Annotated in this window: 103 protein-coding genes, 1 pseudogene and 1 riboswitch (1 of these 105 running past the window's edge); of the genes and pseudogenes, 26 read left to right on the forward strand and 78 right to left on the reverse strand. The window is 72.5% G+C overall.

The features are described from left to right. Positions 1-132: 132 nt before the first annotated feature. The 4 genes and pseudogenes from fxsA to AC07DW_RS15850 form a co-directional block, all read right to left on the reverse strand. Positions 133-723, reverse strand: a complete 591-nt coding sequence (gene fxsA, locus AC07DW_RS15835; protein WP_478858233.1) for an FxsA family membrane protein — start codon at positions 721-723, stop codon at positions 133-135. A 445-nt stretch (positions 724-1,168) separates the two neighbouring features. After that, positions 1,169-1,930 (reverse strand): annotated as a pseudogene (locus AC07DW_RS15840) (polyprenol monophosphomannose synthase); the annotation flags it as partial. A 630-nt stretch (positions 1,931-2,560) separates the two neighbouring features. Further along, entirely contained in the window at positions 2,561-4,186 is a 1,626-nt protein-coding gene (locus AC07DW_RS15845) for an amidohydrolase (protein WP_478858234.1), read from the reverse strand. 22 nt (positions 4,187-4,208) lie between these two features. Then, on the reverse strand, positions 4,209-4,649 hold the full coding sequence (locus AC07DW_RS15850; RefSeq protein ID WP_031078151.1) for an Lrp/AsnC family transcriptional regulator: 441 nt from the start codon (positions 4,647-4,649) through the stop codon (positions 4,209-4,211). A gap of 204 nt (positions 4,650-4,853) precedes the next feature. Here AC07DW_RS15850 and AC07DW_RS15855 point away from each other — a divergent pair, with 204 nt between their 5' ends. Next, positions 4,854-5,255, forward strand: a complete 402-nt coding sequence (locus tag AC07DW_RS15855) for a hypothetical protein (protein WP_478858235.1) — start codon at positions 4,854-4,856, stop codon at positions 5,253-5,255. Positions 5,256-5,808: 553 nt separating this feature from the next. Here the strand turns inward: AC07DW_RS15855 and AC07DW_RS15860 are convergent. Next, positions 5,809-6,981, reverse strand: coding sequence for an acyl-CoA dehydrogenase family protein (locus AC07DW_RS15860; RefSeq protein WP_478858236.1), 1,173 nt, complete (start codon positions 6,979-6,981; stop codon positions 5,809-5,811). Positions 6,982-7,305: 324 nt separating this feature from the next. Here AC07DW_RS15860 and AC07DW_RS15865 point away from each other — a divergent pair, with 324 nt between their 5' ends. Next, on the forward strand, positions 7,306-8,583 hold the full coding sequence (locus AC07DW_RS15865) for a glycoside hydrolase family 18 protein (protein WP_478858330.1): 1,278 nt from the start codon (positions 7,306-7,308) through the stop codon (positions 8,581-8,583). Between the two features lie 36 nt (positions 8,584-8,619). Here the strand turns inward: AC07DW_RS15865 and AC07DW_RS15870 are convergent, their stop codons facing one another. Both AC07DW_RS15870 and AC07DW_RS15875 read right to left on the reverse strand, forming a co-directional pair. Continuing rightward, a complete protein-coding gene (locus tag AC07DW_RS15870; protein WP_478858237.1) occupies positions 8,620-8,766 on the reverse strand; it encodes an SCO1431 family membrane protein in 147 nt (48 codons plus the stop codon). 114 nt (positions 8,767-8,880) lie between these two features. Then, the gene (locus tag AC07DW_RS15875; RefSeq protein ID WP_478858238.1) at positions 8,881-10,305 is read right to left on the reverse strand and encodes a peptidase C39 family protein; all 1,425 of its coding nucleotides are present in this window, start codon (positions 10,303-10,305) and stop codon (positions 8,881-8,883) included. 159 nt (positions 10,306-10,464) lie between these two features. Here AC07DW_RS15875 and AC07DW_RS15880 point away from each other — a divergent pair, with 159 nt between their 5' ends. Next, positions 10,465-11,106 (forward strand): uridine kinase family protein, encoded by a 642-nt coding sequence (locus AC07DW_RS15880; protein WP_478858239.1) that lies wholly within the window; start codon positions 10,465-10,467, stop codon positions 11,104-11,106. Positions 11,107-11,478: 372 nt separating this feature from the next. After that, positions 11,479-13,461, forward strand: a complete 1,983-nt coding sequence (locus AC07DW_RS15885; RefSeq protein ID WP_478858240.1) for an AAA family ATPase — start codon at positions 11,479-11,481, stop codon at positions 13,459-13,461. A gap of 14 nt (positions 13,462-13,475) precedes the next feature. Here AC07DW_RS15885 and AC07DW_RS15890 read toward each other — a convergent pair whose 3' ends face one another. From AC07DW_RS15890 to ribD, 10 genes are all read right to left on the reverse strand, one after another. Beyond that, complete coding sequence (locus tag AC07DW_RS15890) at positions 13,476-14,645, reverse strand: hemolysin family protein (protein WP_478858241.1); 1,170 nt, start codon at positions 14,643-14,645, stop codon at positions 13,476-13,478. Then, entirely contained in the window at positions 14,642-15,988 is a 1,347-nt protein-coding gene (locus AC07DW_RS15895; protein ID WP_478858242.1) for a hemolysin family protein, read from the reverse strand. The genes AC07DW_RS15890 and AC07DW_RS15895 overlap by 4 nt, the downstream gene beginning before the upstream one ends. A gap of 235 nt (positions 15,989-16,223) precedes the next feature. After that, positions 16,224-16,676, reverse strand: coding sequence for a PH domain-containing protein (locus AC07DW_RS15900; RefSeq protein WP_478858243.1), 453 nt, complete (start codon positions 16,674-16,676; stop codon positions 16,224-16,226). A gap of 64 nt (positions 16,677-16,740) precedes the next feature. Next, entirely contained in the window at positions 16,741-17,589 is an 849-nt protein-coding gene (gene hisG, locus AC07DW_RS15905; RefSeq protein ID WP_478858244.1) for an ATP phosphoribosyltransferase, read from the reverse strand. Between the two features lie 53 nt (positions 17,590-17,642). Beyond that, a complete protein-coding gene (locus AC07DW_RS15910) occupies positions 17,643-17,915 on the reverse strand; it encodes a phosphoribosyl-ATP diphosphatase (protein ID WP_031078175.1) in 273 nt (90 codons plus the stop codon). A 35-nt stretch (positions 17,916-17,950) separates the two neighbouring features. Then, positions 17,951-18,436: a 6,7-dimethyl-8-ribityllumazine synthase gene (ribH, locus tag AC07DW_RS15915; protein ID WP_478858245.1), complete on the reverse strand. Its 486-nt coding sequence runs from the start codon at positions 18,434-18,436 to the stop codon at positions 17,951-17,953. A gap of 40 nt (positions 18,437-18,476) precedes the next feature. Next, positions 18,477-19,757, reverse strand: coding sequence for a bifunctional 3,4-dihydroxy-2-butanone-4-phosphate synthase/GTP cyclohydrolase II (locus AC07DW_RS15920; RefSeq protein ID WP_478858246.1), 1,281 nt, complete (start codon positions 19,755-19,757; stop codon positions 18,477-18,479). Further along, positions 19,754-20,395 (reverse strand): nicotinamide mononucleotide transporter family protein, encoded by a 642-nt coding sequence (locus AC07DW_RS15925; protein ID WP_478858247.1) that lies wholly within the window; start codon positions 20,393-20,395, stop codon positions 19,754-19,756. Before AC07DW_RS15925 ends, AC07DW_RS15920 begins: the two co-directional genes overlap by 4 nt. Further along, on the reverse strand, positions 20,392-21,000 hold the full coding sequence (locus tag AC07DW_RS15930) for a riboflavin synthase (protein WP_478858248.1): 609 nt from the start codon (positions 20,998-21,000) through the stop codon (positions 20,392-20,394). The genes AC07DW_RS15925 and AC07DW_RS15930 overlap by 4 nt, the downstream gene beginning before the upstream one ends. Positions 21,001-21,002: 2 nt before the next feature. Then, complete coding sequence (gene ribD, locus AC07DW_RS15935; protein WP_478858331.1) at positions 21,003-22,136, reverse strand: bifunctional diaminohydroxyphosphoribosylaminopyrimidine deaminase/5-amino-6-(5-phosphoribosylamino)uracil reductase RibD; 1,134 nt, start codon at positions 22,134-22,136, stop codon at positions 21,003-21,005. A gap of 217 nt (positions 22,137-22,353) precedes the next feature. Further along, a riboswitch (FMN riboswitch) is annotated at positions 22,354-22,484 on the reverse strand. Between the two features lie 243 nt (positions 22,485-22,727). Between ribD and AC07DW_RS15940 the strand changes: the two genes are divergently transcribed. Then, positions 22,728-25,070, forward strand: a complete 2,343-nt coding sequence (locus AC07DW_RS15940) for a chitinase C-terminal domain-containing protein (protein ID WP_478858249.1) — start codon at positions 22,728-22,730, stop codon at positions 25,068-25,070. Positions 25,071-25,196: 126 nt separating this feature from the next. Here AC07DW_RS15940 and AC07DW_RS15945 read toward each other — a convergent pair whose 3' ends face one another. Then, on the reverse strand, positions 25,197-26,363 hold the full coding sequence (locus AC07DW_RS15945; protein WP_478858250.1) for an ROK family transcriptional regulator: 1,167 nt from the start codon (positions 26,361-26,363) through the stop codon (positions 25,197-25,199). A gap of 118 nt (positions 26,364-26,481) precedes the next feature. Here AC07DW_RS15945 and AC07DW_RS15950 point away from each other — a divergent pair, with 118 nt between their 5' ends. Both AC07DW_RS15950 and AC07DW_RS15955 read left to right on the forward strand, forming a co-directional pair. Beyond that, positions 26,482-27,681, forward strand: coding sequence for an MFS transporter (locus tag AC07DW_RS15950; protein WP_478858332.1), 1,200 nt, complete (start codon positions 26,482-26,484; stop codon positions 27,679-27,681). A 211-nt stretch (positions 27,682-27,892) separates the two neighbouring features. Next, positions 27,893-29,335: a uracil-xanthine permease family protein gene (locus AC07DW_RS15955; RefSeq protein ID WP_478858251.1), complete on the forward strand. Its 1,443-nt coding sequence runs from the start codon at positions 27,893-27,895 to the stop codon at positions 29,333-29,335. Here AC07DW_RS15955 and AC07DW_RS15960 read toward each other — a convergent pair. After that, entirely contained in the window at positions 29,314-30,462 is a 1,149-nt protein-coding gene (locus tag AC07DW_RS15960) for a glycoside hydrolase family 6 protein (protein ID WP_478858333.1), read from the reverse strand. The two genes, AC07DW_RS15955 and AC07DW_RS15960, sit on opposite strands and share 22 nt — an antisense overlap. 188 nt (positions 30,463-30,650) lie before the next feature. Here AC07DW_RS15960 and AC07DW_RS15965 point away from each other — a divergent pair, with 188 nt between their 5' ends. Further along, a complete protein-coding gene (locus AC07DW_RS15965; RefSeq protein WP_478858252.1) occupies positions 30,651-31,400 on the forward strand; it encodes a DUF5995 family protein in 750 nt (249 codons plus the stop codon). Here AC07DW_RS15965 and AC07DW_RS15970 read toward each other — a convergent pair. Together AC07DW_RS15970 and AC07DW_RS15975 are read right to left on the reverse strand one after the other, a co-directional pair. After that, positions 31,361-33,055 (reverse strand): flavin monoamine oxidase family protein, encoded by a 1,695-nt coding sequence (locus tag AC07DW_RS15970; protein WP_478858253.1) that lies wholly within the window; start codon positions 33,053-33,055, stop codon positions 31,361-31,363. The genes AC07DW_RS15965 and AC07DW_RS15970 overlap by 40 nt on opposite strands. Before the next feature lie 59 nt (positions 33,056-33,114). Further along, positions 33,115-33,912 carry a carbon-nitrogen hydrolase family protein gene (locus AC07DW_RS15975; protein ID WP_478858254.1) on the reverse strand — a complete coding sequence of 266 codons (798 nt, stop codon included), beginning with the start codon at positions 33,910-33,912 and terminating at the stop codon, positions 33,115-33,117. Positions 33,913-34,211: 299 nt separating this feature from the next. Here AC07DW_RS15975 and AC07DW_RS15980 point away from each other — a divergent pair, with 299 nt between their 5' ends. Next, positions 34,212-34,766, forward strand: coding sequence for a hypothetical protein (locus tag AC07DW_RS15980; protein WP_478858255.1), 555 nt, complete (start codon positions 34,212-34,214; stop codon positions 34,764-34,766). An 86-nt stretch (positions 34,767-34,852) separates the two neighbouring features. Here the strand turns inward: AC07DW_RS15980 and AC07DW_RS15985 are convergent, their stop codons facing one another. Beyond that, positions 34,853-35,308: an Lrp/AsnC family transcriptional regulator gene (locus tag AC07DW_RS15985; protein WP_064067061.1), complete on the reverse strand. Its 456-nt coding sequence runs from the start codon at positions 35,306-35,308 to the stop codon at positions 34,853-34,855. A gap of 10 nt (positions 35,309-35,318) precedes the next feature. Then, positions 35,319-36,782, reverse strand: coding sequence for an amino acid permease (locus AC07DW_RS15990; RefSeq protein WP_478858256.1), 1,464 nt, complete (start codon positions 36,780-36,782; stop codon positions 35,319-35,321). A 293-nt stretch (positions 36,783-37,075) separates the two neighbouring features. Between AC07DW_RS15990 and AC07DW_RS15995 the strand changes: the two genes are divergently transcribed. The 8 genes from AC07DW_RS15995 (at position 37,076) to AC07DW_RS16030 (ending at position 43,555) form a co-directional block, all read left to right on the forward strand. After that, complete coding sequence (locus tag AC07DW_RS15995) at positions 37,076-38,092, forward strand: GDSL-type esterase/lipase family protein (protein WP_478858257.1); 1,017 nt, start codon at positions 37,076-37,078, stop codon at positions 38,090-38,092. A 440-nt stretch (positions 38,093-38,532) separates the two neighbouring features. After that, entirely contained in the window at positions 38,533-38,763 is a 231-nt protein-coding gene (locus AC07DW_RS16000) for a DUF5133 domain-containing protein (RefSeq protein WP_478858334.1), read from the forward strand. A 190-nt stretch (positions 38,764-38,953) separates the two neighbouring features. Beyond that, positions 38,954-39,859 carry an STAS domain-containing protein gene (locus tag AC07DW_RS16005; RefSeq protein WP_478858258.1) on the forward strand — a complete coding sequence of 302 codons (906 nt, stop codon included), beginning with the start codon at positions 38,954-38,956 and terminating at the stop codon, positions 39,857-39,859. Continuing rightward, the gene (locus tag AC07DW_RS16010) at positions 39,856-40,266 is read left to right on the forward strand and encodes an STAS domain-containing protein (RefSeq protein ID WP_478858259.1); all 411 of its coding nucleotides are present in this window, start codon (positions 39,856-39,858) and stop codon (positions 40,264-40,266) included. The genes AC07DW_RS16005 and AC07DW_RS16010 overlap by 4 nt, the downstream gene beginning before the upstream one ends. Next, on the forward strand, positions 40,250-40,825 hold the full coding sequence (locus AC07DW_RS16015) for an ATP-binding protein (protein WP_478858260.1): 576 nt from the start codon (positions 40,250-40,252) through the stop codon (positions 40,823-40,825). The genes AC07DW_RS16010 and AC07DW_RS16015 overlap by 17 nt, the downstream gene beginning before the upstream one ends. Continuing rightward, positions 40,825-41,838: an ATP-binding protein gene (locus tag AC07DW_RS16020; RefSeq protein WP_478858261.1), complete on the forward strand. Its 1,014-nt coding sequence runs from the start codon at positions 40,825-40,827 to the stop codon at positions 41,836-41,838. Before AC07DW_RS16015 ends, AC07DW_RS16020 begins: the two co-directional genes overlap by 1 nt. Then, positions 41,835-43,112 carry a PP2C family protein-serine/threonine phosphatase gene (locus tag AC07DW_RS16025; RefSeq protein ID WP_478858262.1) on the forward strand — a complete coding sequence of 426 codons (1,278 nt, stop codon included), beginning with the start codon at positions 41,835-41,837 and terminating at the stop codon, positions 43,110-43,112. The genes AC07DW_RS16020 and AC07DW_RS16025 overlap by 4 nt, the downstream gene beginning before the upstream one ends. 77 nt (positions 43,113-43,189) lie before the next feature. After that, complete coding sequence (locus AC07DW_RS16030; protein WP_478858335.1) at positions 43,190-43,555, forward strand: ATP-binding protein; 366 nt, start codon at positions 43,190-43,192, stop codon at positions 43,553-43,555. Between the two features lie 215 nt (positions 43,556-43,770). Here AC07DW_RS16030 and AC07DW_RS16035 read toward each other — a convergent pair whose 3' ends face one another. The 6 genes from AC07DW_RS16035 to fmt all read right to left on the reverse strand — a co-directional run bounded on the left by AC07DW_RS16035 (position 43,771) and on the right by fmt (position 50,864). After that, positions 43,771-44,619: an RNA polymerase sigma factor SigF gene (locus AC07DW_RS16035; RefSeq protein WP_478858263.1), complete on the reverse strand. Its 849-nt coding sequence runs from the start codon at positions 44,617-44,619 to the stop codon at positions 43,771-43,773. Positions 44,620-44,782: 163 nt separating this feature from the next. Continuing rightward, positions 44,783-46,225, reverse strand: coding sequence for a GuaB1 family IMP dehydrogenase-related protein (locus AC07DW_RS16040; RefSeq protein WP_478858264.1), 1,443 nt, complete (start codon positions 46,223-46,225; stop codon positions 44,783-44,785). Between the two features lie 270 nt (positions 46,226-46,495). Further along, entirely contained in the window at positions 46,496-47,542 is a 1,047-nt protein-coding gene (locus tag AC07DW_RS16045) for a sugar-binding transcriptional regulator (protein ID WP_478858265.1), read from the reverse strand. Positions 47,543-47,627: 85 nt separating this feature from the next. Then, positions 47,628-48,311, reverse strand: a complete 684-nt coding sequence (rpe, locus tag AC07DW_RS16050; protein ID WP_478858266.1) for a ribulose-phosphate 3-epimerase — start codon at positions 48,309-48,311, stop codon at positions 47,628-47,630. A 101-nt stretch (positions 48,312-48,412) separates the two neighbouring features. Further along, the gene (locus tag AC07DW_RS16055; protein ID WP_478858267.1) at positions 48,413-49,834 is read right to left on the reverse strand and encodes an RsmB/NOP family class I SAM-dependent RNA methyltransferase; all 1,422 of its coding nucleotides are present in this window, start codon (positions 49,832-49,834) and stop codon (positions 48,413-48,415) included. Between the two features lie 91 nt (positions 49,835-49,925). Beyond that, on the reverse strand, positions 49,926-50,864 hold the full coding sequence (gene fmt, locus AC07DW_RS16060; RefSeq protein WP_478858336.1) for a methionyl-tRNA formyltransferase: 939 nt from the start codon (positions 50,862-50,864) through the stop codon (positions 49,926-49,928). A gap of 229 nt (positions 50,865-51,093) precedes the next feature. Here fmt and AC07DW_RS16065 point away from each other — a divergent pair, with 229 nt between their 5' ends. After that, entirely contained in the window at positions 51,094-51,612 is a 519-nt protein-coding gene (locus AC07DW_RS16065) for a hypothetical protein (RefSeq protein ID WP_478858268.1), read from the forward strand. Positions 51,613-51,663: 51 nt separating this feature from the next. On the opposite strand, the gene AC07DW_RS16070 is transcribed toward AC07DW_RS16065, so the two are convergent. The 14 genes from AC07DW_RS16070 to pyrR form a co-directional block, all read right to left on the reverse strand. Further along, complete coding sequence (locus tag AC07DW_RS16070) at positions 51,664-53,817, reverse strand: primosomal protein N' (protein WP_478858269.1); 2,154 nt, start codon at positions 53,815-53,817, stop codon at positions 51,664-51,666. Positions 53,818-53,998: 181 nt separating this feature from the next. Continuing rightward, entirely contained in the window at positions 53,999-55,207 is a 1,209-nt protein-coding gene (metK, locus tag AC07DW_RS16075; protein WP_478858270.1) for a methionine adenosyltransferase, read from the reverse strand. Between the two features lie 242 nt (positions 55,208-55,449). Further along, positions 55,450-56,688, reverse strand: coding sequence for a bifunctional phosphopantothenoylcysteine decarboxylase/phosphopantothenate--cysteine ligase CoaBC (gene coaBC / locus AC07DW_RS16080; protein ID WP_478858271.1), 1,239 nt, complete (start codon positions 56,686-56,688; stop codon positions 55,450-55,452). 115 nt (positions 56,689-56,803) lie between these two features. Continuing rightward, positions 56,804-57,076 carry a DNA-directed RNA polymerase subunit omega gene (rpoZ, locus tag AC07DW_RS16085; protein WP_005319902.1) on the reverse strand — a complete coding sequence of 91 codons (273 nt, stop codon included), beginning with the start codon at positions 57,074-57,076 and terminating at the stop codon, positions 56,804-56,806. Between the two features lie 40 nt (positions 57,077-57,116). Then, entirely contained in the window at positions 57,117-57,710 is a 594-nt protein-coding gene (gene gmk / locus AC07DW_RS16090; RefSeq protein ID WP_478858272.1) for a guanylate kinase, read from the reverse strand. Between the two features lie 38 nt (positions 57,711-57,748). Beyond that, complete coding sequence (locus AC07DW_RS16095; RefSeq protein WP_064068014.1) at positions 57,749-58,072, reverse strand: integration host factor; 324 nt, start codon at positions 58,070-58,072, stop codon at positions 57,749-57,751. Positions 58,073-58,406: 334 nt separating this feature from the next. Then, positions 58,407-59,258, reverse strand: coding sequence for an orotidine-5'-phosphate decarboxylase (pyrF, locus tag AC07DW_RS16100; RefSeq protein ID WP_478858273.1), 852 nt, complete (start codon positions 59,256-59,258; stop codon positions 58,407-58,409). Next, positions 59,255-60,358, reverse strand: a complete 1,104-nt coding sequence (locus tag AC07DW_RS16105; RefSeq protein WP_478858274.1) for a quinone-dependent dihydroorotate dehydrogenase — start codon at positions 60,356-60,358, stop codon at positions 59,255-59,257. The genes pyrF and AC07DW_RS16105 overlap by 4 nt, the downstream gene beginning before the upstream one ends. Positions 60,359-60,447: 89 nt before the next feature. Beyond that, positions 60,448-63,756: a carbamoyl-phosphate synthase large subunit gene (carB, locus tag AC07DW_RS16110; RefSeq protein ID WP_478858275.1), complete on the reverse strand. Its 3,309-nt coding sequence runs from the start codon at positions 63,754-63,756 to the stop codon at positions 60,448-60,450. Beyond that, positions 63,749-64,888: a glutamine-hydrolyzing carbamoyl-phosphate synthase small subunit gene (gene carA, locus AC07DW_RS16115; RefSeq protein WP_478858276.1), complete on the reverse strand. Its 1,140-nt coding sequence runs from the start codon at positions 64,886-64,888 to the stop codon at positions 63,749-63,751. The genes carB and carA overlap by 8 nt, the downstream gene beginning before the upstream one ends. Then, complete coding sequence (locus tag AC07DW_RS16120; protein WP_478858277.1) at positions 64,885-65,445, reverse strand: PH-like domain-containing protein; 561 nt, start codon at positions 65,443-65,445, stop codon at positions 64,885-64,887. The genes carA and AC07DW_RS16120 overlap by 4 nt, the downstream gene beginning before the upstream one ends. Next, positions 65,442-66,728: a dihydroorotase gene (locus AC07DW_RS16125; protein WP_478858278.1), complete on the reverse strand. Its 1,287-nt coding sequence runs from the start codon at positions 66,726-66,728 to the stop codon at positions 65,442-65,444. Before AC07DW_RS16125 ends, AC07DW_RS16120 begins: the two co-directional genes overlap by 4 nt. A gap of 5 nt (positions 66,729-66,733) precedes the next feature. Beyond that, a complete protein-coding gene (locus tag AC07DW_RS16130) occupies positions 66,734-67,711 on the reverse strand; it encodes an aspartate carbamoyltransferase catalytic subunit (protein WP_478858279.1) in 978 nt (325 codons plus the stop codon). 120 nt (positions 67,712-67,831) lie between these two features. Next, on the reverse strand, positions 67,832-68,419 hold the full coding sequence (gene pyrR, locus AC07DW_RS16135) for a bifunctional pyr operon transcriptional regulator/uracil phosphoribosyltransferase PyrR (protein ID WP_478858280.1): 588 nt from the start codon (positions 68,417-68,419) through the stop codon (positions 67,832-67,834). Between the two features lie 197 nt (positions 68,420-68,616). Here pyrR and bldD point away from each other — a divergent pair, with 197 nt between their 5' ends. Then, positions 68,617-69,117 (forward strand): transcriptional regulator BldD, encoded by a 501-nt coding sequence (bldD, locus tag AC07DW_RS16140; protein ID WP_064068023.1) that lies wholly within the window; start codon positions 68,617-68,619, stop codon positions 69,115-69,117. A gap of 194 nt (positions 69,118-69,311) precedes the next feature. Here the strand turns inward: bldD and nusB are convergent, their stop codons facing one another. The 3 genes from nusB to AC07DW_RS16155 are packed head-to-tail and all read right to left on the reverse strand — an operon-like array spanning position 69,312 to position 71,475. Then, the gene (nusB, locus tag AC07DW_RS16145) at positions 69,312-69,740 is read right to left on the reverse strand and encodes a transcription antitermination factor NusB (protein ID WP_478858281.1); all 429 of its coding nucleotides are present in this window, start codon (positions 69,738-69,740) and stop codon (positions 69,312-69,314) included. Positions 69,741-69,742: 2 nt separating this feature from the next. Then, entirely contained in the window at positions 69,743-70,309 is a 567-nt protein-coding gene (gene efp, locus AC07DW_RS16150) for an elongation factor P (protein ID WP_478858282.1), read from the reverse strand. A gap of 59 nt (positions 70,310-70,368) precedes the next feature. Continuing rightward, entirely contained in the window at positions 70,369-71,475 is a 1,107-nt protein-coding gene (locus tag AC07DW_RS16155) for an aminopeptidase P family protein (RefSeq protein ID WP_478858283.1), read from the reverse strand. A gap of 158 nt (positions 71,476-71,633) precedes the next feature. On the opposite strand from AC07DW_RS16155, the gene AC07DW_RS16160 reads away from it, so the two are divergent. Then, positions 71,634-72,149 carry a hemerythrin domain-containing protein gene (locus AC07DW_RS16160; protein ID WP_478858284.1) on the forward strand — a complete coding sequence of 172 codons (516 nt, stop codon included), beginning with the start codon at positions 71,634-71,636 and terminating at the stop codon, positions 72,147-72,149. An 82-nt stretch (positions 72,150-72,231) separates the two neighbouring features. On the opposite strand, the gene AC07DW_RS16165 is transcribed toward AC07DW_RS16160, so the two are convergent. From AC07DW_RS16165 to AC07DW_RS16215, 11 genes are all read right to left on the reverse strand, one after another. Further along, positions 72,232-73,092 carry a Pro-rich N-terminal domain-containing protein gene (locus tag AC07DW_RS16165; RefSeq protein ID WP_478858285.1) on the reverse strand — a complete coding sequence of 287 codons (861 nt, stop codon included), beginning with the start codon at positions 73,090-73,092 and terminating at the stop codon, positions 72,232-72,234. A 124-nt stretch (positions 73,093-73,216) separates the two neighbouring features. Continuing rightward, positions 73,217-73,657 carry a type II 3-dehydroquinate dehydratase gene (gene aroQ / locus AC07DW_RS16170; RefSeq protein ID WP_478858286.1) on the reverse strand — a complete coding sequence of 147 codons (441 nt, stop codon included), beginning with the start codon at positions 73,655-73,657 and terminating at the stop codon, positions 73,217-73,219. After that, the gene (gene aroB / locus AC07DW_RS16175) at positions 73,654-74,748 is read right to left on the reverse strand and encodes a 3-dehydroquinate synthase (protein ID WP_478858287.1); all 1,095 of its coding nucleotides are present in this window, start codon (positions 74,746-74,748) and stop codon (positions 73,654-73,656) included. Before aroB ends, aroQ begins: the two co-directional genes overlap by 4 nt. Next, entirely contained in the window at positions 74,745-75,260 is a 516-nt protein-coding gene (locus tag AC07DW_RS16180; RefSeq protein WP_478858288.1) for a shikimate kinase, read from the reverse strand. The genes aroB and AC07DW_RS16180 overlap by 4 nt, the downstream gene beginning before the upstream one ends. After that, positions 75,257-76,441 carry a chorismate synthase gene (gene aroC / locus AC07DW_RS16185; protein ID WP_478858289.1) on the reverse strand — a complete coding sequence of 395 codons (1,185 nt, stop codon included), beginning with the start codon at positions 76,439-76,441 and terminating at the stop codon, positions 75,257-75,259. Before aroC ends, AC07DW_RS16180 begins: the two co-directional genes overlap by 4 nt. A 227-nt stretch (positions 76,442-76,668) precedes the next feature. Next, positions 76,669-77,517, reverse strand: a complete 849-nt coding sequence (locus tag AC07DW_RS16190) for a shikimate dehydrogenase (protein WP_478858290.1) — start codon at positions 77,515-77,517, stop codon at positions 76,669-76,671. Continuing rightward, positions 77,514-79,229 (reverse strand): endolytic transglycosylase MltG, encoded by a 1,716-nt coding sequence (gene mltG, locus AC07DW_RS16195; RefSeq protein WP_478858291.1) that lies wholly within the window; start codon positions 79,227-79,229, stop codon positions 77,514-77,516. The genes AC07DW_RS16190 and mltG overlap by 4 nt, the downstream gene beginning before the upstream one ends. A gap of 101 nt (positions 79,230-79,330) precedes the next feature. Further along, a complete protein-coding gene (ruvX, locus tag AC07DW_RS16200; RefSeq protein WP_478858292.1) occupies positions 79,331-79,795 on the reverse strand; it encodes a Holliday junction resolvase RuvX in 465 nt (154 codons plus the stop codon). Further along, on the reverse strand, positions 79,795-82,464 hold the full coding sequence (gene alaS, locus AC07DW_RS16205) for an alanine--tRNA ligase (protein ID WP_478858293.1): 2,670 nt from the start codon (positions 82,462-82,464) through the stop codon (positions 79,795-79,797). Before alaS ends, ruvX begins: the two co-directional genes overlap by 1 nt. Further along, the gene (locus AC07DW_RS16210; protein WP_478858294.1) at positions 82,464-82,796 is read right to left on the reverse strand and encodes a DUF6167 family protein; all 333 of its coding nucleotides are present in this window, start codon (positions 82,794-82,796) and stop codon (positions 82,464-82,466) included. The genes alaS and AC07DW_RS16210 overlap by 1 nt, the downstream gene beginning before the upstream one ends. 8 nt (positions 82,797-82,804) lie before the next feature. Next, entirely contained in the window at positions 82,805-83,236 is a 432-nt protein-coding gene (locus AC07DW_RS16215; protein ID WP_064068038.1) for a DUF948 domain-containing protein, read from the reverse strand. Between the two features lie 177 nt (positions 83,237-83,413). Between AC07DW_RS16215 and AC07DW_RS16220 the strand changes: the two genes are divergently transcribed. Next, the gene (locus AC07DW_RS16220) at positions 83,414-85,537 is read left to right on the forward strand and encodes an ATP-binding protein (protein ID WP_478858295.1); all 2,124 of its coding nucleotides are present in this window, start codon (positions 83,414-83,416) and stop codon (positions 85,535-85,537) included. Between the two features lie 86 nt (positions 85,538-85,623). Here the strand turns inward: AC07DW_RS16220 and rpsD are convergent, their stop codons facing one another. Next, positions 85,624-86,238 carry a 30S ribosomal protein S4 gene (gene rpsD / locus AC07DW_RS16225; protein WP_351817620.1) on the reverse strand — a complete coding sequence of 205 codons (615 nt, stop codon included), beginning with the start codon at positions 86,236-86,238 and terminating at the stop codon, positions 85,624-85,626. Positions 86,239-86,432: 194 nt separating this feature from the next. Here rpsD and AC07DW_RS16230 point away from each other — a divergent pair, with 194 nt between their 5' ends. After that, a complete protein-coding gene (locus AC07DW_RS16230) occupies positions 86,433-87,113 on the forward strand; it encodes a DUF2470 domain-containing protein (protein ID WP_478858296.1) in 681 nt (226 codons plus the stop codon). On the opposite strand, the gene AC07DW_RS16235 is transcribed toward AC07DW_RS16230, so the two are convergent. The 4 genes from AC07DW_RS16235 to AC07DW_RS16250 form a co-directional block, all read right to left on the reverse strand. Further along, positions 87,110-88,468 (reverse strand): replication-associated recombination protein A, encoded by a 1,359-nt coding sequence (locus AC07DW_RS16235; protein WP_478858297.1) that lies wholly within the window; start codon positions 88,466-88,468, stop codon positions 87,110-87,112. The genes AC07DW_RS16230 and AC07DW_RS16235 overlap by 4 nt on opposite strands. 31 nt (positions 88,469-88,499) lie before the next feature. After that, positions 88,500-89,123 carry a vitamin K epoxide reductase family protein gene (locus AC07DW_RS16240; protein WP_478858298.1) on the reverse strand — a complete coding sequence of 208 codons (624 nt, stop codon included), beginning with the start codon at positions 89,121-89,123 and terminating at the stop codon, positions 88,500-88,502. 127 nt (positions 89,124-89,250) lie between these two features. Further along, positions 89,251-90,513: a histidine--tRNA ligase gene (hisS, locus tag AC07DW_RS16245; RefSeq protein WP_478858299.1), complete on the reverse strand. Its 1,263-nt coding sequence runs from the start codon at positions 90,511-90,513 to the stop codon at positions 89,251-89,253. Positions 90,514-90,526: 13 nt separating this feature from the next. Beyond that, on the reverse strand, positions 90,527-91,237 hold the full coding sequence (locus tag AC07DW_RS16250) for an MBL fold metallo-hydrolase (RefSeq protein WP_478858300.1): 711 nt from the start codon (positions 91,235-91,237) through the stop codon (positions 90,527-90,529). A 153-nt stretch (positions 91,238-91,390) separates the two neighbouring features. On the opposite strand from AC07DW_RS16250, the gene AC07DW_RS16255 reads away from it, so the two are divergent. Both AC07DW_RS16255 and AC07DW_RS16260 read left to right on the forward strand, forming a co-directional pair. Next, the gene (locus AC07DW_RS16255; RefSeq protein WP_478858301.1) at positions 91,391-92,179 is read left to right on the forward strand and encodes a peptidylprolyl isomerase; all 789 of its coding nucleotides are present in this window, start codon (positions 91,391-91,393) and stop codon (positions 92,177-92,179) included. A 210-nt stretch (positions 92,180-92,389) separates the two neighbouring features. Continuing rightward, entirely contained in the window at positions 92,390-93,619 is a 1,230-nt protein-coding gene (locus AC07DW_RS16260; protein ID WP_478858302.1) for a DUF349 domain-containing protein, read from the forward strand. Positions 93,620-93,715: 96 nt separating this feature from the next. Here the strand turns inward: AC07DW_RS16260 and AC07DW_RS16265 are convergent, their stop codons facing one another. From AC07DW_RS16265 to pgsA, 15 genes are all read right to left on the reverse strand, one after another. Then, the gene (locus AC07DW_RS16265) at positions 93,716-96,211 is read right to left on the reverse strand and encodes a RelA/SpoT family protein (RefSeq protein ID WP_478858303.1); all 2,496 of its coding nucleotides are present in this window, start codon (positions 96,209-96,211) and stop codon (positions 93,716-93,718) included. A gap of 187 nt (positions 96,212-96,398) precedes the next feature. After that, positions 96,399-96,941, reverse strand: a complete 543-nt coding sequence (locus AC07DW_RS16270) for an adenine phosphoribosyltransferase (RefSeq protein ID WP_478858304.1) — start codon at positions 96,939-96,941, stop codon at positions 96,399-96,401. Further along, positions 96,938-98,044: a protein translocase subunit SecF gene (secF, locus tag AC07DW_RS16275; protein WP_478858305.1), complete on the reverse strand. Its 1,107-nt coding sequence runs from the start codon at positions 98,042-98,044 to the stop codon at positions 96,938-96,940. Before secF ends, AC07DW_RS16270 begins: the two co-directional genes overlap by 4 nt. 1 nt (position 98,045) lies before the next feature. Further along, positions 98,046-99,797: a protein translocase subunit SecD gene (secD, locus tag AC07DW_RS16280; RefSeq protein WP_478858306.1), complete on the reverse strand. Its 1,752-nt coding sequence runs from the start codon at positions 99,795-99,797 to the stop codon at positions 98,046-98,048. Positions 99,798-99,938: 141 nt separating this feature from the next. After that, a complete protein-coding gene (gene yajC, locus AC07DW_RS16285; protein ID WP_478858307.1) occupies positions 99,939-100,424 on the reverse strand; it encodes a preprotein translocase subunit YajC in 486 nt (161 codons plus the stop codon). Between the two features lie 167 nt (positions 100,425-100,591). After that, the gene (ruvB, locus tag AC07DW_RS16290) at positions 100,592-101,674 is read right to left on the reverse strand and encodes a Holliday junction branch migration DNA helicase RuvB (protein ID WP_478858308.1); all 1,083 of its coding nucleotides are present in this window, start codon (positions 101,672-101,674) and stop codon (positions 100,592-100,594) included. Between the two features lie 49 nt (positions 101,675-101,723). Next, complete coding sequence (gene ruvA / locus AC07DW_RS16295; protein WP_478858309.1) at positions 101,724-102,341, reverse strand: Holliday junction branch migration protein RuvA; 618 nt, start codon at positions 102,339-102,341, stop codon at positions 101,724-101,726. Next, positions 102,338-102,871 carry a crossover junction endodeoxyribonuclease RuvC gene (gene ruvC, locus AC07DW_RS16300; protein WP_478858310.1) on the reverse strand — a complete coding sequence of 178 codons (534 nt, stop codon included), beginning with the start codon at positions 102,869-102,871 and terminating at the stop codon, positions 102,338-102,340. The genes ruvA and ruvC overlap by 4 nt, the downstream gene beginning before the upstream one ends. Before the next feature lie 143 nt (positions 102,872-103,014). Continuing rightward, positions 103,015-103,767, reverse strand: a complete 753-nt coding sequence (locus AC07DW_RS16305) for a YebC/PmpR family DNA-binding transcriptional regulator (RefSeq protein ID WP_189552813.1) — start codon at positions 103,765-103,767, stop codon at positions 103,015-103,017. Between the two features lie 62 nt (positions 103,768-103,829). Beyond that, on the reverse strand, positions 103,830-104,420 hold the full coding sequence (gene pdxT, locus AC07DW_RS16310) for a pyridoxal 5'-phosphate synthase glutaminase subunit PdxT (RefSeq protein WP_478858311.1): 591 nt from the start codon (positions 104,418-104,420) through the stop codon (positions 103,830-103,832). Beyond that, on the reverse strand, positions 104,420-105,328 hold the full coding sequence (pdxS, locus tag AC07DW_RS16315; protein ID WP_064068056.1) for a pyridoxal 5'-phosphate synthase lyase subunit PdxS: 909 nt from the start codon (positions 105,326-105,328) through the stop codon (positions 104,420-104,422). The genes pdxT and pdxS overlap by 1 nt, the downstream gene beginning before the upstream one ends. 143 nt (positions 105,329-105,471) lie before the next feature. After that, positions 105,472-106,020 (reverse strand): hypothetical protein, encoded by a 549-nt coding sequence (locus tag AC07DW_RS16320; protein WP_478858312.1) that lies wholly within the window; start codon positions 106,018-106,020, stop codon positions 105,472-105,474. Positions 106,021-106,217: 197 nt separating this feature from the next. Then, positions 106,218-107,378, reverse strand: a complete 1,161-nt coding sequence (locus AC07DW_RS16325) for a glycosyltransferase family 4 protein (RefSeq protein WP_478858313.1) — start codon at positions 107,376-107,378, stop codon at positions 106,218-106,220. Next, the gene (locus AC07DW_RS16330; protein WP_478858337.1) at positions 107,375-108,280 is read right to left on the reverse strand and encodes a phosphatidylinositol mannoside acyltransferase; all 906 of its coding nucleotides are present in this window, start codon (positions 108,278-108,280) and stop codon (positions 107,375-107,377) included. Before AC07DW_RS16330 ends, AC07DW_RS16325 begins: the two co-directional genes overlap by 4 nt. Before the next feature lie 5 nt (positions 108,281-108,285). Then, a complete protein-coding gene (gene pgsA / locus AC07DW_RS16335; protein WP_478858314.1) occupies positions 108,286-108,960 on the reverse strand; it encodes a phosphatidylinositol phosphate synthase in 675 nt (224 codons plus the stop codon). 256 nt (positions 108,961-109,216) lie between these two features. On the opposite strand from pgsA, the gene AC07DW_RS16340 reads away from it, so the two are divergent. Further along, entirely contained in the window at positions 109,217-111,418 is a 2,202-nt protein-coding gene (locus AC07DW_RS16340; RefSeq protein WP_478858315.1) for an elongation factor G-like protein EF-G2, read from the forward strand. Between the two features lie 182 nt (positions 111,419-111,600). Continuing rightward, a complete protein-coding gene (locus tag AC07DW_RS16345; protein ID WP_478858338.1) occupies positions 111,601-113,247 on the forward strand; it encodes a hypothetical protein in 1,647 nt (548 codons plus the stop codon). 60 nt (positions 113,248-113,307) lie between these two features. Here AC07DW_RS16345 and AC07DW_RS16350 read toward each other — a convergent pair whose 3' ends face one another. Further along, positions 113,308-113,754, reverse strand: partial view of an HIT family protein gene (locus tag AC07DW_RS16350; protein ID WP_478858316.1) — the 3' portion only. It continues 114 nt past the right edge of the window; the window shows 447 of its 561 coding nt (coding positions 115-561); its start codon lies beyond the right edge, outside the window; it ends in the stop codon at positions 113,308-113,310.

Below are 113,754 nucleotides of genomic sequence, written 5' to 3' on the forward strand. Positions count from 1 at the left end.
AAAAAAAGGAAGAGAGCAAAAGAAGGGGGAGGAAGGCGGGGGGGGGGGGGGGGAGGTGGGGTCCCCCCCCCCCCCCCCCCCCCCCCCCCCCGGCTCTGTGCTGCCCGCCCGCCGTCCGGCGGGCGGGCGCTCTCAGCGGTTCAGCGGCGGCCGCGGACCCTCGTCGCCGGACGGCCGGGGCGCGTCGTCGCGGATGACCTCACCCTGCACCACCTTGCCGTCGGGCCGGTGAATGCGGGCCTGCTGGAAGGCGTCCCCCAGGGATCCGTGGCCGGACACGACCGCCCGCATCCGGCGCTCCAGCGTCCGCTCCGCGTACCGTCCGGCCACCGCGCGCACGGCGGGCACCAGGAGCAGGAGGCCCGCCACGTCCGAGATCAGCCCCGGGATCATCAGCAGGAGTCCCCCGAGCATCAAAAAGCCGTTCCCGGTGCTCTCCCGGTCCGCTTCGCCGCCGGGAGCGGGCGTGGCGCCCGGTTGCCGCTGTCGCAGCGTCTCGGTGAGGGTGCCGAAGGCGCGCCGCCCGGCGCGCTTGATGACCGCGGCGCCGAGCACACCGGCGCCCACGAGCAGGGCCGGCACCGCGAGCCCACCGGCCGTGCCCGCCACCAGGGTCAGCAGCCAGATCTCCAGCACGAGCCAGGCGACGACGCCGACCGGAACGAGAGTGCGGGCACGGGAGCGCGGTTTACGGGCGGGCGGGGGCGGTGAGCCGGTTGTCATGCCCCCAGTGTGCCTGGGGGCGTGCCAGGACGGCGTAAAGGCCCTGGAGCGCCGCCTGCCGGCCGCCCGCCGCCACAGGCCGCCCGGGGCGGGGCGGTACGACCGGTCCTCGGCACCGGACGACTTGGGGGCGGCGCCGCCCGGAGGAGAGCCGGCCCGGCTCCGGAGACGGGACCGCCCGCGCTCAGGCCCGGGGCGCGCCGGGCTCGTCGGACGGGCCGGCCGACCCGGCGGGGCCGAGGGTGTCGGACGGGGCCGAGGGGTGGCCGGACCCGGCGTCGTCGCCGGACGCACGGGAAGCATCAGGGTCGTCGGAGGCACCGGAGGCCGGAGCGGTGGAAGCCACGCCGTCGGCGGAACCGGAAGGTTCCGTACCCGGCCCGCCGGACGCGTCCGCCGGCTCCGCACCTCGCTCGCCGGACGCGGGCGGCGTCGCCGAGGGGGAGGGCTTGCGGCCGAGGAGGCGGTCGGCGCGGGAGCCGAGGCCCCAGGCCGTGACCCGCCACAGCGCCTCCACCACGATGTCCCGGCTCATCTTGGAGTCGCCGAGCTCCCGCTCGACGAAGGTGATCGGCACCTCGACGACGTGGTACCCGGCCGCGACCGCGCGCCGGGCGAGGTCGACCTGGAAGCAGTAGCCCTGGGACGCGACCTCGTCGAGGCCGAGGCCCTCCAGGGTCTCCTTGCGGAAGGCGCGGAAGCCGCCGGTGACGTCCCGGATGGGGACGTCCAGGAGGAGGCGCGAGTACGTGCTGCCGCCGCGGGAGAGGAACTCACGCGACTTGGGCCAGTTCACCACCCGGCCGCCGGGCACCCAGCGGGAGCCCAGGACGAGGTCGGCGCCCTTGAGGGCGGTCAGCAGGCGGGGCAGCTCCTCGGGCTGGTGGGAGCCGTCGGCGTCCATCTCGACGAGGACGCCGTAACCGTGCTCAATGCCCCAGCGGAAGCCCGCCAGGTACGCGGCCCCCAGCCCTTCCTTGCCCTTGCGGTGCAGGACGTGCACGTGGTCGTCCCCGGCGGCCAGTTCGTCGGCCAGCTTGCCGGTGCCGTCCGGGCTGTTGTCGTCGGCGACCAGGACGTCGACGTCCGGCACGGCGGCGCGCACCCGCGACACGATCGGCTTGATGTTCTCGGCCTCGTTGTAGGTCGGGATGATCACCAAGGCTCTGCCGAGCGGGCCGTAGCGCCTCTGGCCACCGTCGTTCACTGCTGCCCCTTACGTCCGTACACGGATCACCACCATAGCGAGCCCGGGCCAGGGCCCGTCGCGGCGGCGGTACGGAAAGCGGCGGTAGCGGCCGGAACGGCCGGAACGGCCAGGGAGAAACGCACGGAACGACCACCGAGCGGTCAGCGGGACGGCCGCCCGAACGGCCGGTCGCACGGCCGACGGAGAAAAAGGGGCGCGAGTGGGGGCCCGACGTCCTTCGGGCCGACCTGGGGCCCGCTGGCTGCGGGTCGACCGAGAGCCGTTGTCTACTGAACATCCGGGCCCCACCCGGGTCGCACCTCCCCCGGGCTCCTGGGGAGCAGGGGGGACCTCCGGCCGACGGAAACCTTCCCTCGCCCCCGAGGACGCGGGCGCTGAACCTGGCTCCCAGTGGCGGTGCGCCGGTGCGGCACACCGCCCCATGACCCAGCGGCGTTCGACGACTGCGTGAAGGCCGGCCGATCGGACGTCCTGTGGTGGACCCGCCGAACCTACCCGCCGCCGACCGCTCGCTGTCAACAGTCGTTCGACCTGCGGCGATCGACAGAAACAGCAGGTCAGAGGGGAAGATCCGCAGGTCGCGGGCGAGACCCGGGAAGCCGTGCGCGCACCCGGAATGCCCTTACGTCACTCGTTCGGTCGTACGAAGACCGTGCGGCCGGAGACGACGGTCCGCAGGCAGACCGGAAGGTCGACACCAGGGGTGAGGTCGGGCAGGCCGGGCGTCCCGGAGCGCGGGTCGGTGGACCAGCGGGCGACACGGTCGTCGGGCGCCTGGACGACCAGTTCCTCGGCGCGCCAGACCGCGTAGTCGGCCGGAGCGCCCGGTACGAGGATCCCGGCGTCGTCCCGGCCGGTGGCCCGCCAGCCGCCCCGGGTGTGGGCCGTGAAGCCCGCACGGACGGAGATGCGGTGCTCGGGCGTGCGATGGAACGCCGCGGCCCGCACGGTGCCCCACGGGTCCAGCGGGGTGACCGGGCTGTCGGAGCCGAAGGCCAGGGGCACGCCGGCGCGCAGCATCGCGGCGTACGGGTTGAGGGTGCGCGCCCGGTCGGGGCCCAGGCGCTCGGCGTACATACCGTCCTCGCCGCCCCAGGCCGCGTCGAAGGCGGGCTGCACGGACGCGGTGAGGCCGAGCTCGGCGAACGCGGCGACGGTCTCGGGGGTGAGCATCTCGGCGTGCTCGACGCGGTGGCGGGCGGCACGCACGCGCGCCAGGCCGACCGTCTCGGCGGCGGCCCGTACGCCGTCGACGACCGCGCTGACGGCGGCGTCCCCGATGGCGTGGAAGCCGGCCTGGAGACCGGCCTCGGTGCAGGCCGTGACGTGGGCGGCGATGGCGGCGGCGTCGAGGTGGGCGGTGCCGGTGTGCGCGGCGTCGGCGTACGGCTCGTGCAGGCAGGCGGTGTGGGAGCCGAGGGAGCCGTCGACGAACAGGTCACCGGCGGCGCCGATCGCGCCGAGTTCGCGGACGCGCCGGGCGTCCTTCTCGTCGGACACGGCCTCGGCCCAGTAGCCGACGACCCGGGGGCCGGGCTCCCCGGCGGCGAGCGCCAGCAAAGCGGTGAAGTCGTCCTCGTCGGAGATCTCGGGGCCGGCGCACTCGTGGACGGTTCCGATGCCCAGGGCGGCCGCGCGGCGCAGCGCGGCCCGCTGGGCCTCGGCGCGCTGGCCGGGCGTGACGGCGGCGTGGGCGGCGGCCCGTACCGCGTGGTGCGCGGCGGCGGTGAGGGGCTGGTCCGGGTGGTATCCGGACAGTTCGGTGACGCCGGGGACGAGGTCCAGGAGGGCGGTGGTGACGACCGCGGAGTGGACGTCGACGCGGGGCAGGTAGAGCGGCCGTCCCCCGGTGGCCTCGTCGAGTTCCGTACGGGACGGGGGGCGCCGTTCGGGCCAGCGGGCGGCGTCCCAGCCGTGGCCGAGGAGCACCTTGTCGGCGGGCCGGGCGGCGCTGTGTGCCCGTACGCGCTCCAGGGCGTCGGCGAGCGTGCGGGCGCCCGACAGGTCGAGACCGGTGAGAGCGAGGCCGGTGGCCGTGGTGTGGACGTGCGCGTCGGTGAAGGCGGGGGTCACGAGGGCGCCTTCGAGGTCGATCACCTCGTCCACGCCGGAGGCGAAGGCGTCGGCCGCGCCCTCGGATCCCACCCAGGCGACATGGCCGCGTTCGACGACCATCGCGGTCGCGAAGGGGTCGGCGGGGCTGTGGACGTCTCCACCGCGCAGCAGCACGGTGCGGTGTTCGCTCTCGGTCATGGTGACCAGCCTAGATACGGGCTCACACGCGCGGTGGCCGGGCCTCGTACGGAGTGGACAGGACGACCGTCGTACGGGTGGACACACCGGACTGCGAGCGGATCCGGGTGAGCAGGTGCTCCAGTTCCAGGGGGGTCGCCACCCGCACCTTGAGGATGTAGTTCTCGTCGCCGGCGACGCTGTGGCAAGCCTCGATCTCGGAGATGTCGGCGAGCCGCTCCGCGATGTCGTCGGGTGCGCTGGGGTCGAACGGTTTCACCGAGATGAACGCGGTCAGCGGCAGCCCGACCGCCTCCGGGTCGACGACGGCGGCGTAGCCGCGGATGACTCCGCGCTGCTCGAGGCGTCGGACGCGCTGATGCACCGCCGAGGTGGACAGGCCGGTGGCCTTGCCCAGGTCGGTGTAGCTCATGCGCCCGTCCTTGACGAGCAACTCGACGATCTGACGATCCAGCTCCTCCATGCGGTCAACCTATTGCCCCGGATGCCTCGCGGCACAGCCGGAGGTGCCGCGGAAGGGCACCTGCGGGCGGCATGTGACGAAGACCACAGGTGTATGGCAGTGCCCTTCCGTGACCGGATGGTTATTCGCGCGTGTGGATGGGAATTGCTTGCTGTGGTCGAGGCCGCAAGAGCCCGGTCGGCCCACCCGAGGGGGAGATTCTCCATGCAGGAGCCTGTTGATTCGGTCGTATCCCACGAGGACGACGAACTCGACGCGTATGACACTTTCGAGATGGTTCGGGTGATCTGCCCGGACTGTTCGCAGCCCATCGCGCTGCTGGCGGACGAGGACGTCCTCCCGGAGCACGCCCTGTGCCCCACGCCGTGGAACCCGTTCGTGCTGACGGTGTGCGCGGGCACGGGACGGGCGGCCACGGACGCGCGCCCCGCCGACGAGTCGCTGGAGCTCCAGGAGCAGGACACCGCCCTGCTGCTGACCCTCCCGCAGGGACTCGACTGGCGCACGCAGCCCTTCTCGCACGTGGGCGGGCCCGGCTCGCGCCCCATCAAGGTGCCGCGCCCGGCGGCGCAGCGCCAGATTTCGCGGTTCCGGCGCGCGGCCTGAGCGGGCCGAGCGGCCCCGCGGCCGGAGGCCGCTGCGCTTCCGCCCCTCACCCGTGACGATGCCGCACCACCGCCCGGCGCGCGGCGTGGTGCGGCACCGCGCTGTCCGGGGACAGGCGCACCGGACGGGGCCCGCCAACTCCGTTGGACCGCGGCCGGATCGCCGGTACGCCGGTGACCGTCGCCCCCGGACGCGCCCTCCCGGGGCGTACCGGGCGCACGGAGCGGCGGCCTCCCGGCGGCCGGCGCACCGGACCCGCCGACAGGCGGCGAACTGGCGGCCGAATGCCGCGACCGGTGACCGCACGGGGCGGTCCGGCGTTGGCCCGGCATGACCTCGCCGTCCTCGACGTACCCGACGTACCCGACGCGCGGCTACGGCGTGAGCCGCATGGTCCCGCGCTCGGCAGAATCGGTTCCGCGGTCCGTGGACCCACCCATCTACCGGGCGCTGGTCCGCCTCTGGGCCGACAGCGGCAGGGCCGTACCGGGCCGCCGTGACCAGGAGTGGAACAGGCTCACGGCGGCACCGGCGTGGACGCTCCCGGGGGAGGTCAGCGGCTCTCGGGACCCACGACGTGACGGGCGATGACCATGCGCTGGATCTGGTTGGTGCCCTCGACGATCTGGAGCACCTTCGCCTCGCGCATGTAGCGCTCGACGGGGAAGTCGGCGGTGTAGCCGTAGCCGCCCAGCACCTGGACGGCGTCGGTGGTGACCTTCATCGCCGCGTCCGTACAGAAGAGCTTGGCCATGGCGGCCTCCCGCGAGAAGGGCAGGCCGGCGTCGCGCAGCCGGGCGGCGGCCAGGTACAGCGACCGCCCCGCCTCGATCCGGGTGGCCATGTCGGCCAGCATGAAGCGCAGGCCCTGGAAGTCGGCGACCGGGCGGCCGAACTGCTGTCGCCCGGTGGCGTAGGTGACCGCCTCGTCCAGGGCGGCCTGGGCGACGCCGATGGCGCAGGCGGCGATCCCGAGGCGGCCGGAGTCCAGGGCCGAGAGGGCGATGGCGAAGCCTTGGCCCTCCTCCCCGATGCGGCGGGCGTCGGGGACGCGTACGCCGTCGAAGTGCAGCTGGGCCGTGGGCGAGCCCTTCATGCCCATCTTCTTCTCCGGTGTGGCGGCCGAGAGCCCCTCGGCGTCGCCGGGGACCAGGAAGGCGGTGATGCCGCGCGGGCCCTCGACGCCCGTGCGGGCCAGCACCGTGTAGAAGTCGGCGACGCCGCCGTGGGTGATCCACGCCTTGGTGCCGGTGATGATCCAGTCGTCGCCCTCGCGGACCGCCTTCGTGCGCAGCGAGGCCGCGTCGGAGCCGGACGAGGGCTCCGACAGGCAGTACGCCCCGAGGAGCCCGCCGCTCAGCATGGCCGGCAGGTGCTCGGCCCGCTGCTCCTTGGTGCCGTAGCCGGCCAGGGCGTGGCAGGCGAGGGAGTGGACGCTGACACCGAGGCCCACGGTGAGGCGGGCGGCGGCGAGCTCTTCGAGCACCTGGAGGTAGACCTCGTACGGCTGGTCACCGCCGCCGAAGCCCGAGTCGTACGGCAGGCCGAGCAGCCCGGAGCCGGAGAGCAGCGAGAAGACCTCGCGGGGGAAGCGTCCGGTATCCTCCTCCTCCGCCGCGCGCGGTGCGATCTCCCGCTGGACGATGTCACGCACCAGGGCGATCAGATCCCTGGCTTCCTCGGTGGGCAGCTGTCGTTCCACCGGCTGCGGGGCGCGGTCGGGCATGGGGGCGCTCTCCTCCCTGTCGGGCGCTGCGGCGGGCGCGCGCGAAGGGTTGGGCGGCGCCGCCGGGTCTCACTGCTTCGCCGATGCTGCCTTCCCGGATCGCGGAACCGGCTGACCAGCGGCTGTGGCGGGTTGAGTATGCCTGATCGAGGGACTTCCGTCACTGGGCAGCCGGTGATCGTTCGGTCGCTCTTCAGCGCCCCATCACCTTGGTACGCACCATTGACCGCAATGGTCTAGTCCTTCTACGGTGCGGTGCACCACTATGCCGCGTTCATGACATCGAGACACCGCCCGTTCTCCCTCCCGTACGAGGAGACCCGCATGCTCGGACAGACCCCCCGCCGCACCCGTTTCCGGACACTGGTCGCCGCCGCGTGCAGCGCCGTCCTGGGAGCCGGCCTGCTCGCCACCGCCACCGCCCCCTCCGCCGCCGGCACCACCGCCGACTCCGCCGGACACGCCACAGGGCACCGGGCCCCGGCCGCCCACACCCGCGCCGCGCCCAAAGTCGTCGGGTACTTCACCAACTGGGGCGTCTACGGGCGCGACTACCACGTGAAGAACATCCGCACCTCCGGCTCGGCCGCGAGACTGACCCACATCAACTACGCCTTCGGCAACGTGCAGGACGGCAAGTGCACCATCGGTGACGCCTTCGCCGACCACGAGCGGGCCTATACCGCCGACCAGTCCGTCGACGGCCGCGCCGACACCGCCGACCAGCCGCTGCGCGGCAACTTCAACCAGCTGCGGAAGCTCAAGAAGCTCCACCCGGACATCAAGGTCCTGTGGTCCTTCGGGGGCTGGAGCTGGTCCGGCGGCTTCACCGAGGCGGCGAAGGACCCGGCCGCCTTCGCCGAATCCTGCTACCGGCTGGTCGAGGACCCCCGGTGGGCCGATGTCTTCGACGGCATCGACATCGACTGGGAGTACCCGAACGCCTGCGGCCTGACCTGCGACACCAGCGGCCGCGACGCCTTCACCGGCCTGATGTCGGCGGTCCGCGCCAGGTTCGGCGGCCGGGACCTGGTCACCGCCGCGATCACCGCCGACGCCACACCGGGCGGGAAGATCGACGCCGCCGACTACGCGGGCGCGGCCCGGTACGTCGACTGGTACAACCCGATGACGTACGACTTCTTCGGCGCCTGGGCCGCCCAGGGCCCCACCGCGCCCCACTCGCCGCTCACCGGCTACCGCGGGATCCCGCAGCCCGCGTACCACACCGACGCGACGATCCAGAAGCTCAAGGCGCTCGGTGTCCCCGCCCGCAAGCTGCTGCTCGGCATCGGCTTCTACGGGCGCGGCTGGACCGGCGTCACACAGAAGGCGCCCGGCGGCACCGCCACCGGACCGGCCCCCGGCACGTACGAGCAGGGCATCGAGGACTACAAGGTGCTCAAGGAACGGTGCCCGGCCGACGGCAGGGTCGGCGGCACCGCGTACGCGCACTGCGGCGACCAGTGGTGGAGCTACGACACCCCCGCCACGATCGCCGGGAAGATGGCCTACAAGAGCCGGCAGGGGCTCGGCGGCACGTTCTTCTGGGAGCTCAGCGGGGACACCGCGAACGGGGAGCTGATCCGGGCGATCCGGTAGCCGCCCGCCGGCGGGCCACCCGCCGGCGGACCCGTGTCAGACCAGGCCGACCTGCGTGACCAGCATGGCGAAGACGACGACGAGCACCCAGCCCAGGGCGTGCTCCAGGAGCTGGGGGCCGTCGTCCTTCGGCCCTCCGGTACGTGCGCGGGGAGCGGCGACGGCGGCGGCGTTCGTGGTCATGGGTACTCGCTCTTTCGGCCGATGGGGGATGTCCCCACAGTGCCAGCGCGGACGGCCTCCCGGGTAGAGACGTTCATCACGGCCCGGCGGCCGTCCGCTGCGGCCGACCGGTGCTCAGCGGACGCCCACCGCCGCCAGGGCGCGGCGTTGCGCGGCCGTGGGGTGGGCCGGCCAGTACAGGTAGCAGACGCCGCCTGTGCCCGAGACCACTTTCCCGGTGGAGTTGTAGCGCTTCGTCCGCAGCCAGATGTTCTCCCACTCACGGCGCCGGTAGACCCGGCGTACGGCCTCGTTGCTCGGGGACGCCGGGTCGTTGGCGATCACATCGCCCTCGGGCGTGAACCCGATCACGGTCATCAGGTGGCCCGCGGTGCCGTAGCCCGCCCCCGTGAGCTCCTCCGCCCGGAACGACTGGGACGTGATGGCCGGGATTCCCGCGCCGATCAGCGTCTCCAGCTCGGTCAGCGACCGCAGCCGGGTCACGACCGCGCTCATGTCGTCGTACGTGGCGGCATAGGCGGCGTTGAAGGGCCAGTTCCCGCAGCCGTCGTACTGGTGGTCGAAGGTGAACCGGGCCGCGTGGCAGACCTGGGGGTCGGCGTAGTCGGGGTTCACCCAGGCCAGGTCCTGGGCGGTCGGCCTGCGGCCCCAGTACTCGACGATCATCTGCGAGGAGGTGGGGCTGCACCACGCCTCTCCGCCGTTGTCGTACTCCGGGTACTGGCCGATGTGGATGTTCTGCGAGTAGCGCGGGACCACCAGCTCGCGGGCGAGGCCCGGCTCCGAGGCGGGCACGGTGAAGCGGTCGGGGATGTCCGAGGCCATCGCCCCGGCCCGCCACACGGTCGGCGTGAGCCGCGTGCCGGGCCTGCGGTGGAGCGTGAGCCGCAGCCGGTACGACACCAGGCGCAGTCCGCTCGCGGCGTCGTCGATCGCGAAGGTGTCGGTCCAGACGGTGCTCCGGCCGTCCTTCTGGCCGTCGACCGAGGTGCGCAGGATGTCCCCGTCGCCGGACGCCCAGCGGCCCATGACGTACCAGGGGGTCTCGGAGCCGTCCGCGTAGCGGCCCTTCAGCTCGACCGCGATCCAGGTGCCGGACGGGGTGTCGGCGTTCCACGAGGGGACCACCTCGGTGGCCGGCACGGTGGAGCGGTGCTCGGGCGAGGTCCAGGTCGCGTACTCCCAGGTGGCCCGGGTGCCGGTGTGCGGGTCGGTGTAGTCGGTGAGGCCGGCGGGAGTGCCGATCACCAGCCCGGGACGGCGGGCGAGTGCGGGGCGCGTGCCGGCGTGGGCGCCGGAGCGCCAGTCGGTGTACGACGTCCAGAAGCGGTTGTCCACGAGGTCGCCGGCGTGGCCGGACGACACCCGGGCGTCGCGGCCGGTGCCGGTGGTCAGGGCGGTGGCGGGTGCCGACGAGGCCGCGGCGGTGCCGACGGCGGCGAGCGCGGCCGCCAGCACGGTTCTGCGGGCGGAGGACGGTCCGGACGGCGCTTCGGAGGGCGGTCCGGACGGTGGCCCGGACGGCGGGGAACTGGTCATGGCGAGACCCCCGGTCGGTCGGATGCACGACAGGTGTGCACGACGTGGTACGACAGGTTGCGCCCACTATCCCGGTTCGGGCGGTTCCCCGGCCAGCGATGCGGCACGCGTCGCCCCACCAATATTGGTCTTCACCTGTGGCTTTGTAGGGTGGTCGGCATGGACGACCTCGACCGGCCCGCCGCCGCGCTGCGCGCGCTGCCGCCCTCCTGCGGCCCCGTCCGGCTGATCGCGGTCGACGGCCACGCCGGTTCCGGCAAGTCCACGTTCGCGGGCCGGCTGGCGGTGGCGCTCGGCGGCGCCCCGGTGCTCCACCTCGACGACATCGCCACGCACGACGAACTCTTCGCCTGGACGGACCGTCTCCGGGTCCAGGTACTCGAACCGCTGGCCCGTGGCGAGGACGCGCGCTTTCACCCGTACGACTGGAACGCGCGCCGCTTCGGTCCCCCGAGGCCGCTGCCCGCGGCGCCGGTCGTGCTCGTGGAGGGGGTGGGCGCCGGCCGCCGTGCCCTGCGGCCCCTCCTCGCCTCGCTGCTGTGGATGGAGCGGGGCGCCGAGGAGTCGTGGGAACGGGGCCGCCACCGGGACGGACCTGCGCAGTACGCCTTCTGGGCCGGGTGGACGGCGGCCGAGACGCGCCACTTCGCGGCGGACCCCTCCCGGCCCTTCGCGGATGCCCTGGTACGGGAGTGCCCAGAGGGGTACGAGTGGCTGCCCGGGCCTGTTGCGACACCAGGCCCGGACCAGATCGTCACCCAGGGTGACCGAGGTGCGCACCCCTCCGGACCGCCCTACTGAGCAGTCGGAAATCAGCCTCCAGAGTGCCCCAACTTCGCTTGACCGACGGGGCGTACAGGTCTTACGTTTCCCATGTGCGGCTTTCCGGAGCCGTCGCAGACGCGAAGCCCCCGGTTGTTCCCCCGTGATCGGGGGCTTCGTTCTGCCCTCATCACCCCCCTTTCAGCGCCGCTCGAGCACCCGACGCTCACCGTCGGTCACCATCCGGTGAAGGCTCGCGTCGCCCTTTCGCGCCCTTAAGCGAACACCCTCCGTACAGGTACGATGCCCCTCGGTGCGGTCAATTCCCGTTCTTGAGAGGGCGATTGGGAACGCCTCCGCCGGGCGGCCGCCCGGTGGAGAGGTACGGGGACACGGTTTGTGGGGGACCCGATGGACATCGGCACACAGCGGACGCACGCCCCGGCCGATCTCGCCTGGCTGCGTGGCGTGGACGCCTACACCATGGGGGCGTACCCGCAGGCGGAGGAGGAGTTCCGGGCGGCGGTGCGGCTGGATCCCGGCATGGCCGACGGCTGGCTGGGGCTGCACGCGTTACGCGTGGACACGACCACCGCCCTGCTGCGGATGTACCGCCACCGGGACCGCTTCGGCGAGCAGCGCACCCGCTACCGCCGCACGCTGAACTCCTGGTACTGGCTCGGCTGGTGGGTCCAGCCGGTGCTGGAGTCACCGCGCGACCTGCTGCTGGCGCACGCCTCGCACTGGCTGGACGGCCGCCACGTACCGGAGCTCGACCGGGCGCTGGCCGGTCTGCCGCCCGTCGACGCCGACCCGCAGGTGCGCTTCCTGCACGCCTGCCGGGCCTACCTGGTCAAGGACTGGGACCAGCTCGTACGCCACACCGAGCCGCTCGTGAACGATCCGCTGCTCGGCATCGAGGCCGGGCTGTTCGGCGGCATGGCGCGGGTCCGCCTCGAGATGTACGGGCAGGCCGAACCCCTGCTGTCGGCCGCCCTGATGCGCTGCCGGAGCGAGCAGCCGCAGCGCAAGGAGCTGCGCTACTGGCTGGCCCGCGCCCACGAGGGCACCGGCCGCAGCGCCGCCGCCCTCCCCCTGTACCGGGCGGTGCACCGGATCGACCCGGCCTTCATGGACACCGCCGCCCGGCTCGCCGCCATCACCGAGTACGACGGGTTCGACGGCCCCGACGACCCGGCGGCCGATCTGGCGGCGGTGTCGCTCGCCGGGGTGGGGCAGGACGCGGCGGACCTCCCCGACGCCTCGGACGTCCCGCCCGGCGACGTACCGCGCCGCGGCGGCGACCCCCAGCAGCCGCAGCCGGCGGACCGGTCCGCCGGACAGCCCCCGGGCCGGTCCGCCGGGCAACCGCCGGGCCGGTCCCCCGCCCAGCCGCCAACCCCCGCCCACGGCGTACGGGACCAGCCGCCGGTCCCCGGACGGCCGCGGACCGCGGCGTTCCCCGCCGGGCCGACCGACGCGGGCGTGCTGGCCGAGGCACTCGCCGAGCTGGAGCGCATGGTGGGTTTGGAGCCGGTCAAGCGGCAGGTCAAGGCGTTGTCGGCGCAGCTGGAGATGGCGCGGCTGCGGGCCGGGCAGGGCCTTCCGGTGCAGCCGCCGAAACGTCACTTTGTCTTCTCCGGGCCCTCCGGGACCGGGAAGACCACGGTCGCCAGGATCCTCGGCCGGGTCTTCCACGCCCTCGGCCTGCTCGGCGGCGACCACCTGGTGGAGGCCCAGCGCTCCGACCTGGTGGGCGAGTTCCTCGGCCAGACCGCCGTCAAGGCCAACGAGCTGATCGACTCGGCGCTCGGCGGGGTGCTGTTCGTCGACGAGGCGTACTCCCTGTCGAACTCCGGGTACAGCAAGGGCGACGCGTACGGCGACGAGGCGCTCCAGGTGCTGCTCAAGCGCGCCGAGGACAACCGCGACCACCTGGTGGTGATCCTCGCCGGCTACCGGGAGGGCATGGACCGGCTGCTCGCCACCAACCCCGGCCTGTCGTCCCGCTTCACCACCCGGGTGGATTTCCCCTCGTACCGGCCGCCGGAGCTCACCGCCATCGGCGAGGTGCTCGCCGCGGCGAACGACGACGTCTGGGACCAGGACGCCCTCGACGAGTTGCGCTCCATCAGCGGCCACGTCGTCGAGCAGGGCTGGATCGACGAGCTGGGCAACGGCCGGTTCCTGCGCACCCTGTACGAGAAGTCGTGCGCCTACCGGGACCTGCGGCTGTCCGGCTACGCCGTCACGCCCACCCGCGAGGACCTCGCGACACTGCGCCTGCCGGACCTGATGCAGGCGTACGGCGAGGTCCTCTCGGGCCGCGGCCCCACGCGCCGGGGCCCCGAGGAGCCGGGCGGGCCGGGGTCCCCGGGCCCGGCCGGCTACTGACGGGGGGCCTCCGGTCAGGCCGTGAGGACGCCCTGCGCCTGACCGGGGCCGGCGGGCTCGTGCCCCGCCTCGCGGTCCGGCCCCGCGGCGGCGGAGACTCCGGCCCGCGGCGCGGCCGGCGTACCGGGGTGGACGACCGGCACCACCGGTGTCGCCGCGCGGTGCGCCGGGTCGCGGACCTCGCCGACCAGCATCTCCAGCACGTCCTCCAGGGCGACCAGGCCCAGGACGCGGCCCGCCGCGTCGGCGACCTGCGCCAGGTGCGTGGCGGCACGGCGCATCACGGTGAGGGCGTCGTCGAGCGGCAGCTCGGCCCGCAGCGTGGCCATCGGGCGCCAGACGCGCTGCGGGACGGCCCGGTCGGCGTCCTCCAGGTCCAGTACGTCCTTGACGTGCACGAAGCCCATGAAGACGCCGCCGCCCTCGGCGCACACCGGGAACCGGGAGTAGCCGGTGCGGACGGTCAGCTCCTCGACCTCCGCCGGGGTGACCGACGGGGTGACCGTCACCAGGGACGTACGCGGGATGAGGACGTCGGACACCGGGCGGCTGCCCAGTTCCAGGGCGTCCTCCAGGCGTTCCTGCTCCGCGGGGTCGAGCAGCCCCGCCTGGCCCGCGTCCTCCACGAGCCGGCCGAGCTGGGCGCTGGTGTACACCGCCTCCACCTCGTCCTTCGGCTCGACCCGGAACGCCTTGAGCACCAGCCGGGAGCAGGCGCCGAGCGCCGCGGTCACGGGCCGGCACAGCCGGGCGAAGCCGACCAGGCCGGGGCTGAGCCACAGCGCCGTCCTCTCGGGAGCCGCCATGGCGAGGTTCTTCGGGAGCATCTCGCCGACGACCAGGTGGAGGAAGACCACCACGGCCAGCGCGATGACGTAGCCCAGCGGGTGGATCAGGCCCTCGGGCAGGCGCACGGCGTGGAAGACGGGCTCCAGCAGGTGCGCCACGGTCGGTTCGGCGACCGCGCCGAGGGTCAGGGAGCAGACGGTGATGCCGAACTGCGCGGCGGCCATCATCCGCGGCAGGTTCTCCAGGCCGTACAGGACCTGCCGGGCCCGCTTGGAGCCGGGGCCGAGCGGCTCGATCTGGCTGCGGCGCACCGAGACGAGGGCGAACTCCGCGCCCACGAAGAAGCCGTTGGCGAGCACGAGCAGGCCGGCGAACAGGAGCTGGAGGACGCTCATCGCGTGGCCTCCGCGAACTCCGGGGCCGTCGCGCCGGCGGTGCGGACCAGCCGGACGCGCTCGGCGCGGTACCGGTCCACCTGGCGTACGGAGAGCCGCCAGCCGGGCAGTTCGGCCCGGTCGCCGGGGGCCGGGATGCGGCCGAGCAGGTCGGCGACGAGCCCGGCGACCGTCTCGTACGGCCCGTCGGGGACGTCGAGGCCTATCCGCTTCAGGGTGTGGACGCGGCAGCTGCCGTCGGCCTCCCAGGCGGGGTGGCCGTCCTCGGCGGGGACGGCGGCCAGCTCGGGCCGGTCGTCGCCCTCGGCGTCGTGCTCGTCGCGGACCTCGCCGACGAGCTCCTCGACGATGTCCTCCAGGGTGACGACCCCGGCCGTGCCGCCGTACTCGTCCACGACGACTGCTATCGGCTGCTCGCTGCGCAGCCGCTCCAGCAGTGCCTGGGCGGGCAGCGTCTCGGGGACGAGCAGCGGCGGGACGGCGACCCGGCCCACCGGGGTGCGCGGCCGCTCCGCGGCGGGCACGGCGAGCGCGTCCTTCAGGTGGACCATGCCGACGATCTCGTCGATGCGGTCCCGGTAGACCGGGAACCGGGAGAGGCCGGTGGCCCGGGTGAGGTTGACGACGTCCGCCGCGGTGGCGTCGGTGCGCAGCGCGTTGACCTTCACGCGGGGGGTCATCACGTGCTGCGCGGTGAGCCCGCCCAGCGACAGGGTCCGTACGAAGAGGTCGGCCGTGTCCTGTTCGAGGGCGCCGGCCCGCGCCGAGTGCCGGGCGAGCGAGACCAGCTCGCCGGGCGTACGGGCGGAGGCGAGCTCCTCGGTGGGCTCGACGCCCAGCAGCCGCACGAGCCGGTTGGCGGCGGCGTTGAGCGCGGTGATGACCGGCCGGAGGGCGGAGGAGAACAGCGCTTGCGGCCCGGCGACGAACCGGGCGACCTGCAAGGGCCGGGAGACGGCCCAGTTCTTGGGGACCAGCTCGCCGATCACCATCTGGACGGCGGACGCGGCCAGCATGCCGATCGCCACGGCGACGCCGGAGACGACCCCTTCGGGCAGGCCGGTCGCGGTGAGCGGCCCGTCGAGGAGCCGCGCGAGCGCCGGTTCGGCGAGCATGCCGACGACGAGCGAGGTGATGGTGATGCCGAGCTGGGTGCCGGACAGCTGGAACGACAGCTCCCGCAGGGCCTTGACGACGGTACGGGCCCGCCGGTCGCCCTCGGCGGCGGCGCGTTCGGCGTCCGCCCGCTCCACGGTGACGAGACCGAACTCGGCCGCCACGAAGAAGCCGTTGGCGAGGATCAGGAGAAAAGCCGCGGCGAGCAGCAGGAGGGGGATGGTCATGCCGCCGCCTCCTCGGAGGGGGCGGCGCAGGTACTACCGGACGATCCGTCCATTGCTGGAGGGATTCACTCCTCGGGTCGCAGGGGCCCCGCCGGCCTGGTGGTGCGTCGTGCCGCCGTATGTGCGGGGCGGTGGCGCGTTCGGCGCCACCGCCATAAGAGTAATCACGCGCGCCCCCGGTGGGGCAGAGGGTCGGCGTCCGTCCGGGCGACGCGCGCCGGGGCGGTGCCGCCCGTCAGCCGGCGTCGGTGCCGGTGCCGCGGGCCTCCGCGAGCGCGCGCAGGGCCCGCGCGTCACGGATGGCCCGCTGCTTGCCGATTCCGGGCTGGATGCCGAGCGCGGGCAGGCTGGTGCCGTCGCTGAGGTCGAGGAAGACCCAGGGGTCGCCCTCCCGGAGGTTCACCCGGAGGATCTCGGCCCAGGCCAGTCTGCGCGTCCGGGTGAGGTTGACCACGGTCACGCCCTCGTCGTCGGCGACGACCTTGGGGCGGCTGAGGAGGGCCAGGACGCCGAAGAAGAGCGCGGCCGTGAAGACGAAGCTGGCGCGCTCCCCCGCCCCCAGGTTCTCCAGCATCAGGGCGACGGCCGTGATGGTCACGAACATCGCCGTGCCCACGGTCAGCAGGACGGCCCGGGTCCGGGTCGGCCGGAAGGTGACCGGGAGGGCGGGGGCGTGGAGGTCGGACATGTGGCGTACCGGTTCTGGCTCGGGCCTCGGGCCTCGGGTGGGGGCGTGGGGGCGGGGACGGGCCTCAGAGGCGGCAGGCGTGGATCTCGGTGGTGAGGATCGCGCGTGCGCCCAGGGCGTACAGGTCGTCCATGATCCGCTGGGCCTCCCTGGCGGGGACCATGGCGCGGACGGCGACCCAGCCCTCGTTGTGCAGGGGGGAGACCGTCGGGGACTCCAGGCCGGGGGTGAGGGCGACGGCCTGCTCCAGGTGCTCGGCGCGGCAGTCGTAGTCCATCATCACGTACGAGCGGGCCACCAGGACGCCCTGGAGGCGGCGCAGGAACCGCTGCACCTTCGGGTCGTCGGCGGGGGCGCCGGTGCGGCGGACGACGACGGCCTCGGACTTGAGGATCGGCTCGCCGACGACCTCCAGGCCGGCGTTGCGCAGCGAGGTGCCGGTCTCCACGACGTCGGCGATGATCTGCGCGACGCCGAGTTCGATGGCGGTCTCGACCGCGCCGTCGAGGTGGACGACGGAGGCGTCGATCCCCTGGTCCGACAGGTGCTTGGCGACGATGCCCTCGTAGGAGGTGGCGATCGTCATGCCGCCGAAGTCGGCGGGGCCGCTCGCGGTGCCGGGCTTGGTGGCGTACCGGAAGGTGGAGCGGGCGAAGCCGAGCTGGAGGATCTCCTCGGCGTTGGCGCCGGAGTCCAGCAGGAGGTCGCGGCCGGTGATGCCGATGTCGAGCTTGCCGGAGCTGACGTAGATGGCGATGTCGCGGGGGCGGAGGTAGAAGAACTCGACCTCGTTCTCCGGGTCCACCATCACCAGCTCCTTGGACTCCTTGCGCTGCTGGTAGCCGGCCTCATGGAGCATCGCCGACGCAGGTCCGGACAGTGAACCCTTGTTGGGGACGGCGATGCGCAGCATGGGGTGGGCTTCCTAACTGTGTGAAAAGGAGTTCTGGGGAGCGGGGTGCTTGCTCAGAGGTGGGCGTAGACGTCGTCGAGCGAGATCCCGCGGGCGACCATCATCACCTGGACGTGGTACAGCAGCTGCGAGATCTCCTCGGCGGCGGCTTCCTTGCCCTCGTACTCGGCGGCCATCCAGACCTCGGCGGCCTCCTCGACGACCTTCTTGCCGATGGCATGGACGCCCTTGTCCACCAGCTCGGCGGTGCGGGAGGTGGCGGGATCGCCGGTCTTGGCCTTGAGCTCCAGCTCGGCGAAGAGCTCTTCGAAGGTTTTGTTCGCCATGATGGTCCTAAGAGTACGGGGTGGGGCATGCCCACTCAGCGCCAGGGTTCGCTGACCGTGCGCAGTGTGGCGGCGGTGGAGACGGCGGCGGTGACCGCCTCGTGCCCCTTGTCCTCGTTCGAGCCCTCCAGGCCGGCCCGGTCCAGGGCCTGCTCCTCGGTGTCGCAGGTCAGTACGCCGAAACCGATGGGGACGCCGGTGTCGACGGAGACCTGAACCAGGCCCTGGGTGACGCCCTGGCACACGTACTCGAAGTGGGGGGTGCCGCCGCGGATGACGACACCGAGCGCGACGATCGCGTCGTAGCCGCGGCCGGCGAGGACCTTGGCGACGACCGGGAGCTCGAAGCTGCCGGGGACCCGGAGCAGCGTCGGCTCGTCGATGCCGAGCTCGTGCAGGGCGCGCAGGGCGCCGTCGACGAGGCCGTCCATGATCTTCTCGTGCCACTGGGCCGCGATCACGGCGACCCGGAGGTCGCCGCAGTTCTTCACGCTCAGTTCGGGTGCGCCCTTGCCGCTCACGTGCGTACTCTCCTCGGTGCTGTGGTGCTGGACGGTGCGGTTACTGGTTGTTGCAGGGTGACGCGCCGGCGGCGGCGTCGAGCCACGGCAGGTCGTGGCCCATCCGGTCGCGCTTGGTGCGCAGGTACCGGAGGTTGTGCTCGCCCGCCTGGACGGGCATGGGTTCCCGGCCGTTCACCGTCAGTCCGTGGCGGACCAGGGCGTCGACCTTGTCGGGGTTGTTGGTCATCAGCCGCAGGCTGCGTACGCCGAGGTCGGCGAGCATCTGGGCGCCCGCGGCGTAGTCGCGGGCGTCGGCGGGCAGGCCGAGCTCCAGGTTGGCGTCGAGGGTGTCGTGGCCGCGTTCCTGGAGTTCGTAGGCGCGCAGCTTGCTCAGCAGCCCGATGCCGCGTCCCTCGTGGCCGCGCAGGTAGACGACGACACCCCGGCCGGCGGCCGTGATGCGTTCCATGGAGGCCTGGAGCTGGGGGCCGCAGTCGCAGCGCAACGAGTGGAAGATGTCGCCGGTCAGGCACTCGGAGTGGACCCGGACGAGGACGTCGTCGCCGTCGTCGATGTCGCCGTGGACGAGCGCGATGTGCTCGACGCCGTCGACGGTGGAGCGGTAGCCGTACGCCGTGTACGCGCCGTGCGCGGTCGGCAGCCGTACCTCGGCCTCGCGGCGCACGGTGGGCTCGCTGCCGCGGCGGTAGGCGATGAGGTCCTCGATCGAGATGATCGTCAGGCCGTGCTTGCGGGCGAAGGGCACCAGCTCGGGCAGGCGCAGCATGACGCCGTCCTCGCCGGCGATCTCGACGATGGCGCCGGCCGGGCGGAGTCCGGCGAGCCGGGCCAGGTCGACGGCGGCCTCGGTGTGCCCGTTGCGGACGAGGACGCCGCCGGGCTGGGCGCGCAGCGGGAAGACGTGGCCGGGGCGGACGAAGTCGGCCGGGGCGGCCACGCCGCTCGCGAGGAGCTGGAGGGTGGTGGCGCGGTCGGCGGCGGAGATGCCGGTGGTCACGCCGTGGACGGGGGCGGCGTCGACGGAGACGGTGAAGGCCGTCTTCATGGACTCGGTGTTGTCGCCGACCATCTGCGGGAGCTGGAGGCGGTCCAGTTCGTCGCCCTCCATGGGGGCGCAGATCAGGCCGCGGCACTCGCTCATCATGAAGGCGACGATCTCGGGGGTGGCCTTCTCGGCGGCGATGACGAGGTCGCCCTCGTTCTCGCGGTCCTCGTCGTCGACGACCACGACGGGGCGGCCGGCGGCGATGTCGCGGATGGCCTGCTCGACGGGGTCGAGGGCGAGGTCCGTGGCGTCCCAGAGGGGGAGGCTGCTCATGCGGGTGCTCCTTCCAGGGAGGCGGACTCGCTCGCTCGGGAGCGCAGCCACCAGTCGCGCAGGCCCCACAGGACGAGCGCGCCGTAGATGACGTAGACGAAGCCGGAGAAGGCGTAGCCGTTGACGAAGTTCAGCGGTACGCCGACGAGGTCGACCAGCAGCCAGGCGAACCAGAACTCGACCATGCCGCGGGCCTGGGCGTACATGGCGACCAGGGTGCCGACGAAGATGTACGCGTCGGGCCACGGGTCCCAGGAGAGCGACGGGTAGGCGGTGAACAGGCCGCCGACGGCGAGGGTGCCGAGGAGGGCGCCGCCCGCCATCAGGCCGCGCTCGCGCCAGGTGGCGAAGCGCACGGCGATCGTGCCGTCCTGGCCGCGCTGCCGGCCGCGGGTCCACTGCCACCAGCCCCAGGCGGCGACCACCATGACGACGACCTGCTTGCCGGCGCTGCCGGTGAGGTGGCCGGCGAAGGCGGCGAAGAGGATGGCGCCGGAGAGGAACTGGGCGGGCCACGTCAGCACGGAGCGCCGCCAGCCGAGGGCGAGGGCGATCAGGCCGATCGTGTTGCCGATCATGTCGGACCAGAGGATGTGCTGGCCGAAGGCGGTGAAGGCCTCGGTGTTGAGCCAGTTCACTGCACGGCCCCCCCGGTCTTGTCGCCGAGCAGCCGCTCGACGTACTTGGCGATGACGTCGACCTCCAGGTTGACCGGGTCGCCGGGCTCCTTGATGCCGAGCGTGGTCAGGGCGAGGGTGGTCGGGATGAGGCTGATGGTGAAGTGGTCGGCGGCGGCGTCGACGACGGTGAGGCTGACGCCGTCCACCGTGATGGAGCCCTTCTCGACGACGTAGCGGCGCAGGGGGGCCGGGAGGGAGATCGTGACGATCTCCCAGTTCTCGGAGGGGGTGCGCGCGAGGATGGTGCCGGTGCCGTCGACGTGGCCCTGGACGATGTGGCCGCCGAGCCGGTCGCCGACCGCCATGGGCCGTTCCAGATTGACCCGGGAGCCGGGGCCGAGGGCGCCGAGACTGGAGCGCTTCAGCGTCTCGGCCATCACGTCGGCGGTGAACTCGCCGTCGGCGGTGTCCACGACGGTGAGGCAGACGCCGTTGACGGCGATCGAGTCGCCGTGCTTGGCGTCCTCGGTGACGAGAGGGCCGCGCAGGCGGAAGCGGGAGGAGTCGCCGAGGTTCTCGACGGCGGTGACCTCACCCAGCTCTTCGACGATTCCGGTGAACACGCTCAGCGCTCCTTGGGTGCGACGGGGGATGCGGCAGGGGTTTCGGCGGGGGGTGCGACGGTGGTTCCGGCAGGGGGCGCGGCGGGGGGTGCGACGGTGGCGGTGACACGGAGGTCGGGGCCGAGGCGCGCGGTCTCGGTGACGTCGAGCCGCAACGCTTCGGTGAGGGTGGTGATCCCGGCGTCGGCGAGGGCTGCGGGGCCCGCGCCGAGGAGCACCGGGGCGAGGTAGCCGACGACCCGGTCGACGGCTCCCGCGGCGACGAAGGACCCGGCGAGGGTCGGGCCGCCTTCGAGGAGGACGGAGCGGACGCCGCGCTCGTGCAGGGCGGCCAGCAGGGCGGGCACGGACAGGCCGCGGCCGTCCCTGGGGAGGCGGACCACGTCGGCGCCGGGCGGCCCATCCGTCCCGGCGTCCTCCGCGACAGCGATCAGGGTGGGCGCGGCGTCGTCCAGGACACGGGCGCCGGGCCGGACGGCGCGGACCTCGGTGTCGACGACGACGCGCAGCGGCTGGCGAACCCCCTCGACGCCCCGTACGGCGAGGTGGGGGTCGTCAGCGCGGGCGGTGCCGGAGCCGACGATCACCGCGTCGGCCTCGGCGCGCAGCCGGTGCACGTCGGCGCGGGACTCGGGCGAGCTGATCCAGCGGCTGGTGCCGTCCTGGGCGGCGACGCGGCCGTCGAGGGTGGCGGCGTACTTCCACAGGACGTACGGGCGGCCGAGGCGCACGGAGGTGAGCCAGGCGGCGTTGCCGGCCGCCGCCTCGGCCTCCAGGAGCCCGGCGACGACCTCGACGCCGGCCGCGCGCAGGGTGTCGGCGCCGCCGGTGGCCTGCGGGTCCGGGTCGCCGACGGCGTACACGACGCGGGCGACGCCGGCCTCGATGAGCGCCTGGGCGCAGGGGCCGGTGCGGCCGGTGTGGTTGCAGGGCTCCAGGGTGACGTACGCGGTGCCGCCGCGGGCGAGGACGCCGGCCTGGCGCAGGGCGTGGACCTCGGCGTGCGGGCCGCCGGCCCGCTCGTGCCAGCCGGCGCCGACCTCGTGCCCGGAGGCGTCGCGGATGACGCATCCGACGACGGGGTTGGGGCTGGTGGAGCCGAGGCCGCGGGCGGCGAGCGCGACGGCCCGGCGCATGGCGGCGACGTCGGCCGCGTCGGCCGTGCCGGTCGTGTCCACTGCGGTGGCCACCGGGTCCTCCTGCCTCTTCGGGCGCGGACTCCGGGGCTGTCGATGACGACAGAGAGCGGGAAGGACACCACCGCACACGGGGACGCGAGGCCGGGCCGCACGGGTCGCCCGGACTCGGCGACCAGCGGGCATACGGCCGGTCGCCCCCTGGTGGGGTCACCCGCCGCGCACTGCCTCCCATCCGGACTTTAACCGTCGGTCCAGGAATTTCACCTGGTCAACCGGCCACTGGATGCGGCCGGGTCGCGGACTGTAACCGCCGGTTCGGAATTGCACCGACCCCGGAGTGCGCTGCTGCTGATACAGGGCCAGTGTGCCACGCCGGATGGTCACCCATGCGGGCGAAGGTTGTGGCCTGCCTCACATGATCACCGGAAGCATCAAGTGGTCCAGACCTCTTGACCGCTTGGTCTAGTCCTTTTAATGTCTGCGTCACCTCCATGGAGACGGCCCGCCGGGTGTGCGCACACCAGGGCTGAACACGACCCACCCCCTTGCCAGTTGTGTGCCCCTCTGCCTCCCCAGGAGGAACCGACCGTGCTGTCCCCCACGCACAGACGAGCCACCCTGCTCGCGTCCGGCGCCGCCGCCGCCGGTCTGCTGCTCGGTTCGCTCTCCGGCGGCGTCTCCCACGCCGCCACCGACCACGAGTCCTGTCGCCCCGACGGCCTGTACAGGACGTCCGGCGCCGACGTGCCGTACTGCTCGGTGTACGACACCGAGGGCCGCGAGAAGATGGGCGCCGACCACCAGCGCCGCGTCATCGGCTACTTCACCGGCTGGCGCACCGGCAAGGACGGTACGCCCGCCTACCTGGCGTCGAACATCCCGTGGGGCAAGGTCACCCACATCAACTACGCCTTCGGCCACATCGACTCCGGCAACCGGCTGTCGGTCGGCGCCGACGGCCCGAACAACGCCGCCACCGGCATGACCTGGCCGGGCGTCGCGGGCGCCGAGATGGACCCCGCGTACGGCTACAAGGGGCACTTCAACCTGCTGAACAAGTTCAAGAAGCAACACCCGGACGTCAAGACGCTGATCTCGGTGGGCGGCTGGGCCGAGACCGGCGGGTACTTCGACGACAGCGGCAAGCGCGTGAACTCCGGCGGCTTCTACTCAATGGCCACCCACGCCGACGGCTCGGTCAACCAGGCGGGCATCGACACCTTCGCCGACTCGGCGGTCGCCTTCATCAAGAAGTACGGGTTCAACGGCGTCGACATCGACTACGAGTACCCGACCTCGATGAAGGACGCCGGCAACCCGCTCGACTACTCCGTCTCCAACGCCCGCCGCGCTGGACTCGTCAAGGGCTACGCGGCGCTGATGAAGACCCTGCGCGAGAAGCTGGACCGGGCGGGCGCGGCCGACGGCAGGCACTACATGCTGACCGTCGCGGCCCCCTCCTCCGGCTACCTGCTGCGCGGCATGGAGACCTTCCAGGTCCAGAAGTACCTGGACTACGTCAACATCATGTCCTACGACCTGCACGGCGCCTGGAACGAGTACGCCGGCCCCAACGCCTCGCTCTTCGACGACGGCAAGGACGCGGAGCTGGCGGCGGCGAACGTCTACGGCAGCCAGCAGTACGGCGGCATCGGCTATCTCAACACCGACTGGGCCTACCACTACTTCCGCGGCTCCATGCCGGCCGGCCGCATCAACATCGGCCTGCCGTACTACACCCGCGGCCACAAGAACGTGCAGGGCGGTACGGACGGCCTGTGGGGCAAGGCGGCGGCGACCACCTGCCCGGCCGGGTCCGGCCTGACCAAGTGCGGTGACGGCGCGGTCGGCATCGACAACCTGTGGCACGACAAGGACGACAACGGCAAGGAGTCGCCGGCCGGCTCCAACCCGATGTGGCACGCCAAGAACCTGGAGAAGGGCGTCCTCGGCGACTACCTGCCGAAGTACGGCTTCGGCGCGGACACCAAACTGACCGGCACCTACGCGCGCAAGTACGACCCGACGCTGGTCGCGCCGTGGCTGTGGAACGCGGAGAAGAAGGTCTTCCTGTCGACCGAGGACGAGCAGTCGGTGGCCCGCAAGGCCGACTACGTGGTCGACAAGGGCATCGGCGGCACGATGGTCTGGGAACTGGCCGGCGACTACGGCTGGAACGCGGCCAAGGGGCAGTACGAGCCCGGCTCCACCCTCACCTCGCTGATGTACGACAGGTTCAAGGCGGCCACGCCCTACGGCGCGAAGGTCTCGAACAAGGCACTGCCCGATAAGGCGGTGAACATCGGCGTCGAGTTCGGCGAGTTCAAGCTCGGCGACTCCAACTACCCGATCACCCCGAAGGTGAAGATCACCAACAACACGAGGACCACGCTTCCGGGCGGCACGGAGTTCCAGTTCGACTACTCCACGGCGGCCCCGGGCAACGCCTCGGACCAGTCCGGCTTCGGGACCAAGGTGATCAGCAGCGACCACACCGGGAGCAACGTGGGCGGGCTGAAGGGCGACTTCCACCGCGCCTCGCTGAAGCTGCCCGCGTGGCAGACGCTGGCGCCGGGCGCTTCGGTGGAGCTGTCCTTCAACTACTACCTGCCGGTGTCCACCCCGTGGAACTGGACGGTGAACATCGGCGGCACGACGTACGCGCTCGCCGGTGACCTGGCGCGGGGCACGACGGTGGTGGAGCCGGGCACGAACCCGTCCCCGTCGCCCGACCCGACGAACCCGACGCCCACCCCGACACCGACGCCCGGTGCGTGCACCGCGCCCGCGTGGAGCCCGGCCGCCGAGTACGGCTCCGGCTCCTCGGTGTCCCACGCGTCCCGCACCTGGAAGGCGAAGTGGTGGACCAAGGGCGAGGAGCCCGGCACCACCGGCCAATGGGGTGTCTGGCAGGACCTGGGCGCCTGCTGACCCGGTGACGGGACGGGCCCCGGCGGCGCGGTAACGGCCCTTGCCGCCGCCGGGGCCCTCCGGCATGCCCGCCGGGGGCCGGCGGCCTCCGGCGGGGCGTCGCCGGCGGCCCCCGGCGGGGCGTCGCTACGGGGCGAACAGCTCGTCCTGGGCCGCGTCGCGGACCGTCAGCAGGGCGCCCCGCAGGACCGCCGCGCCGCCCAGGGCGGTCGCCCGCACCTCCGTGCGCAGCGGGGACAGCACGGCCAGCCGGGCCTCGACGCGGGCGGCCAGCCCGGCGCCGCCCGCGTGGCCGATCTCGCCGCCCAGCACCACACACCCCGGGTCGAGCACCGCGCTGACGGCCGCCGCCCCGAGGGCCACCCGGTCGGCGAGGGCGTCCAGGAAGTCCTCCGCCCCGGCCTCCAGGGCCATCCGCACGGCCACCGCCCCCGCCGCCTCCTCGCCCCGGTCCTCGCCGGCGTCGATGCCGTACCGCGCCGCCAGCTCGCGGATCGCGGACGAGCCGGCCAGCGCGTGGAAGCCGCCGTCGCAGCCGGTCGCCGACGGCAGGCCGCCCGTCCCCGGCACGGGGAGGAACCCGATCTCACCGGCGCCGCCGGACGCGCCGCGCCGCAGCCTGCCGTCCAGCAGGACGGCCGCGCCGACGCCGTGGCCGAGCCACAGCAGCACGAAGGTGTCCTGGTCGCGGGCGGCGCCCTCGCGCTGCTCCGCCACGGCCGCGAGGTTCGTCTCGTTCTCCACGAGGACGGTCGCGGGCAGCCGCTCGTGCAGGACGGTGACGAGCCGCCGGTGCCAGGCGGGCAGGCCCGTCGAGTCGCGCAGTTCCCCGGTGGCCGGGTCGATCAGGCCGGGCGCCCCGACGCCGACGCTGTGCAGCCGCCGTACGCCCGCCTCGGCCACGGTCCGCTCCAGCAGCTCCACCGCGCGCTCCACGGCGGGCCCGTCGCTGTGCTCCTCCATGGGCAGGGACGCCTCGGCGAGCGTGCCGCCCAGCAGGTCGGTGACGACCACGGAGAGGCTGGTGGTGCGGACGTCGAGGGCCGCCAGGTGCGCGCGGTCGGCGACGATCCCGTACAGCCGGGCGTTGGGGCCGCGGCGTTCGGCGCCGGACTCCCCGACCACATGGACCAGGCCGGAGCTCTGGAGCCGTTCGACGAGGTCGGCGACGGTGGGCCGGGACAGTCCGGTCAGGGTCTTGAGCTGACCTGCCGTCAACGGACCCCGGTCCTGGAGGAGGCGCAGGGCGAGCCGGTCGTTGATGGCCCGTGCGGTGCTGGGCGATGCGGGCATGGCGTGATCCTCTCAGAACTCGTCATACCAACTTACTATCAGGCAGGGTTCCTGATAATTTACCGGCACCGAGAAACACCGAGACAAATTCGACCGGGGAGGGTCCGTGGCACCGGACATGGTCTTCGACAGGGAGCGGCTGAGGCGGGCCCGGTTCGCCGTGGCCGCCGTGTTCTGCGTGCACGGCGCCGTGACCGGCAGCTTCGCCACCCGCATCCCGTGGATCCAGGACCATGCCGGGGTCGGCGCGGGCCAACTGGGGCTCGCGCTGGCCTTCCCCGCGCTCGGCGCCTCGGCGGCGATGCCGCTCGCCGGTGCGGTGAGCCACCGCTTCGGCGCCCGCGCCGCGCTGCGCGGGCTGCTCGCGCTGTGGACGCTGTCCCTGGCGCTGCCCGCCCTCGCCCCCGACGTCTACACCCTGTGCGGCGCGCTCTTCGTGTTCGGGGCCACCGCCGGCATGTCCGACGTGGCCATGAACGCGCTGGGCGTCGAGGTGGAGAACCGGCTCGACAAGTCGATCATGTCCAGCCTGCACGGCATGTGGAGCGCCGGGGCCCTGATCGGCTCGGCCATCGGCACGCTCGCCGCCCACCTGGGCACCGACGCCCGGCTGCACCACATGGCCGCCGCGCTCCTCCTCACCGTCCTGGGCCTGGTCTTCTGCCAGGGCGTACTGGACCTGCGCAGCGCCCCGGACGCGGAGCCGCCGCCCCGGTTCGCGCTGCCGCCCAGGTCCGCCCTGGTGATCGGGGCGATCGGGTTCTGCGGGGTGTTCGCGGAGGGTGCCAGCCTGGACTGGTCGGCCGTCTACCTGCGCGACGAGCTGGGTACGTCGGCGGGCCTGGCGGCCGCGTCGACCACCGCGTTCGCCCTGACCATGGCGGTGGCCCGGCTGGTGGGCGACAAGGTCGTGGACCGGTTCGGCGCGGTGCGGACGGTACGGGTCGGTGGGGTCACGGCCACGGCGGGCGGCGTCCTGGTGGTCGTCGCGCCGCACCCGGCGGCCGCCCTGGCGGGCTTCGGGCTCCTCGGGCTCGGTGTCGCCGTCGTCGTACCGCTGGCCTTCGCGGCGGCCGGGCGCAGCGGGCCGAACCCGAGCCAGGCCATCGCGGGTGTCGCCACGATCACGTACACCTCGGGCCTCATCGCCCCGTCCGCGATCGGTGGTGTGGCGGACGCGACGTCCCTGACCGTGTCGTTCGGTCTGGTCACCCTGCTGGCCTTCTGCCTCGTCCTCGGCGCGGGCGTGCTGCGCACGGGCGACCGCACGGCGCGCAAGGCCGCCGGCACGGTGCCGACCGAGAAGAGTTCCCGCTGACGGGGTGTCTACGGGCCCGGTGACCGGGGCTCCGGGGAAGCCGGCGCATCGCCGGACGTCCCGGACCTCCGGCGGGCCACCGGCAGGGCGCGCACGGCCGCGTCGGCGGGTACGGCTGTCGGATTACCATGGCGCCTGGTCTTTTTCGGCCGCTCCCGGCCGGGACCCGGCCGCGCGGCCGGCCCGAACCGGAGAAGTGGAGCCACCCCCTATGAACCTCGGCGTGCGCTGGACCCTGCACGGCGACGGACGGACACCCGCTCCCGGAGCCGTCGTCCGCCCCGACGAGCGGCTGTCCTGGCCCCGTACGGCCGGGCTCGGCGCCCAGCACGTCGTGGCCATGTTCGGCGCCTCCTTCGTGGCACCGGTGCTCATGGGCCTCGACCCCAACCTGGCGATCATGATGTCCGGCGTGGCCACGGTGGTCTTCCTGCTCGCCACGCGCGGCAGGGTGCCCAGTTACCTGGGCTGCTCGCTCTCCTTCGTGGGCGTGGCGGCGACCATCCGGGCGACCGGCGGCGACAGCGCCACCGTCACCGGGGCGGTCCTGGTGGTGGGTGCGGTGCTGTTCCTGGTGGGACTGGCGGTGCGGCGGTTCGGCGCGCGGATCATCCATGTGGCGATGCCGCCGATCGTGACCGGCGCCGTCGTCATGCTGATCGGGTTCAACCTGGCTCCGGTGACGGCGGCGACGTACTGGCCGCAGGACCAGTGGACGGCCCTGCTGGTGATGCTGTTCACCGGCCTCGCGGTCGTCTGCCTGCGCGGCTTCTGGTCACGGGTGGCGATCTTCCTGGGGCTGGTCTTCGGATACGCCCTCTCCTGGGTATTCGACCTGGCCTTCGGGAAGATCCACTCCCCGCTCGGCGGCGGCGAGGCCGTCGACCACTGGCGCCTGGACCTGTCGGGCGTGGCCGGGGCCGACTGGGTCGGCCTGCCCTCGTTCCACGCGCCCGCCTTCGAGTGGTCCGCGATCCTCGTCGCCCTGCCCGTCGTGATCGCGCTGGTCGCGGAGAACGCCGGACACGTCAAGGCCGTCGGCGAGATGACCGGCGACCCGCTCGACGACCAGCTCGGCACCGCCATCGCCGCCGACGGCGCCGCCTCGATCCTGTCCACCGCGGTGGGTGGTCCGCCGAACACCACGTACTCCGAGAACATCGGCGTCATGGCCGCGACCCGCGTCTATTCGACGGCCGCCTACTGGGCCGCCGCCGGCTTCGCGCTCCTGTTCGGTCTGTGCCCCAAGTTCGGCGCGGTCGTCGCCGCCATCCCCGGCGGTGTGCTCGGCGGGATCACCGTCATCCTGTACGGCATGATCGGCCTGCTGGGCGCGCAGATCTGGATCAACGCCGACGTCGACCTGCGCAACCCCCTGAACCTCGTCCCGGCCGCCGCGGGCATCATCATCGGCGTCGGCGGCGTCAGCCTGAAGATCACGGACAACTTCGAGCTGGGTGGCATCGCCCTCGGCACGATCGTGGTCATCACCGGCTACCACGTGTTGCGCGCCTTCGCCCCGGCGCACCTCAAGGAACAGGAGCCCCTCCTGGACTCCGGCACCAGCTCGTACGAAGGCGGCCGGAGCGACGGGAACGGCGGGGACGGCCGGGGCGGCGAGGGCGGCGACGCTCAGCCGGTCGCCAGGTCGTAGGCGTAGCCGGCGGAGAACTCGCCCGCCGCGCCCGAGCAGCCGTCCGACTCGCCCGGCAGCTTGATCCACAGGTAGGCGTCGATCCGCGCGTCCCCGGTCCGGGTCGTCGGCGTCCTGCCGAGCGCCCGGCCCGCGGGGTCGCACCACTCGCCGGGCGCCGGGGCGCCGTTGCCGTTGCGGCTGGTGTCGATGACGGCGCCGAGGTGGGGCGGGCCGCCGAGCGCGGCGAGCACGCGCCGGGCGTAGGCGGCCTCCTCGGCGGTGGTGTGGAAGTTCGAGACGTTGGTGAAGATGCCGTCGCCGCTGGTCGCGGCGCCCGCGTCACGCAGCGCGCCGGCCATCTCGGCCGCCGGGTGCCAGCCGGAGTGGCCCGCGTCGAAGTAGACCTTGGCCCGCGGGTTGGCCGCCCTGAGCGCCCTGCCCGCCCGGGCCAGCGAGGCGTAGCGGGCGCTCCGGGCGGCGTCCGAGAGGCAGTCGGCGAGGGCGATGGAGTCGGGCTCCAGGACGACGATGACCGGTCCGCCGCCGAGCCCGGCGGCGAAGTCCCGTATCCACCCGTCGTACGCGGCGAGGTCGGGCGCCCCGCCCTGTGAGGCGCCCCCGCAGTCCCGGTCGGGGATGGCGTACGGCACGAGGACGGGCACCCGGCCGGCGGCGGCCGCTCGGGAGGTCACCGCGCGGACCCTGCCGGTGATGGCGCCCGGGTCGTACTCGGCGAACCAGACCGCGGCCGGCTGGTCGGCGATCCGGGACTCGATGACCGCCCGGCGCGGGTCGCCGGGGTTGGCCCGCACCCAGTCGAGCACCTGGGACTGCGGGTGGCGGTAGAGGGAGGCCGGCACGGTCCGGGGGGCCGGGGCCGCGGGGGCCTTCCGCTTCGTCGCCGAGGGCTTCGGGGCCGGCGGGGCGGACGGCCCAGGCGAGGTGCGGGAGGGCGACGGGGACGGCGAGGCCGTGGCCGGGGCGGTGGGCGTGGGGCTGGGACGAGCGGGCAGCGGCGGCACGTGCAACGCGCTGCCGGTCACCTCGGGCCGGGGCCCGGCCGTGTCGTCCGCCTCGCCGCCGGTCGCGGCCAGCAGCCCGCTGACCGTTCCTATCGCGACGACCACCGACGCGGCGGCGACCATGGCGTGGCGACGTGCCGTGCGCCGCCGTCCGGCCCGCCGGTCGCGTTGTCTCCGCCGTTGTGCGCGCACGTCTGACACGTGTGGTTCCCCTCCCCCTGGGTGCTCGCGGGGGCGGGTTCGTTCCCCCGTTTCGGGGAAGCCCGGCGCGATGACACCACCGAGAGCCTACCTACTGGGACGCTGCCCCCATGGCGCAGATCGAACAGTGCTCGTCGGCCCCGTCGGTGATCGGCCCGGTCGTGACGCGGATGCGGGCGTTGTGCGAGCTGTGGCCGGAGGCGGACGGGGTGGCGGTATTCAACCGGGTCTACCTCGCGGTCACGGAGGAGATCGACCGGAGCGTCGGGGCGGGCGAGTTCGCCGACCCGCGGGCCGCCGCCACGCTGGACGTCCGCTTCGCGGAGCGCTACCTGGCGGCGGTGGACGCGGTCGCCGCGGGCGGGCGGCCGGCGGCGTGCTGGCGGCCGCTGTTCCAGTACCGGCGCCATCCCGGCGTACGGCCGCTGCAGTTCGCCCTGGCCGGAATCAACGCGCACGTCGGGCACGACCTGGCGCTGGCCGTGGTGGACGCCTGCCGCACGCTCGGCTGCGAACCGGCCGATCTGGAGCGGGAGTTCGACCGGGTGGGCGACATCCTCGCGCTGCTGGAGGAGCGCATCCGCGAGGAGCTGATGCCGGGGCCGGACCTGCTGGAGATCGCCGACCCGCTGACGCACCTGCTGGGCTGCTGGAGCCTGGACCGCGCCCGCGACGGGGCGTGGCTGGCCGCCCGCTCGCTGTGGCAGCTGACCCGGCTGGGTGAGCTGGGCGGGCTGCCGGAGCTGGCCAAGGAGTTCACCGAACGCCTCGACCGCTCCGTGGGGCTGGCGGGGCGGATGCTGCTGACCCCGCTGGTGCCTCAGTCCTCCGGCAGTTCCACCGGGGCGATCTCGTCGTAGACGTCGCCCGGGCCGGGGTTGGTGGCGTCGGTGGCACCGCCGAAGTGGTGCATCACGCCCCACACCGCGTTCAGCGCGGTCTGCACGGCGCCCTCGGCCCAGCCGGCCGTCCAGGAGATGTCGTCGCCCGCCAGGAAGATGCCCCGCTTGTCCTCGGGCAGCCGGTCCTGCATGAAGTGGGTGAACAGGCGCCGCTGGTAGCGGTAGTGGCCCGGCAGGTTGGCCTTGAAGGCGCCCATGAAGTAGGGCTCGTTCTCCCACGACACGGTCACCGGGTTGCCGATGATGTGCTTGCGGATGTCGACCTTCGGGTAGATCTCGCCGAGCGACTTGAGCATGACCTCCATGCGCTCGTTGGCGGAGAGCGGGAGCCACTTCAGGCTGTCGTCGCACCACGTGTACGAGAGGCAGATGACGGCCGGCTTGTCCGGGCCGTCGTCCAGCAGGTAGGTGCCGCGGGTCATCCGGTCGGTGAGCGTCATCGACATGACGTCGCGGCCGGTCTCCTCGTCCTTGTCCAGCCAGAAGGGCCGGTCGACCGGGACGAAGAGCTTGGACGACTCCATGTAGTGGGTGCGCTCCATCGCCGTCCAGTGGTCGATGGGGAACAGCGAGTCGTCGCAGGCGATCTTGGACAGCAGCATCCAGGACTGGGCGGTGAAGATCGCCGCCTGGTACGTGCGGATGTCGCCGTTCGCGTCGGTGACAGTGATGCGGTTGCCGGCCGTGCGGTGCAGGCGCGTGACGGCGGGCTTGGGGTCGCCCTCGTGGAGCGACTTCAGCGACGTACCGAGCGGCCAGTGGACGATCTTCTCCGGCTCGCGCTCCCACAGGCGCAGCGGCAGCTGCTGGGAACCACCCACGATGCCGCGGTGGTGGTCGTCGGCCTCGGTGTAGACGACGCGGAGGATCTCCAGGATGGAGTTGGGGAAGTCGGTGTCCCAGCCGCCGGTGCCGAACCCGACCTGGCCGAAGATCTCGCGGTGCCGGAAGGACTTGAACGCCTCGGACTCGCACAGGAAGCCGTAGAAGGTCTGGTTGTCGAGCTTCTCGACGAGCTGGGCCCAGATCTCGCGGATGCGCGGGACGTCGCGCTCGCGCATGGCGCGGTTCATGTCGGAGAAGTCCGCGCCCTCCTCCAGGCAGTCGCTCCAGGCCTTGGCGACGTCGCGGTAGACCTGCGGGAGGTCGTCGACGGTCTCGGCGTAGTGCGACTCGCCCTTGAGGTCGACGACGGTCGACGGGGTGGCCTCGGCCAGCGGGTTCGGGAACGGCCGGGTCTCCAGACCGACGAGGTCGATGTAGTGCTGGAGCGCGGTGGAGGAGGGCGGGAAGCGCATGGCGCCCATCTCGGCGCTCAGCCCCTCGGTGCCGGTGCCCTCGAAGCCGACGGTGCGCAGCCGGCCGCCGATCTGGTCGGCCTCGTACACGACGGGCTTGAGGCCCATCTTCATCAGCTCGTACGCGGCGACGATGCCGGAGAGTCCGCCGCCGATGACGGCGACCTCGGTGCCGTGCTCCGTCGCGGGGACCTGGCCGAGCCCGGCCGGGTGGGCCAGGTAGTCGTCGTACGCGTACGGGAAGTCCGGACCGAACATGGTGATCGGCGGCTGCGCGTCGGTGTGCTGGACGGCGGTGGGCACCGTGGACGTCATGGGGTACGGACTCCTTGCGGGAAAGCTGGCGAGGGGTGGGGGCTCGGGTGGCGGACGGCTCAGGCGAGCGAGGTGTAGAGGCCGGGGCGGCGGTCGCGCAGGTAGGGGTTCGCCTCGCGCGAGGAGGTCAGGAACTCCGGGTCGACGTCGCCGACGACCAGTTCCTCGCCACGTCCGGCGCGGGCGCGGGCGGTGCCGTCGGGGCCGGCGAGGGCGGACAGGCCGACGAACTCGAACTCGCCCTCGGGGCCGGTCCGGTTGGCGTACGCGACGTAGATCTGGTTCTCGAAGGCGCGCACCGGTACGACGGACTCGGCGACGACCTCGGCGGGGTGCATCAGCGCGGTGGGCACCAGCAGGAGCTGGGTGCCGGCCAGGGCGTGCGCCCGGACGTTCTCGGGGAACTCGACGTCGTAGCAGATCATCAGGCCGACGCGCAGTCCGCCGAGCTCCGCCTGGACGACCGGCTGCTCGCCGGGCGTGAACGAGTCGCTCTCGAAGCCGCCGTAGAGGTGGGTCTTGCGGTAGCTCAGGAGCCGGCTGCCGTCCGGGCCGATGAGCTGGGCGGCGTTGTACACCCGGTCGCCGTCGCGCTCGGGGTAGCCGTAGGCGATGGCGAGCCGGTGGCGCTCGGCGATCTCGGCGACGGCGTCGGCCCCGTCACCGTCGGCGGGCTCGGCCAGCCGGGCGACGCCGTGGCCGATCGCGTACCCGGTCAGGAACATCTCGGGGGCGACGAGCAGGCCGGCGCCGGTGGCGGCGGCGCGGGCGGCGGCCTCGTCGAGGACCTTGAGGTTGGCGGCGACGTCACCGGGCTGTCCGGAGCTCTGGAGCAGGGCGGTGCGCAGCGGCGGCATCGGCAGACCTCTGTCGGGGTGCGTGGCATGGAAAGGAAGACGTCGAGAAGACGTTCAAAACGGTACGGTCCGGTGCTCTTCCGGGACAAGGCGTGACCGTTGCGGACCGACGATCGATCCGTTGCGCGGAGGGGGTGCCGCGCGGTGATTCATTGCGCGGCCGTCCTCCCGGGGTCGGAGGCGGCCCCCGCCGCCCGGCGGAAGGCGGTCGCGACCGGCGCGCGATGTGCCGGGGCGGGGGTGGGCGGAACAGTGGCGGGTGTTTGGGAAACGCGTCCACCAGCTGAAAGGGCTCCGCCATGAACCGTCGTACGAAGATCGCCGCACTGGGTGCCGCGCTGCTGTTCACCGCCGGGGCGGCGGGCTCCGCCGGCGCCTCGGGGGACCGGGCGGGCGCCGGGCCGCGCGAGGCGGCGGCCCTGACCGGCACGGCGAAGCTGTACCGGCCGGCGGGCGACGACATCACGTTCACCTTCGACGCGCACCTGGCCGCCGAGGACACCATGGACCCGGAGGCGGCGACCGGCACGTTCGGCTTCCGGCACGTCTTCCCGGACGGCACGTCCGGCTGGGCGAGGGCCCGGGTGGACTGCCTGGTGACGGGCGGCAAGGTGGCGGTCGTGACGGGTGTGGTCACCGACTCCGACACCCCGTTCAAGGGCAGGCGGGTGGGGGTCTCGGTGCATGACCAGGGCGGGCACGACCGGCTGGGCTACAGCTGGATCGGCAGCGAGCCGGAGGAGACGAAGAGGCTGCCGAAGTGCGTGAGCGCGGCGCCCTTCGAGAAGGTCAGGGGCGGCACGGGCGACTTCCGGGTCCTGCCGTGGCAGCCGGAGTACCCGGCAGCCGGGTAGGGCGGGTCTTCCGGACCGGGCGTCCCGGCGCTGTTCCGCGTGCTTGCGAGGCGTCGCGGGCCGGGCGGGACTGCTCCGGACCCCGCCTAGGCCGGCGAGCCGGACGAGAAGCGCCGCAGCAGCGGCGAGAGCACCAGCACCGACTTGGTGCGCTCCACGAACGGCTCGCCCGCGATCCGCTCCAGCACGCGCTCGAAGTGGCGCATGTCGGAGGCGAAGACCTGGACGATCGCGTCCGCGTCACCGGTGACGGTGGATGCGGCCGCGACCTCCGGGTACCGCTCGAGACCGCGCTGGATGGTCTCGGGCGAGGTGTTCCCACGTGCGTAGATCTCGATGAACCCCTCGGTCTCCCAGCCGAGCGCCGCCGGGTCCACCCGGACGGTGAACCCGGTGATGGCGCCCTCCGCCCGCAGCCGGTCCACGCGCCGCTTCACGGCGGGCGCGGACAGACCGACGAGCGAGCCGATGTCCGCGTAGGAGCGCCGGGCGTCCTCGGCGAGGGCGTGGACGATGCGTTCGTCGAGATCGTTCAGTCGCACTGGGGGTGGGTCACTTCTCTGCGGTGGCCAAACGGGAGCGGCGCATGCCGTAGAGGAAGTAGAACACGAGGCCGACGGCCATCCAGACACCGAACACGATCCACGTGATGGCGTCGAGGCTGAACATGTTGTAGGCGCAGAACAGGAAGCCCAGCACCGGGAAGAGCCAGCCGAGCGGGACCCGGAAGGTGCGCGGCATGTCCGGGCGGGTGCGGCGCAGCACGATCACCGCGATGTTCACCAGGGCGAAGGCGAACAGGGTGCCGATGCTGGTGGCGTCGACGAGCTTGCCCAGCGGGATGACGGAGGCGAGCAGGCCGCAGAACACCGAGACGATGACCGTGTTGACGCGCGGCGTGCCGGTCTTCTGGTCGACCTTGCCGAACACCTTGGGCACCAGCCCGTCCCGGGACATCGCGAACAGCACGCGGGTCTGGCCGTACAGCACGGTCAGGACGACGCTGGCGATGGAGATGACGGCACCGGCGGCGAGCAGCGTGCCCCAGAAGGCGTGGCCGCTGACGTCGTTCATGATCCCGGCGAGCGAGGCCTCGGAGCCCTCGAAGTCCTTCCAGTTCCGCGCGCCCACGGCGACACCGGCGACCAGCACGTAGAGCGCGGTGACGATGATCAGCGAGAGCATGATCGCGCGCGGCAGGTCGCGCTGCGGGTTCTTGGCCTCCTCGCCGGCCGTGGAGGCGGCGTCGAAGCCGATGTACGAGAAGAAGAGGCTGGCGCCGGCGGCGCTGACGCCCGCCATGCCGAGCGGCATGAAGTCCGCGTAGTTGCCGGACTTGAAGCCCATGAAGCCGATGGCGCAGAAGAGCACGAGCGCGGCGATCTTCACCACGACCATGATCGTGTTGACGCGGGCGGACTCACGGGCGCCGCCGAGCAGGAAGACCATGGCGAGCAGCACGACGATCAGGCCGGGCAGGTTGATGATCCCGCCCTCGCCGGGCGCGGAGGAGAGCGCGCCGGGGATGGTGACGCCGATGGTTCCGTTCAGGAGCTCGTTGAGGTACTCGCCCCAGCCGACCGCCACGGCGGCGACCGAGACGCCGTACTCCAGCACCAGGCACCAGCCGCAGACCCAGGCGACGAGTTCGCCCATCGTTGCGTACGCGTACGAGTACGAGGAGCCGGCGACGGGGATGGAGCCGGCCAGCTCGGCGTACGAGAGGGCGGAGAACAGGGCGGTGAGGCCGGCGATCACGAACGCGAGGGTCACCGCCGGACCGGCCTGCGGGACGGCGTCCCCGAGGACGACGAAGATACCGGTGCCGAGCGTGGCACCGATGCTGATCATGGTCAGCTGCCACATGGAGAGCGAGCGGCGGAGCGAACCGCCCTCGCCCTGCCCACCCTCTGCGACCAGCATGTCCACCGGCTTGCGCCGGACGAGAGCGGAGAGCCCGGACGCCTTGGGCGCGGACGGCTCGGTGGCGGGAGGGGCTGTGCCTTGATCCAGCACTGCGGGGGCTCCTTCATCGCTGCGGGTCGGTGGAGGGCGACCTGCGGCGGGCTCGCGGGCGTGTCGGACACAGCCCACGGGGAAGGGAGACCGCCGAGCAGGCGGTCACCGCCACTCCTGGTACGGGGCACGAGCCTAAAGGGCGGGCTTCGCGCTTGTAATGCATCGTTGTTGCGCATCGACGCATGATCATTGCGCACTTGGGGCACAGACGGGGAAACATTGCGCCCCGCCGCACGAATCGACACATTGGGGGCCGGGAGCAGGTGTCCCACCGACCGGAGGAGACGCGTATGACCTGGCAGGATCCGGTGCCGTTCCTCCGCGGTACGGCCTGGGTGGACGAGCACGGCCGCACGGTGCGCGCCGACCCCGCGGGCATGGCGCGGCTGCCGTGGGAGACCGCCCGGCGGGCCGAGCTGCCCATCGGCGTGCGGCTGGAGTTCACCGCGTCGCCGGGCACCCGCGCCGTGGAGATCCGCTACCGCGCGGCCGTACCGGACGGGCCCGCGGGGCTGCGCGAGCTGGCGCACTGCTTCGCGCTCTGGGAGGGCGACACCTGCCTGCGCGAGGCGTTCGCCGAACCCGCCGAGGAGACGGTCGTCAGGGTGGACCTGCCCGGCGGTACGGGGCCGTTCACCGTCCACCCGCCGGAGAGCCAGGCCCCCGCGATCCTGGGGCTGCGCGCGGTCGGGGGCACCCTCTCCCCCGCTCCCCCGCGGCCCCGCTGGCTGGTCCACGGCGACTCGATCACCGAGGGCTGGTGGTCCACCCGGCCCGCCCACTCCTGGCCGGCCGTCGCCGGACGGGCCCTCGGGCTGGACCCGGTCAACCTGGGCTACGCGGGCTCCGCGCGCGGCGAGCTGTCGGTCGCCCAGCAGCTGGCCGCCCTCCCCGCCGACCTCCTCACGCTGGCCTTCGGCACCAACTGCTGGTCCGGCGTCCCGCACTCCGCGCCGCTGCTGTACGAGACCACCCGCGCGTTCGTCGCGCTCGTACGCCGGGGCCACCCCGACACGCCCCTGCTGGTGCTCTCGCCGCTGCTGCGCCCCGAGGCGGAGCGCACGGCCAACGCCCTGGGCGCGACGCTCGCCGACCTGCGCACGGCGATGGAGGAGGCCGTCCGGGACCTGGCGGCGGCCGGGGACGAGCGGCTGGCGCTGCTGCCCGGCCGCGACCTGCTGGAGGCCGGGCACCTCGCGGACGGGCTGCACCCCGACGACGCGGGCCACGCGCGGGTCGCCGCCGCGGTCACGGCGGCCGTCCGGCGCGAGGCGGTACTCGGCGGCCGGGCGCTGTCCCGGACGTGAGCGACGTCACGGCGCCGGGTGACGCGGCGTCACGGCGCCTCGGCTACGCGGGGTCCCGTGCGGGCCGGCGAGCGGCACTCCGGTCGGGCGTGTGAGCGTCGTCACGGACGGGCGCGTGGGGCGGCGCCGGAGCGGCGGGTGAGCGACGTCACAACGGCGCGTGGCGCGGTCCCGCGGACGGGCGCGTGAGCCCAGCCGGAACGGCGGTACGGCGGTCCAGGAGCGGTGGGGCAGCGGCGCCACGTGTCGGCGGAGTGCGACGGGGTGGACCGTCCCACGGACGGGGAGCGGGACCGGCACGACCGGCGGACGGGCGCCGTCGCGGACTTCGGTGGAATGAGCGCGAGAAGCCGGGGTAGGGGCGCCTTCGGTCGGTGACATCGCACTCCGGCCCCCGACCCACGTCCGGGTCCCGTCCAGGAGGAGGTTCTGTCGTGCTGATGGCGCACCCGTCGATGCTGCGCAAACTCGTGGCCAGGTATGAGGAACTGTCCGCACCCGGTGCGGACTCGGCGGACCCGAAGGCCAAGCGTCAACGGGAGGACACCGCTTACACCCTCTGCGTGTCCACCGGGACGCGTGACATACGCGACGCGCTCCGGGTGGCCAGACAAACGCTCGCGGCGGCCGGCGAACCGGTGGCCGTCTCGACGACGTCGGCCTCGCGCTGAGCGGCGGGGAGGGCGGCGGCCGGCATGCTCCGGTCGCCGCCCTTGGCGTCCGCACGCGGAGTCACGCTTCTTCGGGGCGCCGCCGGGCGACTACCATCCAACCGCCGTTGACCACGAGAAGCGGGACGGGCGGCCGACTCGTCGATTTTTCCGGCACCTCGCCCTGGAAACCCGCCCGTCCTGTTTCCGAATGCGAGAGGTGCTTGTGAACACCAGCGAATCGAGCGTGCGGGACCGCCTCTGTGAGGCCCTGCGTGAGCGCGAGGAGGAGATCGCGGACCGATGGGTCCGGCTCCAGCTGGAGCAGGCGGTGCTCAGCACGGACATGAGCGAGCACGAGGTGCGCGAGGAGGCCGATCTGCTGATCTCCGCCCTCGCGGCGGGCCTGGCGAGCGACGTCCCGGTGGAACGCCTGGTGACGTCGCGCAACGAACTGCGGCAGACGGTGATAGAGCTGTCGCTGCGCCGCGCGCGGGCGGGCGCCTCGCCGACGGCCACGTCGCTGGCCGTGCTGTCGCTGAAGGAAGCGCTGCTGTCGGCCGTCCAGTACGCCACCCGCGACTCGGCGGAGCTGTTCTCCGCCGCCATCCTGGTCAACCGGCTGCTGGACGCGGCCGGTGTGCTCTCGTTCGAGACGTACGTGGAGGGGCGCGAGGAGATCATCCAGCGCCAGAGCCGCCAGCTGCTGGAGGTCTCGACGCCGGTGGTCCGCCTCTGGCGGCACGTGCTGGCCGTCCCGCTGATCGGGACGCTGGACACCGCCCGTACCCAGGTCGTGATGGAGAGCCTGCTGCAGGCGATCCAGGACCACGAGGCCCAGGTCGCCATCATCGACATCACCGGCGTCCCGGCCGTCGACACCGCGGTCGCCCAGCACCTGATGCACACCGTCAACGCGGTGCGGCTGATGGGCGCCGACTGCGTGATCAGCGGCATCCGGCCGCCCATCGCCCAGACCATCGCCCAGCTCGGCATCGACCTGTCGACCATCCTCACCCGCGCGACCCTGGCGGACGCCCTGGCCGCCGCCATCCGGCTGACCGACCAGCCCGACGTCGGCCAGGACGCCGGCCCGGCCCGGTCGGTGACGGCGTGACGGCCCCCCGAGCCACCGGCGTACCGATCCTGCGGCTCGGCGACGTGCTCGTCACCGGCCTGCTCAACGAGCTGGACGACCAGTCGGCGGTGGCCTTCACCGACGAGCTGACCGAGCGGATCGCGGGCGACCGCGCACGCGGCGTCCTGATCGACATCTCCCGGCTGGAGGTCATCGACTCGTTCGTGGCGCGCACGCTGATGGAGCTGACCACGATGGCCCGCCTCCTCGGTGCCCGGGTCATCGTGGCCGGAATGCGGCCCGCGGTCGCCATCACCCTGGTCGAACTGGGGCTCCAGCTGACCGGCGTGGAAACCGCTCTCAACGCGGAGCAGGGCCTGACCGCGTTCGGCTGGCACCGCATGCCCCGACCCCCGGGGGAGGCCCGACGTGACGCTCCACGGTGAACGGGTGGCGGCGGGTTCCGAGCTGATCGGCCAGCGCTCCGCGCCGGCCGGCTCCACCGTCACCACCGACCGGACCGGCGCCCGGTCCATGACGTCCGGCGCGACCGGCGCGACCGGCGGCGCCTTCGCCGGCCCCGATCCCCTTCCGGGAGGCCCCGGCCGTGCCTCCCGATTCACCGTCGCCTCGGAGGAGGACCTGCTGACGGTACGTCATGCCGTGCGGGCCGCCACCGTGGAGGCCGGTTTCGGGCTCGTCGACCAGACCAGGATCGTCACCGCCGCCAGCGAGCTCGCCCGCAACGCGTACGTCCACGGCGGCGGCGGGTCGCTGGAGATCGAGAGGCTGACGCGGTCCGGGCGGAGGGGCCTGCGACTGACGGTCCGCGACGAAGGCCCCGGCATCCGCGACCTCGACGAGGCGCTCACCGACGGGTTCACCACCGGCACGGGGCTCGGCCACGGCCTGGGCGGAGCGCGCCGGCTGATGCACGAGTTCCAGGTCCACAGCGAGCCCGGCGAGGGCACCACGGTGGTCGTCACGCGCTGGAGCGACCGCTGATGGACACCCCGAGGTCCGTCACCACCCACATTCGGGTGGACCACTACAGCGCCGTCCAGCTGGCGGCCACCACCGCCCGCCGGACGGCCCTGGACCAGGGCCTGACCGGCGCCCTGCCGGACCAGGCGGCCGTGCTGGCCAGCGAGCTGGCCGGCAACGTGGCCAGGCACGCCCACAACGGCTCGCTCTACATCCAGCCGCTGCCCCTGCGCCCCGGCGTGGAGGTCCTCGCCGTCGACCGGGGGCCGGGCATGGCCGACCTGGAGCAGTGCCTGACCGACGGGTACACCACCAGCAGCACCCTCGGCGCCGGCCTCGGCGCGGTACGCAGGATCGCGGACGAGTTCACCGTGCGTACGAGGGAGGGCGTCGGCACCGTCGCCTCCGCCCGCCTGGGCGAACCGGGCGGCACCCCCGCCGAGGGGACGCCCGGCGTGGGCGCCGTGCGCGTCCCCGCCGACGGGGAGAACCTCTGCGGCGACTCCTGGGCCCTCGCGGTCGACGGGGACGTACGCACCGCCCTGGTGGTGGACGGCCTGGGACACGGCGAGCTCGCCGCCGAGGCCGCCGATCTGGCCGTACGCGCCTTCCACCGCGACCCCGGCCTGCCGCTCCCGGGACTGCTGCACGCCATGAACCGGGCGCTGCGGCGCAGCCGGGGCGCGGCGGTCGGGCTGCTGCGGCTGTCGCCGCGGGGCGTCGACCAGTGTTCCGTGGGAAACGTGCGCACCCTCCTGCTGGGGCACGACGGCGTCCGCCGGCGCTTCGGCGGGCAGCCGGGGGTCGTGGGCTGGAACATGCCCGAGCCCCGGGTGCAGCGCGTGCCCGCCGAGCCGGACGCCGTGGCCCTGCTGCACAGCGACGGCGTCGACGACCGCTGGACGCACACCCTGACCCCCTTCGTCAGCGGGTTGCCCGCAGCCTTGCTCGCCGGAGCCCTGGTCCACGAACACCGCCGCAGCCGGGACGACGCGACCGTCCTCGCCCTCGGCCCGGCCCGGAGAGAGCCATGAAACCGCAGATCACGACCCTGCACTCACTGGCGGGCCTGCGCAGCGCGCTGCGCCGCGTCGCCCACCGGGCGGGCCTGCCCGTCGAGCTGCGCTACCGGCTCGCCCTGTCGGCCGCCCGGGTGGCCGGCGCGGAGTTCGCGGCGGGCCGGCCGGTGCTGCTGGAGACGGTGCCGCCGCAAGCCCGGGGCCGGGCCGTGGACGCCCCCGCGGGCGGCGCGGGCGGTGACCGGCCGGAGGAGGGGCGGCTGGTCGTCCGGCTGCACCTGCCGCACGCACCGCGCCGGCCGTCGCTGGACGGGCTCCCGCTGCCCGCGGAGCGGCTGCCCGGCACCACCGCGGTGTGGCGGGTGCCGGTACCCCTGCCGTCCGCCGCCGGGGACGCGGGCCGGGACGATCCGCCCGGCCTGGTCGACCTGCTGGAGGAGGAGCTCAGCGCGGCCGTCGACCGGGCGGACGCGCTGGCCGAGGACCATCAGCGGCTCAAGCACGAGCTGGCCGAGACGAACAGCGGCGTGCTGGCGCTGTACGTGCAGCTGGAGGAGCGCGACGAGCAGCTGCGCCAGGCGCACGGCCGGATACTGCGCCAGCTGGAGGACGCCCTGCGCCCCCCGCCGGTACGGGTGCCGGGGCTGGAGATGGCGGTCCACTACGAGCCGGCGGAGAAGCACGCCCCCACGGGCGGTGACCTGTACGACTGGTTCGTCCTGCCGGACGGCACCGTGCACATCACGGTGGTGGACGCCCTCGGGCACGGGCTGACCAGTACGCGCAGCGCGCTCAACGTCACCCACGCCGTCCGCACGCTGGCCCTGGAGGGCCACCCGCTGGAGTCGATCGTCGCCCGCACGGACGAGGTGCTCGCGACCTTCGACCACGAGCTGATGGCCACCGTGCAGCTGGTGCGGCTCGATCCGGCCGGCGGGAATCTGGTGCTGGCGAACGGCAGCCATCCCCCGGCCCTCCTCGTGCGGGCGAGCGGCGAGTCCTCCCTGCTGGAGGTACGCGGCCGGGGCATCGGCTTCCCCCTGCCCGGCAGCGAACGGTTGCTCCACGACCGCCTCGACCCGGGCGATCTGCTGGTGCTCTACACCGACGGGCTGACCGAGAGCCGACGCGACCCCCGCGAGGGCGAGCAGCGGCTGGCGCTCGCGGCCCGCCGCCACCGGCACCGTCCCATAGAGGACGTCCCGGCGGCCATCGCGGAGGAGATGCACACGGTGATCCTGCACCCCGACGACACGGTGGCCCTGACCGTGCGGCGGGTGTCCGGCTGATCCTCGCCAGTCCGTGGTTAACGCACCAGGTCTGGGTATGCGAGCGGTGATGATTGAAGGAGCCGCTCGTGGTTGTCATGACTTCGCCTCACGCCGACTGCGCCTCGGCCCGTGATTCGGCCGCGCGTTTCGTGGCCGAGCACTGCCCGTGGGCGGACCTGGACGCGGTGCAGCTGGTCGTCACGGAACTCACGGCCAACGCCCTGCGCCACACCGCGGGCTGGTGGCGGCTGCGGCTGCGCGCCGATCCCGGTGTGCTGGCCGTGGAGCTGGACGACTCCAGCACGACCCTCCCCGAGGCCCGTCGGCCGGACTTCAGCGGCGGTGGCGGTGGCTTCGGCTGGCCCATGGTGCTGAGCCTGGCGAACCGGGTCGAGGTGCAGCCGACCCCGGCGGGCAAGACGGTCCGGGCGATCTGGTCCCGCGCGCCGGAAGCGGCCTGACGGCCGACGCATGACGCCCCGGCGGGCGGAGCCTGCGGGCGGAGGCCCGTGGGGAGCGGCCGGCCGACCCGTCGCCCCGGCCGGACAAGGGGGCCGTTCATGCCCAGCGGGTGACGCCGTCCGGAAAACGCCATCGGCCCGACGACCGAAGTCGCCGACGCCCGGGGCGGCGTGCCCCGGGCGTCGGCGTCGCGTCGGCCGGCGGGCCGGGCGGTTCACTCGACGGCCAGCAGACCTTCCCTGAGCCTCGCGGTGATCCGCGACAGCAGCCGGGAGACGTGCATCTGTGACACGCCCAGCACGGCGCCGATCTCCGACTGCGTCATCTCGTCCACGTACCGCATCTGGAGGATGCGCCGGTCGCGCTCGTCGAACTGCTCGATGAGCGGCTTGAGCGCCTGGACGTTCTCCACGATCTCCAGCTCGCGGTCCGGCTCGCCCAGCCGGTCGCCGAGGGTCTCGGAGGAGTTGTCCGTGCTGTCGTCGAGCGGGAGGTCGATGGAGCCGGCGGTGTACCCGTTGGCGGCGATGAGCCCTTCGAGGATCTCGTCCTCCTCCATCCCCAGGTGCTCGGCCAGTTCGGCCGGGGTCGGAGAGCGGTCGAGGCGCTGGAAGAGCTCGTCGGTCGCGCGGGCGATGTCGATGCGCAGCTCCTGCAGGCGCCTCGGCACGTGCACCGACCAACTGGTGTCGCGGAAGAACCGCTTGATCTCACCGATGACGCACGGCATCGCGAAGGTGGTGAACTCGACCTCGCGGCTCAGGTCGAAGCGGTCGATGGCCTTGATGAGCCCGATGGTGCCGACCTGGATGATGTCTTCCATCTGGTCGGCCCGGTTGCGGAAGCGCGTCGCCGCGTACTTGACCAGGGAGAGGTTCAGCTCAATCAGGGTGTTGCGGACGTACTGGTACTCCTCGGTCCCCTCTTCCAGCACGGCCAGCCGGTCGAAGAATGCCTTCGAGAGCTCCTTCGCGTCCTTCGGAGCCACCTCACCGGGGTTACGGACCTCCGGCAGATCGGTGATCGTCTGCGGGCCGGTACCGGTCGAGATCGTGGTCGCCATGGACACTGCACCCTCCCTGTTCATTTCCGTACGTTCGCAAGCCGCGTGTACCCGCATTCGCCACGGACATGCGTACGGATTCGGCCTGTCGTGAAAAAAGCGGAGTGACCGCCTCTCGCACCGGGCGAGAAACGGCCACCCCGGCGGGTTCCCTGGCGGTACGTCAGCTCCAGCTGGCGTGCAGCGGCTTGCCCTCGGCGTAACCGGCGGCGCTCTGGACGCCGACGATGGCCTTCTCGGCGAACTCCTCCAGCGAGCCCGCACCGGCGTACGTGCACGAGGAGCGCACGCCCGCGATGATCGAGTCGATCAGGTCCTCGACGCCCGGACGGGCCGGGTCCAGGAACATCCGCGAGTGCGAGATGCCCTCTTCGAAGATCGCCTTGCGAGCCCGGTCGTACGCGGACTCCTCGCTCGTGCGGTTGCGCACGGCGCGCTTGGACGCCATGCCGAACGACTCCTTGTACAGGCGCCCGCTGGCGTCCTGCTGGAGGTCGCCGGGGGACTCGTAGGTGCCCGCGAACCAGGAACCGATCATCACGTTCGACGCGCCGGCGGCGAGCGCCATGGCGACGTCGCGCGGGTGGCGGACACCGCCGTCCGCCCAGACGTGCTTGCCGAACTTCGCCGCCTCGGCGGCGCATTCGAGGACTGCGGAGAACTGCGGGCGGCCCACGCCGGTCATCATGCGGGTGGTGCACATGGCGCCGGGGCCCACACCGACCTTGATGATGTCCGCGCCGGCCTCGACGAGGTCACGCACGCCCTCGGCGGCGACGATGTTCCCGGCGACGATCGGCACGTGCGGGTCCAGGCCCCGGACGGCCTTGACCGCGGCGATCATCGACTCCTGGTGGCCGTGCGCGGTGTCCACGACGAGCGTGTCGACGCCCGCGTCGAGGAGCTGCTTGGCCTTGCCGGCCACGTCGCCGTTGATGCCGACGGCGGCGGCGATGCGGAGCTTGCCGTTCGCGTCGACGGCCGGGGTGTAGAGGGTGGCGCGCAGCGCGCCCTTGCGGGTCAGGATGCCGGCGAGGCGGCCGTCCTTGTCCACGGCCGGGGCGTAGCGGCGGTTGTGGTGGTCGAGGGTGTTGAAGGCCTCGCGCGGGTCGATGTCCGCGTCGAGCAGCAGCAGGTCCTTCGACATGACCTCGGACAGCTGGGTGAAGCGGTCGACCCCGGAGAGGTCCTCGTCGGTGACGACGCCGACCGGGCGCTGATCGGCGTCCACGACGACGCCCGCGTTGTGCGCGCGCTTGGGCAGCAGCGACAGCGCGTCGGCGACGGTCTGGTGCGGGTCGAGGACGATCGGGGTGTCGAGCACGTGGTGGCGGCTCTTCACCCAGGAGATGACGTCGGTGACGACCTCGATCGGAATGTCCTGGGGGATGACGACGAGGCCACCGCGCCGGGCCACGGTCTCGGCCATCCGGCGCCCCGCGATCGCGGTCATGTTGGCGACCACCAGCGGGATGGTCGTCCCGGTGCCGTCGGGGGAGGACAGGTCGACGCCCTGGCGGGAGCCCACGGCCGAGCGGCTAGGCACCATGAATACGTCGTCGTACGTGAGGTCGTACGGCGGCTTCAGGTCATTGAGGAAACGCACGTGCTGAACATCCCAGTCGTTCGGAGTTGGCCCCCGGGCATTTCAGCCGGGGGGAAAACGCACGTACTTCATTCTCCCATGACCGCACACGCGTACGCCCCGGTCGAAAGGCACAGGGACGCGGAAGGGCCCTGGTGCTTTCCTCCAAGCGCCCGCCCGGCCGGGGGCCGCGGCAGCCCCCGGGCGGCGCCCGGGGGCTGGGTCATGTCCGGTCCGTGAAGTCTCGCCCGGCCGCCCTTCGGGCGGACGCCGACACTTTCCGGGCACTCCCTAGTCGTCCGGGTCCGTGCGGTCCAGGGCCGGGCGGGGACCGGGGGTGAACTCCGTCAGGAGGTAGTCCGCCGCCATGGTGTCGGTGACCAGGCTGGTGACCAGCCCGGACCGCAGGACCGCGCCGATCGCCGCCGCCTTGCGCCGGCCGCCCGCGATGGCCACGACCTCCGGGATGCGCCGCAGCCGGTCGGCCTCGACGGTGATGCACCGCTCCCCCAGGTCGCGCCCGACCCGGCGCCCGGACGAGTCGAACAGGTGGGCCGACATCTCGGCCGCGACGCCCAGCGAGGCGTAGTGTGCCCGCTCCTCGTCCGTGAGCATGTCGTGCACCGTGGAGATGCCGGGCTCCCAGGAGCCGATGGACACGGCCGCGACGGTGACCTTGTCGAAGTACTCGAAGGCACGGGCGATGCCGGTCTGGTTGCGCAGCGCCGCCGCGGTCGCCGGGTCGGGCAGCAGCATGGGCGCGTAGATGGGGTGCGCCTCACCGCCGGAGACCTGGGCGGCGCGGCGTACCGCCTCGACCGAGCCGCGCTCGGCGGTGCCCGCGTCGTACACGCCCGTCAGCTGGACGACCGTGCAGGGCGGCAGCCGGTCGAGGGCGGCAGCCATGTGAATGGTGGAGCGGCCCCACGCGAGGCCCAGGACGTCGCCCTCCGCCACGAGCTCGCCGAGCAGGTCGGCCGCGACCTCGCCCAGGTTCTCGGGGTCCGGCGAGGCGTCCTCGCCCTCCGGCGGGGACTCGACGACCACGGCGTGACGCAGCCCGTACCGGGCACGGAGCGCGTCGGAGCGCTCGGCGTCGAGCTCGGCCGGCACCCGGATCTCGATGCGCACCAGGTCACGCTCGAGAGCGGTTTCCAGAACCCTGGCGACCTTGAACCGGCTGACGCCGAACTCCTCCGCGATCTGGATCTTGGACTTGCCCTCCAGATAGAAGCGACGGGCCATGGCCGCCGCCTGCACGAGCTCCGCGGGTCCCATCCGCAGGGCTGGCCGTCCCGCCGACATAGCAGACACCGCGCTCTCCTCACTGCTGTTCACACGTCGGATCGCCATCCTTGCAGATGCGGCGGTCCGTGTTCGGTCCTGTTGGGCTGCGTTCATCTGCCCGTGGTCCACCCGTGGCTCAGTGGCCGCACGCCCAGGCGGCCGTGGCGGTCGCCGCGGTGGCCTGATCGCGCAGGGCCCGCACCGCGGCGGCCGGGTCCTCCGCTCCGTACACGGCGGAACCGGCGACGAAGACGTCGGCACCGGCCTCCGCGCAGCGCTCGATGGTGGAGGCCGAGACGCCGCCGTCGACCTGGAGCCACAGCTGGAGGCCGTGCTTGGAGATCAGCTCCCGGGTGCGGCGGATCTTCGGCAGCATGATGTCGAGGAACGCCTGGCCGCCGAAACCCGGCTCCACGGTCATGATCAGCAGCATGTCGAGCTCGGGGAGCAGGTCCTCGAACGGCTCGATGGGGGTCGCGGGCTTGAGCGCCATCGACGCCCTGGCCCCCTTGGCCCTGATCTCGCGCGCCAGCCGCACCGGAGCCGCCGCCGCCTCGACGTGGAAGGTCACCGACCCGGCCCCCGCCTCCACGTACTGCGGGGCCCAGCGGTCGGGGTCCTCGATCATCAGGTGGCAGTCCAGCGGGGTGTCCGACGCCCGGCTGAGCGACTCCACGACGGGCACGCCCAGGGTGAGGTTGGGCACGAAGTGGTTGTCCATGACGTCGACGTGCAGCCAGTCGGCGCCGTCGACGGCCTTCGCCTCCTCGGCGAGGCGGGCGAAATCGGCGGACAGGATGCTGGGGTTGATCTGGGCCATGTGCCAAGCCTGCCACGTCCCATGGGGTTTCTTTTACCCGATGCCGGTGCGGTCTTCACCGGGCACGGCACACTTGCCGCATTCCCGGCGAATCAGCGTCCTCACGCGGTGCGCCGCAGCAGCGCCAGGTACATCGCGTCGGTCCCGTGCAGATGCGGCCACAGCTGTACGTCGGGCCCGTCGCCGAGCGCGGGGACGCCGGACATCAGGGGCCTGGCGTCGATCAGCTCGGCGCCGCCGTGCCGCTTGAGGACGTCGTCCACGACCACGCGGGTCTCCGCCAGATGCGGTGAGCAGGTCGCGTACCCGACCACTCCACCGACCCGGACGGACTTCAAGGCCTCGGTGAGCAGACCGCGCTGCAGCGGCCCGAAGCTCTCCAGGTCCTCGGGGCGGCGGCGCCAGCGGGCCTCGGGGCGCCGGCGCAGCGCCCCGAGGCCGGAGCACGGGACGTCGACCAGCGCCCGGTCGAAGGAGCCGGGACGCCACGGAGGGCGGGTGCCGTCCGCGGCGATGACCTGGTACGGGCCGGGGTTGCCGGTCAGCGCCCGGTCGACGAGCCGGGCGCGGTGCGGCTGCTTCTCCGAGGCCAGCAGGGTGGCACCGCGTCCGGCGGCCAGGGCGCCCAGCAGCGCCGCCTTGCCGCCGGGGCCCGCGCAGCCGTCGAGCCAGCGCCGGTCGGGGCCGTCGAGCGGGGCGTTCGCGAGGGCGATCGCCACGAGCTGGCTGCCCTCGTCCTGGACGCCCGCCCGGCCCTCGCGGACGGCGTCGATCGCGCCGGGCTCGCCGCCCTCGGTGAGCCGTACGGCGTACGGGGACCAGCGGCCCGGCAGGCCGGCCTCGTCGCCCAGCACGTCCAGCAGCTCGCCCGTGGTGGACCGGCCGGGGCGGGCCACCAGCGTGACCTCGGGCCGCTCGTTGTCGGCCTCCAGCAGGTCCTCGATCCCGGCGCGCCCGCCGCCGAGCGCGTCCCACAGCGCGGAGACGACCCAGCGCGGGTGCGAGTGCACGACCGCCAGGTGGTCCTCGGCGTCCTCGTCGTACGGCGGGGCGACCTGCTCCAGCCAGGCGTCGAGGTCCTGCCGCGCGATCTTGCGGAGCACCGCGTTGACGAACTTGGCCCGCCCGTCGCCGAGTACGACCCGGGCCAGTTCCACGCTCGCCGAGACCGCCGCGTGCGTGGGGATCCGGGTCCCGAGCAGCTGGTGGGCGCCGAGCGCGAGCACGTCCAGCACCGGCGGGTCGACCTCGCGCAGCGGACGGTCGATGCACGCCGCGATGATCGCGTCGTACGTGCCCTGGCGGCGCAGCGTGCCGTACACCAGCTCGGTGGCGAGCGCCGCGTCGCGGCCGTCGAACCCCTCCTTCTCGCGCGCCTTCTTCAGCAGTGGCGGCAGGACGAGGTTGGCGTACGCGTCTCGCTCGTCGACGGCGCGCAGCGCCTCGAAGGCCAGGATCCGCACCGGGTCCTTCTTGGGGCGGCGGTACGGCTTGGGGGGACGGCGACGGGACTGCTCGCTCAAAAGGTGCTCCGCTTTCGGTGAGGCTCGAACCCTTTCAGCCTACGTCGGCCCCGCCCGCCCGTCGTCCACCACCACCCGGGTACGCCGGGTGCTACGCGCCGGCCCCGGCCCTCTCCCCCGGGGCGATGCGCACGCCCCGCGCCCAGTCGGCGCCGCGCATCGGTTTCTTGCCCTGCGGCTGGACCCACAGCAGCTCGACGGCGTGCGAACCGGTCCCGGCGTACACGTTGTTCTTGGCGGCCGACAGCTCGCCGGGCGCCAGGTCGGTGCAGTCGGGGACGGGGACGGCCTGCACGACCTTGAGCCGCTCGCCGCGGAACACGGTCCAGGCGCCGGGCGCGGGGGTGCAGCCGCGGACGACCCGGTCGACGCGCAGCGCGGGGGCGGTCCAGTCGAGGTGCGCGTCCTCGACGGTGAGCTTGGGGGCGAGGGTGATGCCCTCGGCGGGCTGCGGTACCGCTTCGAGGGTGCCGTCCTCGATGCCGTCCATCGTCGCGGCGAGCAGCCCGGCACCCGCGAAGGCGAGCCGGGTGAGCAGGTCGCCGCTGGTGTCGGTCGGCCGGACCTCCTCGGTGACCACGCCGTACACCGGGCCGGAGTCCAGTCCCTCCTCGATCCGGAAGGTCGAGGCACCGGTCACCTCGTCACCGGCCATGATCGCGTGCTGCACGGGAGCGGCGCCGCGCCAGGCGGGCAGCAGGGAGAAGTGCAGGTTGACCCAGCCGTGCGCGGGTACGTCGAGCGCCACGCGCGGCAGCAGGGCTCCGTACGCCACGACCGGGCAGCAGTCGGGCGCGATCTCCCGCAGCCGCGCCAGGAAGTCCTCGTCGCGGGGCTTCGCCGGCTTGAGGACCTCGATCCCCGCCTCCTCGGCGCGCCGGGCGACGGGGCTGGCGACGAGCCGGCGGCCGCGCCCGGCGGGGGCGTCGGGCCGGGTGACGACGGCGGCCACCTCGTGCCGGTCCGAGGCGATCAGGGCGTCCAGGGCGGGTACGGCGACCTCGGGGGTGCCTGCGAAGACGAGCTTCATCAGTGGCTGACTGCCTGTCTGTCCGGGGGCGGTGGTGGGCAACGCACCAGTTTAGGCACCGGCCCGGCGGGGGGCGTACGTCGCCTTGCGCGCCCTGGGCATATGCGGATACGCCCCCGCAGCGTGACCCCGACCACCCGTGGCGCGTTGGTCAAGGCAGATTGACCTTAACGGGCCACCGCCACGGAGCGGCCCACCCCTTTTCAACGCCGGTTCGAGAGGCTTGTCAATGGCCGACCACGCAACCCACGACGCCCAAGCCCGGGCGAGCCTGCACCTGCTGGTGCGGGACATCGAGCGGGTCCGCCGGCAGGTGGACGCACTGCGCACGCTCACCGCCCAGCTCGGCAATGTGTACCGCCCGCGGCGATCCGGCCCGTCCACGGGCTTCGTCGTCTACGGCAGGGCCCCGGCCCCCACCGTGCGGCTCGCCCAGGAACTGCGGGACAGCGTCGAGACGCTGGTGACCGCGGCGGTGGACTTCGACCGCTCGCTGGGCTTCTCGTGGGACGCGGTGGGCTCGGCGCTCGGCGTCACCAAGCAGGCGGTCCACCGCCGGTACGGTGCCCGGCGGGCGACGGCGCCGCAGCCGGGGCCGGCGGAGGAGCAGACCGCCGAGCCGGGCGGTACGCGCACGGTGCCCTCGGTGCCGGCCGCCCGCTCGATGCCGCCCCAGCCGACGTCCGGCTCCCAGACCCTCCGCGAAGAGGTCCGCCCGAGCGCCTTCCCCGGCCCGCGCAACGGCTGACCCCCACCCCGGCCGTCCGGCCCCACCCCCGGGGCCGGGCCGCCGGGGGCGTCATCCGATGTCCGGCGGGTCCACCCGGATCCGCACCGGATCGGCGCCGCCCCGGGCCAGCCGCGCCGCCTGCGCCGCCTTCAGCGCGGCCGCCAGCGCCGCCCCGCTGCCCGGCGGGACCCGCAGCAGTGCCCGTTCCCAGAACTCGCCCGGCGGCGGGTCACCCGGCCTGCGCGGCGCGCCCGGCGGCGGGGGCGGCAGCGGCACGGGGCCCAGCACCTCCGCCTCGGCGGGCAGCTCGGCGGTGCCGAGGAACGCCGCCACCGCCTCGGCCCGGCCGGTCACGGCGGCCATCCGGGAGACCGGCGGGAAACCGAGCTCCGCCCGCTCGGCCAGCTCCCGCTGGGCGTGGCCGACCGGGTCCCACCGCACCAGCGCCTGCACGGGCCGCAGCGTCGGCTCGGCCACGATCACGACGGTGCCGCCCTCGTCCTGGCCCCGCACCAGCGAGGCGGCGTCCATCCAGCGCCGCAGCGCCTCCTCGCCGGCCCGCAGGTCGGCGCGGCCCAGCATGGCCCAGCCGTCCAGCAGCAGGGCCGCCGCGTACCCGCCCTCGGCGACCGGCTCGGCGCCCGGGGTGCTGACCACCAACGCGGGCCGGGCGGGCACGGTGTCCAGGACGTGGTCCCGCCCGGAGGTCCGCACCGGCACAGCCGGGAACGCCCGCCCCAGCTCCTCCGCGGTGCGCCGGGCGCCCACCACCTGGGCCCGCAGGCGGACGGACCCGCATTCCGCGCAGTGCCAGTCCGCCTCGCCCCTCCCGCACCAGCCGCACCGCAGTTCCCGCTGCTCGGGCGCCTCCAGGGGGCCCGCGCAGTGCCGGCACCTGGCGGGCGTCCGGCACCGCTCGCACGCCAGCCGGGGGACGTACCCGCGCCGGGGCACCTGCACCAGGACCGGCCCGGACTTGAGGCCCTCCCGCGCCGCCCGCCAGGCCAGCGACGGCAGCCGGGCCGCCCGCGCCGCCTCGTCGCGCGCCAGCTCCCCGTCGCCCACCGTCCGCACCAGCGGCGCGGCGGCGCGAACCTGGTCCCGGGGGGCCACCAGGGGCCGTGCCCAGCCGCTCTCGACGAGCTGCGCCGCCTCGACGGTGCAACTCGTGCCGCCCAGCAGGAAGCCGCACCCGTCGTGCGCGGCGCGCAGCAGCAGCACCTCGCGCGCGTGCGGCAGCGGCGCGTGCTGCTCGCTGTGGCTGGAGTCCCCGTCGTCCCAGATGGCGACCAGGCCGAGGTCCCGTACCGGGGCGAACATCGCCGCGCGTGTCCCCACGACCGCGCGGACCGCCCCGCGCCGCACCGCGAGCCACTGCGCGTACCGCTTCTCGGGCCCCGCCTCGGCGGTCAGCACCGCGTGCCGCCCCTCCCCCAGGACGGCGGTCAGCGCCGCGTCCACCCGGCCGGCCGACCGCCCGTCGGGCACCACGACGAGGGCGCCGCGCCCCGACGCGAGGGTCGCCCCGACCGCTCTGGCCAGCTCGTCCGCCCAGTGCGGCCCGGGCAGCGCGTTCCACACGGCCCGGGGCGAGCGGCCGTCCGCGAGCGCCGCCAGGAACGCCGGCCCCCGCGCGTACCGCTCCCAGGTGGCGGGCTCCGGCGCGGCGGGCGGCGGCAGCGGCTGAGGCGACGGCCGTTTCTCGGCGCGTGCGCTGCGCGGCGGGACCGCCAGTTGCAGCACGTCCGCGAGGCTCCCGGCGTACCGGTCGGCCACCGCCCGCGCCAGTCCGAGCAGCTCGGCGTCGAGCACCGGCTCCGGCGACACCACGCCGGCGAGGGCGGCCAGGGGGCCCGCGTAGTCCGACGCGGCCCGGCGCTCGACGAGGAAACCGTCCATGAGCCGGCCGCCCTCACGGCGGCCGTCCCGCACCTGATGGGCGCCCGCGCCGAAGCGCACCCGCACCCGCACTCCGGGCTGTGCGACGGCGTCGAGCTCCTCGGGGACGGCGTAGTCGAAGAACTGGTCCAGGTGCAGCACGCCCTTGTTCACGACGACCCGGGCGACGGGCAGCTCCTTGGCCAGCGCGGCCCCCCGCCAGGTGCGCGGCTTGGCGCGGGGCACCTTCGCCGCGCGCACCGTCTCCCGTATGAGCGCGAGCTGCTCGGGCGGCTCGGCCCCCCGGCCCCCGCCTTCCCGCTTCCCGTCGTCGCCGCTGCTCACAGCCACATTCCTACCAGAGCGCACTGACAGCACCGGCGGTCCGGCGGTCCGGCGGGCGGTCCGACGGTCCGGCAGCCGTCCGGCACTCCGGCCGCCCGGCCGCTCGGCGGGGGAAACGCCGGAGTCCGGCACCCCGGTCGGGGATGCCGGACTTCCGGTCGGTCGCGGGGCCGTCGAAGGACTACAGCCCGGCCGCCTTGCGCAGGGCGTCCACGCGGTCGGTGCGCTCCCAGGTGAAGTCGGGAAGCTCGCGGCCGAAGTGGCCGTACGCCGCGGTCTGCGCGTAGATGGGGCGCAGCAGGTCGAGATCGCGGATGATCGCGGCCGGGCGGAGGTCGAAGACGTCGCCGATCGCGTTCTCGATCCGCTCGACGTCGACCTTGGCGGTGCCGAAGGTCTCCACGAACAGGCCGACCGGCTCGGCCTTGCCGATCGCGTACGCGACCTGGACCTCGCAGCGCGAGGCGAGCCCGGCCGCGACGACGTTCTTGGCCACCCAGCGCATGGCGTAGGCGGCCGAGCGGTCCACCTTGGACGGGTCCTTGCCGGAGAAGGCGCCGCCGCCGTGGCGGGCCATGCCGCCGTACGTGTCGATGATGATCTTGCGGCCGGTCAGGCCGGCGTCGCCCATGGGGCCGCCGATCTCGAAGCGGCCGGTGGGGTTGACCAGCAGGCGGTAGCCCTCGGTGTCCAGCTTGATGCCGTCGTCCAGGAGCTGCTTGAGGACGTGCTCGACGACGAACTCGCGGATGTCGGGCGCGAGCAGCGACTCCAGGTCGATGTCCGAGGCGTGCTGCGAGGAGACGACGACCGTGTCGAGGCGGACGGCCTTGTCACCGTCGTACTCGATGGTGACCTGCGTCTTGCCGTCGGGCCGCAGGTAGGGAATGGTGCCGTTCTTGCGCACCTCGGTCAGGCGCTTGGACAGCCGGTGGGCGAGGTGGATGGGCAGCGGCATCAGCTCGGGCGTCTCGTCCGACGCGTAGCCGAACATCAGGCCCTGGTCGCCGGCGCCCTGCTTGTCGAGCTCGTCCTCGTCGCCCTCGACGCGCTTCTCGTAGGCGGTGTCGACGCCCTGCGCGATGTCCGGCGACTGGGCGCCGATCGAGACCGAGACGCCGCAGGACGCGCCGTCGAAGCCCTTCTTCGAGGAGTCGTAACCGATCTCCAGGATCTTGTTGCGCACCAGCGTGGGGATGTCGGCGTACGCCTTGGTCGTCACCTCGCCGGCCACATGCACCAGGCCGGTGGTGATCAGCGTTTCCACGGCGACGCGGGAGGTCGGGTCCTCCCGCAGCAGCGCATCGAGAATCGTGTCGCTGATCTGGTCAGCGATCTTGTCGGGGTGACCCTCGGTCACGGACTCCGAGGTGAAGAGACGACGGGACACAACGCTCCCTGGGTTTGCAGCGGCTGCTGGCTGATCATTTGCGGACCGGCAGGGGGCTGCGCCCCGCGTCGTTCCGAGGACAGTTTATCGGGCGCTCTCGGCCGTTGGACCAGGTGTCTCGCACGCTGGGAGCGTGATCGGCCACATCTGCCGTACCTGCGCGCGGAGGATCGACGCGCGCCACGGGCCGGAACGCCGGTTTTCCTGCGGTTTGCTCCGCCCAATGGGGCGAATTCAGAAATTTATACAGTTTTGTCCGAGTCGCCATCGGCCGTGGCGGCGAGCCGCGGGGCGACGAGGTCCCAGACGGTTTCCGCCAGGGCCTCCTTGGGCCCGTACGGTACGGGCGTCTCCGCGCCGTCCGCGGACAGCACCACGGCCTCGTTCTCCTCGGAGCCGAAGGTCTTGCGCTCCCCCACCTCGTTCACCACGAGCAGGTCGCAGCCCTTGCGGCGGAGCTTGTCCCGGCCGTTGGCCAGGACGTCGTCCGTCTCGGCGGCGAAACCGACGACCACCTGGTCCGGACGCGCCCGCTCCGCCGAGATCTCGGCCAGGATGTCGGGGTTGCGCACCAGCGCGACGGGGGCCGGTTCCTGCCCGTCCTTCTTTTTGATCTTGCCCTCGGCGTACGCTGCCGGGCGGAAGTCCGCGACGGCGGCGGCCATCACCACGGCGTCCGCGTCGGCCGCGGCCTTGAGCACCGCCTCGCGCAGCTGCACGGCGGTGCCCACCCGGACGACGTCGACGCCCGCCGGGTCGGGCAGACCGGTGTTGGCCTCGATCAGCGTCACCCGGGCGCCCCGGGCGGCGGCGGTACGGGCCAGGGCGTACCCCTGCTTGCCGGAGGACCGGTTCCCCAGGTAGCGCACCGGATCCAGCGGCTCCCGGGTGCCCCCGGCGCTCACCACGACATGGCGGCCCGCGAGGTCGGGCCGGGCGCCGGCGCCGCGGGCGAGCACCCTGCGGCAGATCTCGAAGATCTGGTCCGGGTCGGGCAGCCGGCCCTTGCCGGTGTCGACGCCGGTGAGGCGGCCCACGGCCGGCTCGATGACGACGGCGCCGCGGCGCCGCAGGGTGGCGACGTTCTCCTGGGTGGCCGGGTGCTCCCACATCTCGGTGTGCATGGCGGGCGCGAAGACCACCGGACACCGGGCGGTGAGGAGCGTGTTGGTCAGCAGGTCGTCCGCCAGGCCGTGCGCGGCCTTCGCCAGCATGTCGGCGGTCGCCGGCGCCACGACCACGAGGTCGGCGTGCTGCCCGATGCGGACGTGCGGCACCTCGTGGACGTCCGACCAGACCTCGGTCGAGACGGGGTGGCCGGACAGGGCGGACCAGGTGGCGGCGCCGACGAAGTTCAGGGCCGAGGCCGTCGGCACGACCCGTACGTCATGGCCGGACTCGGTGAGCCGCCGCAGCAGCTCGCAGGCCTTGTAGGCGGCGATGCCGCCGCTGACTCCGAGGACGACCTTCGGCTTGTCCACTCCACGCCTCCCGGCTCCGTGATTCGGACGAGTCGTACGAGTCGTCCGCCTCCATGACACACCACAGGCCCGGCGGAGTGTCCACCGGGCCTGTGGTGATTCGTGCAGGGGGCGCCTACTGGGCCGGGCCCTCGATGGCCTCGGAGGTCAGCAGACCCGCGTTGATCTCACGCAGGGCGATCGAGAGCGGCTTCTCGTGGACGTGGGTGTCCACCAGCGGACCGACGTACTCCAGCAGGCCCTCACCGAGCTGCGAGTAGTACGCGTTGATCTGACGCGCACGCTTGGCCGCGTAGATCACGAGGCTGTACTTCGAGTCAGTGGCCTCGAGCAGCTCATCGATCGGCGGGTTGATGATGCCCTCGGGCGCGGTGATGGAAGAGGACACGCTCTACCTTCCGAAAAACTTCTGGAAAATGGGACAAAGATCAAACAACTTGCATCAAGGCTAGCAGCTCACGGGCCACGTCCTCGACGGAGGTGTTGACCAGGGTGGTGTCGAACTCGGACTCCGCCGCGAGCTCGATCTTGGCCGCCTCCAGGCGTCGCTCGATGACCTCCGGCGGCTCGGTACCCCGGCCGGTCAGCCGGCGGACCAGCTCGTCCCAGCTCGGCGGGGCCAGGAAGACCAGCTGGGCCTCCGGCATCGACTCGCGGACCAGCCGCGCGCCCTGGAGGTCGATCTCCAGCAGCACGGGCTCACCCGCTTCGAGCCGCTCCAGCACCGCGCGGCGCGGCGTGCCGTAGCGATTGCCGGCGAACTCGGCCCACTCCAGCAGTTCGCCGTTGGCGACCAGCTTGTCGAACTCGTCGTCGGCGACGAAGTGGTACTGCACGCCGTCCCGCTCGCCGGGTCGCGGCTTGCGGGTCGTGGCGGACACCGACAGCCAGACCTCGGGGTGGACCTTGCGCATATGAGCGACGACCGTGCTCTTGCCGACCCCGGAGGGGCCGGAGAGCACGGTCAGTCGCGGACGTACGTCCGGGGGCTCGGGGGCGGTCCCCCGGGATGTTGCGGCCATGGGGCGATTATTCCAGGTTTACTCCAGTGCCCCGGACGTCAGGCCCCGGTGCTGCCGAACTCGCGCTCCAGGGAGGCGATCTGGTTGGAGCCGAGACCCCGGACACGACGGCTCTCGGAGATCCCGAGCCGCTCCATGATCTGCTTGGCGCGGACCTTGCCCACGCCCGGCAGGGACTCCAGGAGGGCCGAGACCTTCATCTTGCCGATGACCTCGTTCTCCTGGCCCTGCTTGATGACCTCCTGGAGCGAGGCGCCGGAGTGCTTGAGTCGATTCTTGACCTCGGCCCGCTCCCGGCGAGCCGCGGCGGCCTTTTCGAGCGCGGCTGCGCGCTGTTCAGGGGTAAGGGGCGGAAGAGCCACGCCTACGTCACCTCGGATGTCGAACTGTCGGATACGGACCGGTGAGGAACCTAGTCGGCCCACACCAGGGGAGCAACGAGCAACGCAGTGCACGTTGGCTCTGCGACGGAGACTAGCGGCCAAGGCCGCCAGAGTCAGCGAGAACGAAGGAAAAGTCCTGGTCAGCATCGATCTACCCAGACATTCGGGATATAACGACCCGGTTTTGTGCGCAGATTCCGGCAACGGTAAGCACGGGACGGCCCAACGTGATCCACGTCACGTCCGGAACGTGGAAACCCACGGTCACCCGAGGGTGACCGTGGGCTCTCGCGGCGGTGCCGACGAGCGGCTGTCAGGCGCCGGTCGCCGCCCGCACCTCGTCCGCGTACCGCTGGGCCGCCGCGCGCAGCGCCGCCGCGTCGGGACCGTGGCGCAGCACGCCCCGGCTGACGCTGGGCACGACGTTGCGCACGGCCTCGCCGAAGACGGCCGGCAGGTCGGCCGGGGTCGCGCCCTGGGCGCCGATGCCCGGCGCGAGCAACGGGCCGTTGATGTCCAGGTCGAAGGAGGAGAGGTCGCCGAGGGTGGCGCCCACGACCGCGCCGAAGGACCCGAGCGGGGTCTCGCCCGCGTTGTCGGCGGCCAGGTGCGCGAGCATGGTCGCCGCGACGGTCCGCCCGGCCGGGTCCTCGGTGCGGACGGCGCGCTGTACCTCGGCGCCCTCCGGGTTGGAGGTCAGGGCGAGGACGAACAGGCCGGAGCCGCTCTCGCGCGCCAGGTCGACGGCCGGCTTCAGCGAGCCGTACCCGAGGTACGGGGAGACGGTGAGCGCGTCGGCGAAGAGCGGCGAGTCCTTGCGGAGGAACGTCTCGGCGTACGCGGTCATCGTGGAGCCGATGTCGCCGCGCTTGGCGTCCATGACGACCAGGGCGCCCGCGTCCCGGAGGTCGGCGACGGCCTGCTCCAGGACGGCGATGCCGCGTGAGCCGAACCGCTCGAAGAAGGCGCTCTGCGGCTTGAAGACGGCCACCCGGTCGGCGAGGGCGTCGACGACCGTCCGGGTGAAGCGCTCCAGGCCCGGCACGTCGTCGCCCAGGCCCCAGGCGGACAGCAGGGAGTCGTGCGGGTCGATGCCGACGCACAGCGGGCCACGGGAGTCCATGGTGCGCCTCAGCCGGGCACCGAAGGGTTCGAGGGGGCTCATGCTGCGGCCTTTCGCGTGTCGGCGCCGACGGCCTCGGCGAGGCTGGCGTACGGGGAGGCGTTCAGCCGGGCCGCGAGGCCCTTGTGGATGGCCCGGGCGTAGAAGGGTCCCTCGTAGACGAAGGCGCTGTAGCCCTGGATCAGGGTGGCGCCGGCCAGGATGCGCTGCCAGGCGTCCTCGGCGTTCTCGATGCCGCCGACGCCGACCAGGGTGATGCGGTCGCCCACGCGCGCGTAGAGGCGGCGCAGCACCTCCAGGGAGCGCTCCTTGAGCGGCGCCCCGGACAGGCCGCCGGTCTCGCCGGTGAGGTGTGCGGGGGACTTCAGTCCCTCGCGGGCGATGGTGGTGTTGGTGGCGATGATGCCGTCCAGGCCCAGCTCGACGGCGAGGTCGGCGACCGCGTCGACGTCCTCGTCGGCCAGGTCGGGCGCGATCTTGACGAGCAGCGGGACGCGGCGGTCGGTGACCGTGCGGTCGGCGGCCTCGCGGACGGCCGTCAGCAGGGGCCTGAGGGACTCCGTGGCCTGGAGGTTGCGCAGCCCCGGGGTGTTGGGCGAGGAGACGTTGACGACCAGGTAGTCGGCGTGGCGGGCGAGCCGCTCGGCCGACTTCACGTAGTCGGCGGCTGCCTCCGCCTCCGGGACGACCTTGGTCTTGCCGATGTTGACGCCGACGACGGTCCTGAACACCGGCACACGCGCGTGGAGGCGGGCCGCCACGGCGGCCGAGCCGTCGTTGTTGAAGCCCATGCGGTTGATCAGGGCGCGGTCCGGTACGAGGCGGAAGAGCCGCTTCCTGGGGTTGCCGGGCTGCGGCTCGCCCGTGACCGTGCCGATCTCGACGTGGTCGAAGCCGAGCATCGCCATGCCGTCGATGGCGACGGCGTTCTTGTCGAAGCCAGCGGCGAGGCCGAACGGGCCGTGCATCCGCAGGCCGAACGCCTCGGTGCGCAGCTCCTGGTGGCGGGGGGCGAGGGCGGCGGCGAGGAAGGTGCGCAGCACCGGGACACGGGCGGCGAGCCGGATCCAGCGGAAGGCCAGGTGATGGGCCTGCTCGGGGTCCATGCGGGTGAAGAACAGCCGGAAGAAGAGCTTGTACATGTGGTGGTGTCCTCATGAGGAGGGGGACACCGTTTCCGGTGTCCCCCTCGTGGGCTGCGAGGGGGTCCGGCCGTCGGGCCGGGCTCCCCTCAGTCGCGGGCCGCGATCAGGTGCTGTGCGTGTTCCTGGAGGGACCGGACGCCGACCCCGCCGTGGTTCAGCGCGTCGATGCCCTGGACGGCGGCGGCGAGCGCCTGCACCGTCGTCAGGCACGGGACGCCGCGCGCCACGGCCGCGGTGCGGATCTCGTAGCCGTCGAGGCGGCCACCGGTGCCGTAGGGGGTGTTGACGATGAGGTCGACCTCGCCGTCGTGGATGAGGCGGACGATGGTCTTCTCGCCGCCGGGGCCCTCGCCCTCGGACTGCTTGCGCACGACGGTGGCGTTGATGCCGTTGCGCTTGAGGACCTCGGCGGTGCCGGAGGTGGCCAGCAGCTCGAAGCCGTGGGCGACCAGCTCGCGGGCCGGGAAGATCATCGAGCGCTTGTCGCGGTTGGCGACCGAGATGAACGCGCGGCCCTTGGTGGGCAGCGGGCCGTAGGCCCCGGCCTGCGACTTGGCGTACGCGGTGCCGAAGACCGCGTCGATGCCCATGACCTCGCCGGTGGAGCGCATCTCCGGGCCGAGGACGGTGTCCACGCCGCGGCCGTGCACGTCGCGGAAGCGCGACCACGGCATCACGGCCTCCTTGACGGAGATCGGCGCGTCCAGCGGCAGGGTGCCGCCGTCGCCGTTCCGCGGCAGCAGGCCCTCCGCGCGGAGCTCGGCGATGGTGGCGCCGAGCGAGATGCGGGCGGCGGCCTTCGCCAGCGGCACGGCGGTCGCCTTGGAGGTGAAGGGGACGGTCCGGGAGGCGCGGGGGTTGGCCTCCAGGACGTACAGGATGTCCCCGGCCATCGCGAACTGGATGTTGATCAGGCCGCGGACGCCGACGCCCTTGGCGATCGCCTCGGTGGAGGCGCGCAGCCGCTTGATGTCGAAGCCGCCGAGGGTGATCGGAGGCAGGGCGCACGCCGAGTCGCCGGAGTGGATGCCGGCCTCCTCGATGTGCTCCATGACGCCGCCGAGGTAGAGCTCGGTGCCGTCGTACAGGGCGTCGACGTCGATCTCGATGGCGTCGTCGAGGAACCGGTCGACCAGGACCGGGCGGGTCGGGGAGATCTCGGTGGACTCGGCGATGTACGCCTCCAGGCGCGCCTCGTCGTACACGATCTCCATGCCGCGCCCGCCGAGGACGTACGAGGGGCGTACGAGGACGGGGTAGCCGATCTCGTCGGCGATGGCCTTGGCGCCGGCGAAGGTGGTCGCGGTGCCGTGCTTGGGGGCGGGGAGGCCCGCCTCGGCGAGGACCTGGCCGAAGGCGCCGCGGTCCTCGGCGGCGTGGATGGCCTCCGGCGGGGTGCCGACGACCGGCACGCCGTTGTCCTTGAGCGCCTGGGCGAGGCCCAGCGGGGTCTGGCCGCCGAGCTGGACGACGACGCCCACGACGGGGCCGGCCAGGGTCTCGGCGTGGACGATCTCCAGTACGTCCTCGAGCGTCAGCGGCTCGAAGTACAGGCGGTCGGAGGTGTCGTAGTCGGTCGAGACGGTCTCGGGGTTGCAGTTGACCATCACGGTCTCGTAGCCGGCCTCGCTCAGGGCGAAGGAGGCGTGGACGCACGAGTAGTCGAACTCGATGCCCTGGCCGATGCGGTTCGGTCCGGAGCCCAGGATGATCACCGCGGGCTTCTCGCGCGGCGCGACCTCGCTCTCCTCGTCGTACGAGGAGTAGAAGTACGGGGTCTTCGCGGCGAACTCGGCGGCGCAGGTGTCGACCGTCTTGTAGACCGGGCGGACGCCGAGGGCGTGCCGGACCTCGCGGACGACGTCCTCGCGCAGGCCGCGGATCTCGGCGATCTGGGCGTCGGAGAAGCCGTGGCGCTTGGCGTCGGCGAGCAGCTCGGGGCCGAGCTTGTCGGCGGCGGCGAGCTCGTCGGCGATCTCCTTGATCAGGAACAGCTGGTCGACGAACCAGGGGTCGATCTTCGTGGAGTCGAAGACCTCCTGCGGCGTGGCGCCGGCCCGGATGGCCTGCATGACGGTGTTGATGCGGCCGTCGGTGGGGCGCACGGCCTCGCGCAGCAGCTCCGCCTTGTCGCCGGGCTCGCCGGTGAAGGTGAACTGGCTGCCCTTCTTCTCCAGGGACCGCAGGGCCTTCTGGAGGGCCTCGGTGAAGTTCCGGCCGATGGCCATGGCCTCGCCGACCGACTTCATCGTCGTGGTCAGCGTGGAGTCGGCGGACGGGAACTTCTCGAAGGCGAAGCGGGGAGCCTTGACGACGACGTAGTCGAGGGTCGGCTCGAAGGAGGCCGGCGTCTTCTCGGTGATGTCGTTGGGGATCTCGTCCAGCGTGTAGCCGACGGCCAGCCGGGCGGCGATCTTCGCGATCGGGAAGCCGGTGGCCTTCGAGGCGAGCGCGGAGGAACGCGAGACGCGGGGGTTCATCTCGATCACGATGACCCGGCCGTCCTCGGGGTTGACCGCGAACTGGATGTTGCAGCCGCCGGTGTCGACGCCGACCTCACGGATGATCGCGATGCCGACGTCGCGGAGGATCTGGTACTCGCGGTCGGTGAGCGTCATCGCCGGGGCGACGGTGATGGAGTCACCGGTGTGCACGCCCATCGGGTCGAAGTTCTCGATGGAGCAGACGACAACGACGTTGTCGTGCTTGTCGCGCATCAGCTCCAGCTCGTACTCCTTCCAGCCGAGGATGGACTCCTCCAGGAGCACCTCGGTGGTGGGGGACAGGGTCAGGCCCTGGCCGGCGATGCGGCGCAGCTCCTCCTCGTCGTGGGCGAAGCCGGAGCCGGCGCCGCCCATGGTGAAGGAGGGGCGGACGACGACGGGGTAGCCGCCCAGCGTCTCGACGCCCTTGAGGACGTCGTCCATGGAGTGGCAGATCACCGAGCGGGCGGACTCGCCGTGGCCGATCTTGGCGCGGACGGCCTCCACGACCCCCTTGAACAGGTCGCGGTCCTCGCCCTTGTGGATCGCCTCGACGTTGGCGCCGATCAGCTCCACGCCGTACTTCTCCAGCACACCCTGCTCGTGCATGGAGATGGCGGTGTTGAGGGCGGTCTGGCCGCCCAGGGTGGGCAGGAGCGCGTCGGGGCGCTCCTTGGCGATGATCTTCTCCACGAACTCGGGCGTGATCGGCTCGACGTAGGTGGCGTCGGCGATCTCCGGGTCGGTCATGATCGTCGCCGGGTTGGAGTTCACCAGGATGACGCGCAGGCCCTCGGACTTGAGGACGCGGCACGCCTGGGTGCCGGAGTAGTCGAACTCGGCGGCCTGGCCGATGACGATCGGGCCGGAGCCGATGACCAGGACGGACTGGATATCGGTGCGCTTAGGCACGCTCGGCCTCCATCAGGGATACGAAGCGGTCGAAGAGGTACGCGGCGTCGTGCGGGCCGGCGGCCGCCTCGGGGTGGTACTGGACGCTGAAGGCCGGCTGGTCGAGCAGCTGGAGGCCCTCCACCACGTTGTCGTTGAGGCAGACGTGGGAGACCTCGGCGCGGCCGTAGGGGGTGTCGGACACCGTGTCGAGGGGGGCGTCGACGGCGAAGCCGTGGTTGTGCGCGGTGACCTCGACCTTGCCGGTCGTACGGTCCTGCACGGGCTGGTTGATGCCGCGGTGGCCGTACTTGAGCTTGTAGGTGCCGAAGCCGAGCGCGCGGCCGAGGATCTGGTTGCCGAAGCAGATGCCGAACAGGGGCGTCCGGCGCTCCAGGACGGCCCGCATGACGGACACGGGGCCGTCGGCGGTGGCGGGGTCGCCGGGGCCGTTGGAGAAGAACACGCCGTCGGGGTTCACGGCGTACACGTCCTCGGCGGTGGCGGTGGCGGGCAGGACGTGCACCTCGATGCCGCGCTCGGCCATCCGGTGCGGGGTCATGCCCTTGATGCCGAGGTCGACGGCGGCGACGGTGAACTTCTTCTCGCCCATGGCGGGGACGACGTACGCCTCCTTCGTCGCCACCTCGGCGGCCAGGTCGGCGCCCGTCATCTGCGGGGCGTCCTGGACCTTGGCCAGCAGGGTCGCGTCGTCCGCGATCGCCTCGCCGGAGAAGATGCCGACACGCATGGCGCCGCGCTCGCGCAGGTGGCGGGTGAGGGCGCGGGTGTCGATGCCGCTGATGCCGACGACGCCCTGGGCGGCCAGCTCGTCGTCCAGGGTGCGGCGGGAGCGCCAGCTGGACGGGACGCGCGCGGGGTCGCGGACGACGTAGCCGGAGACCCAGATCTTCTTGGACTCGGGGTCCTCGTCGTTGACCCCGGTGTTGCCGACGTGCGGCGCGGTCATCACGACGACCTGGCGGTGGTACGACGGGTCGGTCAGGGTCTCTTGGTAGCCGGTCATGCCGGTGGAGAAGACGGCCTCGCCGAAGGTCTCCCCCACGGCCCCGTAGGCGCGGCCGCGGAAGGTGCGGCCGTCCTCCAGGACGAGTACGGCGGGAACCTTGGTTCCCCTGGTGGAGGTGGTCATCGTGCGGTGCCTTCCGTCGTAGTGATCATGGTGTTCAGGGCATTGACCCAGGTGGTGTGCTCGGCCGCCCGGTCGGAGCGGAAGCCGGAGTCGATCAGGGTGTCGCCGTGCTCCCAGGTGACGACCAGCAGGCCGCCCTCGGCGAGGACCTTGCCCGCGATGCCCTTGTCGAGCCGGGCGCCGCGCAGCCGGCCGGCCGGCACGAAGAAGTCGCGCGCCCCGGGGCGTACGACGTCCAGGCCCTGGTCGGTGAGCGTCAGCTCGACGCGGCTGCGGCTGCCCAGGCCGTGGGCGACGATGCGGTCGAGCCACTGCCCGGCGGTGGTGGACCCGTGGTAGCGGCCGCTCATCGTCAGTCTCGCCTCACCGGGCGCGTCCGGCGCGGCGGGGAGGTCGGGCAGGCCGGACTGGAGGCTGGCGCGCCAGGTCCACCCCTGGCGCATCAGCCAGTAGACGAGGGCGATGAGGAGCAGCAGGCCGGCGACCCAGCCGAGCCGGGCGGCCCAGTCGGTCACCTCGGCGGATTTCTGCTCCGCGGCCAGTTCGATGAGTGTCACGCCAGCTTCCCGTCCATGAGCGTCGCCCGGCCCCGCAGGAAGGTGTGGGTCACACGCCCCGGCAGCTCGCGGCCCTCGTAGGGCGTGTTGCGGCTGCGGGAGGCGAAGCCCGCGGGGTCCACGGCTCCACGGTATGCCGGATCGACCAGGGTGAGGTTGGCGGGCTCACCAGCCGAGACGGGGCGGCCGTGGCCGGTGGCGCGGCCGATCCGGGCGGGCGCGAACGACATGCGGTCGGCGACGCCGGCCCAGTCCAGCAGGCCGGTCTCGACCATCGTGTGCTGGACGACGGACAGCGCGGTCTCCAGGCCCACCATGCCCATGGCGGCGGCTGCCCACTCGCAGTCCTTGTCCTCGTGCGGGTGCGGGGCGTGGTCGGTGGCGACGATGTCGATCGTGCCGTCGGCCAGCGCCTCGCGCAGCGCCATGACGTCGCGCTCGGTGCGCAGCGGCGGGTTGACCTTGTAGACCGGGTTGTACGAGCGGACCAGCTCGTCGGTCAGGAGGAGGTGGTGCGGGGTGACCTCGGCGGTGACGTCGATGCCGCGCGACTTGGCCCAGCGCACGATCTCCACGGACCCGGCGGTCGACAGGTGGCAGATGTGGACGCGGGAGCCGACGTGCTCGGCGAGCAGCACGTCACGGGCGATGATCGACTCCTCCGCGACGGCCGGCCAGCCGCCGAGGCCCAGCTCGGCGGAGACCACGCCCTCGTTCATCTGGGCGCCCTCGGTGAGGCGGGGCTCCTGGGCGTGCTGGGCGACGACGCCGCCGAAGGCCTTCACGTACTCCAGGGCGCGGCGCATGATCACCGCGTCGTCGACGCACTTGCCGTCGTCGGAGAAGACGGTGACGCCGGCCGCGGACTCGTGCATGGCGCCCAGCTCGGCGAGCTTCCTGCCCTCCAGCCCGACGGTGACGGCGCCGATGGGCTGCACGTCGCAGTAGCCGTGCTCCTGGCCGAGCCGGTAGACCTGCTCGACGACGCCGGCGGTGTCGGCGACCGGGAAGGTGTTGGCCATGGCGAACACGGAGGTGTAGCCACCGGTGGCGGCCGCCCGGGTGCCGGTGAGGACCGTCTCGGAGTCCTCGCGGCCAGGTTCGCGCAGGTGGGTGTGGAGGTCGACCAGGCCCGGGAGGAGAATCATCCCCCCGGCCTCGACGACGGTGGCGCCGTCGGCCGGCAGGCCGGTACCCACCCGGGCGACGGTCTCGCCGTCGATCAGGACGTCCTGGGCCTCGCCGCCCAGTACCTTCGCACCGCGGATCAGGGTCTTGCTCATGGTTCTTACTTCTCCTCGGTACGGGTGTGGGCGACGGCGGACTCGTTGCCGCCGAGCAGCAGGTACAGGACGGCCATCCGGATCGAGACGCCGTTGGCGACCTGCTCGACGACCGTGCACCGGCCGGAGTCGGCGACCTCGGCGGTGATCTCCATGCCGCGCACCATCGGGCCGGGGTGCATCACCACGGCGTGCTCGGGCATCTTCGCCATCCGGTCGCCGTCGAGGCCGTAGCGGCGGGAGTACTCGCGCTCGGTGGGGAAGAACGCGGCGTTCATGCGCTCGCGCTGGACGCGCAGCATCATCACGGCGTCGGACTTCGGCAGGGTGCTGTCGAGGTCGTACGACACCTCGCAGGGCCAGTTCCCGACGCCGACCGGGACGAGGGTGGGCGGGGCGACGAGGGTGACCTCGGCGCCGAGGGTGTGCAGCAGGTCCACGTTGGAGCGGGCGACCCGGCTGTGCAGGACGTCCCCGACGATGGTGATCCGCTTGCCGGCCAGGTCCCGGCCGAGCCCGGCGTCCCGGCCGACCAGCCGGCGGCGCATGGTGAAGGCGTCCAGCAGCGCCTGTGTGGGGTGCTGGTGGGTGCCGTCACCGGCGTTGATGACGACGGCGTCGATCCAGCCGGAGGTGGCCAGCCGGTACGGGGCGCCGGAGGCGCCGTGCCGGATGACGACGGCGTCGACGCCCATGGCCTCCAGGGTCTGCGCGGTGTCCTTGAGGGACTCGCCCTTGGACACCGAGGAGCCCTTGGCGCTGAAGTTGATGACGTCGGCGGAGAGGCGCTTCTCGGCGGCCTCGAAGGAGATGCGGGTGCGGGTCGAGTCCTCGAAGAAGAGGTTGACGACGGTGCGGCCGCGCAGGGTGGGCAGCTTCTTGATCGGCCGGTCGGCGACCCGGGCCATCTCCTCGGCGGTGTCGAGGATGAGGACGGCGTCGTCGCGGGTGAGGTCGGCGGCCGAGATGAGGTGACGCATCATCTTGGGGTGTTTCTCCGGTTTTGTGGAGGCAGAGGGCCGAGTGGGGACCTGTGCGGGACAGGCCCGCGGGCATGCGGGCGCGCGGCGGGGCGCACCGTACGAAGGGGTCGTACGGGGGCGCTACCGCTCGCCGGCCGGAGCGGTGGGGGCGGTCTCCCGCACACCGAGCAGCACGGTGTCGCGACCGTCCTCCTCGGAGAGCTGGACCTTGACCGTCTCCCGCAGCGACGTGGGGAGGTTCTTGCCGACGTAGTCGGCGCGGATCGGGAGTTCGCGGTGGCCCCGGTCGACGAGGACCGCGAGCTGGACGGCGCGCGGGCGGCCGATGTCGCCGAGCGCGTCGAGGGCGGCGCGGATGGTGCGGCCGGAGAACAGCACGTCGTCGACGAGGACGACCAGTCGGCCGTCGATGCCGTCGCCGGGGATCTCGGTGCGGGCGAGCGCACGGGCGGGCCGCATCCGCAGGTCGTCCCGGTACATGGTGATGTCGAGCGAGCCGACCGGCGTCGTCCGGCCGGTGATCTGCTCGAGCTTGTCGGCGAGGCGGCGGGCGAGGAAGACGCCGCGCGTGGGAATGCCGAGGAGTACCACGTCGTCGGCGCCCTTGGCGCGCTCGACGATCTCGTGGGCGATACGGGTCAGTACCCGCGCGATGTCGGGGCCCTCGAGGACGGGGCGCGCGGCATCGGACTGCTGAGTGGCGTCCATACGAAACGGACCTCCTTCTCCGCCTCACGGGACGGACCTTAAAGGACGTCGGATTTGCGCCACCCACGGTACCAGGGTCGAGGAGCTGCTCGGATCCGGGCCGGTGAACACCGTCGGTACGGACCATTCGGCTTGACGCAGCCAAGTAACGCTGCGTAACCTCACAGTGAGTTACCAGCCTTCGTCCCGGGAGCTATATGTCCAGCGAATACGCAAAACAGCTAGGGGCCAAGCTCCGTGCCATCCGCACCCAGCAGGGCCTCTCCCTCCACGGTGTGGAGGAGAAGTCCCAGGGCCGCTGGAAGGCCGTGGTGGTCGGTTCGTACGAGCGCGGCGACCGTGCCGTGACCGTGCAGCGCCTCGCCGAGCTGGCCGACTTCTACGGCGTCCCGGTGCAGGAGCTGTTGCCGGGCACCACGCCGGGCGGAGCCGCCGAGCCGCCGCCGAAGCTCGTCCTGGACCTGGAGCGGCTGGCGCACGTCCCCGCGGAGAAGGCGGGCCCGCTGCAGCGCTACGCGGCGACGATCCAGTCGCAGCGCGGTGACTACAACGGCAAGGTGCTGTCCATCCGCCAGGACGACCTGCGCACCCTGGCCGTCATCTACGACCAGTCGCCCTCGGTGCTGACCGAGCAGCTGATCAGCTGGGGCGTGCTGGACGCGGACGCGCGCCGTGCGGTGGCGCACGAAGAGGCCTGACAGCCGCGACCCCCTACAGCAGAAACGTTGCCGCCGGGTGCGGTGGGGAGCCTTCGGGCGTCCCACCGCACCCGGCGGCTCTCTGCTGCCCGGCGCCCCGTGCCGCCCCCTCCGGCGCCCCACGCCGCCGCTCCACGCCGAAGGGCCCGCCGCGCGAGTGCGCTGCGGGCCCTTCGGGCGGAACGGGTCACGGGTCAGTCCCGGCGGAGCCTCGGCTTGAGGTCCTTGAAGCGGGCCAGCAGGCCGTTGACGAACGACGGCGAGTCGTCGGTGGAGAACTCCTTGGCGAGCTGCACCGCCTCGTCGATCACCACGGCGTCCGGCGTGCCGTCCACCCAGACCAGCTCGTAGGCACCGAGGCGCAGGATGTTGCGGTCCACGACCGGCATCCGGTCGAGCGCCCAGCCTTCCGCGTAGGTGGCGATGAGCTCGTCGATCCGGCCGGCGTACTGCGCGTACCCCTCGACGAGCTCCATCGTGTACTCGCCGACCGGCGGCTGCCGGTCGTCGGACCGGGCGTGCCGGACCCAGTCCGCGAGCACCTCCTGCGCGGGCACCCCGCGCTGGTCGGCCTCGAAGAGGATCTGGAAGGCGCGCTTGCGGGCCTTGTTCCGGGCAGCCACGGTTAGCTGTTCACCCGGCCGAGGTAGTCGCTCGTGCGGGTGTCGACCTTGATCTTCTCACCGGTGGTGATGAAGAGCGGGACCTGGATCTGGTGGCCGGTCTCCAGGGTGGCCGGCTTGGTGCCGCCGGTGGAGCGGTCGCCCTGGACGCCCGGCTCGGTCTCCTGGATGGTCAGCTCGACGGCGGCCGGGAGCTCGACGTAGAGCACCTCGCCCTCGTGCGTGGCGACGGTGGCGGTGAAGCCCTCGATCAGGAAGTTCGCGGCGTCGCCGACGGCCGCGCGGGAGACGTGCAGCTGGTCGTACGTCTGCATGTCCATGAAGACGAAGTACTCGCCGTCCATGTACGAGAACTGCATGTCGCGGCGGTCGACGGTGGCCGTCTCGACCTTCACACCGGCGTTGAACGTCTTGTCGACGATCTTGCCGGAGAGCACGTTCTTGAGCTTGGTGCGCACGAAGGCCGGGCCCTTACCGGGCTTGACGTGCTGGAACTCGACCACGGACCAGAGCTGGTCGTTGTCGAGCTTGAGCACCATGCCGTTCTTGAGGTCGTTCGTGGAAGCCACGGTTGCGGAATCTCCTGGACTGACGCTGGTGGACGACCGAGGCGTGGTGCGTCACGCGCTTACAGCGCGAGCAGCTCCTTGGTCGTGATGGTGAGTAGCTCGGGTCCGCCGTCCGCCTCCTGGCGTACGACGAGCGTGTCATCGATCCGGACGCCGCCCCGGCCCGGGAGGTGGACCCCCGGTTCGACGGTGACCGGCACACAAGCGTCCAGTTTACCCATGGCGCCGGGTGCCAACTGCGGGTCCTCCTGGATTTCCAGGCCCACACCGTGTCCGAGGACGGCCGGGACGCACTCCCCGTACCCGGCGCCGTCCAGGATCTGGCGGGCCGCCCGGTCGACGTCGCGGTACGCCCTGCCGGGGGTGAGCGCCTCGCGGGCGGCCCGCTGAGCGGCGAAGACGAGGTCGTACAGCTCGATCTGCCAGTCCGCGGGCGAGGTGCCGATGACGAACGTCCGGCCGATCTCGCAGCGGTAGCCCCGGTAGTTGGCGCCCAGGCAGACGGAGAGGAAATCGCCTTCCTCGACGCGGCGGTCGGAGGGCCGGTGGCCGCCCCGGCCCGCGTTGGGGCCCGTCGCCACGGAGGTGGCGAACGCGGGACCGTCGGCACCGTGGTCCACCAGCCGGCGCTCCAGTTCGAGGGCGAGGTGACGCTCGGTGCGCCCGACGAGGATGGACTCCAGGAGCTCGCCGAGCGCCTGGTCGGTGATCTCCGCCGCGATCCGCAGGCAGGTGATCTCGTCCTCGTCCTTGACGATCCGCTCCTGCTCGATCGCGGTGCCCAGGTCCGCCAGGCGCACCCGCGGAGCCGCCGAGCCCATCGCCCGGTGGCGGGCCACGCTCAGATGGTGCTCCTCGACGGCCAGCACGTCGGCCCCCTCCCCGCGGGCGAGGTCGACCGCCGCGACCGCCGGGTCGGTTCCGGCAGCGGGCAGCACGACGAGCCGCAGCGACTCGTCGATGCGCCCCTCCACGGGATCGCCGGTCGGCGTGCGGGGGCACAGCAGGACGTCGTCGCCCGCGCCCAGCAGCAGGACGGCACCCGGGGGCGCGCCGCCCGCGAGATACCGGACATTGGCGGGGCGGGAGACCAGGGCCGCCGCAGAGCCGGACGCCGCGCACCGGTCGCGCAGCCGCCCTCGGCGGTCCGCAAACACCTCTGACATGCCCCGAGCCTACGAGCGCCCGCGCCGCTCGGCAGGTCGGGCGGGACCGACCGGGGCGCCGGCGGTGCCACACGGGCGGACGAACGCCGGTGGTCAACCGAGAAAATCGGGGTATCCGGCGGATCGGACACATTGTTCACGGTTCGAAGGAGTCGCCCATGCCGGCCAGCACTGCCACCACGACCACCGACGTCGTCGAGCTGATCCTGAGCGATCACCGCAAGATGGAGGAGCTGTTCCGGGCGATGCGGAACGTCGAGGCCGACCGGGCGAAGGCGCTCCAGGAGTTCGCCGCCCTGCTCGTGGCGCACGCCTCGGCGGAGGAGAGCGAGGTCTACCCCGCGCTGCGGCGGTACAAGAACGTGGACGACGAGGACGTCGAGCACAGCGTGCACGAGCACGAGGAGGGCAACGAGGCCCTCCTGGCGCTGCTCGAGGTCGAGGACGTCGGCTCCGAGGAGTGGGACGAGAAGCTCGAGGAGCTGGTCACGGCGGTGAACCACCACGCGGACGAGGAGGAGCGGACCCTCCTCAACGACGCGCGCGAGAACGTCTCGGACGAACGCCGGGCCGAGCTGGGCGCGGCGTTCGCGGAAGCCCGCGCGCGGGAGCTGAAGGCCGACTGCGGCCGGCTGGAGAACGTGCGCCGGCTGGTGGAGTCGTCCTCCGACTGAGCGCGGCAGGCGACGCGCGGCGAACCGCCCGGACGGGTCCGTCCGGGCGGTTCGCCGTTTCCCGCGCGGCCGGCGGGCCGGGCTAGAAGGACGGCGGACTGGCTATGGCGCGGGCGAGGACGTCGTCCAGGACGCGGGCGGTGGTCTCCACGTCGTACGCGGAGTTGTCGATGATCGGCAGACCCGAGCCGTACCACCCGGCCATCCGGCCGTGGATGCCGGCGACCTCCTCGTCCGACAGACGGCGGTTGCCGGTGCGCTCGGCGTTGCGCTCCAGGACGATCTCCAGGCCCGGGAGGAGCACCACGGGGAGCAGACCCGGCCCGACGTGCCGCTTCCAGCCGCCGAGGCCGACCACGGGGCGGTCGGGGAAGACGGCGTCGTCGAGGATGCAGGAGATGCCGTTGGCGAGGAAGTTCCGCGCGGCGAAACCGCAGGTGCGGCGGGCCAGCCGGTACTGGGCCTCGGACCGGTCGTTCCAGCCGTCCTGGGGGTCGGCGAAGCCGGCGCAGACCCATTCGCGCACGTCGTCGAGGCTGATGTGCGCGGTCGGGACGCGGCGGTTGTTCGCCCAGTGCCGGGCCACGGTCGTCTTGCCCGCACCGGCTGGGCCGATGAGCAGCACGGCCAGGGTGGCGGTGCCCGTGCCGGTCGCGGCGCCGTGGCCGGCGGGCGGCGGCGGGGCCGGGGCGGCGACCGGGGTGCCGGGCGGGAGGTGGACGTGGCCCGTGGTGTCGGCCGGCGGCACGGGGGGCCCGGACCAGCCCGGGGCGGGCGGGTGCGCCGGAGCGGCCCCCGTCGGGGGTGCGGCCGTGGGCGGGGCGGGCGGCCCCTGGGGCGGCGGCGGGCCCGGGTGATGGGCGGCGGCCTGGGTCGTCCATCCGGTGGCTGCGTGCCCCGGCTGGTGGGGCGGCGGCAGCGGAGCCCCCACTGCGTGCTGCATCCGGTGCCACTCCGTCTCGTGCGACTGACGCTGATCGGGCGCCCGTTCGGGTCGTCCGTTACCGAACCGTACCCTCCCCGGCCGCTGTTGGGTGAAACGGCCGGGGACGGTGGGACGTGCCCGGTCAGTCGGTGAGCTCGTCGGCGAGGGCGCGCAGGGCGAGACGGTAGGACCCGATACCGAAGCCCGCGACGGTGCCGGTGGCGACCGCCGCCACCACGGAGGTGTGCCGGAACTCCTCACGCGCGTACGGGTTGGAGATGTGCACCTCGATGAGGGGAGCGGTGCGCTGGGCTGCCGCGTCCCTCATCCCGTACGAGTAGTGGGTGAAGGCGCCCGGGTTGAGGACCACCGGGAGCGAGCCGTCGGCCGCCTCGTGCAGCCAGCGGATCAGCTCGCCCTCGTCGTTCGTCTCGCGTACGTCGACGTCGAAGCCCAGCTCGGCGCCGAGCGCCTCGCAGGTGTCCACCAGCCCGGCGTAGGACGTCGCGCCGTACACGTCGGGCTCCCGCGAACCGAGCCGGCCGAGGTTGGGGCCGTTGAGTACGAGCACCCTGCGGGTCATGCGGAGACCTCACCGTACGCGGCGGTGAGGACCGCCGGGTCCGGGCCTTCGAGGACCGTCGGCCTGGCCAGGCCGTCGAGGACGATGAACCGCAGCAGGTCGCCGCGGGACTTCTTGTCGACCTTCATGGTCTCCAGGAGCTTGGGCCACTGGTCGCCGCGGTAGGTGAGGGGCAGCCCGACGGACTCCAGGACGGCGCGGTGCCGGTCGGCGGTGGCGTCGTCGAGCCGGCCGGCGAGGCGGCCGAGTTCGGCGGCGAAGACCATGCCGACGGACACGGCGGCGCCGTGGCGCCACTTGTAGCGCTCGTTCTTCTCGATGGCGTGGGCGAGGGTGTGCCCGTAGTTGAGGATCTCGCGGAGGCCGGATTCCTTGAGGTCGGACGAGACGACGTCCGCCTTCACCCGGATCGAGCGCTCGATGAGCTCGGCGGTGTGCGGCCCCCCGGGTGTCCGGGCCGCGGCCGGGTCCGCCTCGATCAGGTCCAGGATCACCGGGTCGGCGATGAAGCCGGCCTTGATGATCTCGGCCAGGCCGCTGACGTAGTCGTGCACCGGCAGCGAGTCCAGCGCGGCGAGGTCGCACAGGACACCGGCCGGCGGGTGGAAGGCGCCCACGAGGTTCTTGCCCTCGGCGGTGTTGATGCCGGTCTTGCCGCCGACGGCCGCGTCGACCATCGCCAGGACGGTGGTGGGCACGGCGACCCAGCGCACGCCGCGCAGCCAGGTGGCCGCCACGAATCCGGCGAGGTCGGTGGTGGCACCGCCGCCCACGCCGACGATGACGTCGGTACGGGTGAAACCGGTCTGGCCGAGCGCCTTCCAGCAGTACGCCGCGACCTCGGCCGTCTTGGCCTCCTCGGCGTTGGGCACCTGGATGGCGACCGCCTCGTACCCCTGGTCGGCGAGGTCGGCGCGCAGTGCCTCACCGGTCTCGGCGAGCGCCTCCGGGTGGATCACGGCGACGCGCTTGGCCTTCGGGCCGATGGTGCCGGCGAGTTCGCCGAGCAGCCGCCGGCCGACCAGCACCTCGTACGGGTCGGTGCCGGCCGTGCCGCCGACCTGGATGCGGGTCACTGCTTGGTCAGTCACTTCTGAAGCTCCAGTGCGTCGAGGACCGCCTCGGCGACCTCTTCGGGGGTCTTGTCGTCGGTGGCCACGACCACGCGGGCGACGTCGGTGTACAGGTGGCGCCGGGCCTCCATCAGCTCACGCCACTGGCGGCGCGGGTTGACGGCGAGCAGCGGGCGGGCGGTGTTCAGGCCGACGCGGCGGACCGCCTCCTCGACGTCCATCGACAGGTAGACGACCGGCCGGCCGGCGAGCAGCTCGCGGGTGCCGGCGTCGAGGACGGCGCCGCCGCCGAGGGCGAGGACGCCGGTGTGTCCGGCGACGGCGGCCCGGACGGCCTCGCGTTCGAGGGCGCGGAAGTGCTCCTCGCCGTCCTCGATGAAGATGTCGGAGATCTCGCGTCCCTCGGCGGCCACGATGTCCGCGTCGGTGTCCCGGTAGGGCGCGCCGAGCCGCTCGGCGAGGAGCGCGCCCACGGTGGACTTGCCGGAGCCCATCGGCCCGACCAGGACGATCAGCGGGCCGTCGCTCACCGGATGTGGAGGTTGTCGAGGTACGAGCGGACGTTGCGGCGGGTCTCCGCCACACTGTCGCCGCCGAACTTCTCGGCGACCGCGTCGGCGAGGACGAGGGCCACCATGGCCTCAGCGACGATGCCGGCGGCCGGGACCGCGCAGACGTCGGAACGCTGGTGGTGCGCGGCGGCGGCCTCGCCGGTGACGACGTCGACGGTCTTGAGCGCCCGGGGCACGGTCGCGATGGGCTTCATGGCGGCGCGTACGCGCAGCAGCTCGCCCGTCGTGAGACCGCCCTCCGTGCCGCCGGAGCGGCCCGAGGTGCGCTTGATGCCCTCGCCGGTGGCGACGATCTCGTCGTGCGCCTGGGAGCCGGGGACCCGGGCCAGGTCGAAGCCGTCGCCGACCTCGACGCCCTTGATGGCCTGGATGCCCATGAGGGCGGCGGCCAGGCGGGCGTCCAGGCGCCGGTCCCAGTGGACGTGGGAGCCGAGGCCCACGGGCACGCCGTAGGCGAGGACCTCGACGACGCCGCCGAGGGTGTCGCCGTCCTTGTGGGCCTGGTCGATCTCGGCGACCATCGCCTTCGACGCGTCGGCGTCCAGGCAGCGCACCGGGTCGGCGTCCAGCTTCTCCACGTCGGCCGGGGCCGGGTACACGCCGTACGGCGCCCTGGCGGCGGCCAGCTCGACGACGTGGGACACGATCTCGATGCCGGCCGTCTCCTTGAGGTACGAGCGGGCGACGGCGCCCAGCGCGACGCGGGCGGCGGTCTCGCGGGCGCTGGCCCGCTCCAGGACCGGCCGGGCCTCGTCGAAGCCGTACTTCTGCATCCCGGCCAGGTCGGCGTGACCGGGGCGCGGCCGGGTCAGCGGGGCGTTGCGGGCCAGTTCGGCGAGCTCGGCCGGGTCGACCGGGTCGGCCGCCATGACCTTCTCCCACTTGGGCCACTCGGTGTTGCCGACCATCACGGCCACGGGCGAGCCCATGGTCAGGCCGTGCCGTACGCCGCCGAGGAAGGTCACCTCGTCGCGTTCGAACTTCATGCGCGCACCGCGCCCATAGCCGAGCCGCCGACGGGCCAGGTGGTCCGCCACCATCTCCGTGGTGATCGGGACACCGGCGGGAAGACCCTCCAGCGTCGCCACCAGTGCGGGGCCGTGCGACTCCCCCGCGGTCAGCCAGCGCAACCTGCTCAACGGTGCTCCTCATGCTCGCGCCTCGACTGCGACGGCGCGACCGGGTGCGCGGCCCTGGCCCGCCTCCCCTGATCCTCCCACGTCCACGGCCCGCACCGGTGTCCGGTCCAGAACGCGGACGCCCCGTCCGTCAGGCGGACAGCCCTGAGAGCGCGCCGGTGACGGGCGGGCGGAGCCGGCCGGGGGCGGACGAGTCGGAGCCGGCCGGGCGGACGAGTCGTAGCCGGTCAGGAGTGGGCCGGCGGGGCCTGACCGGCGGCGAGGGCCCGCTCCCCGGCGGCCCTCATCGCCGCCATGGGCGCGGGCGTCCGGCCGGTCATCCGCTCCACCTGGAGGACGGCCTGGTGGACGAGCAGGTCGAGCCCCCCGACGACGACGCCGCCGCGCGCCGACCAGGCGGCCGCCAGGGCGGTGGGCCACGGGTCGTACAGCACGTCGAACAGGGTGCCGGGCCGGTCGGGGACGCCGGCGGCGAGCGCGTCGGTCGTCCCGGCGGGCGTAGTGGCGACGACGAGCGGCGCCCGCAGCCCCTCGGCCGCCCTCTCCCAGCCGGCGGTACGGACCCGGACGCCGAGCCGCTCGCCCCAGCCGCGCATCTCCTCGGCGCGCGCCTCGCTGCGCACGTACGCGGTGACCGGCCCCGTGCACAGGTGGGACAGCGCGGCGAGCGCGGAGGATGCGGTGGCTCCCGCGCCGAGTACGGCGGCGCTGTCCACCGTCTCCACGCCCCGCTCGCGCAGCGCGGCGATCATGCCGGGGATGTCGGTGTTGTCGCCGACGCGGCGGCCTTCCTCCGTGAGGACGACCGTGTTGACCGCCTCGACGGAGGCGGCCGTCGCGGTGACCTCGTCGAGCAGCGGGATGACCGCCCGCTTGAGCGGCATGGTCAGCGACAGGCCGGCCCAGGACGCGTCCAGCCCCTCCAGGAACGCGGGGAGCCGCGCCTCGTCCACCTCGTACCGGTCGTACGACCAGTCGGTGAGGCCGAGCTCCGCGTAGGCGGCCCGGTGCAGGACCGGGGAGAGCGAGTGGGCGATCGGCGACCCGAGTACGGCGGCGCGCTTCACAGTGCTCACTGCCCGGATTTCTCCCGTTCCTTTTCGTACTGCTCCACGTTCCGGTTGTGCTCCTCGTTCGTCACCGAGAACACCGTCTTGTCCTCGTTGATCGAGACGAAGTAGTACCAGGGGCCGGGTGTCGGATTGAGCGCGGACTTGATGGCGTCGACACCGGGATTGCTGATCGGACCGGGCGTCAGGCCCTTGATGTCGTACGTGTTGTACGGGTCGTCGATCTTCCGCAGATCCGCCACCGTACCGACGTCAAGGGTGCTTTCTTCCTTGATGTAGTTGATGGTGGAGTCGAATTCGAGTCGCCCGACCGTCTCGATGTTGTTCGGCTTGAGACGGTTGTAGACGACGCGTGACACCTTGTCGAAGTCGTGCTTGTACTTGCCCTCGACCTGCACCATGCTCGCGACGGTCAGGAGCTCCCAAGGGCTTCGCAGCCCCAGCGACTTGGCCTTCGTCTCGATGTCGAGTCTGCCGTATTCGGCGTTCGCCCGGGCGACCATCCTCTTGAGGACGTCCTCCGGCTTCGCCCCCTTCGCCACCGGATAGCTGGCCGGGAAGAGGAAGCCTTCCAGCGGGTCCTTCAGATCGGGGTGGCCGGTGGCCCAGGCCGGCAGCCCGAGCGTGTTCGCCTTCGCCTTGGCGACCGATCTCGTCGTTCCCGGTTTCAGCTCCAGCTTTTTGTCGATCTGCGCGTAGATGTACGCGCTCCGCTTTCCTTCGGGAATGGTGAGCGCGTTCCGGTTCTCCGGATCGAGCATCGCCTCGACGGCACTGGCGGCGGACATGCCCTTCTTGAGCGTGTAGACGCCGTCCTGGATGCTCTTGCCGTTCGGGTTCTGCTCCTGCGCGGAGACGAAGGCGCCCTGGCTCTTGACCACGCCGTTCTCCACGAGCAGGGCGGCGATCTCGTACCCACCGGCGCCCTTGGGGACCTCCACCTGGACGGTCTCGTTCGTACCGTCGCCGACGAAGTCGGGCGCCTCGCCGAACCGGCCCTGCCAGAACTGGTAGCCGAAGTACGCGACGCCGCTCGCGCCGCCCGCCATGACCACGGCCACGACCAGGCAGGCCAGGCCGTTGCGGCTCTTCTTCTTTTTCTTCTTCTGCTTGCCGCCCCGGCGGCCCTGACCCCCGCCGCGCCTCGACGCGCCCGGCTCGTCGCCGTCGCCGTCGCCGTCGTCAAGATCGCCGTCCGAGAAGAAGGGGTGGCTCTCCTCCTCCGGCTCCTCGCGCGGCGGCTCCTGCTCCGGCTGCGGGTCGGTCTCGCGCCGCCGCCGGCCGGGGGGCCGCGGCGGCGGGTACGCCTCGGGGGTGCCGTACAGGTCGGGGCCCTGGGCCCCGTACGGGTCGGCGGGGGCATGGGCCCCGTAGGGCATCGCCGCGTGCTGACCGGTGTCCCAGGTGCCGTTGTCGTACGGCTGCCCGGCGTAGGTCGGCTGGGGATAACCCTGCTGGGGCGGGACCTGGTGGTGAGGGTCGGGCGCGGCCTGATGGTCGTGCCCGCCCTGGTGCTGCTGGTCGCCGTGACCCTGCGGGTCGCCGTGTCCCTGCTGCGGCTGCTGCTGGTACGGGTCCTGCTGGTTCCCGTACGGCGCCTGCTGCCCGTACTGCGTCTGCTGGTAGTAGGCCTGCTGACCTTCCCACCCCTGGTGCCCGTACGCCGGGTCCTCGGGGTGCCACGGTTCGGAGCCGGGGCCCCGGCCATACTCAGTCATCGATCCCCAAACAGCCGCGAGGCGTCCGGACGATCCGCCTCTACGTCGCGCGGCGGCTGTTCGAACGCCACCGCATCGCGCGGAACGTTACCGTATCGCGATCAGATGACCACTTCGACGCTCTCTCCGGGCGGATTACCTGATACCCGTTCGGACTCAAGAGCGTTCTGAAGGATGATCACAGCGGCTGCCTGATCGATGACAGAGCGACCTTTTTTGGACTTCACGCCCGACGCGCGCAGTCCCTGACCGGCCGTCACTGTGGTCATCCTCTCGTCCACGAGCCGGACCGGGACCGGAGCGACGGCGCGGGCGAACTCCTGCACGAAGGCGCGGACCTTGGCCGCGGCCGGGCCCTCGCCCCCACTGAGGGAGCGAGGGAGCCCGACGACGATCTCGATCGGTTCGTACTCCTCGGCGATCTGCCGCAACCGCCGGTGGGCGGCCGGGACGTCACGTCCCGGCACCGTCTCCACCGGGGTGGCGAGCACCCCGTCGGGGTCGCACGAGGCGACCCCGATCCGGGCGTCCCCGACGTCGATCGCGAGCCTGCGGCCCCGTCTCATCAGACGGTGTCCGCGACGAGCCGCTCGACGGCGCCGATGGCCTCGCCGATGGCCTCCGGGTTCTGGCCGCCGCCCTGGGCGACGTCCGGCTTGCCGCCACCGCCGCCGCCGAGGGTCTTGGCGGCGGTACGAACCAGCTCGCCGGCCTTGAGGCCCCGCTCACGGGCGGCCTCGTTGGTGGCGATGACCGTCAGCGGACGGCCGTTGGCGGCGGTGAACAGGGCGACGACGGTGGGGCGGTCGCCCGGCATGCGGCCACGCACGTCCAGGACCAGCCTGCGCAGGTCGTCGGCGGACGTGCCGTCCGGCACCCGGCCGGTCACCAGCGCCACGCCCCGGACGTCCTGGGCGCCCTGGGCGAGGCCGGCGGCGGCCTGGAGCACCTTCTCGGCGCGGAACTTCTCGATCTCCTTCTCGGCGTCCTTCAGCTTGGCGAGCATGCCGGAGATCTTCTCGGGAAGCTCCTCGGGACGGCCCTTGACCAGCTCCTGGAGCTGGGCGACGACCGTGTGCTCCTTGGCCAGGAAGTTGTACGCGTCGACGCCGACGAGGGCCTCGATGCGGCGCACACCCGAGCCGATCGACGACTCGCCGAGCAGCTTCACCAGACCCAGCTGGGCGGTGTTGTGGACGTGCGTACCGCCGCACAGCTCCTTGGAGAAGTCGCCGATGGTGACCACGCGGACCTTCTCGCCGTACTTCTCGCCGAACTCGGCGATGGCGCCCTGCCGCTTGGCCTCGTCGATCGGCATGACCTCGGCGTGCACGTCCAGCTCGCGGGCCAGCACCTCGTTGATCTTCTGCTCGACGTCGGTCATGACCGTCTGCGGCACGGCGGACGGCGAGCCGAAGTCGAACCGGAAGCGACCGGGCTGGTTCTCCGAACCGGCCTGGGCGGCCGTCGGGCCGAGGGCGTCGCGCAGCGCCTGGTGGGTGAGGTGGGTGGCGCTGTGGGCGCGGGCGATGGCCCGGCGGCGCCGGACGTCGATCGTGGCGTACGCCGTGGCGCCCACGGTCACCTCGCCGACCTGGACCGACCCCTTGTGCACGGAGACACCCGGAACCGGCTGCTGGACGTCGCGCACCTCGATGACGGCGCCGCTGTGCAGCCTGATGCGGCCGGTGTCGGCGATCTGGCCGCCGCCCTCGGCGTAGAACGGCGTCCGGTCGAGAACGACCTCGATCTCGTCGCCCTCCGTGGCGGCCGGCGAGGGCACCCCGTTCACCAGCAGGCCGACGACGGTGGTCTCGCCCTCGGTGTTGGTGTAGCCCACGAACTCGGTGGCGCCGGAGGTGTCGGCGATCTCCCGGTAGGCGGAGACGTCGGCGTGGCCGGTCTTCTTGGCCCGGGCGTCGGCCTTGGCGCGCTCCCGCTGCTCCTTCATCAGGCGGCGGAAGCCGTCCTCGTCCACCGAGAGGCCCTGCTCGGCGGCCATCTCCAGGGTGAGGTCGATCGGGAAGCCCCAGGTGTCGTGGAGCAGGAACGCCTTGTCGCCGGAGAGGACCGTGCCACCGGCGGCCTTGGTCTCGGTGACGGCGCTGTCGAGGATGTTGGTGCCGCCCTTGAGGGCCTTGAGGAAGGCGGCCTCCTCGGCGAGGGCCACGGTCTCGATGCGCTTGCGGTCGGTCTCCAGCTCCGGGTACTGCTCGCCCATCGTCCGGATGACGGTGTCGACGAGCTCGCCGACGACCGGGCCGGTGGCGCCGAGCAGACGCATGTTGCGCACGGCCCGGCGCATGATGCGGCGCAGCACGTAGCCGCGGCCCTCGTTGCCGGGGGTGACACCGTCGCCGATGAGCATCACGGAGGTGCGCATGTGGTCGGCGACCACGCGCAGCGAGACGTCGCTGTCGTGGGCGGCACCGTACTGGACACCGGTGAGGGCGGTGGCCTTGTCGATGACGACCTTCAGGGTGTCGGTCTCGTACATGTTCCGTACGCCCTGGAGGATCATCGCCAGGCGCTCCAGACCGAGGCCCGTGTCGATGTTCTTGCTCGGCAGGTCACCGAGGATCTCGAAGTCCTCCTTGCCGGTGCCCTGGCCGCGCTCGTACTGCATGAAGACCAGGTTCCAGATCTCCACGTACCGCTCGTCGTTGACGGCCGGGCCGCCCTCGACGCCGAACTCGGGGCCGCGGTCGTAGTTGATCTCGGAGCAGGGGCCGCAGGGGCCGGGGACGCCCATGGACCAGAAGTTGTCCTTCTTGCCCAGGCGCTGGATGCGCTCGGCCGGGACGCCCACGACGTCCCGCCAGATCTGCTCGGCCTCGTCGTCGTCCTGGTAGACGGTGATCCAGAGCTTCTCGGGCTCCAGGCCGTAACCACCGTGCTCGACGGAGCCGGTGAGCAGCTCCCAGGCGAGCTTGATGGCGCCTTCCTTGAAGTAGTCGCCGAAGGAGAAGTTGCCGCACATCTGGAAGAACGTGCCGTGGCGGGTGGTCTTGCCCACCTCTTCGATGTCCGGCGTGCGCACGCACTTCTGGACGCTGGAGGCGCGGGTGTAGGGCGGCTTCTCCTCGCCTAGGAAGAAGGGCTTGAACGGCACCATGCCGGCGTTGACCAGGAGCAGAGTCGGGTCGTCCGCGATGAGCGACGCCGAAGGGACGACGGTGTGCCCGCGCTCCTCGAAGAAGCTCAGCCAGCGGCGGCGGATTTCAGCCGACTCCATCAGTGGTCCTCATTCCGGTTGTACGAGTGGTTGTCGGTGTACGGAGGGCGGGCACCGTCCAGGGGGACCGCGCGGCGCGGCGCCGGCAGCGCCGGGTCGTCGGCGGGCGCCTCGATGCCCAGCGCCTCACCCAGTTCGGCCTCGCGCTGGAGCATGCCCGCCCGGACGTCGAGCGCGAACTCCTTGAGCCGGTGGCCGGCCTCGACCGCCTTGTCGGCGGCCTGGGCGGCGAGGCTCTCGGGGGTCAGCTGCTTGAGCTTGCGGTTGACCTTGGTGGTGGCCCACACGCCGGCTGCGGCGCCCGCGGTGAACCAGAAAGCTCGGCGGAACATCCCTTGCGTCAGCCCTTCCGCTTCCGGCCCCTGGCTCCCGGCACCGTACGGCCGACGATCACCGTACGCCGGGGCTGCTCGGCCGGCCTGTCGTTCTTGTTCCGGCTCATCGCCCGGCGCACGCCGTAGCCGAACGCCGCGACCTTGACGAGTGGTCCGCCGAAGGTGGAGGCGACCGTCGTGGAGAGCGCGGAGGCGTTGGAGGTGACTTCCTGGACGTCCGACGCGATGGCGTCGACCCGGTCGAGCTGCGTCTGCGCGGAGCGCACCGTCGCGGAGGCGTCTGCCAGCAGCGGGACCGCCTGCTCGGTCACCTCGGCCACGAGCCGGGTGGTCGCCCTGAGCGTCTGGGCCAGCCTCACCAGCACCACGGCCAGGAAGGAGACCAGGATCGCCCAGAAGACGGCCACGAGAATCCCGGCAACCTCTCCACCGGTCACTGCGCACCGCTCTCTGCTCGTCGGTCGTCGGTCGTCGCATGTCGGACGCCTCGAAAAGTCGTCCTCCGAGCCTATCGCGCCGACGCTCGCTCGCCGTACCGCATTAGGGGCGGGCGGAGCCGGAGTTGTGCGGTCCGATTGTACGGAGTGCACCCGCGCAAGTACGCTCCGTGTCTCATGCGACGCTGCAATCCGAGCAATCTGCCCGCGGAGCTGAACCGGTTCGTCGGGCGCGACGACGAGATCGGCGAACTGCGGAGGCTGCTCACCCGGTTCCGGCTCGTCACGGTGGTCGGCGTGGGAGGGGTGGGAAAGTCGCGGCTGGTGCTGCGCACCGCCGCCGCCACGGAGAAACGCTACTGCGACGGGGCCCGGCTGGCGGAGCTGGCGCCGCTGCGCGACCCGGGCCTGCTGGAGCAGGCGCTGCTGGACGCGCTCGGCCTGACGGACCACACGCGGCGCCCGCCGCGCGAGGTCCTGGCCGAGCACCTGGCCGGCCGCCGGATGCTGCTGGTCCTCGACGGTTTCGAACACCTGGTGGACGACTGCGCGGACCTGGTGCGGGAGTTGCTGCGCCGCTCCCCCGGGCTGACCGTGCTGGCCGCGGCCCGGTGTCCGCTGCGGCTGGACGGCGAGGCCGTGCTGCCGCTGGCGCCACTGCCCGACGACGACGCCGTGCGGCTGTTCACCGACCGGGCCGCCGCGGTGCTGCCTGACGCCCGCGCGGTGGGCGGCGGCCCGGCGGACGGCTGGCCGGCGGACGGCGGTTCGGTGCGGGAGCTGTGCCGGCGCCTCGACGGGATCCCGCTGGCCCTGGAACTGGCCGCCGGCCGGCTGCCCGTGCTCACCGTGGAGCAGATGCTGCACCGGCTCGACGACCGGTTCCGGCTGCTGACCGGCGGTACGCGCGGCGCGCTGCCCCGGCACCGGACACTGCGGACGGCCATCGGCTGGAGCCACGAGCTGTGCACGCCCCGGGAACGGCTGCTGTGGGCGCGCCTGTCGGTGTTCCCCGGCCCTTTCGACCTGGAGGCGGTCGAGTACGTGTGCGGCGGCCCGGACCTGCCGGCCGACCAGGTGCTGGACGCCGTCGCCGGGCTGGTGGACCGGTCCGTACTGCTCCGCGAGGAGACGCCCGCGGGCGTGCGCCACCGGATGCTGGACACGGTGCGGGCGTACGGGGCGGAGTGGCTGGCGGCGCTGGGCGACGAGGAGCGCATGCGGCGGCGGCACCGCGACTGGTACATGGGGCTGGCCACCTGGTGCGAGCTGGAGTGGTTCAGCCCGCGCCAGGCCGAGGTGGCCGCCTGCGCCGACAGCGCGCTGCCCCATCTGCGGGCGGCCCTGGAGCTGTGCCTGGAGGACCCGGACGAGGCCCACCTGGCGCAGCACCTCGCCGCGACGCTGTGGTTCTGCTGGGTCGGCTGCGGGCGGCTGGCGGAGGGGCGGCACTGGCTGGACCGGGCGGTGGCCGCGGACCGGGGTCATGACGAGGCCCGGCTGCGGGCGCTGTGGGTGCTGGGGTACGTGGCGATCCTCCAGGGCGACGACACGGCGGCACTGGCGGCGCTGTACGCGTGCCGGGAGGGCGCCGCCCGTACGGGAGACGCGCTGGCGGCCGCGTACACGACCCACCGGCTGGGCTGCCTGGCGCTCCTGTCGGACGACATGCCGCGCGCCGAGGAACTGCTGACGCGGGCGCTGGCCGCGTACCGCGAGCTGGGCGAGCTGAACAGCCAGGTGCTGATGGGCCAGGTCGAGCTGGCGATGGCGAAGGTATTCCTGGGCGCCCCGGAGACGGCCGTGGCGCTGTGCCAGGAGGTGCGGGAGGTGTGCGAGGACCGGGGCGAGCTGTGGACGCGGGCGTACGCGCTGTACGTGCTGGCGTACTCGGCCTGGACGCGGGGCGCGTACGGCGAGGCCAGGGAGCTGCTGGGCGAGTGCATCGCCATCGACCACGCGTTCCGGGACCTGGTCGGGCTGGTGCTGGCCGTCGAGCTGCTGGCGCTGGTGACGGCGGCGGAGGGCGACCCGGCGGAGGCGGCGGTGCTCCAGGGCGCGGCGGCGCCGATGTGGGAGGCGGTCGGCCTGCCGCTGTTCGGCTCCGGTTACTTCAGCGCGCCCCGGGCGCTGTGCGAGCAGCGGGCCGGCGAGGAGCTGGGCGCCGAGCGCTTCGGGTCGTGTCTGGCGGAGGGCGGCGCGCTCCCGCTGGACGCGGCGGTGGCGCGGGCGCTGTCGGGGCCGCCGCCGGCCCCGGTGCCTCCGGGGCGGTTGCCTCCGGGGCGGACGCGGCCGAGGTGAGGGGGCGGGGCGCCGGCGGGAACGCGAAAGCCCGCCGCTCCCCGGAGGGAACGGCGGGCTCGACAACCGCGTGAGTGACGCCTGGATCAGCGGGCGTAGTACTCGACGACCAGCTGCTCGTCGCAGATGACCGGGATTTCCTTGCGGTTCGGCTCGCGGTCGAGGCGGAAGGCCAGGGCCTTCAGGTTGACCTGCAGGTAGCGGGGGGTCTCACCGTCGGGGGCGAAGCCGCCCTCACGCGCGACCTGGAACAGGCTCTTGTTGCGGCTGCGCTCGCGGACCATCACGACGTCGTCGGGGCGGACGCGGAACGACGGCTTGTCGACCTTGCCACCGTTGACCTCGATGTGGCCGTGAACGACCATCTGGCGGGCCTGGTAGATGGTGCGGGCGATGCCCGAACGCAGGACCAGGGCGTCGAGACGGCGCTCGAGCTCGACGACCAGCGCCTCGCCCGTCTTGCCCTCGGCCTTCTTGGCGCGGTCGTAGGCGCGCGCCATCTGGCGCTCGCTGATGTCGTACTGCGCGCGCAGACGCTGCTTCTCGAGCAGGCGGACCTTGTAGTCCGAGTTCTGCTTGCGGCCACGGCCGTGCTCGCCCGGCGGGTAGGGGCGGGCCTCGAAGTACTTGACGGCCTTCGGCGTCAGCGCGATACCGAGCGCACGGGACTTCTTGACCTTGGGACGCGACTGGTTAGGCACGTTCTCCAGACCTCCGAATTAGGTTAGGTTAGGCTTACCTTAATCAAGGAGATCGCATGTCGAGCCCTGGGAACACCACGCGCGTCACAGACAGCAGCACAAAGAGCGATGCTCGCGCTTCGCGGAGCATCGATGTGACGGAGGTCCGATCAGCTCATGGTCAGCCGCGTCCCAGCGGGCCTGAAATCGCGCGGATGCCGTCAGCAGCCGAGCGCACACGAACTCTCGTACAGAGTACATGCTCCGCGGTGCTCATCCTCCCGGGGGCCGACGGGGCCCGTCCGGAGGAGCTGATGCCGCGGGCGCGGCTCGTGGGCACGGACGGCGAGGTCTACCTGCTGTACCCCGCCGACGCCCCGGCCGTGCGGGCCGCCACGCACGCGCAGGACGACGAACTGCCCGCCGTGCTGGAGCTCACCGATGTCGCCCCGGTCGCCGTCCCCCACCGTATCCGCGGCCGGGCGTGGCTCTCCGGGTGGCTCACCCGCGCCCCGGGCATCGCCGAACCCGGGTACATGATGCTGCGCCTGGAGGTCGGGGAGGTGTACCTCGACGACCTGTGGGGCGACGCGGCGGTGGGCCCCGCCGAGTTCGCCGAGGCCCTGCCGGACCCGCTCACCGCGCACGAGACCGAGCTGCTCCAGCACCTCGCCGCCGCGCACGACGACCGTGTGCAGGGGCTGAGCGGTCTGCTCGGACACCGGGCCGGCGTACGGAGCGTGGTGCCGCTGGCACTGGACCGCTTCGGGCTGCGCGTGCGGTGCCGGGACGCGTCGGGGCGGTTCTTCGACGCGCGCTTCGACTTCCCCGAGCCCGTGGGGGACGTCCATGGACTGCGGCGGGTGATGCGCGCGCTGTTCGAAGCGGCCGGCTAGGCCGATCCCTCGCCCCGCAGCCGCTCGCGCACCTTCTCCACCACGTCCGCGTACCGCGCCTCCGCGCCGTACCGGGTGGGCTCGTAGTAGCGCCGGCCGTGGATCGCGTCCGGGGCGTACTGCTGGGCCGCGATACCGCCCGGCACGTCATGCGGATAGACGTACCCCTGGGCGTGGCCGAGCTTGGCCGCCCCCTTGTAGTGCCCGTCGCGCAGATGGGGCGGCACCGGGCCGGCCAGACCGTTGCGCACGTCCGCCTGCGCGGCGGCTATCGCGGTGGTCGCGGCGTTGGACTTGGGCGCCAGCGCGAGGGCGATGGTGGCGTGGCTCAGGGTGAGCGCCGCCTCCGGGAAGCCGATCATCGCCACGGCCTGCGCGGCCGCGACGGCGAGGGGCAGCGCGGTCGGGTCCGCCAGCCCGATGTCCTCGCTCGCCGAGATCATCAGGCGCCGGGCGATGAAGCGGGGGTCCTCGCCGGCCTCGATCATCCGGGCGAGGTAGTGCAGGGCCGCGTCGACGTCGGAGCCGCGGATGGACTTGATCAGGGCGCTCGCGACGTCGTAGTGCTGGTCGCCGTCCCGGTCGTACTTCACCGCCGCCCGGTCGACCGTCTCCTCCAGTGTGGCGAGGGTGATCTCCGGCTCGTTCTTGGCGATGGCCGCTCCGGCCGCCGCCTCCAGGGCGGTCAGCGCCCGGCGGGCGTCTCCGCCGGAGATGCGCAGGAGGTGGGACTCGGCGTCGTCCGGCAGGGTCACCGCCCCGTCCAGACCGCGTCCGTCGGTGAGGGCGCGCCGGAGCAGGCCCCGGATGTCGTCGTCGGTGAGCGGTTCCAGGGTGAGCAGGAGGGAACGGGAGAGCAGCGGCGAGATCACCGAGAAGTAGGGGTTCTCGGTGGTGGCGGCGATGAGGGTGACCCACCGGTTCTCGACGGCCGGCAGCAGGGAGTCCTGCTGGGCCTTGCTGAAGCGGTGGATCTCGTCGAGGAAGAGGACGGTCTCCTTGCCGAAGCCACCCGCCGCGCGGCGGGCGCCGTCGATGACCGCGCGGACCTCCTTGACGCCCGCGGTGATCGCGGACAGCTCCACGAAGCGCTTGTTGGTCGCCTTGGAGACGACGTACGCCAGGGTCGTCTTGCCGGTCCCCGGCGGGCCCCAGAGGATGACGGACGAGGCGCCCGCCGGACCCCCGGCGCCCTCACCGACCAGCCGGCGCAGCGGCGACCCCGGCTTCAGCAGGTGCTGCTGGCCGACGACTTCGTCCAGGGTGCGCGGGCGCATGCGGACGGCCAGGGGACTGCTGGACGGGTCCTTCTCCTGGCGTTCTTCGGCCGCTGCGGTAAAGAGGTCGGGCTCCACATCCAGAAGCGTATGTCAGCCCACTGACACCTCAGCCGGTCCAGAAGTCCCACCAGCGGGTCAGGATCAGCATCCCGATGACCCCGACGTGCAGGACGGGCAGCACCCAGGTGAACTCGTCGAGGAAACCGCGGACCGCGCGCGGCGCCGGCAACAGGCCGTTGCGCACGTTGTGCGAGGTCACGTACCAGAACATGACGATCGTGGCGACCCAGGCCAGGGAGCACCACAGGCACAGCGCGTTGATCTCGTACAGCGACTGGTGCATCAGCCACATGCAGAAGCCGACGCCGAAGAGGGTGCCGGCGTTCAGGCCGAGCCAGTACCAGCGGCGGTGGCGTGCGCCGGCGAGCAGGCCGGCGCCGATGGCGACGACCATGCCGTACGTCACCAGGCCGAGCATCGGGTTGGGGAAGCCGAAGACCGCCGCCTGGTCGCTCTTCATGACGCTGCCGCAGGAGACGACCGGGTTCAGGCTGCACCCCGGGGTGAAACCCGGGTCCTCCAGCAGCTTGAACTTGTCCAGCGTGATCACCCACGCGGCGAGCAGCCCCGCCGCTCCGGTGACCACCAGCATCCAGGCGAACGCCCGGCCGGCGCCGACCGCCTTCCCGCCGTGGTCGGAGGACACGTCGTCAACCGCTGCAGTCGTCATGTGGGCCGTTCCATCACTCGGTCGGTGCGTGCGTGAGGCGGTGGCCATTGTGCCGTACGCCGGCTCCCGTCCGCCGTTCGGTGGACATAAGGACACCCCGGCGGGTGGCCGGGGTGTCCTCGGCGCGTCAGGCCAGGCGCGAGCCCAGCTTCTCGACGAGTCCGTCGAGGGCGACCGGCTCCTGCTCTCCGGACTCCATGTCCTTGAGCTGGGCCACGCCCTCGGCGAGGTCCCGCTCGCCCAGCACCAGGGCGTACCGGGCGCCGCTGCGGTTGGCGGCCTTCATCGCGGCCTTCAGACCCTTGCCGCCGTACGCGAAGTCCGTCGCGACGCCCACCTTGCGCAACTCGGTGACCAGGCCGAACAGCCGGCGCCGGGCCTCCTCGCCGATCGGGACCGCGAAGACGCTGGTGGTGGCCGGCAGGTCCAGGGCGACGCCCTCGGCCTCCAGGGCCAGGACCGTGCGGTCCACGCCCAGCGCCCAGCCCACCGACGGCAGGGCGGGGCCGCCGATCATCTCGGACAGGCCGTCGTAGCGGCCGCCGCCGCCGACCGCGGACTGCGAGCCGAGGCCGTCGTGGACGAACTCGAACGTGGTGCGCGTGTAGTAGTCCAGGCCGCGCACCAGCTTCTCGTCGTCCTCGAAGACCACGCCGGCGGCGGAGAGCAGCTCGCGCACCTCGGAGTGGTACGCCTTGCAGGCGTCGCACAGGTGGTCGCGCAGCAGCGGCGCGCCCACCAGCTGCTTCTGGACGTCGGCGCGCTTGTCGTCGAGGACCCGCAGCGGGTTGATGTCGACGCGGCGGCGGGTGTCCTCGTCCAGGTCCAGGCCGCGCAGGAAGCCCTGGAGGGCCTCCCGGTAGACGGGGCGGCACTCCTTGTCGCCCAGCGAGTTCAGCAGGATGCGGAAGTTCCGCAGGCCCAGCGAGCGGTACGCCTGGTCGGCCAGGATGATCAGCTCGGCGTCCAGCGCCGGGTCCTCGGCGCCGATCGCCTCGGCGCCCACCTGGGAGAAGTGGCGGTAGCGGCCCTTCTGGGGGCGCTCGTAGCGGTAGTACGAACCCGAGTACCAGAGCTTGACGGGAAGGTTGCCCGCCTTGTGGAGGTTGGCCTCCAGCGCCGCGCGCAGCACGGACGCGGTGCCCTCGGGACGCAGGGCGAGCCTGTCGCCGCCCTTGGTCTCGAAGGCGTACATCTCCTTGGTGACGATGTCGGTGGACTCGCCGACGCCGCGGGCGAACAGTTCGACGTTCTCGAAGCCGGGGGTCTCGACGTACCCGTAGCCGGAGTTCCTCAGCGGTGCGGAGATCGCCTCGCGGACGGCGAGGTACGTCGCGGAGACCGGCGGCAGCAGGTCGTAGGTGCCCTTGGGGGCCTGGAAGGTACTCACGGGGCTTCTCTCGTCACATTCCTCGTCGGGGAGCGGGAGCCGCTCCCTGGCCGCCGGCCGCCACCTCGCGCAGGTACGGGTTGGTGGCGCGCTCGCGGCCGATGGTCGTCTGGGGGCCGTGGCCGGACAGCACCACGGTCGAGTCGTCGAGCGGCAGGCACACCCGGGCCAGCGATTCGAGCATCTCGGCCATGTCACCGCCGGGCAGGTCGGTGCGTCCGATGGAGCCGGCGAACAGCAGGTCGCCCGAGAAGAAGACCGGCGGGACGTCCGCGGCCTCGGGCATCCCGAAGGTCACCGACCCCTTGGTATGGCCGGGCGCGTGCGACACGGTGAGCTCCAGGCCGGCGAGGCTCAGCTTCGCCCCGTCCGTCAGCTCGTGGACCTCGTCCGGCTCCCCCACGGTCAGCTCGCCCATGAGCGGCATGCCGATGGAGCGGCCGAGGGCCTTCTCCGGGTCGCTCATCATGTACCGGTCGGCGGGGTGGATCCACGCGGGTACGTCGTGGGCGCCGCAGACCGGTACGACGGAGGCGACGTGGTCGATGTGGCCGTGGGTCAGGACGACGGCCACGGGCTTGAGCCGATGCTTCTTCAGCGTCTCCTCGACCCCCTGGGCGGCCTGGTGGCCCGGGTCGATGATCACGCACTCCTCGCCTGCGGCGGGGGCGACCAGGTAGCAGTTGGTCCCCCAGGCCCCGGCGGGGAACCCGGCAATGAGCACGATCGTCCTTAAAGAGTCGTCCGGCACGCGTCGTCCGGTGAGGAATGCAGCAGTTCAGAGCCTACCGGCGCTGCTCATTCCACAGCCAACCCGTATACGGTACGGGCACACTCGGCCAGGACAGGAACAGACGACCGACAAGGAGAAGACCCGGTGGTCACCAGCGATCAGCGGCGGCGCCAGCTCGCCCGGGAGAAGTTCGAGCGGCAGCAGAAGCGCCGTGAGGAGGCCCAGCGCAAGGCCAAGCGGCGTACCAGGATCATCGTCGCCGCGGTCGCCGTGGCGCTGGTGGCGGGCGCCGGTGCCTACACGAACTTCCGCACCGAGTCCGCCAACGCGAAGGAGCCCATCGAGTTGCCGTCCTCCTCGCCGGGGACGGAGTCCTCCCCCGAGCCGAAGGCGGACGAGCCGAAGATGGCCGTCGACACCAAGGCGAAGTACACGATGGCGCTCACGACGAACCACGGTGCCGTCTCGATCGCGATGGACGCCGGGAAGACGCCGCGCACGGTGAACTCGTTCAAGCACCTCGCCGACAAGAAGTACTTCGACGGCACCAAGTGCCACCGCCTGACCACGCAGGGCATCTTCGTGCTCCAGTGCGGCGACCCCAAGGGCGACGGCACCGGCGGTCCCGGCTACACGATCCCGGACGAGAACCTCGCCTCCCTGGGCAAGCCGGGCGCCGACGGCGCGGTGACCTTCAAGGCCGGGACGGTGGCGATGGCCAACACCGGGCAGCCCGGCACCGGCGGCAGCCAGTTCTTCCTGGTCTACAAGGACACCAAGCTGCCCCCGCAGTACACCCCCTTCGGCACCATGGATTCGGCCGGCCTGAAGGCCGTCCAGGAGGTGGCCAAGGGAGGGGTCGCGGGGGGCGCCCAGGACGGTGCGCCCAAGAAGGCGGTCACCATCCGGAAGGCCACCGTCGACAAGGCGTGAGCCACGGCGTGGGCCAGCCCGTGGTTCAGGGTGCGAACCGGCGAATTCGGTCGCGCTGAGTGCGGACAGCCGGGTCGCCGGTCGCCTAGATTGGCGTTGTGCAGCGCGGCTCCGACCGTCGCGTTGTGGAGGGCGGGCGAGGCCCGTCAGGGAACTGTGGACGATGCCCGGGGGTGACCGCCCTCGTCGGCATCATGTGGAGGAGGCGCTGTGAGCAGCGACCCGTGGGGCCGCGTCGACGAGACGGGCACCGTGTACGTGCGTACAGCCGACGGCGAGAAGGTCGTCGGATCGTGGCAGGCCGGATCTCCCGAGGAGGCACTGGCCTACTTCGAGCGCAAGTACGAGGGCTTGGTTGTCGAGATCGGCCTCCTCGAGAAGCGGGTGAAGACCACCGACCTGTCGGCCAAGGACGCCATGGCCGCGATCGACCACATCCGCCACCAGGTGGACGAGCACCACGCCGTGGGCGATCTGGACGCGCTGCGCAAGCGGCTGGACACGCTGGTCGAGACGGTCGAGGCGCGGCGCGAGGAGCGCAAGGCGCAGAAGGCCAAGCAGACCGACGAGGCCCGGCACGCCAAGGAGGCGCTGGTCGCCGAGGCGGAGGAGCTGGCGCAGAGCGAGCAGTGGCGGGCCGCCGGCGAGCGGCTGCGTGCCCTGGTGGACATCTGGAAGGGCCTGCCGCGGCTCGACCGGAAGTCCGACGACGAGCTCTGGCACCGTTTCTCGCACGCCCGGTCGGCCTTCTCCAAGCGCCGCAAGGCGCACTTCGCCTCGCTGGACGCGCAGCGCGAGGACGCCCGCAAGGTCAAGGAGAAGCTGGTCGCCGAGGCCGAGGCGCTCTCCGGATCCACCGACTGGGGCGTCACCGCCGCCCGGTACCGCGAGCTGATGGCGGACTGGAAGGCGGCCGGCCGGGCCCAGCGCGAGCACGAGGACGACCTGTGGAACCGCTTCCGCGGCGCCCAGGACGTGTTCTTCGCGGCGCGCAGCGAGGTGTTCGCGGAGCGTGACGCCGAGCAGACGGAGAACCTCAAGCTCAAGGAGGAGCTGGCCGGCGAGGCCGAGAAGCTGCTCCCGGTGACGGACCTCAAGGCGGCCCGTGCGGCGTTCAGGTCCATCAACGAGCGGTGGGAGGCGATCGGTCACGTGCCGCGCGACGCCCGCCCGAAGGTCGAGGGCCGGATGCACGCCGTGGAGCGGGCGATCCAGGAGGCCGAGGAGGCCGAGTGGCGTCGTACGAACCCGGAGGCACGCGCGCGTGCGGCGGGTCTGACGGGTCAGCTCCAGGACGCGGTCGACAAGCTGCAGAAGCAGATCGACACGGCCCGTGCGGCGGGCAACGACGCCAAGGCGGACAAGCTCGCCCGTGAGCTGGAGGGCCGGCAGGCGCTGCTGGACCAGGCGCTGAAGGGGCTCCAGGAGTTCGGCGGCTGACGCGCACGACAGGAGAAAGGGCCTCCCCGCGGCGGGGAGGCCCTTTTCGCTGTGCTCACACAGTCCGCGTGTCGCCAACGTCCCGAAACGACACGCCTAGGGCCTGCGGGCCGAGGTGACGCGGTACACGTCGTACACGCCCTCCACGCCGCGTACGGCCTTCAGGACGTGCCCCAGGTGCTTGGGGTCGCCCATCTCGAAGGTGAAGCGGGAGGTGGCCACCCGGTCGCGGGAGGTCTGGACGGCCGCCGACAGGATGTTGACGTGCTGGTCGGACAGGACGCGGGTGACGTCCGACAGGAGGCGGGAGCGGTCCAGGGCCTCAACCTGGATGGCGACCAGGAAGACCGAGGACTGGGTGGGCGCCCATTCGACGTCGAGGATCCGCTCCGGCTGCTGCGACAGCGAGTCCACGTTGACGCAGTCGGCGCGGTGGACCGATACGCCGCTGCCCCGGGTGACGAAGCCGATGATGGGGTCGCCCGGCACCGGCGTGCAGCAGCGGGCGAGCTTGACCCAGACGTCCTCGACGCCCTTGACGACCACGCCGGGGTCGGCCTTGGCGCGCCGCTTGCCGCGCCCGCGGGACGGCGGCGCGGACTCGGCGATGTCCTCGCTCGCGGCCTCCTCGCCGCCGAGGGCCTGCACCAGCTTCTGGACGACGCCCTGGGCCGCGACGTGCCCCTCGCCGATGGCCGCGTACAGCGAGGAGATGTCGGGGTAGCGCATCTCGTGGGCCAGGGTGACCAGCGAGTCGCCGGTGAGGATGCGCTGGATCGGCAGGTTCTGCTTGCGCATCGCGCGCGCGATGGCGTCCTTGCCCTGCTCGATCGCCTCGTCGCGGCGCTCCTTGGAGAACCAGGCACGGATCTTGTTGCGGGCCCGCGGCGACTTGACGAAGCCGAGCCAGTCGCGGGACGGTCCGGCGCCGGCGGCCTTGGAGGTGAAGACCTCCACCAGGTCGCCGTTGTCGAGGGTCGACTCCAGCGGTACGAGCCGGCCGTTGACCCGTGCCCCTATGGTGCGGTGGCCGACCTCGGTGTGGACGGCGTACGCGAAGTCGACCGGGGTGGCGCCCGCGGGCAGCGCTATGACGTCACCCTTGGGGGTGAAGACGAAGACCTCGTTGCGGGACAGGTCGAAGCGCAGCGACTCCAGGAACTCGCTGGGGTCCTCGGTCTCCTTCTGCCAGTCCAGGAGCTGGCGCAGCCACGCCATGTCGTTGACGGTGTCCTGGCCGCGCCCGGTGTTCTTGGGTACGTCGGTGCGCACCTTGGAGGCGCCGGCGACGGCCTCCTGCTTGTACTTCCAGTGCGCGGCGATGCCGTACTCGGCGCGGCGGTGCATGTCGAACGTACGGATCTGCAGCTCGACGGGCTTGCCGTTGGGGCCGATGACCGTCGTGTGCAGCGACTGGTACATGTTGAACTTCGGCATCGCGATGTAGTCCTTGAACCGGCCGGGGACCGGGTTCCATCGCGCGTGGACGGTGCCGAGGGCGGCGTAGCAGTCGCGGACCGTGTCGACCAGGACGCGGATGCCCACCAGGTCGTAGATCTCCGCGAAGTCACGGCCGCGGACGATCATCTTCTGGTAGACGCTGTAGTAGTGCTTCGGGCGGCCGGTGACGGTCGCCTTGATGCGGGCGGCCCGCAGGTCGGCCTGGACCTCGTCGGTCACTATGGCGAGGTACTCGTCCCGCTTGGGCGCGCGCTCGGCGACGAGGCGGACGATCTCGTCGTACATCTTGGGGTAGAGGATCGCGAAAGCGAGGTCCTCCAGCTCCCACTTGATGGTGTTCATGCCCAGCCGGTGGGCCAGGGGCGCGTAGATCTCGAGGGTCTCGCGAGCCTTCTTCTCCTGCTTCTCCCGCTTGAGGTAGCGCATGGTGCGCATGTTGTGCAGGCGGTCGGCGAGCTTGATGACCAGGACGCGCGGGTCCTTGGCCATGGCGACGACCATCTTGCGGACCGTCTCGGCCTGCGCGGCCTCGCCGAACTTGACCTTGTCCAGCTTGGTGACGCCGTCGACGAGCAGGGCGACCTGGTCGCCGAAGTCCTTGCGCAGCTGCTCCAGGCCGTACTCGGTGTCCTCGACGGTGTCGTGGAGGAGGCCCGCCATCAGGGTCGCGGGGTCCATGCCGAGCTCGGCCAGGATGGTGGTGACGGCGAGCGGGTGCGTGATGTACGGGTCGCCGCTCTTGCGCTTCTGGCCGCGGTGCCAGCGCTCGGCGACCTGGTAGGCGCTCTCGATCTGGCGGAGCGTCGACGCCTCGATCTTCGGGTCGTTGCTGCGCACTATGCGCAGCAGGGGCTCCAGGACCGGGTTGTACGGCGACGAGCGCTGGACGCCCAGCCGGGCGAGACGGGCGCGCACGCGGTTGGAGGAGCCGCCGGAGCGGGCGCCGGCGGGCGGCGTGGACTTGGGGGCCGAGACGGGGGCGGGGCCCTGCGCGCGCTGCGGGGTGGCCGCCTGCGCGTCCGCCGCCTTGTTCAGCGCGGCCTGGTCGGCGGGCGTGGCTGGGGGCGCCGCGGCCTTGTCGGCCTGCTGGTCGGGCTTCGCGGCGGAGAGTGGCTGGGCCTCGTCTGGCAAGAGCGCTCCTCGTGCGGGTCCGGGTCCCCCGGTCAGGCCCGGAATCCCATGGTACTGACCTCGGGCGAGCCGTTCGCCTCCGGACGCCGCCGGACCGGCCGCGCGGGGCCGCCGGGGCGCGGGGACGGCGAAGCGAAACGGGCACCCGGTCTTCCGGGTGCCCGTTCCTGTGCCGTGTGCACGCTGGTCAGAGCGTGATCAGCGCCTCCAGGGGAGCGCCGGCCAGGCTGGGCTCCAGCCGGGCGCGGCCGCCCAGGAAGCCGAGCTCCATGAGTACGGCGACGCCCGCCACCTCGGCTCCGGCCCGCCGGACGAGCTGAAGCGAGGCCTCGGCGGTGCCGCCGGTGGCGAGCACGTCGTCGATGACCATGACGCGGTCACCGGGGAGCAGGTCCTCGGCGTGCACCTCGATCTCGGCGGTGCCGTACTCCAGCTCGTATGCCTGCGACAGGGTCGCGCCGGGGAGCTTGCCCGCCTTGCGGACGGGGACGAAGCCCAGCTTGGCGGTCACGGCGACCGGTGCGGCGAGGATGAACCCGCGCGCCTCCAGGCCGACGATCTTCGTCGCCCCGTGCCGTACGCACAGCTCGGCCAGCGCCTCGGTGAGGGCGGTGAACGCCTCCGGGTCCGCGAGCAGCGGCGTGATGTCCTTGAACGTCACCCCGGCGATGGGGTGGTCGGGGACATCCCGGATGCGGCTGAGCAGGAGCTCCCGCGTGGTGGGGGTCATCGGCGCTTGCCCCGCCCTCGGGTGGGCTGGCGGCGCTGGCCGACCACGGCGCCGGCGGGAGCCGCGTCCTGCGGCTCGTCGTCCCGGTCGTCGTCGTGAGCCGCGGTGTCCGTCGCGTCCCCGGGCTCGCCCTTGGCCGCCTGGGCTCGCTTGGCGAGGACGCGCTTCTTCAGCGCCTTGATCTGCGGGTCGCGTTCCTTGAGGTCGGCGACGAGCGGCGTGGCGATGAAGATCGACGAGTAGGCACCGGCCGCGAGACCCACGAACAGCGACAGCGAGATGTCGTTGAGCATGCCCGCGCCGAGGAAGCCGCCGCCGATGAACAGCAGGCCGGCCACCGGGAGCAGCGCCACGACCGTGGTGTTGATGGAGCGGACCAGGGTGCTGTTGAGGCTGCGGTTGGCGATCTCGCTGTACGTCCAGCGGGTCTGCTTGGTGATGTCCTTCGACGCCTCCTTCAGACCGTCGAAGACGACGACGGTGTCGTAGAGGGAGTAGCCGAGGATGGTCAGCAGACCGATCACCGTGCCCGGGGTGACCTCGAAGCCCACCAGCGCGTAGATGCCCACGGTGATCGTCAGGTCGTGGATCAGGGCGATCAGTGCGGCGACGGCCATGCGCCACTCGAAGGCGATCGCCAGGTAGACCACGACGAGGACCATGAAGACGCCGAGGCCGGTCCATGCCTTGTTGGCGATCTGCTCGCCCCAGCTGGGGCCGACGATGTCGACGGTCAGGTCCTTGGTGGCGATGCCGAAGTCGGACGCCAGCTCGGACTTGATCTTGTTCGATTCGGAGGTCGACACATCGCTGATCTGGATGCGCAGGCCACCGCTGCCCAGTTCCTGGACGATCGGGATGTGGCCGGAGATCTCCTCCGCCGTCTCCCGTGCCTCCTCGGTGGACACCGAGAGCTTGGGCGTCGTGACGACGACGCCGCCCTTGAACTCGATGCCCATGTTGAGGCCCTGCACCATCAGTCCGGCGATGGCCGTGATGGTGATCAGGATGGAGACGCCGTACCAGATCATCCGCTTGCCGACGAAGTCGTACCCGACCTCACCGCGGTACAGGCGCGCGCCCATGCTGCCGAGTCGTGACATCTCACGCCTCCTTCGGTTCGGTGGTGGCGGAGAGACGCCGCGAGCGGCGCAGCGGGGGCTTGGCCCCGAGCCGCTTCGGGTCCAGACCCGACCAGGGGTGACCACTGCTGAAGAACGTGGTGCGGGCCATCAGCGTCATCAGCGGCTTGGTGAAGAAGAACACCACGACCACGTCGAGCAGGGTGGTCAGACCGAGCGTGAACGCGAAGCCCTGGACCTTGCCGACGGTGACGATGAAGAGCACGGCCGCGGCGAGGAACGACACGAAGTCGGAGACCAGGATGGTCCGCCGGGCCCGCGGCCAGCCGCGCTCGACGGCGGGGCGCAGCGTGCGGCCCTCGCGGATCTCGTCCCGGACCCGCTCGAAGTACACGATGAACGAGTCGGCGGTGATACCGATGGCCACGATGGCGCCGCAGACGGCCGGCAGGTTCAGCGCGAAGCCGATGGCCGGGCCGAGCAGCGACATGAGCGCGTAGGTGAGGGCGGCCGAGATCAGCAGGCTGAGCAGGGCGATGATCGACAGGCCGCGGTAGTAGACGACCAGGTAGATCACGACCAGCGCGAGACCGATGGCGCCCGCGATGAGACCGGCCTTGAGCTGCTCACCACCGAGTGCGGCGGTGACGGTGGTGACGCTCTCCTGCTCGAACGACAGCGGGAGCGCGCCGTACGACAGGATGTTGGCCAGTTCCGTGGCCGACTGCTGGTCGAAGCTGCCGGAGATCTCGGCGCTGCCGCCGCCGATGGCGCTGCTGACGGACGGGGCGGAGACGACCTGGCCGTCGAGGGTGATCGCGAACTGGTTCTGCGGCTGGGCCTGGCCGGCCAGCTTGCCGGTGGTGGCCGCGAACTTCTTGGTGCCGGCGTCGGTGAACCCGAGCTGGACGATCCAGCGGCCGCGCTGCGGGTCGAGGACGCCCGATGCCTCGTCGACGTCCGTGCCGGCGACCTCGGCCGGGCCGAGGATGTACTTGGCGTCGCCCTCCTGGCCGCAGGCCACGGTCGGCTTGGCCGGGTCGGCGTCCTGCGCCGGGTTGGGCACCTCCTTGGTGCCCTTCTTCGGCGTGCAGTCCAGCGCGGCGAACTGCTTGTCCAGCGCGGCGACGGCCGCGGCGCCGGAGGCGGAGGGCTGCGGGGCCGGCGGGGTGGCGGCCGGCTTGCCGGACGTGCTCGCCCCGGGGGACGGCGACTCGTCCTGCTTCAGGGCCTCGGGGACGGCACGACCCTGGGTGGTGGCGGTCGGCTTGGGGCTGGGCGAGGACGACGCCTTGCCGCTGGGCTTGCCGCTCGGCGTGGCGCTCGGGGAGCCGTCGGCCGAGGGCTCGGGGAGCGGGGCGCTGCCGGTGACGGCGAGGACCGGCCGGAAGTACAGCTCGGCGGTCGTGCCGACCTGCTTCTGGGCCTTCTCGGAGTCGGTCGCCCGGGGGATGTTGACGATGATGTGCTCGGTGCCCTGCTGCTGGACCTCGGCCTCCGAGACACCGAGCCCGTTGACACGGCGCTCGATGATGCCGATCGCGGTCTGCATGTTGGTGTTGTTGACCGCGTTCGGCTTACCGGGGTCGCTCTCGGCCTTCAACGTGATGCTCGTACCGCCGGCGAGGTCGATGCCCAGGCGCGGGGTGGTCTCGCCCGACCAGAACATCCCGCCGATCAGGGCGCCGATGGCGATCAGGATCGCGGCCAGGGCGCGTCCCGGCTTGCCCGGCCCCCCCGATGCCGGCCCTCGGCCCTTCTTGGGTGCTGCCACCTTCTCGTTTCTCCCTGTCCAACCGCCGCCTACGCCGGGTGAGCGTCGGGGCGGCCACGAAGTGGTGTGGGGAATCCCCCGCGTGTGTCGGCACGGAACGGACCGCGCGCGCCGATCGGCGCCGCGGTCCGTCTGCACGCCTTACTTCGCGTCGGTGTCGCCGTCGCGCTTGTCCTCGGCCTTGGCGTCCTCCGCCTTCGGAGCGGTCTCCGCCTCGTCGGCCTCGTCCTTCTTGCCCAGGTCGATCTTCGCGACGTCGTCGGCGACGGCGGTGTCGACGTCGTCGCTCTGGGTGAGCGAGGAGGCGTCGTCCGGCACGACGGTGCCGTCGGTCTTCAGGTCACCGTCGCCGTGGACGATGCGGTTGTACTCCTCGTCGTCGAGGACGGCCCCGATCGCGTTCTTGGCGTAGACGGCGTGGACTCCCGGAGCTACCTCCAGGAGGACCGTGTCCTCGCCGACCTCCTTGACGGTGGCGTACATCCCCCCGATCGTCCGTACGCCGGTTCCGGGCTGCATCTGGTTGCGCATGGCCACCGCCTGCTGCTGCTTCTTCTTGGCAGAGCGGGTCATCAGGAACATGGCCCCGATGAGGACGATGAACGGCAGGAGAGTCACGATACTCACGGGACGACAAATCCTTCGCACGGTCGCGGGGAGTGCCGCGGCCTGATCTTCGGGGGTGGGTACGCCGCCCTGAAGGGTCGGCATCGGCGGAGTCTAGGCGAGTCCGCATCAATGGAACAACGCCCAGCATGGCACCGCGGTTCCTGCCCCGGCGAGTCTCCTCGCCGTCACGCCCCGAAGAGCCCCTGTTGTCCACTTCCCGCGCCGCCTGCCTGCGGTGGCACGAGCCCGAGGTGCGTCCACGCGGCGGGCGTGGCGACCCTGCCCCGGGGCGTGCGGGCGAGCAGGCCCTCGCGTACGAGGAAGGGTTCGGCCACTTCCTCGACCGTCTCGCGCTCCTCGCCGACGGCCACGGCGAGGGTGGACAGACCGACGGGTCCGCCGCCGAACAGCTTGAGCAGGGCCTTGAGCACGGCCCGGTCGAGGCGGTCAAGGCCGCGGTCGTCCACCTCGTACACCTTGAGCGCGGTGGCGGCGATCTCGCGGGTGATCCGGCCGTCGGCCTTGACCTGGGCGTAGTCGCGGACGCGGCGCAGCAGGCGGTTGGCGATGCGGGGGGTGCCGCGGGACCGGCCGGCGATCTCGGCGGCGCCGTCGGTGTCGATCTCGACGTCCAGCAGCTGGGCGGAGCGGTGGATGACGCGCTGGAGCTCGGCCGGTGCGTAGAACTCCATGTGGGCGGTGAAGCCGAAGCGGTCGCGCAGCGGGGGCGGCAGCAGGCCGGCCCTGGTGGTGGCGCCGACGAGGGTGAAGGGCGGCAGTTCCAGCGGGATGGCGGTGGCGCCGGGGCCCTTGCCGACGATGACGTCGACGCGGAAGTCCTCCATGGCCATGTACAGCATCTCCTCGGCCGGCCGCGACATCCGGTGGATCTCGTCCAGGAAGAGGACCTCGCCCTCCTGGAGGGAGGAGAGGATGGCGGCGAGGTCGCCGGCGTGCTGGATGGCGGGGCCGGAGGTGATGCGGATGGGGGCGCCCATCTCCGCCGCGATGATCATGGACAGGGTGGTCTTGCCGAGACCGGGGGCGCCGGACAGCAGGACGTGGTCGGCGGTGGCGCCTCGGGCCAGGGCGGCCTTGAGCACCAGGTCGAGCTGTTCGCGCACCCGCTCCTGGCCGACGAACTCGTCGAGCGACTTGGGCCGCAGGGCCGCCTCGACGGCCTGGTCCTCCCCGTCGGCGGACGCCCCGACGAGCCGGTCGGCGGCGGCCGGCGTGCTGCTGATGTCGGTGTCGTCGTCCCAGTTCACTGCGGATTGCCTCGTGTGGTCAGGGCGGCGGAGCCGCACGGGTGGAGGGTCATCGGGTGCGGTTCAGCGTCTGGAGGGCGGCCTTCAGCAGCTGCCCGATCTGCGGGTCGCCGCCCGCCGCCTCCGCCTGCGGGGAGACGGCGGACACCGCCTCGTCGGCCTCGCGGGTGGCGTACCCCAGCCCGATCAGGGCGGCGTGCAGCTGGTCGCGCCAGGACGCGGTGACCGCCGTGCCGACGCCCTGCCGGCCGATGTGGGCGCCGATCGGTTCCCCGAGCCGGTCCTTCAGTTCCAGCAGCAGCTTCTGCGCGCCCTTCTTGCCGATGCCCGGCACCGCCGTGAGCGCCTTCTCGTCACCGGACGCCACCGCGACGCGCAGGGCGTCCGGCGTGTGCACGGCGAGCATGGCCTGGGCGAGGCGCGGGCCGACCCCGCTGGCGGTCTGGAGCAGTTCGAACACCTGCCGCTCGTCGTCGTCGGCGAAGCCGTACAGGGTGAGCGAGTCCTCCCGTACCACCAACGACGTGGCGAGCTTCGCCTCCTGACCCACCCTCAGCCCCGAGAGGGTGTCGGGCGTGCACTGGACGGCCATCCCGATGCCGCCGACCTCGATCACGGCGGTGGTCGGGGCGAGGGCGGCGACCGGGCCGGAGACAAAGGCGATCATGCGGTGGGGCCTTTCCTTGCGTGGTGTGCGGCGACCGCCCGCTGGAGGCGGTTCTGGGCGGGGGCCCGCCAGATGTGGCAGATGGCGAGGGCGAGGGCGTCGGCGGCGTCGGCCGGCTTCGGCGGGGCGTCGAGCCGGAGCAGCCGGGTGACCATGGCGCCGATCTGGGCCTTGTCGGCGCGGCCGCTGCCGGTGACGGCGGCCTTGACCTCGCTGGGGGTGTGCAGGGTGACCGGGATGCCCCGGCGGGACGCGCACAGCATGGCGACGGCGCTGGCCTGGGCCGTGCCCATCACCGTACGCACGTTGTGCTGGCTGAAAACCCGCTCCACCGCGACCATCTCGGGGCGGTGGGCGTCCAGCCACTCCTCGATGCCGCGCTCTATCCCGACGAGGCGGTGGCCGATGTCCGCGTCCGCGGGCGTACGGACGACACCGACGCCGAGCATGGTCAGCGGGCGCCCGGCGACGCCCTCGACGACGCCGATACCGCACCGGGTCAGCCCCGGGTCCACCCCCAGAACGCGCACGCCACCCCTCCTTCGCTCAACTGTTTGTGCAGGCTATCGGGTGGCACCGACAACGCGGCGGGGGGGGGGGGGGGGGGGGGGGGGGGGGGGGGGGGGGGGGGGGGGTTGTTCCCCCCCCCCCCCCCCCGCCGCGTGTGGGTGGGTCAGGCGTCGACCTTCGCCATGACGTCGTCGGAGACGTCGAAGTTGGCGAAGACGTTCTGCACGTCGTCGCTGTCCTCCAGCGCGTCGATCAGCTTGAAGATCTTGCGCGCGCCGTCCTCGTCCAGCTCGACCTGCATGGTGGGGACGAAGTTGGCGTCGGCCGAGTCGTAGTCGATGCCGGCCTCCTGGAGGGCGGTGCGGACCGCGACCAGGTCGGTGGCCTCGCTGAGGACCTCGAAGCTCTCGCCGAGGTCGTTGACCTCTTCGGCGCCCGCCTCCAGGACGGCGGCCAGGACGTCGTCCTCGCTCAGCTCGCCCTTGGGGACGATGACGACGCCCTTGCGGTTGAACAGGTACGACACCGAGCCCGGGTCGGCCATGGAGCCGCCGTTGCGGGTCATGGCGACGCGGACGTCGGAGGCGGCGCGGTTGCGGTTGTCGGTGAGGCACTCGATGAGCACCGCGACGCCGTTGGGGCCGTAACCCTCGTACATGATCGTCTCGTAGTCGGCGCCACCGGCCTCCAGGCCGGCGCCGCGCTTGACCGCGGAGTCGATGTTCTTGTTCGGGACCGAGCTCTTCTTGGCCTTCTGGATGGCGTCGTAGAGCGTGGGGTTGCCATCGGGGTCGCCGCCGCCGGTGCGGGCCGCGACCTCGATGTTCTTGATCAGCTTCGCGAAGAGCTTGCCGCGCTTGGCATCGATCACGGCCTTCTTGTGCTTCGTCGTAGCCCATTTAGAGTGGCCGGACATCTGCCTGTCTCCTTCGCGTAACCCATTTCTGAACGAACCCCAGAGATCCTACCGGGATCGGGTCAGGCCGCCGCGCGCACCATGTCGACGAACAGGGCGTGCACCCGGTGGTCGCCGGTCAGTTCGGGGTGGAACGACGTGGCGAGGGCGTTGCCCTGCCGTACGGCGACGATGTGGCCGTCGTGCTCGGCGACGACCTCGGCCCGGGCACCGATCGACTCGACCCAGGGGGCGCGGATGAAGACGCCCTCCACCGGCCCGCCCTCGACGCCCGCGACCTCGACGGCCGCCTCGAAGGACTCGTTCTGGCGCCCGAAGGCGTTGCGGCGGACGATCATGTCGATGCCGCCGAGCGTCTCCTGGCCCGAGCGCGGGTCGAGGATCTTGTCGGCGAGCATGATCAGGCCCGCGCAGGTGCCGTAGACGGGCATGCCCGCCTTGACCCGCTCACGCAGCGGCTCCATGAGACCGAACAGCTCGGCCAGCTTGGAGATGGTGGTGGACTCGCCGCCGGGGATGACCAGGCCGTCGACCTCGGCGAGCTCCTCGGGACGCCGGACCGGCCTGGCCACGGCGTCCGCCGCGGCCAGGGCGATCAGGTGTTCGCGCACGTCGCCCTGGAGGGCCAGGACGCCGATGAGCGGAGTGGTCATCACCAGCCCCGGTTCGCGTAGCGCTCGGCCTCGGGCAGGGTGTCGCAGTTGATGCCGACCATGGCCTCGCCCAGGTTGCGGGAGGCGTCCGCGATGATCTTCGGGTCGTCGTAGAAGGTGGTGGCCTTCACGATGGCGGCGGCGCGCTTGGCCGGGTCGCCCGACTTGAAGATGCCGGAGCCGACGAAGACGCCCTCGGCACCGAGCTGGCGCATCAGCGCGGCGTCGGCCGGGGTGGCGACGCCACCGGCGGAGAACAGCACGACCGGCAGCTTGCCGAGCTCGCTGACCTCCTTGACGAGCTCGTAGGGGGCGCGCAGCTCCTTGGCCGCGGCGTAGAGCTCGTTGTTGTCGAAGCCGCGCAGCTTGGCGATCTCGTTCTTGATCTGGCGCAGGTGGCGGACGGCCTCGACGACATTGCCGGTGCCGGCCTCGCCCTTGGAGCGGATCATGGCCGCGCCCTCGGCGATGCGGCGCAGGGCCTCGCCCAGGTTCGTGGCGCCACAGACGAAGGGGGTGGTGAAGGCCCACTTGTCGGAGTGGTTGACCTCGTCGGCCGGGGTGAGGACCTCGGACTCGTCGATGTAGTCCACGCCGAGGGACTGCAGCACCTGGGCCTCGACGAAGTGGCCGATGCGGGACTTGGCCATGACCGGGATGGAGACCGCGTCGATGATCTCCTCGATCATGTTGGGGTCGGACATCCGGGCCACACCGCCGTCCTTGCGGATGTCGGCCGGGACCCGCTCGAGGGCCATGACGGCCACCGCGCCGGCGTCCTCGGCGATCTTGGCCTGCTCGGCGTTGACCACGTCCATGATCACGCCGCCCTTGAGCTGCTCGGCCATGCCGCGCTTGACGCGGGCGGTGCCGGTCTCGGGGGACTGCGGGGTGCTGGTGCTGGACACGGATGGACCTCACTCAAGAAACGGGGTGGTTTCAACTACACCGAGGAAACCCGGGCCACCCAGGCCACATCAAGGGCCAATGATGAGCCGGTGGCTCGTTTTTGGCCGGACGATCAGCGCCCCGGTGGCCCTTGTCCCCCACCTCAGCCGCTGCCGGGCCGGTCCGCCAGGGCCGTCGGCGGCTCGTCGTCCATCTCGAAGGCCAGCGGGAACGGAGCGTGGCCCGCCAGCCGGAACCAGCGCACGGTGCGGTGCCGACGCAGCGCCCTGGCCGCCCGCACCGAGTCGTTGTGGAACCGGCGGGCCATCGGCACCCGGCGCACCGCCGCCGCCAGCTCCCCGGCCGCCTGTTCGCCGCCGGGTGCCTCCCGTACCGCCTCGACCTGCTCGACCTCGCCGAACACCGCGCGCAGCGCCTGGCTCAGGTCGCTCTCGGCGACCTCACGCTGCTCCTCCTCGGCCTGCCGGGCGGCGTGCGCGGCCTCGTACAGCACGATGGACGCCGCCGGGTCGAGCACGCCCGAGGTGGCCAGCTCCTGGGCGACCGAGGCGCGGCGCAGGAGCTGCGCGTCGAGCGCGGCACGGGCCGCGTCGATCCGGGCGTGCAGCCGGTCGAGCCGGCCGGCGGTCCAGCTCAGGTAGAGGCCGATCGCGACCAGGCCGACGACGATCCAGATGAGGGTTTCGATCACGGGCGGAAAGGCTACCGGGGCGCCGGCTCGTCCCCTTCCCGCACCGACCGGTCACCGGCGAGCGGCACCCGGCCGCGGCGCGGACGAAGCGATCCGTTCCGGCCACCCGGGTACGGGGGATCCCCTCGTGCCGGCGGCGCGGGCCACCTCGTCCGGGAGCGGCCCCCCACGGCTTCGCCGCGCGCTCCGGTACGGCCTCAGTCCCGCCCGAGTCCCCACCGCGCGCGCAGCCCCAGCCGCTCGTCCGTGGCGACCGACGCCGCGCCGTCGGTGACCGTTTCGTAGACCGCCAGGATGTCCGCGCCGACGGTCGACCAGTCGAAGCGGCGGACATGGGCGCTGCCCCGCTCCCGCAGCTCCGCGCGCCGCACCGGGTCGCCGAGCAGCCGGACCGCCGCCTTGGCCAGGGCCTCGGCGTCCTCGTTGCCGAACAGTTCGCCCGCCGCCCCCTGGTCCAGCACCTGGGCGAACGCGTCCAGGTCGCTGGCCAGCACCGGAGCGCCCGCGGACATGGCCTCGACCAGGATGATGCCGAAGCTCTCACCGCCGGTGTTCGGCGCCACGTACACGTCCACGCTGCGCAGCAGCCGCGCCTTGTCCTCGTCGCTGACCATGCCGAGGAACTCCACGCGCTCCCGCATGCCTGCCGGGAGCGATGCGACGGCCTCCTCCTCGTCGCCCCGGCCCGCGACCAGCAGGCGGGTGCCGGGACGGGCCGCGAGGATCTTCGGGAGGGCCCTCATCAGCACGGGCAGGCCCTTGCGCGGCTCGTCGATCCGGCCGATGAACCCGATCGTGCCGCCCTGCCACTCCGGGTTCGGCTCGGCCTTGGCGAAGAAGTCGACGTCCACTCCGTTGGGGATGACGACCGCGTCGCCGCCCAGGTGCTCGACCAGCGTCCGGCGGGCGTACTCGCTCACCGCGATCCGCGCGCTGATCTTCTCCAGCGCGGGCTGGAGGATCGGGTACGCGGCGATCATCGCCCGCGACCGCGGGTTCGACGTGTGGAACGTGGCCACGATCGGGCCCTGCGCCGCCCAGCAGGACAGCAGCCCCAGCGACGGCGACGCGGGCTCGTGGATGTGGATCACGTCGAAGGTGCCGTCGTGCAGCCACCGCCGCACGCGTGCCGCCGACAGGAACCCGAAGTTCAGCCGGGCCACCGAGCCGTTGTACGGCACGGGGACCGCGCGGCCCGCCGACACGACGTACGGCGGCAGCGGCGTCTCGTCGTCGGCCGGGGCCAGCACCGACACTTCGTGGCCGAGCCGGATCAGGTGCTCTGCCAGGTCCCGGATGTGGAACTGGACGCCGCCCGGTACGTCCCAGGAGTACGGACAGACGATGCCGATCCTCACGCCTCGGGTCCCTTCGCGGGGTCCAGGTCGGCGAGCCACAGCCGCTGCAGCATGTGCCAGTCCTCGGGGTGGTCGGCGATCCCGGCGGCGAAGGCGTCGGCCAGCGCCTGCGTCATGACGGCGGACTTCTCCTTGCGCGTACCGGTCCGCGGCACGTCCACCGGCGGGTGCACGCGCCCCTTCATCACCGATGTGCCGTCGTACCAGAGCGTCGCGGGCAGCAGCAGCGCGCCGGTCTGCTGCGCGAGCATCGCGGGGCCGGCGGGCATCCGCGCCGTCTCGCCGAAGAACGTCACCTCGGCACCCGACGCCGACAGGTCCCGGTCGGCGACCAGGCACACCAGCCCGCCGGCCCGCAGCCGCCGCGCCAGTGTCCCGAACGCCGAGCCGCCGGTGTGCGGCAGGACCTCCATGCCGAGCGACTCCCGGTAGGCCACGAAACGGTCGTACAGCGTCTCGGGCTTCAGCCGCTCGGCGACCGTCGTGAACGGCACGCCCAGCGCACGGGTGGCCCACACGCCCGCCAGGTCCCAGTTGGCCAGGTGCGGCAGCCCCATGACGACGCCCTTGCCGGCCGCCAGGCCGTCCGTCAGGAGGTGCAGGTCCTCGATGTGCACCGCGTCCTTGACGCGTGCCGCGCTCCACTCAGGCAGCCGGAACGACTCCATCCAGTAGCGCATGTACGAGCGCATGCCGGCCTTCGACAGCTCCGCCAGCCGCTCCGGGGAGGCGTCCGGGACCACGCGCGCGAGGTTGGCCTCCAGCCGCAGCACCCCCTGGCCGCGCCGCTTCCACGCGGTGTCCGCGATGCGCCGGCCCAGCCCGGCCGCGACGGGCTCAGGCAGCCTCTTCACCGCGGTCCAGCCGAGCCCGTACAGCGCGTCGGTCAGCCGCTCGCCCACCGCCGTCACGTCGCCTCACTCCCCCTCGCGCCACCGGCAGCACCACCGGCCGCGTCCGCCTCGGCCGACTCGCGCCGCACGGTGACCACCCGCTGCCCCAGGGTCACCGCGGAGCCCACGGCGACCGCCCACAGGGCGATCGGCAGCAGCACCTGAACGCCCGGCACACCGAATCCGTGCAGTCCGGCGAGACCGGCCGCGACCAGTGACAGCACGAGGCGTTCCGCGCGCTCGACCAGCCCGTTGACGGCCACCGGCAGGCCGATCGACTCGCCCCGCGCCTTGGTGTACGACACCACCTGACCGCTGGCCAGGCAGAAGATGGCCACGGCACACAGCATGTCGTCGTCGCCCTTGCCGGCGTACCACAGCGCGAAGCCGCCGAAGATCGCACCGTCGGCGACCCGGTCCAGGGTCGAGTCCAGGAAGGCCCCCCAGCGGCTGGAGATGCCCGCCTGACGGGCCATGTTGCCGTCCACCAGGTCGGAGAAGACGAACAGCGTGATGACGATCGTGCCCCAGAAGAACTCCCCCCGGGGGAAGAAGACCAGCGCGCCCACCACCACGCCGGCCGTGCCGATGAGCGTCACGGCGTCGGGGCTGACCCCGCGGCGGAGCAGAAACGCGGCGAACGGTGTGAGAACACGCGTGAAGAATGCACGCGCGTACTTGTTCAGCATGGCCTTCCCGAGGGTCGGTGGGCCGTGCGGCCCCTACGGCCACCGGCTGGCCCATCGTAGCCAGGCAGCACCACCCGCCGGCCCCGGGCACCCCGCTCCCGTCGCGGTGTCGGACGTATGGACGCAACCTGGCCTGAGTGGAAAGCTCGAAAGACGACCGCGGGCACCGCCGGAGCTGCCCAAGGAGGCTCCCCCGCGCCCGCGCCCCCACCTCCACCGTGCACCCCGCGTGCACTCGCGATCGGGAGGAAGAATCATGGGCGACAAGGCGAACGCACACCCCGGGGCCGCCGGCAGGGCTATGACGGCCGACCAGCCCTCGTCGATACGGAACGTGGTGCTGGTCGGCCACAGCGGATCCGGCAAGACGACCCTCGTGGAGGCCCTCGCGCTGACCGCCGGAGCGGTCAACCGGGCGGGCCGGGTCGAGGAGGGCGGCACGGTCTCCGACTACGACGAGATCGAACACCGCCAGCAACGCTCCGTACAGCTGTCCCTCGTCCCCCTCGAATGGGGCGGGTACAAGATCAACCTGCTGGACACCCCCGGATACGCCGACTTCGTCGGGGAACTCAGGGCCGGTCTGCGCGCCGCGGACGCGGCCCTCTTCGTGGTTTCGGCCGCCCAGGAGGCCGACGCGGTCGCCGGGTCCTGCCGCATGGTGTGGGAGGAGTGCGCGGCGGTCGGCATGCCCCGCGCCGTCGTCGTCACCCACCTCGACACCGCGCGCGTCGACTTCGACGAGCTGACCCGGGTGCTGGCCCGGGTCTTCGGCGGCGACGCCCCCGACGCCATCCTCCCGCTCTACGTCCCCGTGCTGGGCCCCCAGGCGCCCGACGGGCACTCCCCCGCCACCGGTCTCGTGGGGCTCCTCACGCGGAAGGTCTTCGACTACGCGTCGGGCGAGCGGCGGGAGAACCCTCCCGAGGCCGCCCAGCTCCCGCTCATCGCGGGGGCCCGCAACCGCCTGATCGAGGGGATCATCGCCGAGAGTGAGGACGAGTCCCTGATGGACCGCTACCTCGGCGGCGAGGAGATCGACCTCAAGACCCTCATCGAGGACCTGGAGAAGGCCGTGGCACGCGGCTCCTTCCACCCCGTCCTCGCCGCCGCCCCCGCCGCACCCGGCGGACATCAGGGCCTGGGCACCGTCGAGCTGCTTGATCTGATCACCCGCGGCTTCCCCACCCCGCTGGAGCGGGAGGCCCCCGCCGTCACCAGCCCCCAGGGCGCTCCCCGTCCGGCGATCACCTGCGACCCGGACGGGCCGCTCGTGGCCGAGGTCGTCAAGACCTCCTCCGACCCCTACGTCGGCCGGATCTCCCTGGTACGGGTCTTCTCCGGGACGCTGCGCCCCGACGAGACCGTCCACGTGTCGGGGCACGGCCTGGCCGACCGGGGCCATGAGGACCATGACGTCGACGAGCGGATCGGCGCGCTGACCGCGCCGTTCGGCAAACAGCAGCGGCAGCTCGACCACTGCGTCGCCGGCGACCTGGCGTGCGTCGGGAAGCTGTCCCGTGCGGAGACCGGCGACACCCTCTCCGCCAAGGACGACCCGCTTCTGATGGAGCCCTGGACGATGCCCGACCCGCTGCTGCCGCTCGCCATCCAGGCGCACAGCAAGGCGGACGAGGACAAGCTGTCACAGGGGCTCTCCCGGCTCGTCGCCGAGGATCCGACGATGCGCCTGGAACAGAACCAGGACACCCACCAGGTCGTGCTGTGGTGCCTGGGCGAGGCCCACAAGGACGTCGCGCTGGAGCGCCTGCGCAGCCGCTACGGCGTCCAGGTCGACGTCGTGCCGCACAAGGTGTCGCTGCGCGAGACGTTCGCCGGACGGGCCTCGGGCCGCGGGCGGCACGTCAAGCAGTCCGGCGGGCACGGGCAGTACGCGATCTGCGAGATCGAGGTGGAACCGCTGCCGCCCGGCTCCGGCATCGAGTTCGTCGACAAGGTCGTCGGCGGAGCCGTACCGCGCCAGTTCATCCCGTCCGTCGAGAAGGGCGTACGCGCCCAGGCCGCCAAGGGCGTCGCCGCCGGCCACCCCCTCGTCGACGTGCGCGTCACGCTCCTGGACGGCAAGGCGCACTCGGTCGACTCCTCCGACGCGGCCTTCCAGACGGCCGGCGCCCTGGCGCTGCGCGAGGCGGCGGCCGACGCCCGCATCAACCTCCTCGAACCGGTCGCCGAACTCCAAGTCCTGGTACCGGACGAGTTCGTCGGCCCGGTGATGAGCGACCTTTCCGGCCGGCGCGGACGCGTCATCGGCACCGAACAGGCCGGTCAGGGACGGACGCTCGTACGGGCCGACGTACCCGAGATCGAGATCGGGCGGTACGCCGTCGACCTCCGCTCCCTCTCCCACGGAACCGGCCGCTTCGACCGCTCCTACGCACGCCACGAGGCGATGCCCCCGCAGGTCGCCGAGAAGGTCCGCGAACGCGTCGCGGCCTGACCGGAGTTCCCCGTACCGCCGCCCGCCCCACCCCCTGGGGCGGGCGGTATCGCGCCGTCCGCCGACGCGCGGCCCACGTCCTCGATAGGCTGGAGTGCCCCGCTCACCAGGTGTGCCGGGCACGGGGGTTGGGAACAGACCGCAGTGCGGACAGACGCGGCGATGGGGGCGGCGAAGTGACAATGGACAGTTTCGGTCCCGGAGCGCAGGTCCCGCTCCAGGGCTCGGCCGGGCAGACCGTGGCGACGCACGCGCTGGCCTCTGCCGCGTACCGGGAGAACGTCGACGTCGAGGAGATCCTCAAGGCCAACAACGAGTGGCACGAGTCGACCGTCACCAAGGGCAGGTTCTCGCTCTTCAAACCGACCCTCGGCGAGGCGTTCTCCCGCGCCGTGCAGGTCCGGATGCTCGGCGGCGCCCGCAAACCGCTCATCCAGTCCTTCGGCACCGATCCCCAGCCGGTCGTGGAGCACTGTCTGGCCGCCTCCAACATCCGCAAGCAGCGGGACACCCGGCTGACGCTCATCACCGTGCTCTTCGGGGTGCTGTTCCTGCCGGGCATGCTGGTGTGGCTGACCGTCTTCCAGCTGCGCCGCACCCTCGCCGCCGGTACGGCCGGCAAGCGCTCCGGCGCGCTGGGCACCCTGCTGCTCGTCGGGGTGGGCATCCTGGCCGCCCTGTTCCTCTTCAAGCTGCCGTTCACCGGTTTCCTCGCGCTCTACCTCCGCGCCATGTTCGTCGCCCCGGTGATCGGCTGGTTCCTGGCCAAGCGGATCTGCGAATCGACCGCGAAGGACCTGCGGGCCCGCTGGGAGTCCCTGCTCAGCGGCGGTGGCGGCATCGGCCCAAAGATCCCCGAAGCGGTGCCGCACGACCCCAACGAGACCGCCGCCGAGGAGCTGCGCCTCCAGCTGGAGAAGCTCACCGCCGAGCAGCGTTCCAACGTCGTCTTCTACGCCGGACCCAAGGGCATCCTCGGCATGGGGACCCGCTGGGGCAGCTGGCACCTCGCCGAGGAACTCGTCCCGAAGGAGGGCAAGGAGATCCACGCCTTCCGCACCTGGGACGTGATCCGCCCCATCCACGACGAGCTCAAGCTGCTGGAGCGCGGCACTCTCAAGACCGGGTTCCCCACCCCGTCCGTGAAGCACTGGATCGTCACCCCCGTCGGGGAGGGGGCCAAGGAGGTCGCCCGGCCGGAGGGCGAGGACGTCGTGGCGTACCAGGTGAAGCCGCACGAGATACAGCGCGTCTGCAACGAGAACCAGTTCGGCAAGGGCAACCGCCACTACCTGGGCGTGCAGTTCGTGCTGTGGGACGGCCAGCTGGTCCTCACGATGATGGTCACCGTCACGGCGCTCCTGCACACGCTGCGCATCGAGGTCACCGGGCACGCCCTCGGCCCCGTGCACGGCCTGTTCATGACGAAGCCGGAGCCCAAGAAGAAGGTGGTCTCGAAGACCGTACGGTTCTGGGAGACCAAGGAGATCCCGCTGCCGCTGATCGACAACGACGAGGTGGTGCGCCTCGCGGTCCGGGCGCCGCTGACCTGGTTCCCGCCGGTGCTGGACTTCCTCGGCGGCAAGCTGGTCCTGCCGGAGCCCTTCGGGCTGCGGCACGCCTGGGCCTCCCAGCCCTGGCGCCACCGTTTCATGGCCGACGACGCCATCCGCGCGGCGACCCCGGTCATGCGGGCGGTGCACACCGCGACCATCAAGATGCTCGACGAGCACGGCGTGGACACCGAGCGCTTCGCCAACCGGTCGATGGTCCTCAGCGGCAGCGTCCAGGACCCGATGCCGAAGAAGGCGGACACGTACGACGCGTGACGCGGGCGCCGCGATGGGCCGGGCGCCACGCGTCGCGGCGGCGCACCGGGCGTCGCGCGGCTAGGCGGTGGGCCAGGCGTCGGCGAGCATCCGCCTGGTGTCGCCGAGGAGCTGCGGCAGCACCTTGGTGTGGCCGACGACCGGCATGAAGTTGGTGTCACCGCCCCAGCGCGGGACGATGTGCTGGTGCAGGTGGGCGGCGATGCCGGCCCCGGCCGCGCTGCCCTGGTTGAGCCCGATGTTGAAGCCGTGCGCCCCGGACGCGGTCCGCAGCGCGACCATCGCCTGCTTGGTCAGCAGCGCCAGCTCGGCCGTCTCGGCGTCGTCCAGCTCCGTGTAGTCGGCGACGTGCCGGAAGGGGACGATCATCAGGTGCCCGCCGTTGTACGGGTACAGGTTGAGCACGGCGTACACCGTCTCACCCCGCGCGACGACGAGGCCGTCCTCGTCCGACTTGGCCGGGATGGCGCAGAACGGACAGCCGTCGTCGGCGCCGGGGCCGGTCGG

The organism is Streptomyces sp. NPDC045701 (genome assembly GCF_056432045.1).

Excerpts from the sequence above, each read along its gene's own strand:
- AC07DW_RS16020 (WP_478858261.1), top strand. The coding sequence starts at position 40,825 with ATGGACACCCCGAGGTCCGTCACCACCCACATTCGGGTGGACCACTAC.
- AC07DW_RS15880 (WP_478858239.1), top strand. The coding sequence starts at position 10,465 with ATGGACGACCTCGACCGGCCCGCCGCCGCGCTGCGCGCGCTGCCGCCC.
- AC07DW_RS16240 (WP_478858298.1), bottom strand. The coding sequence starts at position 89,123 with ATGACGACTGCAGCGGTTGACGACGTGTCCTCCGACCACGGCGGGAAG.
- ruvX (WP_478858292.1), bottom strand. The coding sequence starts at position 79,795 with ATGAGACGGGGCCGCAGGCTCGCGATCGACGTCGGGGACGCCCGGATC.
- AC07DW_RS15900 (WP_478858243.1), bottom strand. The coding sequence starts at position 16,676 with ATGTCCGACCTCCACGCCCCCGCCCTCCCGGTCACCTTCCGGCCGACC.
- AC07DW_RS15870 (WP_478858237.1), bottom strand. The coding sequence starts at position 8,766 with ATGACCACGAACGCCGCCGCCGTCGCCGCTCCCCGCGCACGTACCGGA.
- AC07DW_RS16105 (WP_478858274.1), bottom strand. The coding sequence starts at position 60,358 with ATGTACAAGCTCTTCTTCCGGCTGTTCTTCACCCGCATGGACCCCGAG.
- AC07DW_RS15950 (WP_478858332.1), top strand. The coding sequence starts at position 26,482 with ATGGTCTTCGACAGGGAGCGGCTGAGGCGGGCCCGGTTCGCCGTGGCC.
- carA (WP_478858276.1), bottom strand. The coding sequence starts at position 64,888 with ATGACCACCTCCACCAGGGGAACCAAGGTTCCCGCCGTACTCGTCCTG.
- AC07DW_RS16305 (WP_189552813.1), bottom strand. The coding sequence starts at position 103,767 with ATGTCCGGCCACTCTAAATGGGCTACGACGAAGCACAAGAAGGCCGTG.
- AC07DW_RS15850 (WP_031078151.1), bottom strand. The coding sequence starts at position 4,649 with ATGGAGGAGCTGGATCGTCAGATCGTCGAGTTGCTCGTCAAGGACGGG.
- AC07DW_RS16160 (WP_478858284.1), top strand. The coding sequence starts at position 71,634 with ATGCCGGCCAGCACTGCCACCACGACCACCGACGTCGTCGAGCTGATC.
- AC07DW_RS15865 (WP_478858330.1), top strand. The coding sequence starts at position 7,306 with ATGCTCGGACAGACCCCCCGCCGCACCCGTTTCCGGACACTGGTCGCC.
- ribD (WP_478858331.1), bottom strand. The coding sequence starts at position 22,136 with ATGCGCCGGGCCGTCGCGCTCGCCGCCCGCGGCCTCGGCTCCACCAGC.
- fxsA (WP_478858233.1), bottom strand. The coding sequence starts at position 723 with ATGACAACCGGCTCACCGCCCCCGCCCGCCCGTAAACCGCGCTCCCGT.
- AC07DW_RS16030 (WP_478858335.1), top strand. The coding sequence starts at position 43,190 with ATGACTTCGCCTCACGCCGACTGCGCCTCGGCCCGTGATTCGGCCGCG.
- AC07DW_RS16210 (WP_478858294.1), bottom strand. The coding sequence starts at position 82,796 with ATGTTCCGCCGAGCTTTCTGGTTCACCGCGGGCGCCGCAGCCGGCGTG.
- AC07DW_RS15970 (WP_478858253.1), bottom strand. The coding sequence starts at position 33,055 with ATGACGTCCACGGTGCCCACCGCCGTCCAGCACACCGACGCGCAGCCG.
- mltG (WP_478858291.1), bottom strand. The coding sequence starts at position 79,229 with ATGACTGAGTATGGCCGGGGCCCCGGCTCCGAACCGTGGCACCCCGAG.
- AC07DW_RS15980 (WP_478858255.1), top strand. The coding sequence starts at position 34,212 with ATGAACCGTCGTACGAAGATCGCCGCACTGGGTGCCGCGCTGCTGTTC.
- AC07DW_RS16065 (WP_478858268.1), top strand. The coding sequence starts at position 51,094 with ATGGCCGACCACGCAACCCACGACGCCCAAGCCCGGGCGAGCCTGCAC.
- AC07DW_RS16345 (WP_478858338.1), top strand. The coding sequence starts at position 111,601 with ATGGACAGTTTCGGTCCCGGAGCGCAGGTCCCGCTCCAGGGCTCGGCC.
- bldD (WP_064068023.1), top strand. The coding sequence starts at position 68,617 with ATGTCCAGCGAATACGCAAAACAGCTAGGGGCCAAGCTCCGTGCCATC.
- AC07DW_RS16130 (WP_478858279.1), bottom strand. The coding sequence starts at position 67,711 with ATGATGCGTCACCTCATCTCGGCCGCCGACCTCACCCGCGACGACGCC.
- AC07DW_RS16270 (WP_478858304.1), bottom strand. The coding sequence starts at position 96,941 with ATGACCCCCACCACGCGGGAGCTCCTGCTCAGCCGCATCCGGGATGTC.
- AC07DW_RS15975 (WP_478858254.1), bottom strand. The coding sequence starts at position 33,912 with ATGCCGCCGCTGCGCACCGCCCTGCTCCAGAGCTCCGGACAGCCCGGT.
- AC07DW_RS15860 (WP_478858236.1), bottom strand. The coding sequence starts at position 6,981 with ATGCCCGACCGCGCCCCGCAGCCGGTGGAACGACAGCTGCCCACCGAG.
- pyrR (WP_478858280.1), bottom strand. The coding sequence starts at position 68,419 with ATGGACGCCACTCAGCAGTCCGATGCCGCGCGCCCCGTCCTCGAGGGC.
- AC07DW_RS15945 (WP_478858250.1), bottom strand. The coding sequence starts at position 26,363 with ATGCCCGCATCGCCCAGCACCGCACGGGCCATCAACGACCGGCTCGCC.
- AC07DW_RS15845 (WP_478858234.1), bottom strand. The coding sequence starts at position 4,186 with ATGACCGAGAGCGAACACCGCACCGTGCTGCTGCGCGGTGGAGACGTC.
- pyrF (WP_478858273.1), bottom strand. The coding sequence starts at position 59,258 with ATGAGCCCCCTCGAACCCTTCGGTGCCCGGCTGAGGCGCACCATGGAC.
- alaS (WP_478858293.1), bottom strand. The coding sequence starts at position 82,464 with ATGGAGTCGGCTGAAATCCGCCGCCGCTGGCTGAGCTTCTTCGAGGAG.
- AC07DW_RS15955 (WP_478858251.1), top strand. The coding sequence starts at position 27,893 with ATGAACCTCGGCGTGCGCTGGACCCTGCACGGCGACGGACGGACACCC.
- ruvA (WP_478858309.1), bottom strand. The coding sequence starts at position 102,341 with ATGATCGCCTTTGTCTCCGGCCCGGTCGCCGCCCTCGCCCCGACCACC.
- aroQ (WP_478858286.1), bottom strand. The coding sequence starts at position 73,657 with ATGACCCGCAGGGTGCTCGTACTCAACGGCCCCAACCTCGGCCGGCTC.
- AC07DW_RS16035 (WP_478858263.1), bottom strand. The coding sequence starts at position 44,619 with ATGGCGACCACGATCTCGACCGGTACCGGCCCGCAGACGATCACCGAT.
- AC07DW_RS16220 (WP_478858295.1), top strand. The coding sequence starts at position 83,414 with ATGCGACGCTGCAATCCGAGCAATCTGCCCGCGGAGCTGAACCGGTTC.
- AC07DW_RS15875 (WP_478858238.1), bottom strand. The coding sequence starts at position 10,305 with ATGACCAGTTCCCCGCCGTCCGGGCCACCGTCCGGACCGCCCTCCGAA.
- pdxT (WP_478858311.1), bottom strand. The coding sequence starts at position 104,420 with ATGACCACTCCGCTCATCGGCGTCCTGGCCCTCCAGGGCGACGTGCGC.
- AC07DW_RS16000 (WP_478858334.1), top strand. The coding sequence starts at position 38,533 with ATGGCGCACCCGTCGATGCTGCGCAAACTCGTGGCCAGGTATGAGGAA.
- AC07DW_RS16125 (WP_478858278.1), bottom strand. The coding sequence starts at position 66,728 with ATGAGCAAGACCCTGATCCGCGGTGCGAAGGTACTGGGCGGCGAGGCC.
- pgsA (WP_478858314.1), bottom strand. The coding sequence starts at position 108,960 with ATGCTGAACAAGTACGCGCGTGCATTCTTCACGCGTGTTCTCACACCG.
- rpe (WP_478858266.1), bottom strand. The coding sequence starts at position 48,311 with ATGGCCCAGATCAACCCCAGCATCCTGTCCGCCGATTTCGCCCGCCTC.
- AC07DW_RS15960 (WP_478858333.1), bottom strand. The coding sequence starts at position 30,462 with ATGGTCGCCGCCGCGTCGGTGGTCGTCGCGATAGGAACGGTCAGCGGG.
- fmt (WP_478858336.1), bottom strand. The coding sequence starts at position 50,864 with ATGAAGCTCGTCTTCGCAGGCACCCCCGAGGTCGCCGTACCCGCCCTG.
- AC07DW_RS15965 (WP_478858252.1), top strand. The coding sequence starts at position 30,651 with ATGGCGCAGATCGAACAGTGCTCGTCGGCCCCGTCGGTGATCGGCCCG.
- AC07DW_RS16340 (WP_478858315.1), top strand. The coding sequence starts at position 109,217 with ATGGGCGACAAGGCGAACGCACACCCCGGGGCCGCCGGCAGGGCTATG.
- AC07DW_RS15910 (WP_031078175.1), bottom strand. The coding sequence starts at position 17,915 with ATGGCGAACAAAACCTTCGAAGAGCTCTTCGCCGAGCTGGAGCTCAAG.
- AC07DW_RS16165 (WP_478858285.1), bottom strand. The coding sequence starts at position 73,092 with ATGCAGCACGCAGTGGGGGCTCCGCTGCCGCCGCCCCACCAGCCGGGG.
- AC07DW_RS15920 (WP_478858246.1), bottom strand. The coding sequence starts at position 19,757 with ATGAGCAGCCTCCCCCTCTGGGACGCCACGGACCTCGCCCTCGACCCC.
- AC07DW_RS16005 (WP_478858258.1), top strand. The coding sequence starts at position 38,954 with ATGCGAGAGGTGCTTGTGAACACCAGCGAATCGAGCGTGCGGGACCGC.
- AC07DW_RS15895 (WP_478858242.1), bottom strand. The coding sequence starts at position 15,988 with ATGACCATCCCCCTCCTGCTGCTCGCCGCGGCTTTTCTCCTGATCCTC.
- AC07DW_RS15885 (WP_478858240.1), top strand. The coding sequence starts at position 11,479 with ATGGACATCGGCACACAGCGGACGCACGCCCCGGCCGATCTCGCCTGG.
- AC07DW_RS15890 (WP_478858241.1), bottom strand. The coding sequence starts at position 14,645 with ATGAGCGTCCTCCAGCTCCTGTTCGCCGGCCTGCTCGTGCTCGCCAAC.
- AC07DW_RS15855 (WP_478858235.1), top strand. The coding sequence starts at position 4,854 with ATGCAGGAGCCTGTTGATTCGGTCGTATCCCACGAGGACGACGAACTC.
- secF (WP_478858305.1), bottom strand. The coding sequence starts at position 98,044 with ATGTCACGACTCGGCAGCATGGGCGCGCGCCTGTACCGCGGTGAGGTC.
- AC07DW_RS16025 (WP_478858262.1), top strand. The coding sequence starts at position 41,835 with ATGAAACCGCAGATCACGACCCTGCACTCACTGGCGGGCCTGCGCAGC.
- gmk (WP_478858272.1), bottom strand. The coding sequence starts at position 57,710 with ATGGCCGCAACATCCCGGGGGACCGCCCCCGAGCCCCCGGACGTACGT.
- AC07DW_RS16155 (WP_478858283.1), bottom strand. The coding sequence starts at position 71,475 with ATGTCAGAGGTGTTTGCGGACCGCCGAGGGCGGCTGCGCGACCGGTGC.
- hisG (WP_478858244.1), bottom strand. The coding sequence starts at position 17,589 with ATGCTGCGCATCGCCGTCCCCAACAAGGGTTCACTGTCCGGACCTGCG.
- AC07DW_RS15995 (WP_478858257.1), top strand. The coding sequence starts at position 37,076 with ATGACCTGGCAGGATCCGGTGCCGTTCCTCCGCGGTACGGCCTGGGTG.
- AC07DW_RS16230 (WP_478858296.1), top strand. The coding sequence starts at position 86,433 with ATGCCGTCAGCAGCCGAGCGCACACGAACTCTCGTACAGAGTACATGC.